The sequence below is a fragment of the Pseudohongiella sp. genome (assembly GCF_040877505.1).
GTDB lineage: Bacteria > Pseudomonadota > Gammaproteobacteria > Pseudomonadales > Pseudohongiellaceae > Pseudohongiella.
In genome coordinates, this window is sequence record NZ_JBBDNQ010000015.1 from 230687 (window position 1) to 344501 (window position 113815).

The 113815-nt window shown below is 56.7% G+C and carries 96 protein-coding genes, 3 tRNA genes and 1 pseudogene (1 of these 100 only partly in view); 50 read left to right on the forward strand and 50 right to left on the reverse strand.

Annotation, left to right across the window (positions count from 1 at the left end):
• The 11 genes from ribA to WD071_RS05580 all read right to left on the reverse strand — a co-directional run.
• Positions 1-331 carry the 5' portion of a GTP cyclohydrolase II gene (gene ribA, locus WD071_RS05530; protein ID WP_368047351.1) on the reverse strand. The gene continues 257 nt to the left of window position 1, outside the view, so only the first 331 of its 588 coding nucleotides appear in the window; its start codon is at positions 329-331; its stop codon lies beyond the left edge, outside the window.
• 13 nt (positions 332-344) lie between these two features.
• Complete coding sequence (locus WD071_RS05535; RefSeq protein WP_368047352.1) at positions 345-821, reverse strand: phosphatidylglycerophosphatase A; 477 nt, start codon at positions 819-821, stop codon at positions 345-347.
• Entirely contained in the window at positions 814-1851 is a 1038-nt protein-coding gene (thiL, locus tag WD071_RS05540; protein ID WP_368047353.1) for a thiamine-phosphate kinase, read from the reverse strand. Before thiL ends, WD071_RS05535 begins: the two co-directional genes overlap by 8 nt.
• On the reverse strand, positions 1832-2260 hold the full coding sequence (gene nusB / locus WD071_RS05545) for a transcription antitermination factor NusB (protein ID WP_368047447.1): 429 nt from the start codon (positions 2258-2260) through the stop codon (positions 1832-1834). The genes thiL and nusB overlap by 20 nt, the downstream gene beginning before the upstream one ends.
• Before the next feature lie 103 nt (positions 2261-2363).
• Positions 2364-2840: a 6,7-dimethyl-8-ribityllumazine synthase gene (gene ribE / locus WD071_RS05550; RefSeq protein ID WP_368047354.1), complete on the reverse strand. Its 477-nt coding sequence runs from the start codon at positions 2838-2840 to the stop codon at positions 2364-2366.
• Positions 2841-2886: 46 nt separating this feature from the next.
• On the reverse strand, positions 2887-4008 hold the full coding sequence (ribBA, locus tag WD071_RS05555) for a bifunctional 3,4-dihydroxy-2-butanone-4-phosphate synthase/GTP cyclohydrolase II (protein WP_368047355.1): 1122 nt from the start codon (positions 4006-4008) through the stop codon (positions 2887-2889).
• A 54-nt stretch (positions 4009-4062) separates the two neighbouring features.
• Entirely contained in the window at positions 4063-4743 is a 681-nt protein-coding gene (locus WD071_RS05560) for a riboflavin synthase (protein WP_368047356.1), read from the reverse strand.
• A gap of 18 nt (positions 4744-4761) precedes the next feature.
• Complete coding sequence (gene ribD / locus WD071_RS05565) at positions 4762-5862, reverse strand: bifunctional diaminohydroxyphosphoribosylaminopyrimidine deaminase/5-amino-6-(5-phosphoribosylamino)uracil reductase RibD (protein WP_368047448.1); 1101 nt, start codon at positions 5860-5862, stop codon at positions 4762-4764.
• A 78-nt stretch (positions 5863-5940) separates the two neighbouring features.
• Entirely contained in the window at positions 5941-6393 is a 453-nt protein-coding gene (gene nrdR / locus WD071_RS05570; protein ID WP_368047357.1) for a transcriptional regulator NrdR, read from the reverse strand.
• Between the two features lie 25 nt (positions 6394-6418).
• Positions 6419-7678, reverse strand: a complete 1260-nt coding sequence (gene glyA, locus WD071_RS05575) for a serine hydroxymethyltransferase (RefSeq protein WP_368047358.1) — start codon at positions 7676-7678, stop codon at positions 6419-6421.
• 93 nt (positions 7679-7771) lie between these two features.
• Positions 7772-8389 carry a DUF3299 domain-containing protein gene (locus tag WD071_RS05580; RefSeq protein WP_368047359.1) on the reverse strand — a complete coding sequence of 206 codons (618 nt, stop codon included), beginning with the start codon at positions 8387-8389 and terminating at the stop codon, positions 7772-7774.
• Positions 8390-8513: 124 nt separating this feature from the next.
• Between WD071_RS05580 and WD071_RS05585 the strand changes: the two genes are divergently transcribed.
• The 12 genes from WD071_RS05585 (at position 8514) to WD071_RS05640 (ending at position 20539) form a co-directional block, all read left to right on the forward strand.
• Positions 8514-9230 (forward strand): ABC transporter ATP-binding protein, encoded by a 717-nt coding sequence (locus WD071_RS05585; RefSeq protein ID WP_368047360.1) that lies wholly within the window; start codon positions 8514-8516, stop codon positions 9228-9230.
• Positions 9220-10440, forward strand: coding sequence for an ABC transporter permease (locus WD071_RS05590; protein ID WP_368047361.1), 1221 nt, complete (start codon positions 9220-9222; stop codon positions 10438-10440). Before WD071_RS05585 ends, WD071_RS05590 begins: the two co-directional genes overlap by 11 nt.
• A gap of 94 nt (positions 10441-10534) precedes the next feature.
• Positions 10535-11758: a zinc metallochaperone GTPase ZigA gene (zigA, locus tag WD071_RS05595; RefSeq protein ID WP_368047362.1), complete on the forward strand. Its 1224-nt coding sequence runs from the start codon at positions 10535-10537 to the stop codon at positions 11756-11758.
• Between the two features lie 2 nt (positions 11759-11760).
• On the forward strand, positions 11761-12363 hold the full coding sequence (locus tag WD071_RS05600) for a DUF1826 domain-containing protein (protein ID WP_368047363.1): 603 nt from the start codon (positions 11761-11763) through the stop codon (positions 12361-12363).
• Between the two features lie 14 nt (positions 12364-12377).
• Positions 12378-12953, forward strand: a complete 576-nt coding sequence (locus WD071_RS05605; protein ID WP_368047364.1) for a DUF2796 domain-containing protein — start codon at positions 12378-12380, stop codon at positions 12951-12953.
• The gene (locus WD071_RS05610; RefSeq protein WP_368047365.1) at positions 12950-13426 is read left to right on the forward strand and encodes a Fur family transcriptional regulator; all 477 of its coding nucleotides are present in this window, start codon (positions 12950-12952) and stop codon (positions 13424-13426) included. Before WD071_RS05605 ends, WD071_RS05610 begins: the two co-directional genes overlap by 4 nt.
• Positions 13427-13461: 35 nt before the next feature.
• Entirely contained in the window at positions 13462-14235 is a 774-nt protein-coding gene (locus WD071_RS05615) for a ZIP family metal transporter (RefSeq protein ID WP_368047366.1), read from the forward strand.
• Between the two features lie 32 nt (positions 14236-14267).
• Complete coding sequence (locus WD071_RS05620; RefSeq protein ID WP_368047367.1) at positions 14268-15605, forward strand: GTP-binding protein; 1338 nt, start codon at positions 14268-14270, stop codon at positions 15603-15605.
• Positions 15593-16660, forward strand: a complete 1068-nt coding sequence (locus WD071_RS05625) for a WD40 repeat domain-containing protein (RefSeq protein WP_368047368.1) — start codon at positions 15593-15595, stop codon at positions 16658-16660. Before WD071_RS05620 ends, WD071_RS05625 begins: the two co-directional genes overlap by 13 nt.
• Positions 16661-16851: 191 nt before the next feature.
• Entirely contained in the window at positions 16852-18753 is a 1902-nt protein-coding gene (locus WD071_RS05630) for a PhoX family phosphatase (protein WP_368047369.1), read from the forward strand.
• Positions 18754-18866: 113 nt separating this feature from the next.
• Positions 18867-20015: a diguanylate cyclase gene (locus tag WD071_RS05635; protein WP_368047370.1), complete on the forward strand. Its 1149-nt coding sequence runs from the start codon at positions 18867-18869 to the stop codon at positions 20013-20015.
• An 80-nt stretch (positions 20016-20095) separates the two neighbouring features.
• Positions 20096-20539: a TerB family tellurite resistance protein gene (locus tag WD071_RS05640; protein ID WP_368047371.1), complete on the forward strand. Its 444-nt coding sequence runs from the start codon at positions 20096-20098 to the stop codon at positions 20537-20539.
• A gap of 39 nt (positions 20540-20578) precedes the next feature.
• Here the strand turns inward: WD071_RS05640 and WD071_RS05645 are convergent, their stop codons facing one another.
• A complete protein-coding gene (locus WD071_RS05645) occupies positions 20579-21256 on the reverse strand; it encodes a Fe2+-dependent dioxygenase (RefSeq protein WP_368047372.1) in 678 nt (225 codons plus the stop codon).
• Positions 21257-21288: 32 nt separating this feature from the next.
• Entirely contained in the window at positions 21289-23706 is a 2418-nt protein-coding gene (locus tag WD071_RS05650; RefSeq protein ID WP_368047373.1) for a TonB-dependent receptor, read from the reverse strand.
• Positions 23707-24005: 299 nt separating this feature from the next.
• Between WD071_RS05650 and WD071_RS05655 the strand changes: the two genes are divergently transcribed.
• On the forward strand, positions 24006-24881 hold the full coding sequence (locus WD071_RS05655) for a carbon-nitrogen hydrolase family protein (RefSeq protein ID WP_368047374.1): 876 nt from the start codon (positions 24006-24008) through the stop codon (positions 24879-24881).
• On the opposite strand, the gene WD071_RS05660 is transcribed toward WD071_RS05655, so the two are convergent.
• Positions 24878-25912 (reverse strand): DUF5924 family protein, encoded by a 1035-nt coding sequence (locus tag WD071_RS05660; protein WP_368047375.1) that lies wholly within the window; start codon positions 25910-25912, stop codon positions 24878-24880. The two genes, WD071_RS05655 and WD071_RS05660, sit on opposite strands and share 4 nt — an antisense overlap.
• Before the next feature lie 164 nt (positions 25913-26076).
• On the opposite strand from WD071_RS05660, the gene WD071_RS05665 reads away from it, so the two are divergent.
• Positions 26077-26802 carry a hypothetical protein gene (locus WD071_RS05665; RefSeq protein WP_368047376.1) on the forward strand — a complete coding sequence of 242 codons (726 nt, stop codon included), beginning with the start codon at positions 26077-26079 and terminating at the stop codon, positions 26800-26802.
• Between the two features lie 50 nt (positions 26803-26852).
• Here WD071_RS05665 and WD071_RS05670 read toward each other — a convergent pair whose 3' ends face one another.
• Positions 26853-27908, reverse strand: a complete 1056-nt coding sequence (locus WD071_RS05670; RefSeq protein WP_368047377.1) for an alpha/beta fold hydrolase — start codon at positions 27906-27908, stop codon at positions 26853-26855.
• Between the two features lie 202 nt (positions 27909-28110).
• On the opposite strand from WD071_RS05670, the gene WD071_RS05675 reads away from it, so the two are divergent.
• From WD071_RS05675 to WD071_RS05685, 3 genes are all read left to right on the forward strand, one after another.
• A complete protein-coding gene (locus tag WD071_RS05675; protein WP_368047378.1) occupies positions 28111-28764 on the forward strand; it encodes a TetR/AcrR family transcriptional regulator in 654 nt (217 codons plus the stop codon).
• Positions 28765-28883: 119 nt separating this feature from the next.
• The gene (ettA, locus tag WD071_RS05680; protein WP_368047379.1) at positions 28884-30551 is read left to right on the forward strand and encodes an energy-dependent translational throttle protein EttA; all 1668 of its coding nucleotides are present in this window, start codon (positions 28884-28886) and stop codon (positions 30549-30551) included.
• 141 nt (positions 30552-30692) lie between these two features.
• Positions 30693-31073, forward strand: coding sequence for a PilZ domain-containing protein (locus WD071_RS05685; protein WP_368047380.1), 381 nt, complete (start codon positions 30693-30695; stop codon positions 31071-31073).
• A gap of 57 nt (positions 31074-31130) precedes the next feature.
• Here the strand turns inward: WD071_RS05685 and WD071_RS05690 are convergent, their stop codons facing one another.
• On the reverse strand, positions 31131-31802 hold the full coding sequence (locus tag WD071_RS05690; RefSeq protein ID WP_368047381.1) for a replication protein P: 672 nt from the start codon (positions 31800-31802) through the stop codon (positions 31131-31133).
• On the reverse strand, positions 31756-32961 hold the full coding sequence (locus WD071_RS05695; RefSeq protein ID WP_368047382.1) for a DnaT-like ssDNA-binding domain-containing protein: 1206 nt from the start codon (positions 32959-32961) through the stop codon (positions 31756-31758). Before WD071_RS05695 ends, WD071_RS05690 begins: the two co-directional genes overlap by 47 nt.
• A gap of 279 nt (positions 32962-33240) precedes the next feature.
• Between WD071_RS05695 and WD071_RS05700 the strand changes: the two genes are divergently transcribed.
• From WD071_RS05700 to WD071_RS05715, 4 genes are read left to right on the forward strand one after another with little or no spacing between them, the layout of a single operon-like run.
• Positions 33241-34158 carry a hypothetical protein gene (locus tag WD071_RS05700; protein WP_368047383.1) on the forward strand — a complete coding sequence of 306 codons (918 nt, stop codon included), beginning with the start codon at positions 33241-33243 and terminating at the stop codon, positions 34156-34158.
• 8 nt (positions 34159-34166) lie between these two features.
• Complete coding sequence (locus WD071_RS05705) at positions 34167-35024, forward strand: HAD-IIB family hydrolase (RefSeq protein ID WP_368047384.1); 858 nt, start codon at positions 34167-34169, stop codon at positions 35022-35024.
• 27 nt (positions 35025-35051) lie between these two features.
• Positions 35052-36284, forward strand: coding sequence for a glycosyl transferase (locus WD071_RS05710; RefSeq protein ID WP_368047385.1), 1233 nt, complete (start codon positions 35052-35054; stop codon positions 36282-36284).
• A 2-nt stretch (positions 36285-36286) separates the two neighbouring features.
• Positions 36287-38089, forward strand: a complete 1803-nt coding sequence (locus tag WD071_RS05715; RefSeq protein WP_368047386.1) for a sugar phosphorylase — start codon at positions 36287-36289, stop codon at positions 38087-38089.
• Here WD071_RS05715 and WD071_RS05720 read toward each other — a convergent pair.
• A complete protein-coding gene (locus tag WD071_RS05720; protein ID WP_368047387.1) occupies positions 38005-39222 on the reverse strand; it encodes a sterol desaturase family protein in 1218 nt (405 codons plus the stop codon). The genes WD071_RS05715 and WD071_RS05720 overlap by 85 nt on opposite strands.
• Before the next feature lie 199 nt (positions 39223-39421).
• On the opposite strand from WD071_RS05720, the gene WD071_RS05725 reads away from it, so the two are divergent.
• The 13 genes from WD071_RS05725 (at position 39422) to WD071_RS05785 (ending at position 53224) form a co-directional block, all read left to right on the forward strand.
• Complete coding sequence (locus WD071_RS05725; protein WP_368047388.1) at positions 39422-40090, forward strand: hypothetical protein; 669 nt, start codon at positions 39422-39424, stop codon at positions 40088-40090.
• Between the two features lie 4 nt (positions 40091-40094).
• Positions 40095-40643, forward strand: coding sequence for a FlgO family outer membrane protein (locus WD071_RS05730; RefSeq protein WP_368047389.1), 549 nt, complete (start codon positions 40095-40097; stop codon positions 40641-40643).
• Positions 40644-40689: 46 nt separating this feature from the next.
• Positions 40690-42429 (forward strand): ATP-binding protein, encoded by a 1740-nt coding sequence (locus WD071_RS05735; protein ID WP_368047390.1) that lies wholly within the window; start codon positions 40690-40692, stop codon positions 42427-42429.
• Positions 42430-42470: 41 nt separating this feature from the next.
• Positions 42471-42890: a DoxX family protein gene (locus WD071_RS05740; protein ID WP_368047391.1), complete on the forward strand. Its 420-nt coding sequence runs from the start codon at positions 42471-42473 to the stop codon at positions 42888-42890.
• A gap of 149 nt (positions 42891-43039) precedes the next feature.
• Positions 43040-43116, forward strand: a tRNA-Pro gene (locus WD071_RS05745).
• A 118-nt stretch (positions 43117-43234) separates the two neighbouring features.
• Positions 43235-44344, forward strand: a complete 1110-nt coding sequence (locus WD071_RS05750) for a sel1 repeat family protein (RefSeq protein WP_368047392.1) — start codon at positions 43235-43237, stop codon at positions 44342-44344.
• A gap of 93 nt (positions 44345-44437) precedes the next feature.
• Positions 44438-44818 carry a photoactive yellow protein gene (gene pyp / locus WD071_RS05755; protein WP_368047393.1) on the forward strand — a complete coding sequence of 127 codons (381 nt, stop codon included), beginning with the start codon at positions 44438-44440 and terminating at the stop codon, positions 44816-44818.
• Between the two features lie 3 nt (positions 44819-44821).
• On the forward strand, positions 44822-46075 hold the full coding sequence (locus tag WD071_RS05760; protein ID WP_368047394.1) for an AMP-binding protein: 1254 nt from the start codon (positions 44822-44824) through the stop codon (positions 46073-46075).
• A 70-nt stretch (positions 46076-46145) separates the two neighbouring features.
• Positions 46146-46219, forward strand: a tRNA-Gly gene (locus tag WD071_RS05765).
• 50 nt (positions 46220-46269) lie between these two features.
• Positions 46270-47943: a CocE/NonD family hydrolase gene (locus WD071_RS05770; protein ID WP_368047395.1), complete on the forward strand. Its 1674-nt coding sequence runs from the start codon at positions 46270-46272 to the stop codon at positions 47941-47943.
• A gap of 427 nt (positions 47944-48370) precedes the next feature.
• On the forward strand, positions 48371-49855 hold the full coding sequence (locus WD071_RS05775; RefSeq protein ID WP_368047396.1) for a SulP family inorganic anion transporter: 1485 nt from the start codon (positions 48371-48373) through the stop codon (positions 49853-49855).
• A gap of 30 nt (positions 49856-49885) precedes the next feature.
• Positions 49886-50800: a universal stress protein gene (locus tag WD071_RS05780; RefSeq protein WP_368047397.1), complete on the forward strand. Its 915-nt coding sequence runs from the start codon at positions 49886-49888 to the stop codon at positions 50798-50800.
• Positions 50801-50902: 102 nt separating this feature from the next.
• Positions 50903-53224 (forward strand): TonB-dependent receptor, encoded by a 2322-nt coding sequence (locus WD071_RS05785; RefSeq protein ID WP_368047398.1) that lies wholly within the window; start codon positions 50903-50905, stop codon positions 53222-53224.
• Positions 53225-53265: 41 nt separating this feature from the next.
• Here the strand turns inward: WD071_RS05785 and aroA are convergent, their stop codons facing one another.
• Complete coding sequence (gene aroA, locus WD071_RS05790) at positions 53266-54561, reverse strand: 3-phosphoshikimate 1-carboxyvinyltransferase (protein WP_368047399.1); 1296 nt, start codon at positions 54559-54561, stop codon at positions 53266-53268.
• 260 nt (positions 54562-54821) lie between these two features.
• On the opposite strand from aroA, the gene WD071_RS05795 reads away from it, so the two are divergent.
• From WD071_RS05795 to WD071_RS05810, 4 genes are all read left to right on the forward strand, one after another.
• A complete protein-coding gene (locus WD071_RS05795) occupies positions 54822-55436 on the forward strand; it encodes a PepSY-associated TM helix domain-containing protein (protein ID WP_368047449.1) in 615 nt (204 codons plus the stop codon).
• Between the two features lie 10 nt (positions 55437-55446).
• Positions 55447-55977, forward strand: a complete 531-nt coding sequence (locus tag WD071_RS05800) for a DUF2271 domain-containing protein (protein ID WP_368047400.1) — start codon at positions 55447-55449, stop codon at positions 55975-55977.
• 79 nt (positions 55978-56056) lie between these two features.
• Entirely contained in the window at positions 56057-56899 is an 843-nt protein-coding gene (locus WD071_RS05805) for a DUF4198 domain-containing protein (RefSeq protein WP_368047401.1), read from the forward strand.
• Positions 56900-56933: 34 nt separating this feature from the next.
• Complete coding sequence (locus tag WD071_RS05810) at positions 56934-58352, forward strand: sulfite reductase subunit alpha (protein ID WP_368047402.1); 1419 nt, start codon at positions 56934-56936, stop codon at positions 58350-58352.
• A 52-nt stretch (positions 58353-58404) separates the two neighbouring features.
• Here the strand turns inward: WD071_RS05810 and WD071_RS05815 are convergent, their stop codons facing one another.
• The 3 genes from WD071_RS05815 to WD071_RS05825 all read right to left on the reverse strand — a co-directional run bounded on the left by WD071_RS05815 (position 58405) and on the right by WD071_RS05825 (position 62161).
• Positions 58405-59466 carry a CNNM domain-containing protein gene (locus WD071_RS05815; RefSeq protein ID WP_368047403.1) on the reverse strand — a complete coding sequence of 354 codons (1062 nt, stop codon included), beginning with the start codon at positions 59464-59466 and terminating at the stop codon, positions 58405-58407.
• 104 nt (positions 59467-59570) lie between these two features.
• On the reverse strand, positions 59571-59783 hold the full coding sequence (locus WD071_RS05820) for a DUF2061 domain-containing protein (RefSeq protein WP_368047404.1): 213 nt from the start codon (positions 59781-59783) through the stop codon (positions 59571-59573).
• Between the two features lie 320 nt (positions 59784-60103).
• Positions 60104-62161, reverse strand: a complete 2058-nt coding sequence (locus tag WD071_RS05825; protein ID WP_368047405.1) for a PQQ-binding-like beta-propeller repeat protein — start codon at positions 62159-62161, stop codon at positions 60104-60106.
• 294 nt (positions 62162-62455) lie between these two features.
• Between WD071_RS05825 and WD071_RS05830 the strand changes: the two genes are divergently transcribed.
• On the forward strand, positions 62456-64048 hold the full coding sequence (locus WD071_RS05830; protein WP_368047406.1) for a GNAT family N-acetyltransferase: 1593 nt from the start codon (positions 62456-62458) through the stop codon (positions 64046-64048).
• Positions 64049-64052: 4 nt separating this feature from the next.
• On the opposite strand, the gene WD071_RS05835 is transcribed toward WD071_RS05830, so the two are convergent.
• From WD071_RS05835 to WD071_RS05860, 6 genes are all read right to left on the reverse strand, one after another.
• Entirely contained in the window at positions 64053-64550 is a 498-nt protein-coding gene (locus tag WD071_RS05835; RefSeq protein WP_368047407.1) for a hypothetical protein, read from the reverse strand.
• Positions 64551-64584: 34 nt separating this feature from the next.
• Positions 64585-65403 carry a 23S rRNA (adenine(2030)-N(6))-methyltransferase RlmJ gene (locus WD071_RS05840; protein ID WP_368047408.1) on the reverse strand — a complete coding sequence of 273 codons (819 nt, stop codon included), beginning with the start codon at positions 65401-65403 and terminating at the stop codon, positions 64585-64587.
• A 54-nt stretch (positions 65404-65457) separates the two neighbouring features.
• Positions 65458-66288: an ABC transporter permease subunit gene (locus WD071_RS05845; RefSeq protein WP_368047409.1), complete on the reverse strand. Its 831-nt coding sequence runs from the start codon at positions 66286-66288 to the stop codon at positions 65458-65460.
• Positions 66285-67178, reverse strand: a complete 894-nt coding sequence (locus tag WD071_RS05850; protein WP_368047450.1) for an ABC transporter permease subunit — start codon at positions 67176-67178, stop codon at positions 66285-66287. The genes WD071_RS05845 and WD071_RS05850 overlap by 4 nt, the downstream gene beginning before the upstream one ends.
• Before the next feature lie 62 nt (positions 67179-67240).
• Positions 67241-68353 (reverse strand): ABC transporter ATP-binding protein, encoded by a 1113-nt coding sequence (locus WD071_RS05855; protein WP_368047410.1) that lies wholly within the window; start codon positions 68351-68353, stop codon positions 67241-67243.
• A gap of 57 nt (positions 68354-68410) precedes the next feature.
• Entirely contained in the window at positions 68411-69514 is a 1104-nt protein-coding gene (locus tag WD071_RS05860; protein WP_368047411.1) for an extracellular solute-binding protein, read from the reverse strand.
• Between the two features lie 272 nt (positions 69515-69786).
• On the opposite strand from WD071_RS05860, the gene rlmKL reads away from it, so the two are divergent.
• On the forward strand, positions 69787-71961 hold the full coding sequence (gene rlmKL / locus WD071_RS05865; RefSeq protein ID WP_368047412.1) for a bifunctional 23S rRNA (guanine(2069)-N(7))-methyltransferase RlmK/23S rRNA (guanine(2445)-N(2))-methyltransferase RlmL: 2175 nt from the start codon (positions 69787-69789) through the stop codon (positions 71959-71961).
• A gap of 3 nt (positions 71962-71964) precedes the next feature.
• Here rlmKL and WD071_RS05870 read toward each other — a convergent pair whose 3' ends face one another.
• The 6 genes from WD071_RS05870 to WD071_RS05895 form a co-directional block, all read right to left on the reverse strand.
• Entirely contained in the window at positions 71965-73575 is a 1611-nt protein-coding gene (locus WD071_RS05870) for a BCCT family transporter (RefSeq protein WP_368047413.1), read from the reverse strand.
• Positions 73576-73615: 40 nt separating this feature from the next.
• Positions 73616-74713 carry an NADH:flavin oxidoreductase gene (locus tag WD071_RS05875; RefSeq protein ID WP_368047414.1) on the reverse strand — a complete coding sequence of 366 codons (1098 nt, stop codon included), beginning with the start codon at positions 74711-74713 and terminating at the stop codon, positions 73616-73618.
• Between the two features lie 177 nt (positions 74714-74890).
• Complete coding sequence (locus tag WD071_RS05880; protein WP_368047415.1) at positions 74891-75847, reverse strand: hypothetical protein; 957 nt, start codon at positions 75845-75847, stop codon at positions 74891-74893.
• A 275-nt stretch (positions 75848-76122) separates the two neighbouring features.
• Positions 76123-77073: a hypothetical protein gene (locus tag WD071_RS05885; protein WP_368047416.1), complete on the reverse strand. Its 951-nt coding sequence runs from the start codon at positions 77071-77073 to the stop codon at positions 76123-76125.
• A 216-nt stretch (positions 77074-77289) separates the two neighbouring features.
• Positions 77290-78153 carry a redoxin domain-containing protein gene (locus tag WD071_RS05890; protein WP_368047417.1) on the reverse strand — a complete coding sequence of 288 codons (864 nt, stop codon included), beginning with the start codon at positions 78151-78153 and terminating at the stop codon, positions 77290-77292.
• A 321-nt stretch (positions 78154-78474) separates the two neighbouring features.
• Positions 78475-79437, reverse strand: a complete 963-nt coding sequence (locus WD071_RS05895) for a hypothetical protein (protein ID WP_368047418.1) — start codon at positions 79435-79437, stop codon at positions 78475-78477.
• Between the two features lie 237 nt (positions 79438-79674).
• On the opposite strand from WD071_RS05895, the gene WD071_RS05900 reads away from it, so the two are divergent.
• From WD071_RS05900 to WD071_RS05920, 5 genes are all read left to right on the forward strand, one after another.
• Positions 79675-81072, forward strand: a complete 1398-nt coding sequence (locus tag WD071_RS05900; protein ID WP_368047419.1) for a nodulation protein NfeD — start codon at positions 79675-79677, stop codon at positions 81070-81072.
• A 55-nt stretch (positions 81073-81127) separates the two neighbouring features.
• Positions 81128-81931, forward strand: coding sequence for a slipin family protein (locus WD071_RS05905; protein WP_368047420.1), 804 nt, complete (start codon positions 81128-81130; stop codon positions 81929-81931).
• 23 nt (positions 81932-81954) lie between these two features.
• Complete coding sequence (locus WD071_RS05910; protein ID WP_368047421.1) at positions 81955-82710, forward strand: esterase/lipase family protein; 756 nt, start codon at positions 81955-81957, stop codon at positions 82708-82710.
• A gap of 200 nt (positions 82711-82910) precedes the next feature.
• Entirely contained in the window at positions 82911-85652 is a 2742-nt protein-coding gene (gene ppdK, locus WD071_RS05915; RefSeq protein ID WP_368047422.1) for a pyruvate, phosphate dikinase, read from the forward strand.
• 394 nt (positions 85653-86046) lie between these two features.
• Positions 86047-87219, forward strand: a complete 1173-nt coding sequence (locus tag WD071_RS05920) for a type III PLP-dependent enzyme (RefSeq protein WP_368047423.1) — start codon at positions 86047-86049, stop codon at positions 87217-87219.
• Positions 87220-87266: 47 nt separating this feature from the next.
• Here WD071_RS05920 and WD071_RS05925 read toward each other — a convergent pair whose 3' ends face one another.
• From WD071_RS05925 to WD071_RS05935, 3 genes are all read right to left on the reverse strand, one after another.
• The gene (locus WD071_RS05925; protein ID WP_368047424.1) at positions 87267-89822 is read right to left on the reverse strand and encodes an EAL domain-containing protein; all 2556 of its coding nucleotides are present in this window, start codon (positions 89820-89822) and stop codon (positions 87267-87269) included.
• 55 nt (positions 89823-89877) lie between these two features.
• Positions 89878-90597, reverse strand: a complete 720-nt coding sequence (locus WD071_RS05930) for a DUF599 domain-containing protein (RefSeq protein WP_368047425.1) — start codon at positions 90595-90597, stop codon at positions 89878-89880.
• Between the two features lie 108 nt (positions 90598-90705).
• Positions 90706-92640 carry a methyl-accepting chemotaxis protein gene (locus tag WD071_RS05935; protein WP_368047426.1) on the reverse strand — a complete coding sequence of 645 codons (1935 nt, stop codon included), beginning with the start codon at positions 92638-92640 and terminating at the stop codon, positions 90706-90708.
• Positions 92641-92826: 186 nt separating this feature from the next.
• Between WD071_RS05935 and WD071_RS05940 the strand changes: the two genes are divergently transcribed.
• Positions 92827-94269: a diguanylate cyclase gene (locus WD071_RS05940; RefSeq protein WP_368047427.1), complete on the forward strand. Its 1443-nt coding sequence runs from the start codon at positions 92827-92829 to the stop codon at positions 94267-94269.
• 40 nt (positions 94270-94309) lie between these two features.
• Here the strand turns inward: WD071_RS05940 and WD071_RS05945 are convergent, their stop codons facing one another.
• From WD071_RS05945 to rnr, 11 genes are all read right to left on the reverse strand, one after another.
• Complete coding sequence (locus WD071_RS05945) at positions 94310-95071, reverse strand: ABC transporter permease (protein ID WP_368047428.1); 762 nt, start codon at positions 95069-95071, stop codon at positions 94310-94312.
• Between the two features lie 13 nt (positions 95072-95084).
• On the reverse strand, positions 95085-96035 hold the full coding sequence (locus WD071_RS05950) for an ABC transporter ATP-binding protein (protein WP_368047429.1): 951 nt from the start codon (positions 96033-96035) through the stop codon (positions 95085-95087).
• Between the two features lie 18 nt (positions 96036-96053).
• Positions 96054-97439 carry a DNA repair protein RadA gene (radA, locus tag WD071_RS05955; protein WP_368047430.1) on the reverse strand — a complete coding sequence of 462 codons (1386 nt, stop codon included), beginning with the start codon at positions 97437-97439 and terminating at the stop codon, positions 96054-96056.
• A 10-nt stretch (positions 97440-97449) separates the two neighbouring features.
• On the reverse strand, positions 97450-98631 hold the full coding sequence (alr, locus tag WD071_RS05960) for an alanine racemase (RefSeq protein WP_368047431.1): 1182 nt from the start codon (positions 98629-98631) through the stop codon (positions 97450-97452).
• On the reverse strand, positions 98615-100042 hold the full coding sequence (gene dnaB / locus WD071_RS05965; RefSeq protein WP_368047432.1) for a replicative DNA helicase: 1428 nt from the start codon (positions 100040-100042) through the stop codon (positions 98615-98617). The genes alr and dnaB overlap by 17 nt, the downstream gene beginning before the upstream one ends.
• A gap of 168 nt (positions 100043-100210) precedes the next feature.
• The gene (gene rplI, locus WD071_RS05970; protein WP_368047433.1) at positions 100211-100678 is read right to left on the reverse strand and encodes a 50S ribosomal protein L9; all 468 of its coding nucleotides are present in this window, start codon (positions 100676-100678) and stop codon (positions 100211-100213) included.
• 39 nt (positions 100679-100717) lie between these two features.
• A complete protein-coding gene (locus WD071_RS05975; protein ID WP_368047435.1) occupies positions 100718-101557 on the reverse strand; it encodes a hypothetical protein in 840 nt (279 codons plus the stop codon).
• Between the two features lie 39 nt (positions 101558-101596).
• On the reverse strand, positions 101597-101827 hold the full coding sequence (rpsR, locus tag WD071_RS05980; RefSeq protein WP_070116348.1) for a 30S ribosomal protein S18: 231 nt from the start codon (positions 101825-101827) through the stop codon (positions 101597-101599).
• A 26-nt stretch (positions 101828-101853) separates the two neighbouring features.
• Entirely contained in the window at positions 101854-102357 is a 504-nt protein-coding gene (gene rpsF, locus WD071_RS05985; protein ID WP_368047436.1) for a 30S ribosomal protein S6, read from the reverse strand.
• Between the two features lie 320 nt (positions 102358-102677).
• Positions 102678-103496, reverse strand: coding sequence for a 23S rRNA (guanosine(2251)-2'-O)-methyltransferase RlmB (gene rlmB / locus WD071_RS05990; RefSeq protein WP_368047437.1), 819 nt, complete (start codon positions 103494-103496; stop codon positions 102678-102680).
• On the reverse strand, positions 103496-106288 hold the full coding sequence (gene rnr, locus WD071_RS05995; RefSeq protein ID WP_368047438.1) for a ribonuclease R: 2793 nt from the start codon (positions 106286-106288) through the stop codon (positions 103496-103498). The genes rlmB and rnr overlap by 1 nt, the downstream gene beginning before the upstream one ends.
• Before the next feature lie 146 nt (positions 106289-106434).
• On the opposite strand from rnr, the gene WD071_RS06000 reads away from it, so the two are divergent.
• A tRNA-Leu gene (locus tag WD071_RS06000) sits at positions 106435-106521 on the forward strand.
• Between the two features lie 60 nt (positions 106522-106581).
• Here the strand turns inward: WD071_RS06000 and WD071_RS06005 are convergent.
• Together WD071_RS06005 and WD071_RS06010 are read right to left on the reverse strand one after the other, a co-directional pair.
• Positions 106582-106990: pseudogene (locus WD071_RS06005) on the reverse strand (hypothetical protein).
• Positions 106987-107685: a DUF433 domain-containing protein gene (locus tag WD071_RS06010; RefSeq protein WP_368047439.1), complete on the reverse strand. Its 699-nt coding sequence runs from the start codon at positions 107683-107685 to the stop codon at positions 106987-106989. Before WD071_RS06010 ends, WD071_RS06005 begins: the two are co-directional and overlap by 4 nt.
• 280 nt (positions 107686-107965) lie before the next feature.
• Between WD071_RS06010 and WD071_RS06015 the strand changes: the two genes are divergently transcribed.
• The 3 genes from WD071_RS06015 to hutH all read left to right on the forward strand — a co-directional run bounded on the left by WD071_RS06015 (position 107966) and on the right by hutH (position 113755).
• Positions 107966-109474, forward strand: a complete 1509-nt coding sequence (locus WD071_RS06015) for an FAD-binding domain-containing protein (RefSeq protein WP_368047440.1) — start codon at positions 107966-107968, stop codon at positions 109472-109474.
• 197 nt (positions 109475-109671) lie between these two features.
• Positions 109672-111996: a TonB-dependent receptor gene (locus WD071_RS06020; RefSeq protein ID WP_368047441.1), complete on the forward strand. Its 2325-nt coding sequence runs from the start codon at positions 109672-109674 to the stop codon at positions 111994-111996.
• Positions 111997-112150: 154 nt separating this feature from the next.
• Positions 112151-113755, forward strand: a complete 1605-nt coding sequence (gene hutH, locus WD071_RS06025) for a histidine ammonia-lyase (RefSeq protein ID WP_368047442.1) — start codon at positions 112151-112153, stop codon at positions 113753-113755.
• Positions 113756-113815 lie beyond the last annotated feature (60 nt).

The following is a 113815-nucleotide window of genomic DNA, read 5'->3' on the forward strand; positions in this document are numbered from 1 at the left end:
CGCCTTCATCCTGCAGGGAATACGCCCGGATCTTGTTGAGCAGGCCTATGCCACGACCTTCCTGACGCAAATAAAGAATCATGCCGCAGCCTTCCTCTGCAATTTTCTGCATGGCATAACGCAATTGTGGTCCGCAGTCACAACGCAGACTGAACAGTGCATCCCCGGTCAGACATTCGGAATGCACGCGACACAACACCGGGCTGGCTGACAGATCCCCCATGGCCAGTACAACGTGCTCCTTGCCGGTTACCACATCCTCAAAACCATGAATGGTAAAATCCCCCCATTCAGTGGGCAGTGTTGCCTGCGCAACAAATTTGACTCTCACCTGATGTAACCTCTCACAGAATCAACGCAGCAATAAGCTGCAGACATGCCAGCGCCATCAAGCCGGCAAGTACATCGTCAATCATGATACCCAGACCACCTTCTACGTGTTTATCGCACCAGGCGATTGGCCAGGGTTTCAAAATATCAAAGACACGGAACAGCAAAAATCCCAGCACCAGCCATAGCAGACCCGGCGGTGCCAGAAACATGGTCAGCCACAGGCCAACAAATTCATCCCAGACAATACCGCCGTGATCGTGCACGCCGATATCAGCTGCTGTTTTGCCACACAACCAGACACCAACAACAAAAGTAAACGCCAGGAATAACAGATAAACTGCAACACTCATGGGTGGCAACAGCAGGTAGATCACGACAGCAGCGACGGTACCAAAAGTGCCGGGGGCTTTGGGCGCGGCTCCGCTGCCCAGACCAAAGGCCAGAAAATGCACCGGATTTCGCCAGACTGATTTCGGCGTCTCACTCATTGTCACCGCCTCCAAAATGTCGGTATCCGCTTAGCCGCATTGGCTGCGACTCACCATTGGCATCTCTGAGCATGATACCTGAACCGGCGATCACCTCACCAATGCGGCTGAATCTGAGGTTCAACGCCTTCATTGCCGCCTGCGCCTGCGCCTCGTGCTGCGGCGGCACGGTAACGCACAGTTCGTAATCATCACCACCGCCCAACGCCAGCGGCAATGCGTCATGCGCCGCCGCCAGACCTGCAAATTCAGCGGCAAGAGGTATCTGTGCGGTGTCGATGATTGCACCCAGAGCAGCCATGTCACTGTCACTGCCACTGCCACTGCCACTGGCTTGCAGAATGTGGCCCAGATCTGAAGCCAGCCCGTCGGAGACATCGATGGCCGCCGATGCCAGCCCGGTCAGGGCAAGCCCCGCATCGACCCGTGGCTCGGGCTGATAAAACGCCACCTGCAAAAATCCCCGCTGCTCAGCGCTCAGGTCGGCAAGTTCGTAGCCGGATTGGTGCGTCAGATATGGCAAGGCCAATGCCGCGTTGCCCAGGGTGCCGGTGACATAGATGGCATCACCCACACTGGCACCGGAACGCCGCAGGGCCTGACCTGCCGCCACCAGACCATGAACCTGAATGGTGATGGCCAATGGCCCCCGCGTGGTATCGCCCCCCAGAAGACTGCAGCGATAGTTGCCGGCGCACGCCGACAAGCCCTGACTGAAACCCTGTAACCAGCTTTCGCTCACATCCGGCAGACTCAGCGCCAGGGTAAAGCCCAGCGGTTCAGCGCCCATGGCAGCCAGGTCACTGAGGTTGACCCGCAGGCAGCGCTGCGCCAGCTGGTATGCGTCAGCACCAGCCGGAAAGTGCACCCCCTCATTCAGGGTGTCAACGGACAGCGCCAGGTTGTACCCTTTCGGTATATCGAGCAAGGCGCAGTCATCACCGGGGCCCAGCACAATGCCGGTACGCTCAAAGGTCAGCGCATCAATATTGAAGTACTGCCTGATCAGCTCAAATTCGGCCAGTGCCACGCTGCTCCAGTGCTCTCAGTTGTTTCGCCGCCCGGTCCAGCACGCCGTTGATGTATTTGTGTCCATCAGTCGCGCCAAATACCTTGGCCAGTTCAACGGCTTCGTTAATCACCACCTTGTAGGGCACATCAATCCGATGCGCCAGTTCATACAGGCCCAACCGAAGCAACGATAATTCAATAGGGTCAAGTGACTTAATTTCACGGTCCAACCAGGGCCGCATCATCTCATCCAGCTCTGCGACATGAGCGACCACTTCGGGGAAGACCTGTTTAAAAAATTCGCGATCAATCTTGCCCTGATAATAAACCAGAAACTCCGCCAGAATGTCGTTGACAGGTGCTCGCGCAATCTCCCACTGATACAGTGCCTGCAGCAACATGCGACGGGCTTTTTGACGCTCGTTCAGCTTCTTGCCTTTGACATCGGCAGCACCCTTGTCTTGCGAATCAGTATGGGGCACGGCCTCGTCGGGCAGGGATCCGCTAACGCCAGGAATCTCAATCACGCGATCAGGCTCCCAGCTTGTTGATAACGCTGACCATTTCAATCGCACCCATGGCCGCCTCGGCGCCTTTGTTGCCAGCCTTGGTGCCGGCACGCTCTATGGCCTGCTCTATCGTGTCGACTGTCAGTACGCCAAAGGCTACTGGTACGCCGGCATCAAGGCCGACCTGACTAAGCCCTTTGACACATTCGCCGGCAACAAAATCGAAATGCGGTGTGCCGCCCCGGATCACGGCGCCCAGTGCGATGACCGCGTCATAGGAACCCTTGGCCAGCACCTGTTTAGTGAGCAACGGCAACTCATAGGCGCCCGGCGCCCACACCAGTGTCATCTGACTGTCTTTCACCCCGTGACGGCGCAAGGTATCAACGGCGCCATCAATCAGCTTCTCCACGATAAAGCTGTTGAAGCGCGAGGCGACGATGGCGTAGTTGCCTTTACCCGGCAGAAAATCGCCTTCGATTGTTTTGATATTGCTCATGCTCTGATCCCCTGATTAAGATTCCTGAATGTGCAACGGCAGTCGATCAGGCCGGCACATCAAATTCAACAAACTCCACCACTTCCAGATCAAAACCTGTCAGTGCATTGTATTTCGCCGGATAACTCAACAAACGCATTTTACCCACGCCAAGCTCACGCAGAATTTGTGAACCGGTGCCGATGGTGACATCACTGCCGGCATGACGATGACGACGCGGAATGATTTTTTTGGCAGTCAGGACACTGTTGATACTTTCATTGATGTCTTCTTCGTAGTCGTCGCCCGACAACAGCACCGCCACACCACAGCCCTCAGCCGCTATACGTTCCAGCGCGCGACTGAATGACCAACTGGTCTGTCCGGGCACTACAACGTCACAGACATCGCGCAGGGTGCTGGCAATATGCACCCGCACCATGACCGCATCGTCCTGCGTGAACTCACCCAGCGTGAATGCCATGTGCGTACCACCGGAGATGGTATCGTCAAATGTGTGCAGAGTGAACTCACCGTATTCAGTATTGATTTTGTTGCTGTCTTTACGGACCACCGTATGCTCGTTGGCAATGCGGTAGTGAATCAGGTCAACGATGGTGCCTATTTTGAGACCGTGCTTTTCAGCGAAGACCTCAAGGTCCGGCCGTCGCGCCATGGTGCCGTCTTCATTCATTATTTCCACGATCGCGGCGGCTGGTTCGAAACCGGCCAGCCTGGCCAGATCACAACCGGCTTCGGTGTGCCCGGCACGACGCAACACGCCGCCCGGCTGCGCCATGATCGGGAATATATGACCTGGCTGCACAATATCGTAGGGCTTGGCATCGCGGGCGACAGCGGTGCGGATGGTGACCGCCCGGTCTGCCGCCGAGATACCCGTGGTGACACCGGCAGCTGCCTCAATCGAGACAGTGAAGTTGGTGTTGTATGGCGTGTTGTTCTTACTCACCATCAATGACAGGTCCAGCTGTTCGCAACGCTGCCGGGTCAAGGTCAGACACACCAGCCCGCGCGCATTTTTGGCCATGAAATTGATATCGTCAGCCTGCACTTTTTCCGCAGCAATGACCAGATCGCCTTCGTTTTCGCGATCCTCGTCATCCATCAGAATAACCATTTTGCCCTGGCGAATATCTTCTACCAGCTCTTCAATCGTATTGAGTTTCATAGTTCTCGCTACTTGTGTTGTACCGTGTGTTCAGGACTGTGTATGTAAGACCGGTCAGTGGCCGAAACCGTGATCGGCCAGAAAGGCTTTGGTAATGCCGGCCGGACTGGCACTGGCCGTGCTGCTGCCCGCATCCGCCGCACGCTCGCCCAGCACCAGCCGTTCCAGATAGCGCGCGATCAGGTCCACTTCAATATTCACATGCTGACCCACTTTATACGTGTGGATAATGGTTGCCTGCTGCGTATGCGGGATAATGTTAACACCGAAGCAGGCACCCTCTACAGTATTCACCGTCAGGCTGGTGCCGTCGATGCAGATCGAACCTTTCTGGGCAATGTAGCGGGCCAGCGCATCCGGCACCTTGAACGTAAGCCGCCAGCTGCCACCGTCATTGACCTGCGATAGCAGCTCACCGACACCATCAACGTGACCGCTGACCAGATGGCCGCCCAGTCGCGTTTGTGGGGTCAGCGCTTTCTCCAGATTCACTTTGGCGCCGCTTTTCAGATACTGGAACGTGGTCAGGCCGATACTCTCATTGGACACATCGGCGCAGAAGCTGGCACTGCCGAACTGTGTCACCGTCAGGCAACAACCATTGACCGCGATGCTGTCACCCAGTTGCACATCTGCAAAATCCAGATCCGGGCAACGAACTTTCAGGCGCCACTCGCTGCCACGCAGTTTAAACTCTTCGACGCTGCCAATCGATTCAATAATTCCGGTAAACATATCAACTTTTCCTGGCTGTCATAACACGCGCCTGAGGCGGGCAGTGATGCAGCAATCATCGGCGATCTGGCGCACCCCGGTAATTTCCAGCCCGATATGGTCCTGCATGCGATTGATGCCGGGCAGATGAAACAGCGGCAAAGCGTCACTGCCCAGAAACCGAGCCCCGATATAAATCACCACTTCATCAACCAGTCCGGCTTGCACCATGGCTCCGCTCAAGGTGGGGCCGGCCTCCAGCATGACTTCATTGCATTCATAATCCAGCGCCAGGCATGCCATCGCTGCCCGCAAGTCGAGTCGCCCGCCGGGCTGCACCGCAATTTCGCGGATACCGGCGCGCGAGCCCCGGTAACGAGCCCGCTGTTGCGGATGCGGCTGTCCGGTCAAAAACAGGATGTCGCCGGGCAAGTCAATCAGGCGCGAGTCCGGCGGCGTGCGCAGCGAAGAGTCCAGCACCACCCGCATCGGCTGGCGCTCGCCAATCAGCGCAGCATGTGCCTCACTCACCTGATCGGGCCGCACATTCAGGCTCGGATTGTCACTTAACACCGTATTGACACCCGTCACCACAGCGCAACTACTGGCGCGCATCAGCTGCACATCAGCCCGTGCGGCGGCACCGGTTATCCATTTGCTCTCGCCGGAGGCCATGGCAGTGCGGCCATCCAGACTCATCGCCATCTTGCACCGTACCCAGGGCAAACCCTGCGTCATGCGTTTCAGGAACCCTCGATTCAGTGCATCAGCCTCATCAGCCAACACCGGTCCGCGCACGCGAATACCTGCCTCACGCAAGCGCTGCAGGCCCTGCCCCGACACCTGTGGATTCGGGTCGCTGCCGGCATAAACAACTTCAGCGATACCCGCCTGGATCAGGGCGTCGGAACAGGGCGGTGTGCGGCCCATGTGCGCGCACGGCTCAAGCGACACATACGCAGTGGCACCTCTGGCCCGATCCCCAGCCTCACTCAAGGCGACGGCCTCAGCGTGAGGCTCACCAGGTTTCTGATGAAAGCCCTCGCCCACCACCTGACCGTCGCGCACCACGACACAGCCGACGCGCGGGTTGGGGCCTGCGCTCAGCACAGACTGCGCCAGCGCAATGGCGCGCTGCATGTATTGCTCTGTCGTCAAGGGCACGGGTCTCCGATGGCCTGGCTAACCGAGGGTTGGTGTTGGACAGATCGTATGCCGTTATTCGTTGGACAAGCGATCTATTTCAGCGCGGAACTCATTCAGGTCCTTGAAGCTGCGGTACACCGAGGCAAAACGCACAAACGCTACCTCATCAAGCTGGCGCAGCTCACGCATGACCTGCTCACCCAATACCCGGGACGGGACTTCCCGCTCACCAGTGCCGCGAATGAAATGTTTGATGCGATTCACTGCAGATTCAACGTCCTCAATGCTGACCGGTCGCTTTTCCAGCGCCTTCATCAAACCAGAGTAAAGCTTGCGCTCGTCAAACGACTCGCGGTTGCCGTTCTGCTTGATTATGCGTGGCATGACCAACTCGGCGGTTTCGTAAGTCGTGAAGCGCTCCGCACAGGTGATGCATTCACGGCGACGACGCACCTGATCGCCTTCGGCAACCAGACGCGAATCAATCACCTTGGTATCCAGCGCGCCACAAAAGGGACAATGCATGGTCAGGCGTCTCTGTAGCGCTTACTTATGCGCTCTTGTATACGGGAAAGCGGGCGCACAATGCTTTGACTTTTTCGCGCACCGCATCGATAACGGCTTCGTTGTTGATGTCGTCCAGAATATCGCACATCCACCCGGTCAGCTCAGCCACTTCTTTCTCGCCAAAACCACGTCGGGTCACGGCCGGGGAGCCAATGCGCAGGCCGCTGGTCACAAACGGCGGACGCGGATCATTGGGCACGGCGTTCTTGTTGACGGTGATGTAAGCCCGACCCAGCGCCGCATCGGCGTCTTTGCCGGTGATGTCCTGTTTGACCAGACTGAGCAGGAAGAGATGGTCATCCGTACCGTTAGACACAATATCGAAGCCGCGCTGCTTGAAGCCTTCAGCCATGGCCTGGGCATTCTTTACCACCTGCTGCTGATACTCCTTGAATTCTTTAGTCATGGCCTCCTTGAAACACACCGCTTTGGCAGCGATCACGTGCATCAGGGGACCACCCTGGCTTTCCGGGAATACAGAGAAATTGAGCTTCTTCTCCAGATCAGGGTTGGCCCTGGCCAGAATAATGCCACCTCGCGGCCCGCCCAGTGTCTTGTGGGTAGTCGTGGTAGTGACATCGGCAATCTTCACCGGACTGGGATACACGCCTGCTGCGACCAGACCGGCGATATGCGCCATGTCCACCAGCAGGTAGGCACCCACCTTGTCGGCAATCTCGCGGAAACGCATCCAGTCAATGATGCGGGAATAGGCCGAGAACCCGGCCACAATCATTCTCGGTTTGTGCTCCAGCGCCAGGGCTTCAACCTGATCGTAGTCAATCTCGCCGGTATCATCCTTGATGCCATACTGCACGGCATTGTAGATACGGCCGGAGAAACTTACGCTGGCACCGTGGGTCAGGTGACCGCCGTGCGCCAGACTCATGCCCAGCACGGTATCGCCGGGCTTCAGCAAGGCCATGTAAACAGCGGCGTTGGCCTGTGAGCCCGAGTGCGGCTGCACATTGGCATAATCGGCACCAAACAGCTGTTTTGCGCGATCGATGGCGAGCGTTTCCACATCATCAACGAATTCGCAGCCGCCGTAATAGCGCTTGCCCGGGTAACCTTCGGCATATTTGTTGGTCAGCACACTGCCCTGCGCTTCCATCACGCGTGGGCTGGTGTAGTTCTCCGAGGCAATCAGCTCGATATGCTCTTCCTGGCGCTGGCGCTCGCCTTCTATCGCAGTATACAGCTCGGGATCGAAGTCTTTGATAGTCATGCTGGTGCTAAACATGCAGTTCCCCATGGCTGGAAATTTCAATGAGGCCGTATTTTACATGATGTGGGGCCCTTCAGCACTCGAAAATTGTCCGGAACACTATTCAGGTCAGGGCTCCCGGTACACCAACACCGATTGTGCGACCAGGCGATAAGCCGCATCGGCGAGGTCATTGTTCATCGGCCGGGTCTCCAGCACACCTTTCACCCAGAACGGGTCATAAATCGAATCCAGTGCTATGCCTGGCTCGAAATTGACATAGATGATCTGGTTGGGCGGCGGCGGCGGCAAATGCAGGCAAGCGCCAAAATACGGCACCAGAAAGAACTCAATCACACGCTGACGATCATCAAAGGCCAGCGGCACGATGAAGCCGGGGATACGAATACGCGCGCCGTTCATCGCTGGCACGACCTCGGCTGAGGCCAACGCCTGAAAAAACCGCGACTCCTGCTCGTCTTCCGCACGCGGCGAGGACAACAAGTCCAGATCGTCTTCTTCGGAGCCGTCAACGATGTCGTTCATCCAATCCGGCGGCGTCATTAACGCCTGCAGGTCAGCCTCTGGCATGAGCTGCACCCAATCGACCTCCTGATAAACTTCATCTGGGCTCTCAGTCGGGGCTGCGGACTCTTCGGGAGATTCTGGCACCATCGGCGCCCGCAACCACAACACGATTGACAGCGTCACCGAAACTGCCAACAAACTCCAGAACAGCCGTCTCATACCAACCCCCGCGCAGGTGAAGCAAAATTCATTTGCCGCCGGACATTCTTTCGCCCGATGCATACAATATGATATATCATAACATTACCTAGGTATTAGTGACACACAGGCGGCATTCCAGGCCATGCAAAACGAGAAAACCGAACCCGCGCTCCTGATCCGTGACCTGCAGTTCTCGTGGTCTCGCGGCCAGCCGGATTTGCTGCGGATACCGGCATGGCAGGTCATGGCAGGCGACAGGGTATTTTTATACGGGCCGTCCGGTTCTGGCAAAAGCAGCCTGCTCAACCTGATCAGTGGCATCGCCAGCCCCCTGGCAGGCGTGGTCTGCGTGGCGGGCACGGACCTGACACAACTCAGCGCCCGGCAGCGCGACCGGTTCAGGGCCAGCTCGATTGGTGTGATCTTTCAACAGTTCAACCTCGTCTCTTACCTGAGCGTGTTTGACAACGTGCGTCTGGGAACCGTGTTCGCCCAACAGCAGGCTCACGCTGATGAGCGTATCGATGATTTGCTCGACCGGCTCGGACTGGGCAAGGTCCGCAATGACAAGGCCGCCTGTCTCAGCGTGGGGCAGCAACAACGCGTCGCCATCGCCCGGGCGCTGGTTAACGCCCCGCCGCTGGTGCTGGCTGACGAACCGACCTCTGCCCTGGACCCTGCCGCCCGCGATGCCTTCGTGAATACACTGCTGACATGCTCTGCCGCGAGCGGCAGCACCGTTCTGGTGGTCAGCCATGACCACGCTCTGGCAGGTTATTTTGATAAATCAGTCGATCTGCAGCACATCAACCGGGCGCTGAACAGCGCCAATACACAGGACACAATTAATGTTCGTTAAGCTGGTACTGGGCAGCCTGCGCACTCGGCGATTGACGGTTTGCCTGACCATACTGTCGGTGTTCGTCAGCACCCTCGTTGTGCTGGGGGTAGAACACATCCGCCAGGAGGCACGCAGCAGCTTCAGCAAAACCGTGGCCGGGGTGGACCTGATCGTCGGAGCACGCACCGGCCAGATCAACCTGTTGCTGTACAGCGTATTTCGCATGGGCAGCGCAACCAGCAACATCTCCTGGCAAAGTTATCAGCACATCAGCACACAACCCGGCATTGCCTGGAGTGTGCCGATCTCCCTGGGTGACTCCCATCGCGGCTATCGAGTGATGGGCACGACATCGGATTATTTCCGGCATTTCCGATACGGCAATAACCAAAACCTGCAACTGCAGGGACATGCGTTCGGCGATTACCGCTCAGCAGCGGATGCCCGACCCGCCGCTGATTTCAACGCCGTGCTGGGACACGCGGTTGCTGCGCGCCTTGGTTATGCCGTCGGCGACACCTTCGCCATTGCCCACGGCATGGGATCGACCAGTTTTAATGTGCACGAACAATCACCCTTCACGGTTACCGGCATCCTGGCTGCCACCGGCACACCTGTCGATCAGACCATCCATGTGAGCCTGGAAAGCCTGGAAGCGGCGCATCAGTCGGGCCCCATACCGGAGTCAATCACCGCCTTCATGATCGGACTCGAATCAAGATTGCAGACCTTTACCCTGCAGCGCGAGATCAATGCCTATGCACAGGAGCCGTTGCTGGCAATTTTACCGGGGGTCGCGCTGTCGGAGCTTTGGCAGATGATGGGTGTTGTCGAACGCATGCTGTCACTGATTGCCGGTCTCATTATGGTTTCGGCGCTGCTGGGCATTGCCACCATGCTGCTGTCCACGCTGCAGCAGCGGCAACGCGAAATAGCCGTGTTGCGCGCACTCGGGGCCCGGCCGCTGTTTCTGTTCCTGTTGATCCAGGCGGAAGCGCTGATCATGACCGTGACCGGCATGCTGCTGGCGATTGCCTCGCTGACACTGACTCTGACGCTGGTTGCGGGTGCGATCAGCAGACAATTCGGCGTCTTTATCTCGGCTCAGGTACTGCAAGCCGACGCAATCCCCTATCTGGTCGGGATGATCGTGCTGGCGATGCTGCTGGCACTGATTCCGGCGACCCTCGTGTACCAGCGGTCCGCGACGTTGCTGCTCCACGACTGACCACAGTCTTGCCAAATTGCAGCGATGGGCTTGCGCAAAACCAACTACTAATGTTACGTTATATCATATCTATTATTGATCGGACGTATTTCCCATGACCCCTGACTCGACACCTGTGCCAACCCAGCCCCTTCTGCCTGTTACCGTCCTTTCCGGGTTCCTCGGCGCGGGCAAGACCACAGTGCTGAATCAGGTGCTTAACAACCGCGGCGGTCTCAAGGTCGCTGTCATCGTTAATGACATGAGCGACATCAATATCGACGCCCGGACTGTCAACAATGACATCGCGCTGAACCGCACCGAAGAAAAGCTGGTGGAAATGAGTAACGGCTGCATCTGCTGCACATTGCGCGAAGACCTGCTGGACGCTATCACCGAGTTGGCAGCCCAGCAGCGATTCGACTATCTGCTGATTGAAGCCACCGGCATATCGGAGCCTTTGCCAATCGCCGAGACATTTACGTTTGAAGATGAGAACGGCCAGAGCCTGGCCAGCGTGGCAAAGCTGGACACGCTGGTGACGGTGGTCGACGCCGCCAATTTCCTCAACGACTATGAGGACGCATTTTCCTTGCAGGAAACCGGCGAGAGCCTGGGCGAAGATGATGACAGGAGCGTCTCGGACCTGCTTGTTGACCAGATAGAATTCTGTAACGTCATCCTGCTCAGCAAGACTGATCTGGTCGACGCGGCGCAAATCAACAGGATCACCGCGATCATTCGCAGCCTCAACCCCGATGCGGAAATCATTCGGATCAGGAGCGGCGAAGTAGCATTGGATAAAGTCATCGGCACCGGTCGCTTCAATTTCGACAAGGCTCAGCTGGCGCCGGGCTGGCTAAAGGAACTGCGCGGCGAACACACCCCGGAAACCGAAGAATATGGTATCAGCAGTTTTACCTACCGCGCCCGCCGCCCCTTCCACCCCGCCCGGTTTCATGCCTTTCTGCATCAGGACTGGCCGACGGGACGCCTGATCCGCTCCAAAGGTTACTTCTGGCTCGCCAGCCACCCCACACTGATCGGCCAATGGAATCAGGCCGGCGGTATCGCCCGCCATGGTTTTGCCGGCACCTTCTGGAGCGCCACACCCAGAAAAGAGTGGCCGACTGATGAAGAGGCACTGACTTATATCGAAGAAAGCTGGGAGGAACCCTTTGGTGATATGCGTCAGGAGCTGGTGTTTATTGGCCAGTCACTTGACCAGCAGATGATGTGTGCACAACTGGACGCCTGCCTGCTCACAGATGAAGAACTGTACGCGGGCAAAGCCCACTGGCTCACGCTGGAAAACCCGTTTGTCGCACAGGAGGCCTGAGCATGCGTCGTCGAACTGCCACCGCGGCAGGACTGTCCGCGATCTACAGCGAGGGCATCAATCTCGCCGAGTGGCAGCGCGAGCTGTCAACGCCCGTGCGCAGTTATGCTGCCGGCATGGTGAAATTGAACACCGGGTTCACACTGCGCCAGGTAGTGCCTGCCGACGTGACTGACACCACACTCGTGCCACTGTTACCCGACGCGGGCGACAAATTTTCCCGGTCCCGCCTTGCTTTCGCAGAAGATCTCAGGCTCCTGTGTGACATGTACGCCTGCCTGTTTGATCTGGAACAAATCGGTTTGCGAATATCTGTTCTAAATAAAGCCATGTGCCCCCGGTTCCACGTCGATCACGTGGTCTGCCGGCTGATATGTACCTATTTCGGCCGGGGCACCGAATGGCTGCCAGAGTCCAGCGTCAACCGCAAGGCTCTCGGTGAGGAGCGCCATCAATATGACATTGAGACCCTGCACGAGGGCAGCGTGGGACTGCTGAAAGGCGAAAAATGGCCAGGCAATGAAGGCCGGGGACTCGTACACCGATCACCGGCGGCGTCAGGAACACAACCCCGTCTTGTCCTTACTCTCGACCCCGTGGCCTGACCGGGAGCCTGACGATGATGCTGACGGATGTGACTGGACGGATTGCAACCCACTTGCACACCTCAACGCTTATGGCATGCCTGTTGATGATCCCGACCGCAGGTGCTCTGGCCCAGCCTCATGTGCACGGCGTCGCGCAACTGTTGCTGGTTCAGGATAACGCCCGCATCCACATGGAGTTTACATCGCCCGCGATCAACATGGTTGGCTTCGAACATTCGCCGCGAACCGACGCAGAGCGTCAGGCAATCGATGAGGTACGACGTGCGCTTGCCAACCTGGACAGCATTCTCACGTTAAGTGCGCTGGACTGTGATGTTGACAGCATTGAGACAGCCGTCACAGGGATGATCTCAATTGACGGTGATACACACAATCATCATCGACACCTGCATGACGCTGATCATGCTGAATTTACAGCCACTTTTGAACTCTCGTGCAGCAGGGCGCAGTTGCCATCAGAACTCGTCATCACTGCGTTTGATAATTTTCAGGACCTTGAGAGTATTCATGCCACCTGGTCTCTGCAAGATACACAAGGCGCGCAGCATTTGCCTCGACAAAACACACGACTGAGGCTCAGGCCATGAACCAGGGTGATCAGCAACGCTTTCTGAAAATGGCTGACGCGCTGTGCAGGCACCAGAAGGCTCGCCTGACCGCCAAGCGCAAACGGATTCTGACGATACTGCTGCAGGCAGGAACGCCTCTGTCTGCCTACCAGATATCGGACCGGTATCGCGAGGCCCATGAGCAACAAATGTCCATCATGTCTGTTTACCGGATGCTAAATTTTCTGATTGATCAGCACCTGGCGCATCGACTGGAGACAACAAACCAGTACCTCCCCTGTGCTCATATCGATGCCGGTCATACGTCCGATACTGCGCACGGAACGCCGCAATTTCTGATTTGCGACAAGTGCAAACGGGTGGACGAATCAGGCCTGCGCACGGACATTCTTGAACAACTTGACAACGAACTCAGGAAAACTGGTTTTACCATGGATCAACAGCAACTGGAAATACATGGCACCTGCCAGCGTTGTGCAAAAAGAGCCTGATGCTTTATTTAACTTTCTAACTCCGGAACTGAATTATGGATTGGCTAACAATTATTTTTGCCATGGCCGGCGCCTTGCTGGTATCACTGGTGGCGCTTTGCTCGGCTTTTGTTTTAGTTGTAAAAGAGACCACGCTTGCCCGCTGGATGCCCAGGTTGATCGCACTGGCCGTTGGTGTTTTGCTGGGGGATGCGTTCCTTCACCTATTGCCTGACGCCCTGGAAAGTGGCGCCAACACCAGCAGCGTTTTCCTGTGGACGCTAGCCGGTATTGTGGTTTTCTATTTCATTGAGCAGATCCTGCACTGGCGACACGATCACGCCATCCTGCCCGACGAGATGAAAAAAAGACCCAAGAGTTATGCCAATATGAACCTGCTTGGTGACGGTGCTCACAACTTTGTTGATGGCGTGCTGATCGCCGGCAGTTTCCTGGCCGACCCCATGCTTGGTGTGGCCACAACCATCGCCATCGTCATCCACGAAATCCCGCAGGAGATCTCGGACATCGCTGTACTGATACACAGTGGCTACGAAAAAAAGCAGGCGGTGCTGATCAATTTCCTGTGCGCTTGCGCCTGTATTGTGGGCGCGGCACTCACCTTGCTGGTTGCGCAGTTTATGACCATCAGCCTGCCCGCCTTACTGGCTTTGACGGCCGGCGGCTTTATCTATATCGCCACGTCGGATCTGATCCCGCTACTGCGAAATGCCGAGATCAGACTCCCCCTGCCCGTTCAGGCACTGGCCACCATCACCGGCATTGCGTGCATGCAGAGCATTCTGTGGCTTGAACTGTTGATCAGATAAAACCCCGGTAACGTCACAATGGAGCATACACCATGACAGATCAGCGCATTCCGGTTACCGTACTGACCGGCTTTCTCGGCAGCGGTAAAACCACACTGTTAAACCGAATACTGACGGAAAAGCACGGGCAACGCATCGCCGTCATCGAAAACGAGTTCGGCGAAGTCGGCATTGACCAGGACCTGGTGATCAACGCCGACGAAGAAATCTTCGAAATGAACAATGGCTGTATCTGCTGCACGGTGCGCGGCGACCTGATCAGAATTCTGGGTAACCTGGCGCGCCGTCGTGACAAATTCGACCGTATTGTGCTGGAAACGACCGGCATGGCTGACCCAGGCCCTGTCGCCCAGACCTTTTTTGTGGACGACGATATCAAGGACGAGTTCTGCCTGGACGGCATCATCACCCTGGTCGATGCGGGGCACATCGAACAGCATATTGGCAGCAGCACAGAAGTGATGGCGCAGATTGCCTTTGCCGATTTGATCGTGCTGAATAAATCTGACCTTGTTAATTCGACAACACTTGCCTCCCTGACAGGCAGGCTGCGTGACATGAACAGGATGGCGCAAATTCTTCCAGCCAACATGGCAAACGTTCCACTGGAGAAAGTGCTGGATGTCGGCGGTTTTAACCTTGATCGTGCGCTGGACACCAATCCGGCCTTTCTGGAGCCGGAATATCCGTTTGAATGGGGCGGAATATTCAGGCTCAAAGCCGGCGACTACATTCTTGCAGTGGACACCGGGCCAGATCCGGACATGTCAGCAATCTGGATCGATGCCGGGCAACCACAGGTCGAATTGACCGAGCTGGCAGAGCATGTGTTTCGCCATTTTTCCCACGCGGCGCACCCCGTGGGTAACGCTGACCTTATCACTGCCAGTGATACGCATTGGAAGTTGCAACTTGCCTCGCCGATCGCACTGACTTTGCAAGCCCCGCGGGACGGCTGCTTCGCCTTGTTTACCCAGCACACACCAGAAGAGTTCGACATCCGGTTGTATGACATCAACGACCAGCTATGTGAACCGGTGACTGCCCACTACTTCAATGCCAATCACACCCACGATGACGAAGTCAGCTCAGTGGCATTCGAGTTTGAAGGGACACTGGATCCGGAAAAATTCAACACCTGGCTGTCATTTCTGCTGCGCACAGACGGCGCCGATCTGTTCCGTATGAAAGGCATTCTGGCGATCACCGGTGATGACAGGCGCACAGTATTTCAGGGTGTGCACATGCTCTTTGACAATCAGCCAGGCGCCGCCTGGGGAGATGAAACGCCCTACAACCGCCTGGTGTTCATCGGGCGCAACCTGAACCGCGACTACCTGGAAGGAGCGCTTAAACAATGCCTGAGTTGATACAGGCCGGCCCGCCATCAGCGCGCTTGCTGTTCGAATCAGTGCTGGACGATTCACCAGCAGACATGGGCTGGTCATCGTGCGGCAAATGGCTGGCCGCAGCAGCAACCACGGGCATTGTGCACCTCATTGACCCGGTGGCTGGCATACAAGTCAACGCTTGGCATGCCCACAACGATGGCGTGCTGACGTTACGGTGGCATCCGACGTCGCCGATGCTGGTTACCAGTGGCAAGGATGGACATGTGCGACTGTGGCAAATATCAGACACGGCACCTGCCGTTTTACTGGCAGAGATCGCATTGACCCGGGACAGCGCTAACAACTGGATTGAACACCTGCACTGGCGGCCTGATGGCAGGCAACTTGCCGCCGCCCACGGCAAGAACATAGTCCTGCTGACAGCTGATTGCCAACCGCAGCACGAATATACCTTCCCCGGCGGCACCGTAGGCGCCATGTGCTGGCGCCCCAAGGGCGCTCAACTGGCCGCTGCCGGTTACGGCGGGGTGAGAATCTACAATGTGCTGGATACCCGCAGCAAGGTGCAGGACATAAACTGGAAAGGGTCCTTACTCAGCCTGAACTGGAGCCCCGACGCCCGCGTCATCGCTGCCGGCTGTCAGGACAATACCGTACACTTCTGGCGCCTGCCCGAGTTACGCGATGCCATGATGTCCGGGTTCGCCTACAAACCTGTGCAACTGAACTGGAGCAACAACAGTCGCTGGCTGCTGACCGGAGGCAGCGCGGAGTTGATCATGTGGCCATTCGATAAAAAGGGCCCGGAAGGACGCGCACCACTGACCGCCAGCTTTCATCAGGATGCCATTTGCGCAATCGATATCGCCGCCAGTGGCCAGCGACTGGCGACCGGCTGCCGTGCGGGTACCATTGCCTTCTGGAATCAGATTGGAGATAGCCAGCCAGGTATGACCGCGCAACTCGACAGCCGCACTGAACATCTCGCCTGGGCGCCGCACAAAAACACCCGCCTGCTGGCATCAACTTCGCGCTATGGCACCTTGAGCGTCTGGGATGCATCAGTGCAATGACATTTGACACCGTCAAAGACCAATTTCATCACCGACTTTCTGGATGCAGACAAGACCACCTGTATCGGGCTGTGTCACGCAAAACAAGCGCCGCCTGTCATCAGTCTGTCAGATAGTACCGATAGACTGTTGCGCACGCGTATGCGAAATTAACCATATCGGACTCACAAGCTGACCAGAAGGCGTAGTGCATGAAAAACGTAGATCCCAACACCCTGTCCGCCGACGACTGGGACGAGCACAACTTCCCCAGAGCCACGGAACAGGATTTTGATCGTGTGGTCGAGCGCGCGATCTCACGCCGTGGATTTCTCGGCGGTGTGCTTGCCTTCGGGTCAGCGGCAGCTTTAATGGGCACAGCTGGCATACTGGGGTCTACAGCGGCACGCGCGCAGCAGGGTTCCCGATTTGCCTTTACCCCGATACCCGCGGCATCGGACGGCACCGTGCATGTGCCCGCAGAATACAACTGGCGTATTGTTACCCGTTGGGGGGACGCATTGTTCTCTGAGGCGGACGGAGATTTTGACGACGCCACCGGCGGCAGCGAGGCAATGTCGGACAAGGTGTTCGGCGAGAATACGGACGGCATGGAGCTTTTTGTGATTGGCAATCGCCAGGTGATGGCGGTAAACCACGAGTTCACCAATCGCCCCGTCAATTTACCCCAGGCTGAAAACGGCACGCCGCGCAATGCCGCTGATGTGCGCAAATTGCAGAACCTGCAGGGCATATCGGTATTTGAAATCGCCGAGGGTGACAACGGCTGGGCCGTGGTGATGGACAGCCCCTATAACCGCCGCATCACGCACAACACACCGATTCGACTATCCGGTCCCGCCGCCGGCCATGCGCTGATGAAAACCACGGCCGACCCCGCTGGTACACAAGCGCTGGGCACCATGAACAACTGCGGGGCAGGCAAGACGCCCTGGGGTACCTACCTGACCTGTGAGGAAAACTTTAACGGCTACTTCGGCGCCAACGGCGATGTTGCGGCAACCGGACTCGCGGCAGAGGGTCGCCAGCGCTACGGGTTGAACGCAAGCGGCTGGGGCTACGATTATCACCGCTGGGATCCACGGTTTGACGCTGCCGCCAATCCCAACGAACCTCATCGGGTGGGATACATTGTTGAGATCGACCCCGCCAACCCGGACGCGACACCGGTCAAACGCACCGCCCTGGGTCGTTTCAAGCACGAGAATGCTGCCGTCACCGTCGCCGAGGACGGACGTGTGGTGCTTTATTCCGGTGATGATGAGCGTGGCGAGTTTCTGTATCGATGGGTGTCGCACGATGTTTATGTACCGGGCGGTGATACATCCACCCTGCTGGACGAAGGCACCCTGTTTGTGGCCCGCTTTGATGATGACCAGACCGGCACCTGGCTGGCGCTGACTCCCGAGACCACCGGCATGACAGCGGCCGAGGTTGCCATCTTCACGCGCTTGGCGGCATCACGCGTCGGCGCCACCACCATGGACCGGCCCGAATGGGTGGCGCTCAACCCGATTACCGCTGAAGGGTATTGCACGCTGACCAACAACCGGGACCGCGGCATCAACACCAACGCGGGCGGCGACGAGCAACCGGTCACCGGACCCAACCCGCGCGCCGCCAACCACTACGGCCAGATTGTGCGCTGGCGCCCAGCCGACCACAACCATGCAGCCGACACCTTTGAATGGGATCTGTACGTGATGGTGGGCAATCCCACGGTGCACGATGATGCTTATGCGGGCTCTGCCAATATCAACGCTGGCAACCTGTTCAACTCCCCTGACGGCATGAAAATCGACACGACCGGGCTGATATGGATTCAGACTGACGGCAACGACAGCAATACTGATGACTTTGCCGGCATGGGCAACAATCAGATGCTGGCCGGCGACCCGGTCACTGGAGAAATTCAGCGTTTTCTGACCGGCCCGCAGGGCTGCGAAGTGACCGGTCTGTGCTGGTCGGCAGACCGGCGCACCATGTTTGTGGGTATCCAGCATCCCGATGCGCCGTTCCCTAACGGTGAGGGCCGTTTGCCCCGCTCCTCGATCATCGCGATCAAACGCGATGACAATGCGCAGGTGGGTTGACAGCGCCTCCATTCAGCGGTCTCATTGCGAACAACAGCGTACCGGGCCACCCGCACCGAAGCAGGATAGCCGTGACTGTTTAGGCATAATAACGAGAACGGACACGCCGCTTTATGACTCTGCAGCTTGACATCACCACACTGGCACTGATGTTCATCACGCTGGCGATAACGTCCTTCATCGTGATGTTCCTGATCTGGCGTATCAACCGGAACATGCCCGGCGTATTGCTCTGGATGGTGGCCACACTGTTGAATACCGCCTCCGCCCTGACCACGCTGCTGAATGCGCAGTTTGGCTGGGCCGATGGCTGGGGGGCGCTTGTCGGCAGCAGTATCAGTCTTACCGCCAATATGCTGGTACTTGAAGGTGCCTTGAGATTTCGTGGCCACGAGTCCCGACGACGCTGGCAATTTTTTCTGGCGTTGATTCCCCTGTTTCTGGTCATCACTTGGCTGTTTCGTCTTGATCCGCACGCTCGCGGTGTATTTCACGACAGCGTCACCCTGGTTTTTCAGCTGTCCGCGGGCACGGCCTTGATCTGGCGTACAGCCAGCCGTGACGAACTGCAGGCCAATCTGCTGGCAGCGATTGCCAGTATACTGATCGGGTTGCTTATTGCCTGGCGTCTGGCGCTGGTGCTCGGCGGCAGCGAACTCGCGGGATGGGGAACAGAATCGTCGACCAGCCAATGGTATCTGTTTGCCGGCGCCAATTTCCATGTCGCCTGGATCTTTGGTTTGAGCGTCGCCTGCTACTACCGTTCGCGGCAACAGGTTATGTTACTGGCGCGCGAGGACTCACTCACGGGTTTGCCCAATCGTCGCTGGATTGACGAAAAGCTCTCGCAGACTCTGGCCGAAACGCAGCGCAGCGACGAACAGTTTGCGGTCATCATGCTGGATATCAATGATTTTAAGCAGGTCAACGACAGATACGGCCACAGCGCGGGCGACAAAGTACTGGCCGAACTGGCAGCCCGCCTGCGGCGGGCCGTACGCGATTCCGATTTCGCCGGACGCCTGGGTGGCGATGAATTTTTCATTCTGGCGCGACAAATCGAAAACGATGACCTGTTGACACAAATGGTGGCGCGGATACGGCAACACCTGAACGGGAAGATGGCCTTAAATGGCAACACCATCGATATCAGGGTCAGTATCGGCGCAGCCACATTTCCAGTGGATGGTGACACACCTGACACCCTGTTGGGCGAAGCCGACACCAGTATGTACCGCGACAAGAAGAGACAAAAACAATAATTTCAGCATTGCCAAATATTCAGTGATACTATTTGACGCAGTTACTCCAGGCAATTTTCAATCAAGGAGAAAGAAGCACAATGAGTTCTGTCAATTTCGAGTCCATAACCAGCTTGCTGCAAGGTTCCGACACCGATCACACATCAAAACAACTGCTCAAAGAAGTCCTCGTCCTGGTGCTGGCGCGGGCGATCAGAGCCGACACCAACGTCGAACCCGCAGAAGTATCGATGGTGCAGAGCATCCTGTCGGACGTTCTGGGCGAGCCAATCGACGCGGCCGACATCAAGCTGGCAGCAAGCTCTGAGCTGTTCGAACGACAGTCACTGGATCGCTACCTGAAAAAAGCCACCCGCAAACTCAACGAAGAAGATCGCATCCTGGTCATGCAGTGTCTGATCCAGGTGCTGCGCTCCGACGATCATATCCGTGAATTTGAGCTGGACTATTTTGATCGCATCGCCAATGCGCTAAAGGCGACACCGTCTGAAATTGCAGGATTGCGCGCCGGGCCGGTAGCTTAAAGACCGCCTGGTAGTTGCTGTGGTACAGAAACTATCAGGCTAGCACTCTGACCAGCGACGTAGCAGATTGTTGTATAGCCCAGTCAGGGCAATAAGGTCCGGATCGTCGTCGCCGTGTTTGCGTCGCAGGGATATAAGTGACATGTCCATCTGGTACAACTCCCGCCGCTGCTCTGCGTCCTTGACCAGGCTCTGCATGAACATGTAGCAGGCCAGCCGCTCCCCCCGCGTCACCGGTCGCACTTCGTGGATGGAACCGGACGGATACACCACCAGGCTGCCCGCAGGCAGCTTGGCACTGTGACTGCCATAAGAATCCTGGATCGATAATTCACCGCCTTCATAATCCTCGGGCGGCGACAGAAACAGGGTTGCCGACACATCAGTACGCAAATAACCACCATCCGGCAGTGGCCGTAGCGTGCTGTCAGTGTGGGGCCCGTAACGGTTGGTGTCGCCGGTATAGCGATTAAAATTGGGCGGCAATATCTTGAAGGGCAACGCCGCAGTAAGCAATTGCTCACTGCGATTGAGTGCCCGCAACACAGTCATGCGCATCTCCGGCAATACCGCCGAGTCCTCAGCGACCTGCAGGTTGTGTTTGGCCAGACGGGCCTGGGAACCGGCGCTGATTCCCTGGGCCCAGTCTGCTTTGCGCAACTGACTGCGCAGAAAAGACAACTCCTGCGCAGTCAGTACATTATCGATAACTATCATGAGCGTACTACCGGTATGAGTAGATGAGTGGCTCAGAAATCATATCGAAGTGTGGCGATCAGATGCTGCGCCTTGCCAGGAATGCCCTGCGCGCCACCTTCCGCCATCTGAGAAATATATTCCTCGTCCAGGACGTTAAAGGCATTCACCCGAACCTGAGCACGTTCATTGAACCGGTAGGTCGCGTAGATGTCCAGCACTGAATAACTGCTGATAGACACGTTACCGCGTCGTTGCGCCGGGCTCAATATCGGTTGCGGTGCGCTGGTCTGCGCATCCACGTACTGATAACCACCCCCGAAGGTGAAGCGCTCGGTGACATCGTAGGTGCTGAACACGCTCAGTGAATGCTCCGGCGAACCACCCAGCTCCTGGCCGTTCAGATCAGGGAAGGCTGCTGATCGCAACACTTCGGTATCCAGGAAGGTATAACCGCCATACAGTTTCCAGGCCGGTGAAATCTGGCCGGCAGCCAGCAATTCAAAACCGTCGACCCGCTGGCTGGTATCCAGCACGGACGGATCGTCCGCACCCAGGCCCGGCAACCGTGCTTTGTCTTTATCGGTGCGGAACACGGCAGCGTTGATATCCAGGCCTGCCGCAGTCTGCCATTTGACACCCAGTTCGTATGACTCGGTCTCCTCAGGTGCCACATCAAACAAATCCGGGCTGCTCACGCGGCTGCCACCACCACCGGCCAGTTGCACCTGGTTGCGGTCGAAACTGCCGGAAATCTCAAAGGCGCTGCCGTAGGAGGCATACAGGGAGGCCTGCGCCACTGGTTTGTAGACCAGACCCACGCTGTAACTCCACTCGCGATCTGTGCGTTCAACCAGAATGGGGTCGGCCCAACCGCTGTCGCTGGCTTCCGCCTCAACCCGATCCCAGCGCAGACCCAGGTTAAGCTCCAGCTGCGAACTCAGCTCCATGGTATCAAGCGCAAAAGCAGCTATTTCGCTGGTTTCATAACGATGCACGGTACCGTCGTATGGGGCCGCAGGACGCGTTCGCAGCACTGGCGCATACAGATCCGTGCGCGGGCCATTGACGTCCGGACGGCGGCGGTTCTCATAATTGAACTGGCCGAATTCCACCCCGGTTACCAGGTCATGGGAAATGGACCCGGTGTTAAATGAGATAGAAAGATCGGTCTGGTTGAAGAAACCATCATCTACCTGATCGCGGGGCTTCAGATCACCCTGCACCAGGGCGGCAGAAAAGTCACCGGACCCCCAGAATTCTTCGGGCACCTTGATGCGCGGCGAGGAAGTAATGGAATCATTCTTGACTTCGCTGTAGCGAAGATTGTTGCGCAAGTGAACATCGCTACTGAATGCGTGCTCAAGGCGCAAGCCGAGGATGTCCACATCGATTTTCTGATAATCGTCAACGTGCCCGAAGAAATCGCTGAAATCGATGCCGGGAGGCAATTGACCGGTGGCATAACCATCACCACATCGCTGATTGCCCACTCTGCCCACACGGCCATTGGTGGGGTCGTCACACAAGGCCTTGGACCCGGAGAAACCTTCGCGGTCAAAGGGCAGTCCCTTGTCTTCGATATTATCCTGCCGCGTATGCAGCCAGTCGGCGGTTATCCGGGTATCGCTGTCAAAGCCCCAGGTATAAGCAACAAAGGCGCCGTAACGGCTGTCGTTGACCACATCACGGCCCGGCACATCGGCATCGTGTGTCATCAGGTTGACGCGGAATGCACTGTTGTCATCAACACTCTGATTGATATCCAGCGTCAACCGACGATAGGCATCGCTGCCGCCACTGGCTTCGACACGGCGCTGGTTCTCCTGCAGGGGATTTCGTGTTACGAAGTTGATGGTACCGCCAGCAGAGCCCCGGCCGCTGAATGCAGAGTTGGGCCCTTTGACGACTTCGACCTGCTCAACATAGAACGGATCGCGGAAGTAGTTGCCCAGGTCGCGGACACCATTGACGTTGATATCATCGCGGGCGTTGAAGCCACGGATCTTGAGCTGATCGCCACCGGGCGGGTTACCTTCGCCTGCCTGCAGGCTGATGCCGGGAATATTACGCATGGCATCACGCATGGAGGTCACGTTCTGTTCGACCAGCAGATCGGAAGGCAACACGGTAACGATACGGGGTGTGTCGAGCAGGTCGCGGGTGTAACGCGGGCTGTTCATCTCCCGGCCGCGGAAATCCGTTACCGTGATGGTTTCAACGGCCGGCGCTTCGGCATCTCCGGTCTGCTGGGCCACAGCGGCATTCATGCCGGTGGTACCCAGCACCGCAGCAATGGCAGCTGCCAGACAACTACGTGAGAACGGCTCGCGGCGCGCGCTTGCTGCTTTTTCACCATCTGTTGCGGCAAGTCTCAGCGTGCTGGATTGCGCTGTAACTGACGTGGAAGCGGCAGTGCTGGCAGAGGTGTTTTCGGGTTTTTCGCCATGGTGGAAGGCTCTGAAAAACATTGTTATCTGGCTCCTACAATTAAAATGAACGTATATCTGCGGGTCACATGGGATGGTCCCGAGGCTGTTAATCGCCTTGGATCAGGACCAGCACAAGATGGATGCCTGAAGGACATGCGGGGTATGCTAATGAGATTCATTATCATTGTAAAGGAGAATGATTACTATTTTAAAAAAAACAGGCAGATATGTTGCAAGACGTCTCAGTCGACAGGACGTTAAATACTCCCTATAGTTGCTGCCTTGGTCGGAACCGGCTCCCGGTAGGACCAGCCTCAGCAGCCCTCAAAGGATATGCCATGATCGTTCGCATCGCCGCCGTGCAATACCTCTTACGTCAGATCAATGACTGGTCCGGTTTCGAAAACCAGGTCCGTTTTATCATGCAGGCCGCCGGGGACTATAAACCGCAATTTGTGCTGCTGCCCGAAATTCTGACTACGCAGCTGCTTTCCTTTATGGACACGTCCGACCTGCGAACCTCCGTACGCAACATGAACGACTATACCCGTCGCTACAAGGACCTGATGCAGGAGCTGGCAGCCCAATGGAACGTACATCTCATCGGAGGCACACATCCCACATTGCACGAGGATGGCCGCTTGCTCAATACGGCCTATTACTTCACCCCGAGTGGTGAGATATTCGAACAGGACAAGATTCACCGTACCCGCTGGGAGCGGGAAAAGTGGGACACAGATGCAGGCGAAAAGTTGCATCTGTTCGAGACGCCCTTTGGCAAGATCGCCATACTGATCTGCTACGACATCGAGTTTCCCGAACTCTCTCGCATGGTCTGCGAGGCGGGCGCCGATATTCTGATGGTGCCCTCCTGCACGGACGATCGCCAGGGCTTCCTGCGTGTGCGCTACTGCTGTCACGCTCGTGCCATCGAAAATCAGGTGTTTGTGGTCATGACCAGCACGGTAGGCAACCTGGCTGTGGAAGGTCTGGGCATGCACTACGGACAGGCTAGCATTATCACCCCTTCGGACTTTTCTTTCGCCCGCGACGGCATTGCGGCGGAAGGCACCCCGAACATTGAACAGATTGTGGTTGCCGATGTGGATTTGCAGGACCTGGTAACCAACCGCCTGAGCGGAACGACCATTCCGCTATACGACAAACGCAAGAATATTTACGAACGGCCGGTGGAAATCATCAAGGTCAATTAAGGTGCCTGCACAGCGGCAGAATCAGTAACAACAAAGCGTGTCACACCGATCAATTGCCCTGAATCGGTCACCACCCGCACCTGCCAGCGCCCGGCAGGATCTGCCGGGAAATTGAGCTTGTGCGTCCAGGCGCGGTACCCCGAATTGCTGACGCCCTCAATTTCCAGTGTGATGCGATCCACAACGGCCCCGTTGTGGATCCACACATGATGAATCTGATCGCGCAGCCCGCGCGGTGCTCGCACCGATGTCAGCGCATACAGGCCTCCTTCGCGCAGGGTGGTGGCATCAATCTGCTCCAACTCGGGGCCGAGACTGCGTTGTTCAGCATCAAGGTATTGCGACAGGGAAATGCCCCTGAGCTCCAGCACGGCTGGCGGCACCCAGATACGCATCACCCACAGCCCGCCTGCCATCACCAGCAGCAACAAGGTAATCATTGGCAGTCGCCAGCGGCCACCATTGGCAAACAAATTACCCAGGCTTGGCAGGCTGAACAGGAAGGCGATCAACAGCGCCAATTGCAGGCTCTGCCGGGTGTTCAGCTGGAAGATCAAGGGCAGGGCCACCATCAGCACGGCAAACAGGGTCAGAGCGTGGAACAGCAAATACAGCGAGCGGCGCGGTGCCAGTTGTTTGTAATAGAGCGGGTCTATCACGGAAATCAGCGCGCAGAGTATCAGCACACTGGTAAACACGGCCTGGCCGTGATTCCAGCTGGTGGCGGCCAGAAAAAACGGCAGCGCGAAGAACAGGCTCTCCTGGTGCACCATCTGGGTACCAAAACGCATGATGGCAGGTGGCATGTCCAGATTAAAACGATTCCGAAACCCTGCCCGCAGCCACTTCTCCAACACCAGCAGCAGCCAGCTTGCCAGCATCAGCACAGCAATCACCTGGGCAAAGGTTTCGCGGCCCTCAACCAGCACATAGCTGGCCACACCGGAGGCAAACGCCAGCACCGCCATCAGTCCGGGAAATTTTTCAAACAGAAATACGAGACGGCGAATCAGGCCTTTCAGTGATGCCATAATGAAGGATATACCGCAGACCGGGAAACAGAAAAACCTGGGACAGGTTCAGGCTGCGGTGAATATACGCCTAAAACGCCTTGCGCAATAGTGAAAAGGTGGAAGTCCAGGCATGTTGCATCAATTTGCCGCTGCCGCGCTTGCGATTGACAATGATTGCCGGTATGTCTTTCAATGCAGTAAAAACCGGCACGGTACTGGCAAACGGGGATACAAACATCAAACAGATCGAACTCAAACTGAATCCGCACTCACTGGTTCTGGTGCTCAGCTTCGTAGCAGGGGTGCTGCTGTTGATACATGTCTGGCTGACCATCCACCATTATGTGGTTAACGACATACCCTGGGTCATTCGTCAGCTGTTCGACGTAGACGAAGAAAACAATATTCCGACCTGGTTTTCCTCAGCTAATCTGATGCTGACTGCGGCACTCACGCTGGTGCTGGCCATCGACAAATGGCAGCACAACGACCGCTGGCGCATGCACTGGATGCTGCTTGGCTGGGGTTTCCTGTTGCTGTCGCTTGACGAAATGGCCGGGCTGCACGAGAGCCTGAACTCTGTGACCGAGGCCTCGTGGGCAATCTACGCGCTGCCACTGGTGTTGGTGCTGGCGATTGTATTTTTCCGTTTCCTCTACTTCCTGTCGGCACGCACCGCATCCCTGTTCATACTGTCGGGCCTGGTTTTTCTGGGCGGCGCTGTCGGTGTGGAGCTGTACACCGAACCCTACCTCTACAATGACGAACTGAATACGCTGGCCTACAACCTGTGGACACCGGTAGAGGAAGGTATGGAAATGTTTGGAGTGATCCTGTTTCAATATGCCCTGCTTGACTACATGACCCGGGACGACAGTGTGCTGTGCAGGATTTCCATCAAGCCATGAAAGCACTGCCATCGGCCAGAATCTGCCCGATGGCGGCTGACTGCCCTGCGTTAACGGAGCCGCGACATGTCCGGGAACTGCCTGGCTCGTATATCCGGCCAGTCCCGGCCCGGCACGATAATCGGCCCCAGACCCGAACGGTCTCTGTCCAGAAACTGGAAATGCGCCCGTAGCAAGGCATTGACTTCATCAGCCCGCTCTTCGGCAAAGAACAACCGCGCACCGTCAAACTCGACCACCGCATAGGCGCCGGGTATTGTATCGCGTAGCCAGTGCGCCCACTCGACACCAAAAAACACATCATCAGTCCCCCACATGATCAAGGTTGGCTGGTTGAACTGCTCGAGTGCCGGTTTGATGGCAACTGTCTCGGCATTGTCCTGGGTCGCGATAAAGCGGTTCACCGCAGCACGCCGGTCAGGGGTTTCCAGCAAAGGTGTCATGTAGATCTGCAGCATGTCTTCGCTGACAAACATCGCGTCCTGGTAAACCAGCCCGGCCAGGCCAGCGCGGGCACTGTCCACATCCAGCATATATCCCTGCAGCACCTCGTCCATTTGTCCGCGGGTGGCCAACTCATGGACGGTACCCAGCGCCTGTGGCGGCCAGTTGTCATGCACATCGGCATTGCTTAAAACCAGCGAGCGCACACGCTCGGGCGCCCGGGCCACAATCAACTGGGCGATGCCGCCACCGCTGTCGTTACCCACCAGATCAAACTCTCGTACCCCCATCGCATCCAGCGTCGCCAACACCATATCGGCCTGGGTGGAGAAACGCAGATCCTGGTCGGCGCTAATCTCGGTATGCCCCAGCCCCATCAGATCGATGGCAATGCCCCGCCGGATATCCGCCAGCTCGCCCAGTTGATGGCGCCAGTGCCAGGCGTTCAGCGGAAAGCCGTGCAGATAGACAGCCACCGGCCCGCGACCTCGCTCCACCACCGCGATACGGCCATAGTCGGTGTCAACGTAGCGCCGGGATGCCTCGAACCAGGCGTATCTTTCTATATCCGGGTCTGCATCTGTGCGTGGCGGTGACACACAGGCAGACATCAAAAGTGTCAGGCTGAGCAGCAGGGCTGTCGTGATGATTCCGTGTTTCATAACCTTATCCTTCACTTGGTAATCATAAATATCAGCGTCATGACCGCTCTGAGTCGGATCAGGCACGCCGCACCAATAACATAATAATATTATGTAACGTAATTATGTTATGCAACATAATTATTTTATGCAACGGCTTTTTATGAAATACTCTTAGTCCCGCTATAATCAGCGCCAACGTTTCAGATAACAGCGAATCAACATGCAGAATGCTCAGGACCGGACTCAGGACAAGGTAACGGCCAATGCCGGCAGCGGTCGGCGCGAGGCCAACGCCAAGGCAACCCGCGGTGCCATGATTGCCGCTGGCAGAGAAGCCTTTATCCGCCATGGGTTTGCCGATGCCTCGCTGGACGACATCGTGCAGGATGCGCAGGTGACCACCGGGGCCCTGTATCATCATTTCGGTAACAAAAAGGGCCTGTTCCAGGCCGTTGCGGAAAGCCTGGAACAGGACATGTTGGAGCGCATCAGCGCCGCGCTGACGGATGACATGAACGGTTGGGAACAGCTGGAAACAGCCATGCACCTGACGTTTGCCTTGTGTGCTGACTCCGGCGTGCATCGTATTTTGTTCAGCGATGCCCCCAATGTCATTGGCATGCGGGAGTGGCGCGATATCGAGCTGCGCTACGGCTTCGGCCTGGTCCACCGGATACTCGCAAAACTGCACGAGGACGGCGAGATCAATTGCTGTTCCGTCGATCTCACCGCGCAGATGCTGCTCGGCGCGGTCATGGAGGCTGTTCATGCGATGGTCATGTCCGACGACAGTGAACGCACCGCAGCCGAGGCAAAAAAAACCCTGCTTGGTTTTATCGAGACACTCAAGGTGCGCCACGAAACGCATCGCTAGCGGCACCCCACTCTCTTTAAGCACTCCGTGATAGAATCCGCTAATCAGACAGGATCCAGCACGTCCGGCAAATCCTGACAGCCAATGCATCCAACTCAATCCCGGAGAATACCCAGGTTATGGCACAGTTCGTTTACACCATGCACCGCGTGGGCAAAGTGGTTCCCCCGAAAAAAGAAATCCTCAAGGACATTTCCCTGTCCTTTTTCCCCGGCGCCAAAATCGGCGTGCTGGGCCTGAACGGCTCGGGCAAGTCGACACTGCTGCGTATCATGGCCGGCGTGGACAAGGAGTTTAACGGCGAGGCGCGCGCGCAGACCGGCATAAACGTTGGTTACCTGCCGCAGGAACCGGCGCTGAATGCCGACAAAGACGTGCGCGGCAATGTCGAAGAAGGCATGGGTGAGGTCATCAAACTGCTGGAAGAGTTCAATGCCATCAGCGATCGCTTCGCCGAACCGATGAGCGACGACGAAATGACGGCCCTCCTCGAGAAGCAGGGCGACCTGCAGAACGCCATTGATGCCGCCAATGGCTGGGATCTGGAGCGCACGCTGGAAATTGCCGCGGATGCATTGCGCCTGCCACCGTGGGAAGCCGACGTGACCAAACTGTCCGGCGGGGAAAAGCGACGCGTCGCCCTGTGTCGCCTGTTGCTGTCCAACCCCGACATGTTGCTGCTGGACGAGCCCACCAACCACCTGGACGCCGAGAGCGTAGCCTGGCTGGAACGCTTCCTGAAAGAATTCCCCGGCACCGTGGTGGCCATCACGCACGACCGTTACTTCCTGGACAACGCCGCCAGCTGGATCCTGGAGCTGGACCGTGGTTACGGCATTCCGTTTGAAGGCAACTACACCAACTGGCTGGAAAACAAGGAAAAGCGTCTGGAAACCGAACAGCGCCAGGAGGCTGCCCGCGAAAAGACCATCCGCCACGAACTGGAGTGGGTGCGTAACAACCCCAAAGGCCGCCAGGCCAAGAGCAAGGCGCGACTGGCCCGTTTCGAGGAGATGAACTCGCAGGAATTCCAGAAGCGCAACGAAACCACCGAACTGTATATTCCGCCGGGCACGCGCCTGGGCGACAAGGTGATTGAGGTCAATAAGCTCAGCAAGTCATTCGAAGACAAAACCCTGATCAGCGATCTGAGTTTCTCCGTTCCCAAGGGCGCCATCGTTGGCATCATTGGCGGTAACGGCGCTGGTAAAACCACTTTCCTGCGCATGCTGACCGGGGTAGAGAAGCCCGACAGCGGCAGCATTGAACTGGGTGAAACCGTGGACCTGGCCTATGTCGATCAAAGCCGGGACTCGCTGGACGGCAGCAAAACCGTGTGGGAAGAACTCTCAGAAGGCCAGGACATTCTGCAGATTGGCCGCTACGAAGTGCCTTCACGTGCCTATGTCGGCCGTTTCAACTTCCGCGGCGGCGACCAGCAGAAATTCATCAAGGATCTGTCCGGCGGTGAGCGCAACCGGGTGCACCTGGCCAAGCTGCTCAAGCGCGGCGCCAATGTGCTGCTACTTGACGAACCGACCAATGATCTGGACGTGGAAACCCTGCGCGCACTGGAAGAAGGCCTGCTGAATTTCCCCGGCTCGGTCATTGTGGTGTCGCACGATCGCTGGTTCCTGGACCGTATCTGTACCCATATTCTGGCCTTTGAGGGCGACAGTCAGGTCATGTTCCACGAAGGTAACTACACGGATTACGAAGCGGATCGCAAGAAACGTCTGGGCGACAATGCTCAGCCGACGCGCATCAAGTACCGCAAGCTCGCGTAACGGCTGGATTTATTTTAGCAACCGATATAAAGATTAGACCGCAGGGGCCGATAGTGCTGCAGAGGGGGACTGCTGCACTCAAGCCAGCTACCTGCCAGTGGTCTGAAGTTAGTGACCCATACCGAGCATAGAGCCAACATAATGACTGATGAAAACGGCTACACGACAGAGCAAGGATCCCGGCGCACGTTTACACGCATATTCTTCGACGCCGAGACAGTTGTCACACAGGATGATCACATCTGGCCTGTTCAGTTGATCGATATATCTCTGCGTGGAATCCTGATACAGGTACTGCCGGACCAGAAAATTATCGACGACCAGCCCGTTGACATCAGTATTCACCTGGGCGGTGATATCCAGATTTGCATGACCACTCACGTGGCCAATCACCATGGAAACAAGGTGGGTCTGGCCTGCGATCACATCGATGTCGACAGCATGACGCACCTGCGGCGTCTGGTAGAGCTCAATATGGGTGATACCCACCTGCTGGAACGGGAATTGTCAGCGCTGAACTGATCATGCACCCCCATCTCATCTCCCATCCCCAGCCGCCAGCCGCCAGCCGCCAGCCAGCTAGATATCCAGGCTGGCGCGCAACTGCGCCAGCTTCTTCTCTCTTTCAGCAAACGTCAGCGGCCGTGACGGATCCTTTTCCAGCGCGGGCGCAATCGGTTCCTGCAGATCTTCGCCCCGGATGACACGTTGACACAACTGCCGGTAGTAGTAGGCAAACACGGGGAACACTTTGTCTTCGGCTTCCGTTGCCAGCAAAAACCAGTCAGTCGATTTCCCCGCCTGATACACCGCCGGATGCGACCAGGCGTAGGCTGCCTTGGGAGCCGGTGCACGACAGGCCTCTGTGTAGGCATCACGCTCCGACGGCAGACCGAACAGACCATAGGACTCTTCACAGGCCCGAATAACTGCAGAGATAGTCGGCAGATAATCCTGGGTTTTCACCAGACGGCGGGCTGCAGTCACCAACTGCTGAGGATGAAAATCGGCCAGACACTCCAGCCAGTATTTTTTTGCCAGCACCAGGCGGTCCGGATCCCCGTAGGCCTTGTGGTACTGATTATGGTAAGCCAGTTCAAACTCGGCAAACAGCTGATTGATCGCATCGACCTGATCGGGGCCACCACTGTTGGCTTCCGGCCCTGTCGACCCGGGCTTGGAACCTGCCCCCGACCGCTGATTCTTACTCTGCCCAGCTCCGGTCTGTGAAGCGCCTGAACGTGGCTTCAAGGCCTTTCCCGCCTGATTCAGCAGATTGTTTATCTCGTGCATGCGTCAACCCCGTTGCAGCGCCAGCGTCCAGACGCCGCGCCCAGGAATATTTGATGAATTGCAAAAAACGGGTATTCCAGGAAGCCTGCGGCTGCCCGGTGTCACGCCAGTAAAGCACAAACTCCGGCACTTTGCTGCGGGCAAAATCCTCGTCAATCTCGGCCAGCCGCAGCACATCAAACACTTCCGCACTGGGCTGCCAGTTTTCGCTGATCGGGCGCGGTACGCCGTCGTTGACCACAGACACCTTGTAGCGCGCCCACTGCCTGCGAATATGCTCTATAAAGCGCGTGTTCCAGGTGCCGTTTTGAGCGCCGCGTTCGCGCCAGTATAAAACAAACTCCGGCACAGCGTCCTCGATAAAGGCCTCATTGATTCCTGCGTTGCACAATATTTCAACGGCGTCCTGACTGGGCTGCCATTGAGCAGACATTGTGGTCTCCAGCTCGGCGGCGCCGCGGCGTGTCTGCTCCTGCCGCCACTCACGCAAGACGTGTTTGTAAAACGCATTACCCCAGGAAAACCGTGATTGGGCCCGATCGCGCCAATACATGACAAATCCCGGTACCAGTTCCCGGGCAAACGCGTCCGGCACGCCGTGCTGGCGGCACAGGCTTAACCATTCATCTCCCGGCTGCCAGTCCGGGGCGATGTAGGCGGCTGAGCCACGTCCGGCTTCTGCTGTCTTGCCGGCAGAGGCCAGCGCTACTTTGGCTGACGGCGCCGGGGCTGACGACTCCTGGGCTGACGGCTCCAGAGCTGCCTGTGGCGCACGATCCTGGCCGACGGAAGCATTGACGAGGTCTCCATCCTGGCGCTGGTTAATCGCCATATACCAGGCATCCTCCTGATCCGTGCGCGCATCAACCAGAATCAAACCCAGATCCTGCAGATTCTTCTGCACCCGGCGGATATCGATCCAGGCCCAGAACGGCAATGCCTCCAGCAACTCGCGCTGCTCCAGCAGCAACCAGCTTAAGCCTTTACGTTCGATGCACTGGCGATGCACCATCAGTTCGCTGAGCACGTGCAGCAATACCGCCTCTTCGAGACCAATCGTGGCAGCCAGCGTCGGCGAAATGATCAACGGACGTTCAGGGATCAAAGAAGATTGCATGTGTGGACCGGAGTTTGCATTAACTTAAACAGTGAGTGGTTAAATGAGCGAACAAGTCAGCCAATGATTGAGCCGAAGCAGCGGTTGCTCAAGCGACCTGGCATAAGGTTAAATAAACAGACGAAGTAAATGTAAGCCTGGCGGGAAGCTTACCACATCACCGCGACTTCATACGAACAGGACAGGCACGGGCGCCTTCCGGGCGATTCACGTTTGCGCACCATTTTGGCGCACCAAATCAGACCGTGGGCGCCACGGGAGCATGCACAGGACAGCAAAATGCCAGCATCCAACCCATCACCGGGCGAGTTCGTTTTCCGCCTCTGGCAAGACCTGGCAGACGCTGAAATGTTGCCACCGCAGTGGATCGAGGACGCCGTGCGCTACTTTGCTCCGCTGGCGGAAGAAATAGGCGAGCAATACGCCGCCCAACATGGAACCCTGGTGGTTGGCATAAACGGTGCACAGGGTACGGGTAAATCAACACTGGCCAAAGCACTTGCCCTGATGCTCGAGAACAGACTCAACCTGACCACTACCGTGTTATCACTTGATGACTTTTACCTGAGCCACGCAGCCCGTCAGCAGCTGGGTCAATCCGTGCATCCGTTGCTGGTGACACGCGGGGTTCCCGGCACCCACGACGTCAACCTGGCCATGGAGACAGTGCACCGGCTTCGCAGTTCAACCGGGGACGTGGCCCTGCCCGGCTTTGACAAATCACGCGACGACTGTGTTGCCAGGGCTCACCAACAACAGGCCCGGGCACCGCGCAATATCATCATACTGGAAGGCTGGTGCCTGGGCGTGCAAGCGCAGACAGACGCACAGCTGCATGACGCGATAAATGCACTGGAGCTGAATGAAGACACGGATGGCCGCTGGCGCCATTTTGTCAACCAACGGCTGGCTGATGACTATCAGGCACTGTTCGCCTGCATTGACTATCTGGTCATGCTGAAGGCGCCTTCATTTGACTGCGTTCTCGAGTGGCGCAGTCTGCAGGAAGCCAAATTGGCAGCAGGCACACATACTGGCAACAAAATAATGACACCCGACGCTATTTCAAGATTCATTCAACACTACGAACGCCTGACCCGCCACGGCATGGAGACGCTGCCTGCACTGGCAGATCGGGTTCTGCATCTGGATGCTGATCATCGCATCTGCTGCAGCAGTGATCGCACACCCCATTGATGACAACCATGAGCAGCGCAACCGACAGCATCCAGACACAGAGCAATACAGCACCGGAACTCCGCAGCATTATTGTGGTAACGGATCTGGACGGAACCCTGCTGGACCACTTCAGCTACTCTGCCGAGCCAGCGCTGGCCACGATCAGAAAACTGCAGAAACGTCGAATTCCGCTGATTTTCAATACCAGCAAGACGCTGTCAGAATGCGAAGCACTCAGTGAAAAACTCGGCCTGTCTGATCCGTTTATTGTCGAAAATGGCTCGGCCACCTACTACCCCAAACGCCGGTTTCGCACCGCGCCACCGGGCGGTAAATCACATGGCGTGTATTGGCAGGTGGTGGCAGGACTGGACTATCAGGACATCCGCGAGCGCCTGGCCGATATCAAACCGGCCTATCGCCTGTCTGCCCTGAGCGACTGCAGCCTGGGTGAAATATGTGCTGCCACCGGCCTCAGCATGACGGCAGCGCGGCGTGCAAAGACCCGCCAGTTCAGCGAACCACTGATCTGGCAGGACAGTGATGCCGCGCTGGATGCATTCCGGCAAGCACTGGCCACCAAGGGCTTGTCCACGCTGCGCGGTGGCCGTTTCCTGCATGTGCTGGGCGACACTGACAAAGGCCGGGCACTGACAGCAGTACAGGCAGTGTATGCACAAAATGCCAAAGATGTTGTCTCGATAGCGCTGGGCGATAGCGACAATGATATTGCCATGTTGCAGGCATCGGATTTCCCCGTTCTGATTCGCTCACCGGCACATGCCCTGCCCGAACTGAACACCAACAAACCCGTCATCATCAGTGATGAGACCGGACCCACCGGGTGGGCAAGCAGTATAAAGACCCTGCTCAAAACGCTCTAACAATGAAAACCAGAAGAGGATACCGTCATGGGCGATTTTCACCAGAATGGCGTCATAACCACACTGCACAACCTGAGCAAGCGGCCGTTGGCCGAGCTGGAATACGAACTGCAGGTATTTTCCAAAATGCGACCGATGACGCTGATTCTGCCGTCACTGTATTCCGAGCTGCAAGGACCCGCGCTGCCCAACATCATCAAAGAATTAGCTCAGGTACCGTATCTGAGCCAGGTTGTCATCGGTCTTGACCGGGCCAGCGAAGCGGAGTATCGCCACGCACGCGACTTTTTTTCTGCCCTGCCGCAGCATCACCGCATTCTCTGGAACGATGGCCCCCGTTTACGCGCCATTGATGATCGCCTGCAAAGCATGGGGCTGGCACCGACCGAAGCCGGCAAAGGCCGCAATGTCTGGTACTGCCTGGGTTATACGCTGGCGTCCCGCAAGAGCCAGGCTATCGCCCTGCACGATTGTGACATCCTGACCTACAGCCGGGAACTGCTGGCACGGCTGATCTACCCGGTCGCCAACCCAGGATTCAACTATCAGTTCTGCAAAGGGTATTACGCCCGGGTCGCTGACGGCAAGATCAATGGCCGCGTCTGCCGCCTGATGGTTACGCCCTTGCTGCGGGCGCTTAAAAAAGTTCTGCCGCCCAGCGATTACCTGGAATACCTCGACAGTTTCCGGTACCCATTGGCGGGCGAATTCTCATTCCGCACCGAAGCCGTCAATGACCTGCGCATACCCAGTGACTGGGGACTGGAAATTGGCATTCTGTCGGAAATGTTTCGCAACTATTCAACCAACCGATTGTGCCAGGTGGACATCGCCGACAACTACGATCACAAACACCAGGACCTGTCGGCAGACAACGCCGAAGCCGGGCTGTCCAAAATGTCCATAGACATCGCCAAGGCCATTTTCCGCAAACTCGCCACCAATGGCGTTGTCTTGTCCAGCGAAACCTTCCGCACCCTCAAGGCCAGCTATTTTCGTATCGCGCTGGATTTTGTTGAAACCTATCGCAATGATGCCCTGATCAACGGCCTGACGCTGGACATCCACAAAGAGGAACAGGCCGTTGAACTGTTTGCCCGCAACATCAAGGCGGCCGGGGAATACTTTCTCGACAACCCGATGGAGACACCCTTTATTCCCAGCTGGAACCGGGTACGCAGCGCACAACCCAATATCCTGGAGGAGCTTCAGGAGGCTGTCGAAGCCGATACCCGGGAATTCATGACCAAGGAAAGCTGAGCATGGCGGATCTGAACACTCGCGTACACAACCATCTGCAGCACATCTATCCCGCGCTCGATGCTGCCGCCGCGCAACAGCTGGCATCAGCATTGATGGCGACCATGCGCCTGGACCCCGACCACGTGCAGGCAGGCCGCCAGCCTCAGATCTGGGATCAGCGTGATGTCTACCTGATTACCTACGCGGACAGCATACAACCGGCAGGCGATGAACATCCGTTACGGACCCTGCACGCATTTCTGTGCCAGCACCTGAAGGACAGCATCAGCGGTGTGCATGTACTGCCGTTTTTTCCGTGGAGTTCGGATGATGGTTTTGCCGTCAGCGACTACGATGTTGTCCACCCCGCGCTGGGCGACTGGCAGGATATAGAAGCGCTGGCGGGGGATTTCAAACTGATGGCTGACCTGGTGATCAACCATTGCTCGGCGTCACACACCTGGTTTCAGCAATTCATCGAAGGCAAAAATCCCGGCAAGAAATACTTCTACACCGCCGATCCGGCGCTGGACCTGAGCGCCGTTATCCGGCCCCGCACCAGTGAACTGCTGCGCCCGGTAACCACAGCCGATGGCGTCAGGCATGTCTGGTGCACCTTTGGCCACGATCAGGTTGATTTCGATTTTCGTAATACGGATGTATTACTGGAGTTTGTTCGCATCATCCGCCTGTACCTGGACCATCAGATCAAGGTGTTTCGCCTGGACGCGGTAGCCTTTATCTGGAAAGAGCCCGGCACCAACTGCCTGAACCTGCTACAGACCCATGAGATCGTCCGCCTGTTGCGCGCACTTATCGAACACGCCGATCCGGAAGCACTGATCATTACCGAAACAAACATACCAAAACGGGAGAACCTGAGCTATTTCGGCAACGCCAACGAGGCACACAGTATCTACAATTTTTCCCTGCCCCCGTTGCTGTTGTTTACACTGCTGAATGGCAACTGCCGTCACCTGAAAAACTGGCTGATGAGCATGCCACCGGCACAACTGGGTACCTTCTACTTCAATTTCATCGCGTCTCACGACGGCATCGGCCTGCGTCCGGCCGAGGGACTGCTCAGCGACCACGAGATCGAAGCATTGCTGGGCGGCATGGAACGGGCCGGCGGCCGGATCTCATGGCGTGCAACCTCGGCGCTGGAACGACGTCCGTATGAAATCAATATCAGCCTGTGGGACGCGCTTGCCTGCACACTTGAGGATCAATCAGGGGCACCGGACACCTGGCAACTGCAGCGTTTTATCTGCGCGCATGCCATTCTGCTGGCGCTGGAGGGCGTGCCGGCATTCTACATCCACAGCTTCCTGGGTACCGGCAATGACTATCAGCGTCTGGCGCACAGCGGGCATAACCGTCATATAAACCGGCATCAATGGTCCCGGAACGAACTGCAGCAGGTGCTGAGTGATGACAGCAAACACCACGCGCAGGTTCTGGCGGCGCTCAAGGCACTGATAACGATCCGACAGCAGCAACCGGCATTCCACCCCAATGCAACCCAGTTCACCCTGCATCTGGGTGATGGCATTTTTGCGTTCTGGCGTCAAAGCATCAACCGGGAGCAGAGCATTTTCGCCCTCAACAACATCTCCGTAGAGACGCATCACATACCCCTGTCGGATATCAACCTGATCGATACCGAAGACTGGTATGACCTGGTCAGCGGTCGTCACATTGCATTGGACGAGGAAGAAATTGTCCTGGCGCCTTATCAGACAGTCTGGTTGAGCAACCGACGGCCTGACACCAGCGGCAGAACCAGCGCCGGCAACAGCAGCACGATCGATGACGCCTGAACCGGCAGCAACCAGCCATCCACGGCCCAGGGCAGCACGGCGCAACTGAGCCAGAACAGCGTGGCGTGCCGGACTGCACCGGGTTTTTGTTCCAGCACGCGACTGTTCAGCCACAGCCCGCCACCCAGAGGCACAAAATGCATCAATGCCAGGCCAAAGTCGGGTAAGGTGACATTCAGTAAAAACCAGACCGTGAACCCCATCAGCATAATATGCAAGACCAGCACGGCCATGGCCAGTGGCAGCGGTGGTCGGGGGTCATACTTTTCCTGAGTGTCAGGCAAACAACGTGGCAGCGGGTAGCGCGCTTCCACATCCGGCGGACGCCAGCCCGTGGGCATGATCCACAACCGCAGTTTGTCCCGCCAGCGTTCAGCGTGCCAGCAATCCTGCAGCAATTGCCAGTGCACATGCATGTTGGCATAAAAAGGATTCCAGCTGTGCAGAGGTTTGCGCACACCGTAAACACAAGGTTCCTGCGCCAGCTCGGCCTGATACGTACCAAACAGGCGATCCCACAGAATGAACACGCCGCCAAAATTCCGGTCGATATACGGGTCATTGATGGCATGATGTACCCGATGATTCATCGGCGTAACAAATACCTGCTCGGCCCAGCCCAGGGTTTTGATAAACCGTGTATGCACCCAGTACTGATAAATCAGATTCAGTGAACCCACGGTGACCACAACCTCCGGCGGAAAACCGGCAAACAGCATGGGCAGGTAGAATACGGAACCGATCAGGAACCCGTTAAACGGCTGACGCAACGCTGTGGTCAGATTGTATTCTTCGCTTTGATGGTGCACCACGTGAATGCCCCATAACACGTTAATCGTGTGCTGGCAGCGATGGCTCCAGTAATAACAGAAATCGTAGAACACAAAGGCCGCCAGCCAAAGCCAGGGGGTCATGTTCAACTCGCCGTGCGGCAGCAGGGTCCACAACGTGGCATAGGCCAGAAACCCCATGAAGCGGGTGGCAAAACCCAGGGTCTGGCTGAGCATGCCGGTGCTCAGGGACGCGATGGCATCATTGAGCCGGTAATAGCCGGTCTTGCGCCGGAGGTCCACCGCCAGCTCTACCATCAGTAGCAGCATGAATACCGGGATGGCATAAAGAATGAGATTCATGGTTCACCCGTTCATAGTTCACCCGTTTTTACTGCCGACTATAATCAGTTCCTGCGCCTGGCACCAGTGGCAGCTGATCAGGCGACACGCTGACCGGTGATTTTCGCTGATGTGCGCTCGTCTGCGCTAAGGAATTGCGCCTGACTGTCGATACCTAAGGTATCAAGCCAGATTCAACAACAGCTATCCGGGAATTTCCATGACACGTCACCAACAGCTGCTTTGCCTGACCCTGCTGGCGGCCTGCGTACTGGGCGCCTGCAACAACCGGTATCAGGCGTTTCCGCGCGCAGTGACATTTGCCGGCGTCGAACAGGAAGTGGCACGTTCAGCGGCACACTGGAACCTGATGGCCGCCAATGAAGCCAGCCTGATCGCCGGTGCTTTCGATGCCCCGCCCACCCTGTACATCACCCCGTCAGATGACAATGACAGTCCGTTTGAACAGGCCTACCAGCAACTGCTCACGGCCCGGTTACTGGCCAACGGTGCCAGTGTCATGCGCAATCCGGGCACTGCGGCACTGCAGCTCGATTACCACATCATGGTTGTCAATCACGATAACGGACGCAGTCTGCGGCCACGGCCAGGCGCGTTCTCGGCGGCCTTTGCCATTGCCGCGATCGCCGGCAATGTGCCCAACTGGGAAGATAACAAACTTGCCATTATCCCGCTGGCCCTGGGCCTGGATGTGTTGACCGACATCTGGCGCGATACCCGGGAGACCATGTCTGAAGTGATCGTCACCACCAATGTGCATGATGGCGAGCGGCTGCTGCGCTCTGACGCCCGCATCTACTATGTCAGGGATGCCGACCTGGTCAACTATCAGACCCGCGGCAAGACCTTCAGTGTTGTCGGGAGTTGAAGCCATGATCCACAAGTTGAAACAACATCCGCTGTTCACGCTTATCCTGGTGCTGGCCATACTCGGTATCAGTGGCTGCAAGACTGTTGCCAGAACCATCGGCAACCCGGTTATCACACCAAATCACCAGGCCGCACAGAGTCTGCTTGATGTAGCACGCCACCAGCTTGACCCGGCGTCCAGAATGCTTGCCGCCAGCTTTGCGGACATCGATAATCTGTCGCAGTCCTCGTCGTTTGGCCGTATCGCATCACAACAACTGGTGTCATCATTTGCCGCTGAAGGGTACCAGTTTGTCGAGTTGCTGCTGCGCAACAATGTCTACGTGGATCAGCGTCAGGGCGAATTCCTGTTGTCACGAACCCTGTCCGATATCAGCGCCGAGCATGATGCCGATGTGGTGCTGGTAGGCACCTATGCCGTCGCCGAGCGTAATATCTACGTCACTGCCCGCTTGATCAGAACACGCGACAACATTATTCTGGCATCGCATGACTATGCCGTGCCCTACACGCCGGACATGCGTCGACTGTTGCGCCCCGAACGCTGGTAACGCAGAGCGTTTTTAAACCAGCCATAGCCAGATACACCGGAAAACTATGTCCGCCGTTTTTAACATCAGCCGCAGCATGCTTGGCATCCGGCAGCGCATTCTGCAGACAACCCTGTGGGCGACCGTGGCCCTGGTCAGTATCGCCTACATTCCCAGTGCCACCCTGGCAGTTCAACTGGAAATCTGGAGCCTGCTGATTGTTGATACGGTCGGTTGGGGCGCTATCCTCGGCCTGGCACTGGCCAAGCGGATGCCCTATCAGCTGCGCGCCATCCTGTTCCTGGGATTGTGGGCAGCTGTCGGAATTTTCATACTCGGGCTGCTTGGCCCGGTCGGCGCCGGTACCGAGTGGCTGTTGACGGTACCGCCGCTGGCCGCGCTGTTATTCGGTTATCGCGGTGCGCTTGCCGGCATCCTGTTCATTGTCCTTCTGGTACTGGGTTACCTGGCCACGCTGGCGCTGGCACAAGTACCGGATCCTGCCTACGGGGCACTGGAGTATACGCTCGCATCATGGACCGGTGTCAGTGGCACGCTGCTGTTTCTGTGCGCATTGATATCACTGACCACAGCGCGTCTGCTGGACAATCTCGAAGCTACCATGATCGAGCTGGAGTCCTCACGCCAGCGTATCGCCGAGTCGCTCAGGGAACGCGAACAGCTGCAGGATCAGCTACTGCACGCGCAAAAACTGAGCGCCCTGGGCACCATGGCCAGCGGCATTGCTCACGATTTTAACAACCTGCTGCAACCCATCCTGATGGCCAGTGAAGAGGCCCGGGAACTGGCGTCCCCCGACAGCGCCCAGCAACAACACATCAACAGCGCCATCACCTCTGCCCAAAGGGCCGCAGACCTGATCAAACGCATCCTCAGCTTCAGCCAGCATCATGATGCCAGCGTCGGCAGCACAGCAATCGCACCCGCACTGCATGAAATCGCGGCACTGCTGCGCAGCACCATGCCGGCCAATATCAGTATCCGGGAGACCATCAATGCGTCCGATGTCTGCATTCTGGCAACCCCTGACATGCTGCACCAGATTTTCATGAATCTGGGGACCAATGGTTGTCTCGCCATGAAGCCGCAGGGCGGTACACTCGAGTTCAGGCTGGACCTGCTTGACGCCAGCGACCAGGTTCTGCTGACGGTCAGTGACACCGGCACAGGCATTCCACCGACCATTCAACACCGCATATTTGAACCTTTTTTCACCACCCGTGAAACAGGTGACGGCACCGGACTTGGCCTGGCCATTGTGCACAAACTGGTCACGCAACTGGGCGGCAGTATTCGCGTCAGCTCACGGCCCGGCGAAGGTGCCGAGTTTGCACTGAAATTCAGAACAGTGCCGCCGCCCCCGCCCGGACTGGCAAGCGAAGACAGCAGCACTGCCACACCAACAACCTCCGCATCGCTTTACCGCATCATGGTTGTTGATGACGAAGAGCTGGTACGCGCAACCGTCCGCATGACGCTGCAGCGCGAGGGCATGCAGGTTATCGAACACGCGTCGCCGACAACCGCGCTGCAGCAACTGGAGCATGACCCTGACGTTGTCATCGACCTGCTGATGACAGACCAGGCCATGCCCGGCATGACAGGTATTCAACTGGCCACCCGGGTGCGAATCCTGCGCCCGGCTTTGCCCATTCTGCTGGTCTCCGGAAACCTGACTGACGCCGAGCGCCGTCAGCTGACGGCGCTGGAAAATTGCGTAACACTGGACAAACCCTTCAGCCGAAAGCTACTGTTAGCCGCCATTGACGCCATCAGACGCATTTGAGCGCCAATCAACCCAACAACAATACTGAAACAGGATACCCCATGATCCCCGAAGCACTGACCCGACTCTTTATCCCCGCTGGCCGCATCATTCTCGCTGTCTACTTCTTATTGCCGGGCCTGATGAAATTTACCCAGTACGACATGCACGTCGACTACATGGCCTCGCATGGCATGTTCTGGATCCCCTTCTTCCTGATCCTGTCCGGCCTTATCCAGGTCGGCGGCGCGGCCGCCCTCTTCGCTGGCTACCAGGTGCAGATTGTGGCTTTTGTTCTGGCTGGCCTGACCTTCATCATAAGCCTGGTAATGCACGATTTCTGGACCATGGCAGAAGGTCTGCAGCGCTCACACGAGACACAGAATTTCTTCAAGAACATGGGCATCACAGCCGGACTGCTGGTTTTGAGCAGCGCCGGGGCCGGCGCCTTCAGCGTCGACAACCGTCAACGTAAAGCGTAATCGCCGAGTGCTCTTTTTTGCTGCCCGGTGGCACTGGGGTATTGGAAAACCCGTGCGTTTCTGACATATTATGCGCCCCGGGCGCTGTCGCCGTGACCAGTATGCAATGCTGGTTTCCGGCGGGGCGTTGAATTGCAGCAAGACCCCATCGGAGTGTAGCTCAGCCTGGTAGAGCACTGCCTTCGGGAGGCAGGGGTCGGAGGTTCGAATCCTCTCACTCCGACCAATGCAGATTGGCTATCGTCATTGCGTCACGCTACAATCAGGCCATGATTTCTACTCCGTTCCGATTATCTCGTCGCTTGATACCCGCGCTGCTTTGCGGCCTGGTCTCCTGTGCTGTTTTGGCGCAGCCCCGAGACATTCCGGCCCCCATCATTGCCCCCGAACCAGCGCCTGAGACTCCCGCCGACGCTGGTAGCTACAATGTGAATATCGGGCTTGACGCCTTCCGGGCCGAGGACTACGACGCGGCACTGCAGAACTTTACCGAAGGCGCCATGATCGGTCACGCCATCGCCCAGTACAATCTGGCCCTAATGTATCAGCAGGGCATCGGCACGGAGCAGAATTTTGAACGCGCCTTGCAGTTGTACGCACTGTCAGCGCAGCAGGGCATTGTGCGCGCCCAGTTTAACCTCGGCGTCATGTACGACCAGGGTCAGGGCACCGGACAGGACTATCGTGAAGCCTATTACTGGTACGAGCAGGCGGCCGAACAGGGTGATGCTGACGCGCAGTATGCCGTCGGCACAATGAACTTTTACGGCCAGGGCCGTGCGGAAAATTATCCGGAAGCCATGCGCTGGTATCAGGAGTCGGCACGTCAGGGACACCGCGATTCACAATACAATCTTGGCGTCCTGCTGATCAGCGGCCTGGTGGGCGAGCCCAATCCGACCGCAGCGCTGACCTGGTTCACCATGGCGGCCGACAATGGCAGCGCCGACGCTCAATACAATGCGGCGTTAATGTATGCGACCGGCCAGGGTGTTGAGCGCAGCGCAGCGCAGGCCCGGGACTATTTCACGCTGGCCGCGGAGCAGGGCCTGCGCGATGCCCAGACACGCCTGGGCATTCTCTATGCGACCGGTGACCAGGCAGATCTGCCGCGTGACTACGAACAGGCACGTTACTGGTTCAACCGATCTGCACACCGGGGAGATGCTACCGCCCAGTACTTTCTTGCACGAATATTTGCCGATGGTCTCGGGGTAGAGCAGAACCTTGCCATTGCGCACATGTGGTATGAACTGGCTTATCGATTTGGTTATGAACATGCGGTTAGTTCGCTGGAGCGCCTGAGTGCAGAAATGGACGAGGAGACTACGCTGCAGGCGCGGCTCATGGCAGCTCGCTGGATGAGAGCGTATGCCGAGCAGAATCCCGACACGGTGCGCATTACCCGTCTGCCGGACGACGCTGCAACCGACAACGATATCCCGCAGGACTGATCTGATTCGCGTGCCCGTGCGTATGAATTACCGCAAAAAACCACTTAAACCTATTAAATGCGCGTAGGCGCGAGCAAGACCGGAGAAAATTCTATGTCGATGGAAGTAATTGATTTTGGGTCGTCTGATATTGATAACAAACTGGCCAAAATGAGCCCCTCACAAATTGACGACCTGGCATTTGGTGCCATCCAACTCGACGCCAATGGTGTGATTCAGCAATACAATGAAGCCGAAGGTGCAATCACGGGGCGATCACCCGGGCAGGTCATCGGTAAAAACTTTTTTACGGACGTGGCGCCCTGCACCAACACACCCAAGTTCAAAGGTGCCTTTGACAAAGTAGTAGCCGATCGCGGCAGTGTGATGCTGGAGTATACGTTTGACTACCAGATGACACCTACCAAAGTGAAGGTACATATGAAACCCGCTCTGGTCGGCGGCAGCTTCTGGATTTTTGTCAAAAGGCTCTGATGGATGTGGTGGCAACAGCCCGGGCTGCTGGAAAGCTGGCTTGACGATTTTCTCAGTGATGCCCTGCAACGACGTGGTCTGGGTGAGCTGCTGCTGGATGACACAACGCAGGCAACCGACCTGCTGACACAGCCCGGGCATTTCGGTTTCGCCTCGCTGGACATGGTCGATATGGCTCGCCGCTTCGCCCATGCACTGGGCATCGAGCGCACGGGTCTGTCGGACCTGCTACTGGCCAGGCGCTCGGCCCAGGGATGGGCGGCTGTGGCGCGGCGCAGTCTGGACATAGATCACAGCACCCTGTATTTCTACTCCTCCGGGTCTACTGGCAAGCCCACGCCATCAGCGCACACGCTGGACAAACTGCAGCGCGAGATCAATGCTTTCCGCCATCTTCTGCCGCCACCAAAACGTGTGGTCAGCACCGTGCCCACGCATCATATCTACGGCTTTATCTGGAGTGTGCTGTTGCCGACAACGCTGAACTGTGAGCGCATCAGGGTACACCCGGCGCGATCACTGCCGTCGACATGGGCAAAAGAATTAAGAGATGACGATCTGATTGTCGCCACACCCGATATCTGGTCCATGCTGCTGGCCCACGACGTTGCTCTTCCCGACAGATTCACCGGCATAAGTTCCACGGCACCGTTACCTGAAACCACCGCTTCTGGCATCCGCGCGCAATACCCGGGTGCAGTATTGATGGAAGTTTATGGCAGCAGCGAAACCGCCGGACTGGCATGGCGGCAGCAGGACAAGTCGGCATTCACCCTGCTGCCGTATTGGCAACTTCTGCAAGACCAAGGTCAATGGATCGCGCGGGACAAGGATGATGGCCAGCAATATCCACTGCACGATCAATTGCAACAACATGGCGATAGCAGCATCTCTTTGTTGGGCCGCATTGACCCGGTTGTGCAGATCAATGGCAACAACATCAATCTGGCTGAGCTGGAAAATAAACTGAAGGCGCACGCAGATGTAGCGGATGCCCGGGTGCGGAGCGACAGCGCTGCCGGCCAGACCGGGCTGCACTATTTTATTGTGCCTGAGCACGCTCCCTCAGATATGCACGGCTGGTGCCGGGATTTCAGTCGATGGCTGGCAGCCACCCTGGGCAATACACCGCCGCCACTCTCGGTTGTGGTTGCACCCGCACTTCCCGTCAACACACTGAACAAACCGGTTGGCTGGACGCCGTCACACTATAAAGCCGTTACCGGCTGCTTCCGCTCCGGTTTTGTCCCGGCCTGATACAATTGCAAGTCCTGTTGCCGCAAAGCTGCTCGACAAAATCTCACAATTCGGCTAGTTTGAGGCCTCTGCGGGTGTAGCTCAATGGCAGAGCAGAAGCTTCCCAAGCTTACGACGAGGGTTCGATTCCCTTCACCCGCTCCAGACTTCCGACGTATCTGGTTCAATACAAAAACAATACGAGGTAAACCATCATGTCATCCTTCAAATCCCTGCATTGTCTGACACGTCTGCTTACCCGGCTGTTCGTTGTTGCGTCGTTGCTGGCAGGTGGTGTGGGCGACGCATACGCCCAGCCTCTGGCAGCAGAGAATAAAACCATTGTCATGGTGCCCATGCGCGATGGCATCGAACTGGCCACCAATGTCTACGTACCCGAAGGCGACGGCCCCTGGCCCGTTATCCTGACCCGTACCCCCTACGACAAAGACGGCATTGATCGCAGTGTCGGGGCCTACCACGAGCGCGGCTACGCTGTGGTGTCGCAGGATGTCCGCGGTCGTTACGACTCCGAAGGTGAAAACCAGCCCTTCGAAAACGATATCGAAGACGGTTACGACACCGTGCAATGGATCGCAGCGCAGCCGTTCAGTGATGGCAACATCGGCATTTTTGGTACGTCGGCACCGGGCATCACTTCCAACCTGGCGGCTGCATCCGCGCCCCCCAACCTGACAGCGGCCTACGTGACCGTGGCCCCGGACAGTCTTTTCTATCGTTCACGCTTTGTCGGCGGCGTGTTCAAAGAAAGCCATTCCGGTGGCTGGTTACGCGGCCAGGGCGTCAGCGAAGAAGCCATCAATGCCTACAAGGCGCGTGCCGTACTCGATGATCAGTGGCGCGCGACGGACTTTCTGTTTCACCGGGAAAATGTCGAAATACCCGTGTACAACGTCGGCGGCTGGCACGACATATACGCTGAAGGATCGCTGCACAATTTTGTCTACCTGCAAAACGACGGCAACCCGCAGGCGCGCGGCAAACAGAAACTGTTTATGGGCGCCTTTGGTCATGGCATGTTGCAGGGCGAACTGGAATACCCCGGCGGCGGCATGATCAACGGTGATCTGCAAGAGCAACTGCGCTGGTGGGACTACTGGCTCAAGGATATCGACAACGGCATCATGGATGAGCCCCCGGTCAGCATCTACATGATGGCCTCAGCCCGCAAAGGCAATGTTTCCGACAAGAACCGGGTGATTCACATGGACAGCTGGCCGCCGGAAAATCTCGAAACCCGCTATTACCTGCAGCCGGACATGAGCCTGGCAACCGAACCGCCTGTCGCAGGCCAGGCCAGCAAAACCTATACTTTTGATCCGGCCAATCCGGTACCCACAGTGGGCGGGCAGAATCTGGGCGCCGATGTCGGACCACGCGATCAACGCGCAATCGATGATCGCCAGGACTACCTGCGTTTCGAAACACCGGTACTGGAAGAGGATGTGGTGGTCGCCGGCCACATCGACATGGAACTGTTTGTATCCACTGATGCGCTGGACACCGATTTTGTTGTCAAGCTGGTGGACATCTACCCGGATGGTTATGAGGCCCTGATCCTGGATTACCCGGTACGGGCGCGGTTCCGCAATGGTCAGGAACCCGGCGATGTTGCACTGATGACACCTGGCGAAGTTGAGAGACTGGTGATCAATATGTGGAGCACGGCGCAGACCTTTGAAGCCGGCCACCGCATTGGCGTGCACGTCACCTCCAGCAACTACCCGCGCTTTGCCGTCAACCCCAATAATGGCGCGGCGCTGGATGACAGCAACACGCCGGTACAGAAAGCAGAAAACACCATCTACTTTGATGCCAACCGGCCATCGGCCATTGTCCTGCCGGTGGTCACCGTGCCGCTGGACTGACAGCTCCGCTGCATCTGTCCGGTGTACAACCGGTCAGATGCGGCCCGCGTTTTAACAAATCCCGCCCGCCATCAGTCTCAATTCGCAAGCCTGCCCGATATCCGTGGGTGCTTTTCCCGCCCGGCCCTGCTAGAATACGCGCCCTCGTAATCGCAGCGAGTCTCAGCCTAGTGACAACTTAGTCACAACTACGCAAAACCAACCGGAAGCAGCCACGGACATGACATCAAACAGAACGTCTCTCGGCCCGGTCTGGCATTCCGTAACAGGCGTTACGCCGCCCTGAGTTAACGATTTACACCCCCGTCATCTTTTGATGTCAGACTGCCTTGTCAGTAAGCACGGCGGCTTAATACTTGCATATTTTTGCCGGTGGCACACCGCCAGCACGATTTAACCTTAATGTTCAGCAGACCGAGTCCAAACCATGTTACACGCATTGAAACAAAGCTGGTTCTCCAATATCCGTGGCGACATTCTCGCCGGTATCGTTGTCGCACTGGCGCTTATCCCTGAAGCCATCGCGTTTTCTGTGATCGCCGGTGTCGACCCCAAAGTCGGGCTGTATGCCTCCTTCTCCATCGCCGTAATTACCGCCATCGTCGGCGGTCGCCCGGGCATGATTTCAGGCGCCACCGGCGCCATGGCGCTGGTCATGGTGATTCTGGTGCGCGACCACGGTCTGGAATACCTGTTGGCCGCTACCCTGTTGACCGGTTTGCTGCAGATTCTGGCTGGCGTGTTCAAACTGGGTCTGCTGATGCGCTTTGTGTCACGCTCCGTGGTCACCGGTTTTGTGAATGCGCTGGCCATCCTGATTTTCCTGGCCCAACTGCCCGAAATCACCGGCGAAAACGCCACGCTGCTGGTATTTGCCGTCCTGGCCGGCGGGCTGGTCATCATCTATGGCCTGCCCTATATCACCAAGGCCGTACCCTCGCCGCTGATCTGCATCGTGGTGCTGACCGGCATCGCCATGTACTTTGGTTTTGACATGCGCACCGTAGGCGACATGGGCGCACTGCCAGACAGCCTGCCCATTTTCCTGTGGCCTGATGTGCCGTTGACGCTGGAAACCCTGCAAATCATCTTCCCGTATGCGGCAACCCTGGCTGTCATTGGCCTGCTGGAATCAATGATGACCGCCACCATCATTGACGATCTGACGGATACCCCCAGCAACAAGAACCGCGAATGTGTCGGCCAGGGTGTGGCCAATATCGGCTCTGGTCTGATCGGTGGCATGGCCGGTTGCGCGATGATTGGCCAGTCCGTCATCAACATCAAGTCCGGTGGCCGTAAGCGCTTGTCGGCATTCGCTGCCGGCGTGGTATTGCTGATTATGGTGGTCTTCATCGGCCCATGGGTAGCACAAATCCCGATGGCTGCTCTGGTGGCCGTGATGTTCATGGTGGCCTTTGGTACATTCAGCTGGTCATCCATCGCTGATCTGCGCACAAATCCGAAAAGCTCAAGTATCGTGATGATCTCCACCGTTGTTGTGGTGGTGGTGACACACAACCTTGCTTTGGGAGTATTGTTGGGTGTGCTGCTCAGCGCCCTGTTCTTCGCCCGCAAGGTCGGCGACATTCTGTATATCGGCTCCACGCTGTCAGAGGAAGCCGATCATCGCGAGTACCAGGTGGTTGGCCAGGTGTTTTTTACCTCGGCAGACCAGTTTATCGGCGGCTTTGATTTCAAAGAAGCGGTAGATAAGGTTACTATCGACCTGACCCGTGCACACTTTTGGGACATCACCGCGATCAGCTCGCTGGACAAGGTGATCCTGAAATTCCGGCGTGAAGGCGCTGATGTCAAAATTGTTGGTCTGAACGAAGCCAGCGCGACATTGGTGGACCGGTTTGCGGTACACGACAAACCTGATGCCGTTGAACGGCTGATGGGCCACTAAGATGCCTGTCAGAATCAGGAGGTCGGGAGAATGAGCGAACCACAAACAGAACAAGGGAAATCCGCAATGTCAGAGATTCAGATTCCGGAAATGACCGGCAAGGTACTTGCCTGTGTCGACGACTCAGTCTACGCCGAGGCGGTGTGCGACTATGCTGCCTGGACCGCCGGGCGCATGAATACGCAATTGAGCCTGTTGCATGTACTGGACAAAAACGAAGGCACAACCGCTCAGAACCTGAGCGGCAGCCTGGGGCTGGGGGCACAGGAAAACCTGATGCAGGAGCTGGCCGAGCTGGACCAGCAGCGGTCCAAGCTGGAAATGGAAAAAGGCAAGCTGATGCTGCAGGCGGCCATGCTGCGTGTTGAGGAAAAAGGCATCGTCAACGCCGAATCACGCCAGCGTCATGGCGAATTGGTAGACACGCTAATTGAGCTGGAGCCCGAAACACGGATCCTGGTGGTCGGCAAACGTGGCGCCGATACCGAGTCTGCGCACGGCCATATCGGTAGCCACCTGGAAAGCATCATTCGCGCTCTGCACAAACCCATCCTGATAGCCCAGCAGTCGTTTGCCCCACCAAAACAGATCATGATCGCCTATGATGGCAGCGCCACCATGCGCAAAGGCATTCATATTGCTGCCGCCAGTCCGTTTGGCCGCGGCATCCCGCATCATGTGGTCATGGTCGGTGCCGACACTGACGTGGCACGTGCACAGCTCCAGGAAGCCACCGACGTCATGACCAAAGCTGGATTTGAGGTGACAGGTGCCATTATTCCCGGCGATGCCGACATCGCCCTGGCCGAGTACCAGGAACGCGAAAATATCGACCTGATGGTGATGGGCGCTTATGGTCATTCACGCATACGCCAGCTGATCCTGGGCAGCACCACCACCGCCATGATCAAGCGCACCAAGATCTCCTTGCTGGTGCTGCGCTAGCGCTGAGCAGCGACCGAGGCGGTGCGACACTATGCCACATTGTCTGCACCCTGATACTGAGTAAACTGCGAACATCACAGTACTCAGCATCAGGGTTAAACAATGTCAGCAATACTACGTCGATCGGCTTTCAGAAAGAAATTGCTTGCCAGCGCCATTGTGTCGGCGCTCGTGGCTGGTTATGGACCACACGTCTTCGGCCAGAGTGCGGAAAACGCCAGCGCAGGCACCTCTACTCCTATTGAAGAAATCCTGATCTGGGGCAGTGACGCCGGCCAGCGTTCCGGCATAACCCATCCTGCCAGCGTGCTCACCCCGGCCGATCTGGCCAGCATCAATATCGCCACCACAGAAGATGTGGTCAAATACGAGCCCAGCCTGGTGATTCGTCGCCGTTTTATCGGCGATTCCAACGGCACCATAGGCATGCGCGGCGCCAACATGTTCCAGACTTCACGTTCCATGGTGTTCGCTGACGGCGTGCCTTTGCATTACCTGTTGCAGTCACGCTGGAATGGGTCACCACGCTGGTCCATGGTGTCCGCCAGTGAAATTGCCCAGGTAGAAGTGCTGTATGGACCGTTTTCTGCCGAGTACAGCGGCAACGCCATGGGCGGCGTGGTGCTGATCGAATCGGCCATTCCACAGCAACGGGAATTCCATTTCGACAGCTCGTATTTTTCGCAGGCATTTGATGCCTACGGGTTCAATGATACGCTGACTGGCTACAAAAGTTTTTTTTCGGTGGGCGACAAGATCGGTGATACCAGCCTGTATTTTTCCTACAACCGACTGGACAACGACTCCCAACCACAGACCTTTTATTTCGGCGCCAACAACAGCAGCCCAGCGGCCACCAATGTGACCGGCGGTGTTGTTGGCAATGACCAGTTTGGCAACAGTCAGTTGTGGTTTGGCGACACCGGCGTCGTCGATACCCAAACCCGGAACTACAAAATCAAGATCGGCCAGGACATCGGTGACTGGGCTGGCCTGCTCAATATAGCCTATGAAGACCGCGCGTCAGACAACACCCCTAACGCCTACATGCGTGATGGCAGCGGCAATCCGGTGTGGAGTGGCAATGTCCGTCAGAACGAAAGCGGCATCAGTATTCCCGCTGCGCGGCTGGGCGTGGGTGAACAGGAACGTGACAGTCTGTCGCTGGGGCTGCGGGTGCGCGGTCCGTTAACCAACAGCATTGACCTGGAAAGCAATCTCAACCAGTTTGCCATTGTCCGCGACCAAAGCCGCGATTCACTGCGCAATCCCGCTGACCCGGCGTATACGCCAGCGGGTCAGGTCACCGATTTTGGTGATACCGGCTGGCAGAGCGCTGAAGTGAAGCTGACCTTCAGCGAGCTCGGTGTTGACAACCTCAGCCTGGTCAGCGGGCTGCGCCATGATGCCTATGAACTGAACATCGACGTATACGACTCCAGCAACTACCAGGCTGGCAGCAAGAATCAGCTCAGCAGTCGCAGCGGCGGCGAAACCAGCATCAGTGCCGCGTTTGCCGAATTGAGCTGGCTGCCCACGCAGCAGTGGGCATTAACGCTGGGGGGGCGTTATGAAACCTTTGACAGCAAGGGTGGTTACTACACGACGCAGGTGGCCGGCAACGTGCAGCCAGTATCGGTGCCCGGGCAGTCGCGCAATGCTTTCTCACCCAAATTCACCGCCGCCTACCAGCCCACGGACCGATGGACACTGAGTTACGCGGCCGCCAGGGCCTACCGCTTCCCGATTGTGGAAGAACTGTTCAGCCAGTATCAGGCCTACAATACCGTCAATCAGGCCAACCCGGCTCTGAAACCCGAAGACGGCCTGCATCATAATCTGGGTATCGAATACGGTATCAACGGCGGTTATGTCCGCGTCAATGTCTTTCAGGAAAGCATCAAGGATGTGATCGAGGCGCAGGCCGAAACTCTGCCGGGCGGCGTGTCCGTGCGCACCTTTATCCCCATCGACCAGGTGGACACGCTGGGTACCGAGTTTATCGTCAACGCCACCGGGCTGGGACTGGACGCGCTGGATGTACGCTTTAATGCCACTTACACTGACAACGAAATAGCCCGCAACCGTGTTGATACCAGCATAGAAGGCAATGTGTATCCCCGCTTGCCTGCATGGCGCGGCAACCTGCTGGCCACCTACCATGTCAGTGATGACTGGAACATCGGCCTGAATTATCAATACGCTGACACCAGTTTTGGTCGCAACGACAACCGCGACACCGAACAGAATGTTTACGGGGCGCAGGATGGTTATTCCCGCATCGGCATCAAAACTGACTATCGGTTCGGCAACGGCTTTACGCTGGGCGCGGGCATCGACAACATCAGCAATGACGTCGACTTTGTGGCGCACCCATGGCCCGGTCGTACCGTGTATTTGAACGTTGCTTACGATTGGCAATAAAGTTTACTGTCCGGCAGGCGCACAACAGACACCCTCACGTTTTATCGGGTGAGGGTTTTGAACAGATCGAAATAGCCCGGAAAGGTTTTTGCCGTGCAGCCCGGATCATTGATGGTAATCGGGCTGTCACCAAATGCAGCCAGCGAAAAACACATGGCCATGCGGTGGTCATCATAGGTATCGATCTCAGCCGGCAGAATTTTTTCGGGCGGCGTGATCACAATGTAATCACTACCCTCTTCCACCGTTGCGCCCACTTTGCGCAGCTCCGTAGCCATCGCTGTCAGCCTGTCGGTTTCCTTGACGCGCCAGTTATAAATATTGCGTATCGCAGTCGGACCCTGGGCAAACAGCGCCGCGGTGGCGATGGTCATGGCCGCATCGGGGATATGGTTAAGGTCAACGTCAATGCCTTTGAGCGAGCCGCGGCTGACTTCAATCCAGGTGTCACCCCATTCAACATTGGCGCCCATCTGTTGCAGCACGTCGGCAAACCTGGCATCACCCTGAACGCTGGCCGACCCGGTGCCATGCACCCGCACCGTGCCGCCAGCAATCGCCGCAGCTGCCAGAAAATAGGACGCTGACGAGGCATCGCCTTCCACCATGATGTCGCCCGGGGCCTGATAGGTCTGCCCGGCGGGCACCACAAAGCGCTGGTAATTGTGGTTCTCGACGGTCACGCCAAAGCGCTGCATCACATCCAGCGTGATGTGGATGTAGGGCTTTGATACCAGCTCTCCTTCCACCACAATGTCCAGATCCTGCTCGCACAGTGGCGCTGCCATTAACATGGCGGTGAGAAACTGACTGGAAATATTGCCGCGAATGCTGACCCGGCCACCTTGCAGGCGCTTGCCACGAATCAGCAATGGCGGAAAATTGTTGTCGCCCAGATAGGAAATATCAGCACCGGCAGTACGCAGACAGTCGACCAGGTCGCCGATAGGTCGTTCATACATGCGCGGTTCGCCGGTCAGGGTGAACTCGCCCGTACTCGCCGCCAGCGCTGCACACAGAGGCCGCATGGCGGTGCCGGCATTGCCCAGAAACAAGGTCAACGCACCTTCATGGGAAAAGCGCCCACCCTTGCCTTCCACCACACATTCAGTTTTGTCGGCACTGAGCGTCAGTTGCACACCCAGCGCATTCAGCGCCGCCAGCATGTATCGCACGTCGTCGCTGTCCAGCAGGTTGGTGATGCGCGTTTCGCCTTCCGCAAGGGCCGCCAGCAACAGGATACGGTTGGACAGGCTTTTAGAGCCCGGCAGCGTGATGTCACCGCTGGCTGAATTGACGGGCGCCAGCACCAGAGAGTCGTGTGGAGAGGATTGCATAATTGGGTTGCGCATCTGCAGATGGGAAACGCAGAGTATAGCGGAATCCGGCGTTGGGCTCAAAAAGTGCCAGTTTGCCGGGCACACCTGCGCAGAGAATCCTGGCGATATACATTTATTGCAGCCCAAATAGAATTGATTCTCATTTATTTTCGCAAGCATATTGCACTTGAGAATAGTTATCGTTTACTATGCAATAACTCCACTTAATGATAACCATTTTCATTTGAATCATGCTGAACAAATCAACCTTGGCCACCATCTCCCTGTACACCGGCAGTCTGCGTCAGTGGCACTGGATCAGTTCAGCGCTCTGTCTGGCGGGCATGCTGCTGTTTGCCGTGACAGGTATCACGCTTAATCATGCCGGGCAGATCGAAGCCAGCCCGTCCGTCGAGACCATTGAACAGGCACTGCCGCCTGCGGTGCTTGATGCGACACTGGCAGCCCTCGACAAAGAGGCTGCCTCGGGTGCGGCACCGTTACCGGCACAACTTCGACAATGGTTGAGTAGCGAGTTCGGGATTCGCACCGGCGACCGCATCGCTGAATGGACAACTGACGAAATCTATCTGTCCATGCCCCGCCCGGGTGGCGATGCCTGGCTCAGCATTGACCTGGCCTTTGGCGAGTTGCTCTATGAAAGTACCAGCCGCGGTGTCATCTCCTACCTCAATGATTTGCACAAGGCACGCAACACCGGGCTGGCGTGGTCCTGGTTTATCGACATTTTTTCTGTTGTCTGTGTGGTGTTCTGCCTCACAGGGTTGCTTCTGCTTTGTCGTCAACAACGTTCCCGGCCCATGACCTGGCCCGTGACCGGCCTGGGCCTGTTGATTCCGGTTCTGCTTGCACTGCTGTTTATTCACAATTGAAGGAGTTGTTATGCCTGTCTGCCCTGCCCTGCCAGCCCGCCTTGCCTGTGTATGCCTGCTGGCGTCAACACTCACTGTGACTGCTGCGCAGGCGCAGGAATTCACCATAGATCTCGACATCCCCACGCTGCAGGTGGCCGAGTATCACCGTCCATACATCGCACTGTGGATTGCCCGACCCGACAACAGCGTCGCCGCCAATCTGGCCGTGTGGTATGACACCAAACTGGCGGATATGGAAGGCACCAAATGGCTGAAAGACATGCGGCAGTGGTGGCGCCGGACCGGGCGCACGCTGGCAATGCCGGCCGACGGCATTAGTGGTGCGACCCGCCCCCAGGGTCAGCACAGCGTAGATTTTTCCGACAAAGTCAGCTCATTGCCTGCAGGCGACTACAACCTGTTTGTTGAAGCGGTACGGGAAGTAGGTGGCAGGGAAATGCTGGAGATTCCTTTCAGTTGGCCACCGAAGGACAGAACATCGCTGACTGTGCAGGGAGAACATGAACTGGGTGAAATCGGCCTCACACTGGCGCCCTGACTAAAATCTGCGAACCGTCTCACGACAGTAAACCACATTCAAGTACACCACATTCAAGTACACCACAAGGAGTCCAACCATGAAAACCAGGAACAGCAGAACAACGATACGACTATTGACCATAGGCAGCCTGTTGCTTGCCCTGCCCATTGCTGCGCAGGCACACCGAGCCTGGATCCTGCCCGCTGCTACCATCCACTCCAGCGAAGACCCTTGGGTCACGGTAGATGCGGCCATTTCAAACGACATTTTTCATACCGATTACCGACCGATGCAGCTGAACGGAATCAAGGCTATCGGCCCCGACGGCATGGCCGTTGAATTGCAGAACGGTCACACCGGCAAGTATCGCAGCACCTTTGATATAAATCTGACCCAGCGCGGCACCTACAAAATATTTACCGCCAGTAACGGGATGACGGCGCGCTGGTTAGACGAAGACGGTCAACGTCAAAGCTGGCCCCCGCGCGGCGCACAGCCCAATGAAGCCGACTTTGCGGCCAACGTACCCGCCGATGCCCAGGATCTGGTTGTCACCCGCAGCTCCAGGCGCCAGGAGACTTTCATAACCGCAGGCGTGCCTTCTGACGAGGTGCTGGAGCCTGAAGGTCAAGGTTTCGAAATGGAACCCATCACTCACCCCAATGACCTGTACGCCGGTGAAACGGCTGAATTTCGTTTTCTGATTGATGGCGAACCTGCTGTGGGTGCTGAAATCATCGTGCTGGCTGGCGGCATGCGCTACCGCAACCATCAGGATGAAATCAGCGTCACCACCAATGCCGATGGTATCGCCGAAATCACCTGGCCCGACGCCGGCATGTATTGGCTGGAAGCCAGCTACGAAGACGATCGCGCAGCGCCACCGGCCACCAGTCGTCGTGGCGGTTATGTCGCCACCTTTGAGGTGATGCCGGAATAATCTGCACTATTGACTGGCACGAGGATCGCCCAGCATGTTCACCCAATACGCGCTGGCTGGCGCGGCAACAGCGGCATATGCATTGTTGTGCCGCTACTGCCTGCGCCGTCGTATCGTCAGCCCGGTTGCCGATGGCATAGCGGTATCATCAACACCCGCGCCGGCCCTCAGCGCTGACCGGTCCCAACTCGAGCCGCTGCTGATTGCCTATGCCAGCCAGAGTGGCAACGCCGAAGCACTGGCCTGCAGACAGGCAAAAAATCTGGCTACGCATCACGCCGTTGTGCTCAAACCACTGAATGCCGTTGATAATGAATTGCTGTCACGTTACCGGAAGGCCTTGTTTGTGGTGAGCACCTTCGGCGAGGGTGAACCACCGGACAATGCCATTCGCTTCACGCGCCTTAACAAGGTCCGGAGCAGTGGCACTCAGACATTGGAGCATCTCAGCTACGCTGTTCTGGCCCTTGGTGACAGACAATACCGTCAGTTCTGCGCTTTCGGCCACCGGCTGCATGATCTGCTGGCGGCACGCGGCGCGCAGGCCCTGTTTGAAACGGTGTGCGTCGACAGAATGGACATTGCTGGCCTGCAACAATGGCGCCAGCAATTGTTGACGCAGGCACTGGATACCGGGGAATTTTTTGATCCTGCCGATGCCAGCGACAGCGAGTTTCACCCCTGGTATGTCAGCAACCGTCAACATATCAACGCGGGCTCACCCGGTAACGCCGTCTACCACATACGACTGCTTAGCTACGCCAGCAGGGCACCGGACTGGCGCGCCGGCGATATAGCGGAGGTGATCATTCCTGTCGGCGAGGATGGCAACACACTGCGGCGCGAATACTCCATTGCATCGCTGCCCGACGACGGCAGCCTGGACCTGGTGGTACGACAACTGATCAAGGATGACGGCAGCATGGGACTCGGCTCAGGCTGGCTGACACAGGGAGTCACCCTGCATAACCCCGTGCAACTGCGCATACGCTCAAACCCGGCCTTTCATCCACCCGGACGTTCGGCCCGCGAAGCACGCAGGACACCCATGATCATGATCGGCAACGGCACCGGTATTGCAGGTCTGCGGGCCCACATTCGGGCTCGTGAACAGCTTCGCGCGCGCCAGAACTGGCTGATGTTTGGCGAACGCACTGAAGCGTTTGATTTTCACTTCAGCAGTCAACTCATGAAATGGAAAAGTCAGCATTATCTGCAACGCCTGGACCTGGCGTTTTCGCGCGATGCAGGCTGCGGCAGGTATGTTCAGCACCGCCTGCGTGAGGCGGCGAGCGAGCTTGAAGACTGGGTCAGGCGAGGCGCCGTCATTTACGTTTGTGGCAGCCGAATCGGCATGGCGGAAGAGGTGCACCAGACTCTGGTCGATATTCTGGGCCAGCAGACCGTTGACGATCTGCTGGATCACGGCCGGTACCGGCGTGATATTTATTAACGCGCCGACATCGGCGACTGGCCGGACTTAAACCGTCTGACAGCTGCTGATGTCATGGCGCAGCACTGGCATCGGTTGAATCCTGCTTCTGAGGTCGACCGCTTTGATACTTCAGACGGTTCTCCCAGCGTTTGCGGGCGAAGCGCCGCATATTGGGGATATCGTCGGTCTCGTCCATGATGGCCTGCCCCAGAATGGTCTCCAGCACATCCTCCATGGTCACCAGCCCCAGCCAGGTGCCATACTGATCATAGACCAGCGCCATGTGCTGGTGCTCAGCCAGGAAGGCACTGAGCAGGGCCTCCGCGCTGATTTCGTCAGTCACGATCTTGACCGGCTTGATCAGGTCGACAATTTTGGCATCAGGATCCGAATCCAACAGTTCAGCCCGGAACACCACGCCGTGCGGGTGCTCTTCCTGATCAACCACCGGGTAACGCGAGAACGCGGTGTCGCGCATCGCATCAAGGATATCGCCCACCGCCGAGTCGGCCAGCAGATACTCACACACGGTTTTGGGTGTCATGATGTCTTTAATCTGTACCTCATGCAGATCCAGAATATTGGCAATCACCCGACGCTCGTCCTCGTCAAGTTGATCGGTATCGCGCCCCAGCGCTGTCAACGCCTTGATTTCCGAACGCAGATCCACGTCCGACACACCTACGCCCATCCATTCGGTAATTTTGTCCGACATCATGATGAAGGGCTTTAACACCAGAATCATGAAATTGAGCGTGCCGGGCAACCACGGCACCAGATTCTGCCAGTAGCGTGCGCCCAGCGTCTTGGGGATGATCTCGGACAGAATCAGCACCAGAAAGGTCATGATGGCCGAGGCAACGGCCAGGTATCCATCACCAAACACCACCCCCACCTGAGCACCGACACCGGCCGCGCCAAAGGTATGGGCAACAGTGTTCAGCGTCAGAATCGCGGCCAGCGGCTGGTCAATACGGTCTTTGAGTTTACGCAGCTTCCTGTACAAATCCGGATCGGACTGACGGAAACGTGTGACATGGCTGGGTGTCAGTGAAAGAAGCGCCGCTTCAAGCAAGGAACAGACAAATGATACACAGATGGATAGAAGTGCAAATACCAGTAGTAGGCCCATAGAGGGTCTTTGTATCTCCGTAAAACAAGGGAGATAAATCCTACTACACTAGGCGGCAGGGTCACAACTGGCAATACCCCTGGCAGGTCAGGTGCCTGCCGGGCTCAGGCGCTGATGGCAGCAGCGGGGCTGTGCTGGATCTGCGCTTTACGGTGCCAGAACTTCTCATGCAGAAAATACACTACCGTGTTGATCGCTGGCTCTACCAGCGCCACTGCGCCCCCAATGAGCACGCTACCCGTCATGGCCCAGGCAACAGTAAACGCGGTAATGAAGTGCAATACGGCAAAACTGGCGGTTTTTTGAACCTGTTTCATGGCTTTATCCTCGAATCCGGTGAAGTCTGACCCCCGGCGACACCGGGGGTTTCTTCGATGGGTAGAGAATAAGTCAGCCAATCGATAATAAAAATTTGTTAATTTCTATCTAAACGATATTAATTATCAATTAAGGTCGATCGCTAAACGTTCAGCCCTGAATGTAGCAAGAAAATTGTTCCCTGAACATCAAAACCCAACACTGTTCCCGATCATTGCAACGCATTGATGACAGGCAAAAAAAACCCGCCGTACCGGGTCGGTGCGACGGGTTTTTCTGTCTCAGACCCTGCCAGTACAGGGTCATCGAGGGTCAGCGATCAGTCCGGCAGAGCCAGCGCTGTCAGCGTACCACCGGTCTGCAGCATTACATACTGCTTGCCTTCGTGCTGGTAGTTCATCATGCCGTAGCGGCTCTGCTCAGGCACAGCAACCTTGCCTATCTGCTCACCGGTCTCTTTATCAACCGCAAACAGGGCAGGTGTACCGTCGCTCATGGCACTGGCATACATCAGCATGGTGTCAGTCACTGTCATCGGCGCAACCGTGCCGCTGCCGGTGTTACCCACATCAATACCTTCCAGTGCAGGATGGTTCTTGATGCGATCAGGCGTTTCGCCGACCGGGATAAACCACTTGTGATCACCGGTGTTCAGGTCGATCGCTGTGATGCGGCTAAAGGGTGGCTTGAACAGGGGCAGACCCTGCGGACCACGGACCAGCGCAGAACGCAGCGGGGCGTAGTCGGTAAAGGTCGTACCTGTGGGCAGCTCCAGCATGGCATCGCGCTCTTGCGCCGGTGCCATGATGCGGTTGGTGCAACCCTTGCGGGAAGTCACAAACAGGGTACCTGTGGTCGGATCACCGGCAGCAGGCCCGTCGATGTTGACACCACCGATATCACCCGGACACCACAGCGAGGCGGTTTTGCCCAGCTCGTTGTCGCGGTGCAGCGGCGGATGGAACAAGGGACCAATCTCGAAGTCGGAGATGGCTTCAATCGCCTGCGCGCGCAGTTCCGGCGTGAAGTCAATCAGGTCATCGTGAGTCAGACCCTGCATGTCGTAAGGCGCAGGCTTGGTCGGGAAAGGCTGCGTCGGTGACAACACTTCACCCGGAATCAGACCTGCCGGCACTTCACGCTCTTCGATTGGCCAGATGGGCTCACCGGTTTCGCGGTTGAAGACGTAGGTAAAGGCCTGCTTGGTTACCTGGGCTACCACGGGAATGGTCTGGCCATTCTGCGTGATGTCGAGCAGCACGGGTGCTGTCGGCGTGTCGTAGTTCCAGATGTCCTTGTGCACCAGCTGGAAGTGCCACTCACGCTCACCGGTCGATGCATTCAATGCGACCAGGCTGGTGCCGTAGAGACCGTCACCCTGCAGGTGGCCACGATAGAAGTCGATGGAAGGACCATTGGTCGGGATGTAGACCATGTCCAGTTCCGGGTCAGCCGCGACCGGTGCCCACGACGAGACTTCGCCGGTGTAAGCGCGCGGATCTTCGAGCTGGTTGCCATCACCGTCTTTCCAGGTGTCCCAGCCAAATTCGCCCTTGTCCGGAATGATGTTGAAGGTCCATTTGTGCTCACCGGTTGTGCCATCAAACGCGAGAATGTCACCGGGGATGTTTTCGTAACGGGTCTGGTTGTAACCCTGCTCGGCAGAGTTGGGCACAATGACGGTCCCGTTGACCACGATGGGCGGAGACGATGAGGTGATATAACCGGTTTCCAGCGGGATACCGTAGTACGGATCAAACTCGTAACCGTTAGCGTCAGCCAGGATCTTCTGCAGGTCAACAACACCGGTGTCCGGGAAACCCTCAACACCGATTTCGTGACCGAAACCTTCCAGTGGCGCGCCGGTCTTGGCATCCAGCGCAGTCAGGAAGAAACCCGGGCTGATCATGTAGATCACGCCTTTGCCGTTTACTTCGCCGTACGCAACACCTTTACCATAGTCTTTACGCATGGAGTATTCGTGACGGAAGGTATGTGGTTCGCGGTAGGACCAGATGGTCTCGCCGGTCACCGGATCCAGAGCGATCACGTGGCGTCGATCACCGGCAACCGTGTACAGCACACCATCAATGTAACTGGGTGTTGAGCGACCGCTGCTGGCACCGAAGCTGGCGCCGTCCCAGACCCAGGCGGTCTGAAGGGATTCAAAATTGTCTGCGTTGATCTGTGACGCGGGCAGGTAACGGGTATGTGCGTAATCAGAACCCAGGGTCAGCCATTCGATGGATTCGCCCTGCGCTTCGGGCTGCGCAGACAGCAGCGCGGGAGCGCCCATCGCCACGCCCGCTGCCAGAGCAACCAGGCTGGTCAGTGCAGGTTTTTTAGCAAAACCGCCTGCCAATAATCTATTTTTCATATTCACTTGCACTCTCCTCATCAAGCCAAAAACAATATTCGGGCTTTTGTGGTTTTCTTGTTGTCAGCATTCGCCAGGACCTACCCTACCCAATCCGGCTTTGCAGCTCCGCAGCCCCCCTTCTACAGGCATACTGAACCGCTGGCTTACTGAGACTTGTACTCAGAGGGAAGGACTTCCGAGGATACCCCAACACCCACGCCAAGTCCATATAAGCGCCTGTCATGGATTTAAAGTGCCCATTTTGCTACTTTAGCGGCTCGACCTGCCGTATAACACACCGGACTGACGCTTATGACCTCCGATACACCCTCTGATGTTCACCTGAAACTCCGCAACCTGACCGAAGCCGACTACCCTCAACTGGCCAAACTGATGGAGGCGGTTTATCCGGATCTTGGCGGGGCCTGGCCCGAAGCATCCATCCGTCGCCTGATCAAGGGCTTCCCGGAGGGCCAGATTGCCATTGAGGACTACGGTAATCTGGTGGCTGCAGCGCTGACCATCCGCTGTGACTACGACCGCTTCAGCCGGCAGCATACCTACGAGGACCTGATCGGCCGACGCGAGCAGATCAAGCACGACCCCGACGGTGACGCCATGTATGGCATGGACCTGTTCGTTGACCCCGAATACCGGGACCTGCGCCTGGGCCGACGACTGTATGATGCCCGCAAGGACATGTGCCGCGACCTGAATTTGCGCGCCATCCTGGCCGGCGGTCGTATCACCAGTTATCACAAATTTGCCGACGAAATGACGCCGATGCAGTACATCGCTGCGGTAGATCGCAAAGACGCCCATGACCCGATTCTCAGCTTTCAGCTGGCCAACGACTTTGAGGTCAAACGCCTGCTCAAGGACTACAACCCGCAGGACGAAAAGTCCCAGGGTTACGCCACCCTGCTGGAATGGAACAACATCCTGTATGAGCCCGAAACCAGCGATCTGAGCCAGCGACGCAAGGCCGTGGTGCGCATCGGCATCCTGCAGTGGCAGATGCGTCTGACCAGCTCATTTGACGCCTGGCTGTCACAGGTAGAGTACTTTGTGGATACCATGGCGGATTATCAGGCCGATTTTGTGTTGTTCCCGGAGTTCTTCAATGCACCGCTGATGGGCCTGGGCGACCAGACCAACCAGTTCGAAGCGATCCGCTTTCTGTCGACCTTTGCCACCCGCTCCATTGAAGCGCTCTCGGAGTTTGCGATCACTTACAATATCAACATCATCGCCGGCAGCATCCCGGTGATGGAAGGCGACAAGCTGCTCAATAAAGCCTATCTGTGTCGCCGCGATGGCACCGTTGATTCACAGGCAAAACTGCATATCACGCCACACGAACGCCGTGACTGGGTAATTGATGGCGGAGACAGCCTGCAGGTATTCGACACCGATGCCGGCCGCATCGGCATTCTGATCTGTTACGACGTGGAATTCCCGGAACTGTCGCGCATGCTGGCCAAGGGCGGCATGGACATTCTGTTTGTGCCGTTCTGGACCGACACCAAAAACGGTTTCCTGCGCGTGCAGCGCTGCGCCCAGGCCCGTGCCATCGAAAACGAGTGTTATGTGGCCATCGGCGGCAGCGTTGGCAATCTGCCGCAGGTGCACAACGTGGACATTCAGTACGCGCAATCGGCGGTGTACTCACCCTCGGACTTTGCCTTCCCGCATGACGCCATCATGGCAGAAAGTACGCCCAATACAGAAATGGCGCTGGTGGCCGATCTGGATCTGGACAAACTGGTGCAGGTACGTCACGAAGGCTCGGTCACCAACGCCAAAGACCAGCGTCACGACCTGTATGAGGTACGCTGGATCGGGCCGAAAAAGACCGAAGCAGCCCCTACCGATCAGGCGCAGCAGATATCAGACAAGGACTGAGCATTCAGTCTTCGGCGGGCGCCATCGGCAGCAGCCGGGCCTCAACAGAGAGGGTATAGGCGCCCGTTGTGCCCGGATCGTAAGTATTCACATACACCGAGTAGAGATCATACTCGGCGGCAAACACGACCTGGGCATCCAGCCCCGCTTCTTCAAAATCGTCATTTTCAAACTGAATTAACACATCGTCACAACTGCCGACGCCGATCAGCAGGAAACTGTCAAAGGCCTCCGAACGCAGGGTCACGGTGTACTCCTGGCCGGGCTGCGGACGTATCTGGAAGCAGTCAGCGTGGGTGCCATCGTTCATTTGCGGATGGCTTGCTTCCAGCTCACCCGCGTGCTGCGTGCCGGGCGTCAGATCATTGCCGCTGTACACCAGATCCGCTACGACTTGCTGAGCCGCCACACTCGTACCGGTCATCAGGCTCAGCAAGCCCAGCGTCAACACCAACGTCAACCCTGGCCGGCTGGCACGCGCAACCTTGATGCCTGTTCTCACGCTACTTCCCAACCCGTTCATACTGTCACCCAATTTAAACCTGCAGCAGTGGCCTGATTCTGTTCAGCGCCGCGTTTACCCGCTCGGCCAGTTGCCAGGGCGGATTGATAATCATCATGCCCGAGCCATGCATGCCAAATTCATCCGACTGCGGCGCCACAGTCAGTTCAATACTGACACTGTCCGCTACCGTGCCCAGTTTCTGTTTCACCAGGCTACTGAAATCGCGCGACTGCCCCAGCATCGGATACCATAGCGTAATGATACCTGTGGGCCAGCGTCGATGAACAGCCCGCACCGCCTTGATGGCCTGCTGATAATCCGCCTTGTTCTCGTACGCCGGGTCCATCAGCAACAGACCACGCCGCGGTGTCGGCGGTGTCAGCGCCACGGCACCCTCAAACCCGTCACGGTGATGAATGCTGATACGGGGATCGCGCTTGAAGTTGTCACGCAGATGCTCGATTTCCGTGCTGTGCAGCTCCATCAGGATCACGCGGTCGTCCTCGCGCAATTGTGATTGCATGATTGCTGGCGAACCCGGGTAGTTGCCGATTGTGGCACCGGTATCCACCGGATTGACGCCCGCCACCAGGGCCAGATAATCACCGACCAGATCAACGTTTTGCAGTTGCTCGCGGCGTTGCCAGAGCCGCATGAAACCCTGCGCGGCCTCACCGGTTTTGCGCGCCGGTTCACTGGCCAGATTGTAGAAACCATTACCACAGTGGGTATCAATGCCAACAAAGGCTTTGTCCTTGTTGCGAAGTTGCTGCAGTATCGCCAGCAGTGTCAGGTGTTTGAGCACATCAGCATGGTTACCGGCGTGATAGGCGTGTCGATAGCTCAGCATGCGACCCGGCCGGCGAATCGCATCAGTGGTGTTATGTATTTCATGAGAAACCTGTTATGAAGAGTGTTGCTTTTCCTGACGATACATCAGGTAACCCGCCACCGATACCGCCACCACCACAATCGCAATTATAATTGTCGCCAGCGCGTTGATCTGCGGACTCACGCCCAGTCTGACGCTTGAGTAGACCAGCATCGGCAGGGTCGTCGCGCCGGGACCCGAGACAAAACTGGCCACCACCAGGTCATCCATGGACAGGGTAAAGGCCAGCAACCAGCCGGCGACCAGTGACGGTGCAATCACCGGCAGGGTAATGGTGAAAAAAACCTTGAGCGGACGCGCGCCCAGATCCATGGCGGCCTCTTCCAGGGACGCATCCATATAAGCCAGCCGACTTTGCACCACCACGGTGACATAGGCCATGCAGAAAGTGACGTGGGCCATGATGATGGTGCCCTGGCCACGGCTGGTCGGCCAGCCAATCAGATCCGCCATCGACATGAACAACAACAGCAGCGACAGGCCCAGAATAATCTCCGGCATCACCAGTGGCGCTGCCACCATGATGCCCATTGAACGGGCACCCCATTGCCGACGAAAGCGCACCAGCGTCATCGCCGCCAGTGTGCCCAGCACCACAGCGATGGTGGCCGCTACCGCCGCGACCTTGATGCTGAGCCAGGCCGCGGACAGCAACTGATCATTCTGCATCAGTTCGCCGTACCAGCGTGTGCTGAAACCGGCCCACACGGTGACCAGGCGACTTTCATTAAACGAATAGACAACCAGGCTCAGAATAGGCGCGTAAAGAAACACATAACCGAAGGCGAGCGCCGTCCACAACCAGGGGAACCCGGCTCGTTTGCGTTTGCTGATGACGCTCATGCCGCCTCCTCTGCCTGCACCACCGCACGCGACTCATAGTGGCGCAGCAACAGGAAGGGAATGATCAATACCACCAGCAGCACTGCCGCCAGCGCCGATGCCACCGGCCAGTCGCGATTGTTAAAAAACTCGGTCCACATCAGCTTGCCCAGCATCAGACTGTCGGGCCCGCCCAGCAAGTCGGGAATCACAAATTCTCCCATCACCGGAATGAACACCAGCATGGCGCCGGCGATGACACCTGGCACTGACTGCGGCCAGGTGATGGTAAAAAACTGCCTGACCGGCCGCGCGCCCAGATCTGCAGCCGCCTCCAGCAACACCGGATCGAGTCGCGACAGGGTTGCATACAGCGGCAGTATCATGAAGGGCAGATAGGCGTAGGTGACACCGATATAGACCGCCAATGAGGTGTGCATGATCTCCAGTGGCTGATCAATCGCACCCAGCCAGATCAGTGCGTTGTTGAGGATGCCGTTGGTATTCAGAATCCCCATCCAGGCATACACACGAATCAGAAACGAGGTCCAGAACGGCAGAATCACCAGCATCAGCAAGGGCATGCGCAGGTGCGTGGGCGCGCGCGCAATGGCATACGCCATAGGGTAGCCAATCAGCAGACACAAGACGGTAGACAGTGCGGCAACTTTGAACGAACCATACAAAGCACTGGCATAAAGACTGTCTTCCCAGAGCAGCCAGTAATTACCAAAGTTGACCACGATACTGACCAGACCATCGGCGGTTTCGCGAATCCAGCCCATGTAGGGAGGCTGCGCCAGGGCAGGTTCAGACAGGCTGATCTTGATAATGAAGAGAAAGGGCAGACAGAAAAAAATCACCAGCCACAGCCAGGGAATGCCCGTTACCAGCCAGCGCGCCGGGCGCATCCGGCGCAGCCGCGCCCGCAGGCTGTTCAGTGTGCCTGCAACAGGGTTTGCGCCATGCCCGGTCACAGCGCCAGTAACCCGCAACGGTCCGCGTCCCAGCCCAGCTCAATGGTCTGCCCCCAGGTCATTGGCAGCTCTGCCAGTGCCTGTACGTTGGGCTGGGTGTATTTCACCCGTTTGCCGGACGCCAGTTCAACATGGTAAATCGACTCATCACCCAGGTAGGCAATCTCGCGGATGACGCCGCTCATTTTGTTGGGCAGTTCATCGCCGGACTGCGGCAGCCGGATTTTTTCCGGTCGCACCGCAACGGTGACCGGCATGCCCAGGGTCATGGGCTGACTGTGCCGCACACACAACTGGCCACCTGCCTCTTCGCTGTCAACCAGCACCTGATCACCCTCCTGGCTGCTGACAACGCCGGCAAACAGGTTGACCTGGCCGATAAAGTCGGCGGCGTAACGGCTCAAGGGGAACTCATACATGCGCCGTGGGGAATCCACCTGCTCTATCCGCCCCTCACGCATCAATGCGATACGTGATGACATGGTCATGGCTTCTTCTTGGTCGTGAGTTACCACGATAAAGGTGATGCCCAGGCGCTCCTGAAGATTCACCAACTCAAACTGGGTCTGTTCACGCAATTTGCGGTCCAGAGCGCCCAGGGGTTCATCAAGTAACAGAATTTTGGGATGTTTGGCCAGCGCCCGGGCCAGTGCCACACGCTGGCGCTGACCACCGGACAGTTGATGCGGTTTGCGATGACCCAGTTTTTCAATTTGCACCAGCGCCAGCATCTCGCGCACACGTTCGGCGCGCTGGGTCCTGGCCATGCGATCCTGTTTAAGACCATAGGCGATGTTGTCCGCCACCGTCATATGCGGAAACAGCGCGTAACTTTGAAACATCATATTGATCTGACGCTCGTAGGGCGGCAGCTCGGTGACGTCTTTGCCATCAATAAATATACGGCCTTCGGTCGGCGTTTCAAAACCCGCGAGCATCCTGAGCAAGGTGGTCTTGCCACAACCAGAGGCGCCCAGCAGGGAGAAGAATTCTTTCTCCGCAATATCCAGGCTGATATTGTCCACAGCATACATGCTGCCAAACACTTTGCTGACATTCTGCAGTCTGACCAGCGGTTCCTGTTCAGCATTGGCAACAGCGTTATTCATGCATCCGCCTCAAAAAGTCTCTGACAGCCATGTTATACCCGAGTGTGTTACCCGCACTCAGCGTCCGGTTTTCACCCGGGTCCACAGCCGGTTCATGCTGCGAATCTGCGAATCACTGGGCGTCTTCAATACAATAAAACGCGCTTGCGTGGCCTGGGGCGGATAAATGCCAGGATCATTACGTACCACTTCATCCACCAGTGACACCGAAGCACTGTTGGCATTGGCGTAGGCGACATAGTTGCTGACCCCGGCAATGACCTCAGGCTCCATTATGTAGTTCAGGAAGCTATGCGCATTGGCGACATTGGGCGCGTCAACCGGAATGGCAAACACATCGGTCCACACCACTGCGCCTTCAGAGGGCGCCGCGTAGGCAATATTGACACCATTGTCAGCCTCACTGGCCCGGTCCCGCGCCTGCAGAACGTCACCGGAGTAACCATGGGCAACACACAGATCACCGTTGGCCAGATCGCTGATGTAGGACGAGCTGTGGAAGTAGCGAATATGCGGACGCGCCGCCGACACCACATCCGCGGCTTCCTGCGCCGCAGCCGTGCTGTAGTCATCCGTAGGCAGGCCACGGTAGGCACGGGCAGCCACAAACACCTCGGTAGCATCGTCCATCAGCGACACGCCGCACACCGACAAGCGCGCAACAATTTCCGGGTCGAATACCAGGCGCCAGGTATCCAGTGGCATATCGTCGCCAAGAATTTCCCGCACTTTGTCGACGTTGTAACCGATCCCGGTGGTGCCCCACATGTACGGCAGCAGATACTGATTGCCGGGATCAATATCTGCCAGGGATTGCAGGATGACCGGATCAAGATTGCCCAGGTTGCTCAACAGGCTTTTGTCCAGGGGCTGATACAGCCCCGCCCTGACATGCCGGTCGGCAAACGGTCGCGCCGTTGGCACCACCAGGTCGTAGCCGCTGCGGCCCGCCAGCATGCGGGTTTCCAGCACTTCATTGGAATCGTAGACATCGTAGGAAACGCTGATGCCGGTCTGACTCTGGAAATTGCTGACAGTGTCCTCGGCAATATAGTCCGACCAGTTATAAATATTCACACTTTCCTGCGCGACAGCAGTCAATGCGCTGGCAGCAATGGCCAGGCCTGAAACCAGGGCAAGACGACGAGCAACTTTATTCATCAGGGAACTCCTCCGGGGAGACTACGATAAAGAGAGGAAACCGGTCGTACCAGGGGTTGTATTGTGCGCCAAATACAGCCCTGCGTAAAACGCGCATAATAGAGCAATTCTGTAAAAAGAAAAGTTTTTTTTGAGCTTTTGAATTTGCCGCCAAAGCCTTGCACCATAAGGGTTCAACGACAGTTTAACGGGGCAGATGTCAGCCCCGGCGGGCATTCGTATGCAATTCGTATTATCATGTCGCCCCTAACTTCCAGACAGACCCTCAGCCCATGTCCGACAGCTCCTTTTCTTTCTTCGCCAGTTGCGCCAAAAGCCTTGAACCTCTGCTGGCAGAAGAGTTGCAGCAGTGCGGTGCCCGCGACGTTCGCCAGACCGTAGCCGGTGTCAGTTTCAACGGCTCTCTACTCGAGGCCTACCGGGCTGTGATGTTCTCCCGTATTGCCAATCGCATCATCCTGATCCTGCACGAGCAACTGGTGCCCGACGCCGATGCGCTGTACGCGGCCGCCGACAGCATCGACTGGACGCAGCACATGGCGAGTACCGACAGCTTTGCCATCAGCGCCGCCGGGACCACGCACAACCTGCGCCACACGCAGTTTATTGCCCAGCGTATCAAGGACGCCGTGGTCGATCAGTTCCGCAACAGCGGCCAGAACCGGCCCGATGTGTCGAAACAGGAACCCGATCTGCGTATTCACGCCGTGATCAAGAAGGGTCGTGTCATCCTGGGCATTGACCTGGTTGACGGTAGCCTGCACCGGCGCGGCTATCGCCAGGAGCAGGGCGAAGCACCGATGAAGGAAACCCTGGCAGCAGCCTTGTTGATGCGCGCAGACTGGCCGACCTTGATGCGCCAGGACCATGCGGTGATTGTTGACCCCATGTGTGGCGCGGGTACCATTTTGATTGAAGCGGTTCTCATGGCGCTGGACATTGCACCGGGACTGCTGCGTGAAAGCCAGCTGTCTGCCTGGCCACATCATGACCAGGCCGCCGCAGCAGCGGTGCGTCAGGAGGCGGAACTGCGCAAACAGCAGGCCGCCGGCTGGACCGGGCAGGCGCTGGGCAGTGATCAGGATCTGCGGGCGCTGGGCATGGCCCGGCGCAACGCTGAGCGGGCCACCATCTGGGACCATATCGAATTTACCTCGGTGTCATTGCACGAGGTGAAACTCGGACAGCCGCCGACCCTGCTCATCACCAACCCGCCCTATGCCGAACGCCTGGGTGAAGATGCCCAGGTCATGGCACTGTATCAGACGCTGGGCGAGGTGATCCGACGCGAAGCCATGGGCGCCAGTGTTGCAGTGTTCACCGCACGCCCGGAATGGGGCAAGCTGCTTGGCATTCACAGCCACAAACAATACGCGCTGTTCAATGGCGCGTTACCGGCAAAATTATTGCTGTTCCATGTTGATGATGCATCGGTTTACCAGACACGTAAAACAGCCGTGGGCGACTCTCAGCTGGTGACCGAAGATGCGCTCGACAATGGCGGCCAGATGCTCGCCAACCGCTTGCGCAAGAACCTCAAGAATATCGGGCGCTGGGCCCGGCAGCAGAGCCACGGATGTTACCGGCTGTACGACGCCGACATGCCGGAATACGCCTTTGCCATCGACGTCTACACCGACATCGAGGAACAGGTACGCGTTCATATGCAGGAGTACAAGGCACCGGCCTCGGTCACGGACGCCGACGCTGAATCGCGACGCCGTCAGGCCGTGCTCGCGGTACAATATGTCATGCAATTGCCCGCGCAATTCATCAGCATCAAGGTCAGGGAACGCCAGCGTGGCAAACAGCAGTACCAGCCTTCACGCGAGCAGGGCCAGGATATCGTGGTACAGGAAGGCGACGCCAGACTGATCGTGAATCTGGAGCGCTACCTGGACACCGGCCTGTTTCTCGACCATCGTCCGATGCGCCGATATGTGCATCAACACGCGGCCGGCAAGGATGTACTTAACCTGTTCTGTTACACAGGGTCGGTCAGCGTGCAGGCAGCGCTGGGCGGCGCCCGGCGCACGGTCAGCGTCGACCTGTCCAATACCTACCTGAGCTGGGCACAGCGCAATCTGGAACTGAATCAGCTGAGCCTGCGCAGCAATGAGCTGGTGGAAATGGACTGCCTGCGCTACCTGCAGAAATGCAAACAGGACTTTGATCTGATATTTCTGGATCCGCCCACGTTTTCCAATTCAAAAAGCACTGACAACGTACTGGATATCCAGCGCGATCACGGTGAACTGATTGAGCTTTGTATGCAGCGCCTGCGGCCTCAGGGAACCTTGATATTCTCCACCAATATGCGCAAGTTCAAACTGGACGAGGCCCTGGCTGAACGCTTTGTGCTCGAAGATATTACCGCCGCGAGTATCGACAGGGATTTCGCGCGCAACACCCGTATCCATAAAGTCTGGCTGTTGCGCGCTCGCTGAGTTTTAGTCCCCGGGCGGCGCGGCCCCTTTGCTGTCAGAAGGTCTGGAACCCATCGGATCCATGTGCGGTACTTTGCCGGCTGCCGATTCGGCCAGCGTGTATCCCAGGTGATCGGCATGCAGGGATCGCAACAACGCATAGGCCATGAAAACCAGCAACACACAGAACGGGAAACCGAGCACTGTGATGACGTTCTGCAAGGCCGGCAAACCGCCACCCAGCAGCAGAGTTGCAGCAATAAACCCAAGCAGCACCGTCCAGAATATGCGCTGCCAGGTCAGGCTTTTCTGTGTGTCACTGCGCGACAGCACATCCACAACCAGCGCGGCAGAATCAGCAGACGTGGTCAGAAATACCACGATGACCACCAGGCTCAGAATCGACACCAGAACGGAGGCCGGGAAGTAACTCAGGAAATCGAACAGCGCCACCGATACATCGGCCTGCACCTGCGTTGTCAAATCCACACCCTGATTCAGTTCCAGATCCATGGCCGCCAGGCCGAACACCGAAAACCAGACCACGGTAAATAGCAGCGGCGCACCCAGGGCGCCACCAATAAACTGCCGGATAGTGCGTCCCTTGGAGATGCGCGCAATAAAGATACCGACATAAGGCGCCCAGGAAATTGTCCAGGCCCAGTAGAATACCGTCCAGCTCTGCTGCCAGCTGGTGCCCTGATAGGCTTCAGTCCAGAACGACATCCATGGCAGGTTTTGCATGTAGTTGCCAAAATTCTGCACCATACCCGAGGTAATAAACAGGGTTGGTCCCGCCAGCCAGACAAACAGCATGACGATCAACGCCAGCACGATGTTTATTTCTGACAGGCGCTTGATACCCCGATCGAGCCCCATGGCTACAGACACAGTCGCGATGGCAGTGATCACAACCACAATCAGCAACTGCGACAACTGGCTGATCGGCACGCCCAGTACCGCATTCAGACCACTGTTCAATTGCAGGGTGCCCAACCCTACCGACACCGCCACACCAAACAATGTGCCCAACAGCGCGATCACATCAATCGTCCAGCCCAGCGGACCCAGTATCCTGTCGCCCAGCACCGGATAGAAGATGCTGCTGATGCGCATTGGCAGTCCCTGCCGGTAGGTAAAGTAGGCAATGGCCAGCGCCGGCAGCGTGAAGATGGTCCAGGTGTGCAAACCAAAATGATACAGCGCAATGTTCATCGCATTCTTTGCCGCATCCACAGTGCCCGCTTCCACACCTTCAATGGGCGGATTGGCAAAATGCGACAATGGTTCGGCAACGCCCCAGAACATCAGGATGGTGCCGATACCGGCAGCAAACAGCATGGCAAACCAGGTCAATGTCGGGTATTCGGGCCCTTCATCATCCGGGCCCAGCCGGACATGGCCGTAACGACTCAGCGCCAGCCAGATCAGGAATATCAGCAGACCGCTGACACTGAGCACATAGAACCAGCCGAAGTACTGGAACGTGAAGGTGCCCACGTCGCCAAAAAACGTCGCGAAGGCATCATTAAAGGGAATCGCCAGGGCGACGAACAATATGGCTATGCCCGCCGCGCTGAAGAATATCTGGGGAATGGCATTCAGACCCAAAAATCCGGCTAATCGATCGAACATCATCGTTCTCCGTTTTTGTTTTCTGGCGCCAGATGCGCTCTTAAGCGAGCGCAGCCAACAGGGATTTATCGTAGGTTTTAAGGGCCGACACATCACCCTTCTGTACCTGCTTGAGCCAGTCCGGGTTGGCGATCAGAGCGCGCCCCACTGCCACCAGGTCAAACTCGTCAGCTTCCATGCGCTGCAACAACTCGCCGATATCGGCGCTGCCAGCTTCGCCACCCATGAACGTGGTAATGAACTCCTCGTTCAAACTTACACTGCCTACCGTGATCGTGGGTTTGTTGAGCAGCTTGCGCGCCCAGCCTGCAAGGTTCAATGTAGACCCGTCAAATTCAGGCTCCCAGAAACGACGCTGGCTGCAATGAAAAATATCGACACCCGCCTCTGAAATGGGCGCCAGCACTTCCAGCAATTCATCCGGACTGGTCGCCAGGCGTGCATCATAGTCCTGCTGTTTCCATTGTGAGAAACGGAAAATGATGGGGAACTCTTCGCCGACCTCGGCGCGAATGGACTGCACAATTTCGACGGCGAACTGGCTGCGCTTGGTGCGCGAGCCACCGTACTTGTCATCACGCTGGTTCAGCCCTTCCCACAAAAAATCATCAATCATGTAGCCGTGGGCACCGTGTATTTCCAGGGCATCAAAACCCAGGGTCCTGGCATTGCGCCCGGCGTCGCCGAACGCTTTAACAATCTTGTCAATTTCAGCAGTGCTTAATGGCTCGCCGACCTTTTTGCCGGGCAGGGCAAAACCGGAAGGGGTCGCACTGGGATAGTCAGGAAACGGACCTGATCCGGGCTTGCGGGCACAACCGACATGCCACAGCTGTGGAGCAATTTTGCCACCCTGGGCATGGACGGCCTTGACGACGTCAGCCCAGCCGGCAAGTGCTTCGTCGGTGTAAAAATTGGGAATAGACGAATCAAACGATGCCGCGTTGTGACCAACTGTTGTGCCTTCAGTGATGATCAGGCCGACATCACCTTCCGCGCGCCGCCGGTAGTACTCGGCCACATTGGCGCCCGGCACGCCGTCAGGCGAGAACTGACGTGTCATCGGCGCCATCACCAGGCGGTTTTTCAGGGACAGTTTGGGGGTTGTAAAGGGTTTCAACAGGACATCAATGGACATTTGGGTTCCTACCTGTGCTGCATATGAAGTGGAAATGAAAATTCAGTCATAAAAAAAGGCCGCTCCGCTCAGGAAGCAGCCTCCTTATAAGTTTATATAATACGTTTATACAAAACGTCTATACAAAACGTTTACACGTTATACGGTCTGCTTATCGAATCAGCTTACTAACTTACCTTATTCCGGCAGGTCTGTGTAAGAAAAATATCCGATAAACATCTCTTCCCAGCTCTGCGGGCCGCCAACAGCAGGCACGGTCGGATCCGGGTTGCCAGGGTTGTATTTGGAGTTGTCAAACAACCCCTCTACCACCACACGTGACCCTGCCGGCAGCACCATGGGCTCTGCCATGCGATACGTCGGCTGCCAGGCAAAGTTGTAATCAGCCACGTTGATGATGTCTTCCACGGTGTTGTCAGGGTAGATAACACGGGCCGCCATCGATTTACCGCGATAATGCATGTGGGCCCGGAAACCGTGCAGCACAATATCATCTTCGAACACATGGCTGGCCGCCATTTCGTGGTTCATGGCGCCCGGCGGGATGACCAGTCGGTCAGCGCCGTTGGCAGACACCGAATGGGTATGGAATTCCAGCTCCGGGGTTTCGTTTTCGTCATAGAACCACATGCCGACCTTGGTATTGTCGACCGTTTCCTGACCAAAAGAGGTGTAATGGATACTCATGCGCAACGCTGAACCCACGGGCACCTTGATGCCGGTATTTGCCGGGAACTGGGTTGCATACTCTTTGCCAGGCGCGTAGCCCTCCAGGAATTCACGACGCGGATCATTGTCGGCCTCGTCGATCATGCCTTCGTTATTCTGATCATCCGCCACGACATACGATAACAAGTGATGAAGTACGCGCTTGTCGCCCGGAATGAACTGGACGGCTTTGACCCACTTCTCTTCGCCAAACTCCAGCGGAATGACCGAATTGATATAGTCGATGACACCTGTCGCGGGCACCGCAAACGGGGGCACTTCAACAATGTGGTCAGGTTCGGACCCGTCGTGAGTCCATTCGCTGGCAGGGGGTTGTATCTGGGTCAGGGGATCAACACCGGCCTGGGCTGGCAATCCCCAGGCCGCAGTCAGTACGAGCGCTGCGGACAACGTGGTTTTTTTCATTATACGGCTCCTGTCACAACCTGTGAGGGTGCGCGGCCGCATCAAGGCCGCGATGCTGGTTTTTCATTTTTATTATGATCTGCATACAAACCGCCTTGCATTACATCTGATCCTAAACCAGACCACAGCGCAAAACAATATGGGTCAAAATCAATTTGCAATAAAGTGTTACAGAGGCCTTGACAGAAAAACCGGCGGGCCAGCATAAAAAAGGGCGACCCATTGCTGGGTCGCCCTTTTTCATTAAAGCGCTAAGCTACTGTTTAGCAGCTGTTTTACAGTTCCGTGTAAGAGAAGTAGCCGATAAACATCTCTTCCCAGCTTTGCAGGCCACCCACCGCGGGAACGGTCGGATCGGGGTTGCCCGGGTTGTACTCAGAGTTATCGAACAGGCCTTCCACTACCACCCGTGAACCAGCCGGAATCACCATAGGCTCTGCCATCTGGTAGGTCGGCTGCCAGGCGAAGTTGTAGTCGGCAACGTTGATGATCTCTTCCTGCGTGTTGTCAGGATAGATCACACGAGCAGCCATCGACTTGCCCCGGTAATGCATGTGAGCACGGAAACCGCGCAACAGAATGTCTTCTTCGAACACATGTGTTGCCGCCATTTCATGGTTCATCGCACCGGGCGGGATGACAATGTTTTCAGTACGGTTACCCGGTGATACCGAGTGCGTGCGATATTCCAGTTCCGGCTCATCATTTTCGTCGGCAAACCACAGACCAACACGCGTGTTGTCCACAGTTTCCTGACCGAATGATGTGTAGTGAATGCTCATGCGCAGGGCAGAACCAGTCGGCACTTTGATACCGGTGTTTTCCGGAAACTCGGTAGCATATTCCTTACCGGGCGCATAACCTTCCAGGAACTCGCGACGCGGGTCGTTGACCGCTTCATCGATCATGCCTTCGTTGTCAGCCGTGTCGGCCACGACATAACTCAGCAGATGGTGAAGAACGCGCTTGTCACCAGGAATGAATTGTACGGCTTTGACCCAGCGCTCATCTTCAAACTCAAGTGGAATGACCGAGTTGATGTAGTCAATCACACCGGTTGCCGGCACCTGGAATGCAGGCACATCAACAATATGATCAGGCGCGGTGCCGTTATACATCCACTCGCTTTGTGGCGGCTGAATTTCGGTCAGGGGGTCAACACCGGCATGGGCGAGGCCACCTGCGGCGATTGCCACTGCGGCCGTTAGAGTCGTCTTGATTTTCATAAGCACCTCTCACAGGTTCAAAACCGATCGGAATGATGGCTTCGCTTGACTGTTCATGATGGCTAGCATACTGCTTAACTGCAGCCTTTATTATTTTGTTGAGCTTTGATCCTACTCCAACAACCCCCGGGTTACAAGGCAAATCGCCCGCCCAACAACGCAAAAAGGCCGCCCTGCTTTCACAGAACGGCCTTTAGATCAATCACTTACGTTCGATCAATCGCGCGGCGAACCGGCATTGATCCAGTGAATCAGCTTCTGACGCTCTTCAATCGGAATATTACCCGAGTTGGTGAAGCTCTTCACAGCCGGGTCAACCTGCATTGGAGGCATGCGGTTGGTCATGATGACCTCACGAATCATCGGGCTCCAGCCCTGAATCATCATGTGGCTGTTCATGGCAAAAGGTCCGATGCCGCCTTCAACGTGACAGCCGACACATCGCTCGATCAGGATCGGGGCAATTTCGGTTTCGTAGTCAGGTGCTTCAGCGATGTATTGCTCTGCAGCAGGGAATTCCAGGGCACAACCTTCGGCAGCCTCAACTTCTTCCACCACGGTGTCCATTTCACGGGAGTCAGCGCCGTCGGCCACGATGGCTTCCAGTACTTCACCCAGAGGCGCACGCGCCCACTGAGCGGGCAGCGGTCCGCGGTACAGAACATTCATGCGCTCCGGATCAACAACCACGACTTCGCCGGCCTTGGTGATGCCCAGGGCATTTGCGACCAGCTGAGCATCGTCGTCCATGATCGGAAAATCATACTCCCACACAGCTTCTTCTGCACGGATGCCGGCACGCTCATCTTCCATGGATGAATTCAGCATCAGGAAGCTGACGCCACGGTGGTCCCAGTTGGTGCGCAACTGCTTGTAGCGCGCTACATTTTCCTGGTTCATTGTGCAGCCTGTGGCCTGTGCCACAATAACCACGGCTTCATTGAACGCATACTTGCTCAACTGATGAGCCTTGCCTTCATTGTCGATCAGGGTGAAGTCGCCTACGCGCTCCGGCGCAGCGTGTGCATTTACACTGAGTGCGGCTGCTGTTAAAAGCGCCAACCAGCTAATTTTCTTCATGATGAACAAACCCTCATACTCTCTCTGGATAATTCTGCGGAACGTCAACCGAATGGATCATGGTCTCATGTTGACGTACGGCGTTATGTTATTGTTCTGACTAGACTCAATCGTTCTGAATAAATAGATTACAGCAATTGGATTATAACAATCCACAGTACTGCCAAGCATACCCCATTCACGTCTTCATTTCTTAATCTGACGCAAACTTCCGGTAGTTTAAAACACATTCCCCGCGCAAACAAAAGGGGCCGCTTCTCAGGGAAGCAGCCCCTTTATGTGTTGTGCTGCTCTATCAGTTAGTTTCCGGACTGCCGTGCCTTACTCAGGAACGTCAGTGTAGGAGAAGTAACCGATGAACATTTCTTCCCAGCTTTGCAGGCCGCCCATGGCATCCACGGTCGGATCAGGCACGCCCAGGTTGTACTGAGAGTTATCAAACAGACCTTCAACAACGACACGTGAACCGGCCGGCAGAACCATCGGCTCTTCAAAACGGTAAGTCGGCTGCCATGCAAAGTTGTAATCAGCAACGTTTACCAGGTCCTCAGACGTGTTGTCAGGGTACACAACGCGTGCACTCATGGCTTTGCCACGGTAGTGCATGTGAGCGCGGAAACCGTGCAGCATGATCTCGTCTTCAAACACGTGTGTTGCAGACGCTTCGTGGTTCATGGCACCAGCAGGGATCTGAATCTGGTTCATCGGCGTTGCAACTGAGTAGGTGTGATACTCCAGCTCAGGCGTCTCATTCTCATCAGCGAACCACAGACCTACACGGGTGCTGTCAGTTGTTTCCTGACCAAAAGATGTGTAGTGAATGCTCATGCGCAGAGCGGAGCCTTCAGGAATCTTGATACCTGTGTTCTCGGGGAACTCAGTGGCATATTCCTTACCTGGTGCATAACCTTCCAGGAATTCGCGACGTGGGTCGTTAACCGTTTCGTCGAGCATGCCTTCGCCAGCGTCCGGCGTATCAGCAACTACGTAGGAGAGCAGGTGGTGAAGAACGCGCTTGTCACCCGGAATGAACTGAACCGCTTTAACCCACTTCTCTTCACCGAATTCCAGAGGAATCACGGAGTCGATGTAGTCAATCACACCGGTTGCAGGAACATTAAAGCTTGGCACTTCAACGATATGGTCTGGCTCGGAGCCGTTGTAGAACCACTCGGCATCTACAGGCTGTATCTGAGTCAGTGGGTCAACACCGGTGGCCGCGTTAGCCTGAAAGCTTACCGCAGCTGCCATGGCGAGCATAGCTGTCATACTGGTCTTCTTCATTATGGAATTCCTCCCGCAGGGTTTAGCGGCTGAACGCTGACAGAGATTATTCTCTGACAACAACTACCACCTTTCTACTGTCTTGTATCTGCGTCATTGATTCAGCATTGCGATGGATCGTAAACCAAGTTTTCAAACTAGTACAACGTTTGCTGTGCCATTTTTGCAACATTGTGTGTCGGTTACGGCCCAGTCTGTAGATTCGACTTGCACCAAGGACCGGCGTATTATGCTCTTATGTTCCGCATAATGCACCTGATCAGGAAGTATGCCAGACACTGCCGCCTGCCTGTTGCGGGCGGCCTGACTGCGGCCAACAGGCTCTTTAAGGTATATGTGTCGTCCTGTTTCGTGTTCTTTGCCCTGACAAGCGGGCTGAGTGCCCAAAACCCTTCATCACCACCGCAGCCCGCGTCCTCCGAGGTCTGGCTGGCCGATCTGGAAGGGCCTGTCAGCCCTGCGTCGGCTGACCACATCCGGCGCACCCTGAACAGAGCCGCAGACGCCGAAATCGCCTTGCTTGTACTGCGGATAAATACACCCGGCGGTCTGGACACGTCGATGCGCGACATAGTCAGTGCCATTCTTGAGTCCCCTGTGCCGGTGGCTACCTGGGTCGCACCCTCCGGCGCCCGCGCAGCCAGTGCCGGCACTTACATTGTTGCGGCCAGTCACGTCGCAGCCATGTCACCCGCCACCAATATTGGTTCATCCACGCCGGTGAGCATGGGCGGTAACGACAACGAATCAGCCGCCGGGCAGAAGGCAGTCAACGATGCCATCGCCTATCTACAGGGCCTGCAAACGCTGCGTGGCCGCAATACCGACTGGGCAGCCCGGACGGTGGCCGATGCAGCCAACCTGACCGCCAACGAAGCGCTGGAGCAAGGCATCATCGATCTGATCGCGGGCGACACGGGCGCGCTTCTGCAGGCAGCCAACGGACGCAGCGTGGAGACCAATGCCGGCAACCGGAACATCCGCCTTGATGGCGCAAACGTGACGTTGATCGAAACCGGCTGGCGACACAACTTCCTCAGTGTCATTACCAACCCCAATATCGCCTACATCCTGCTCATGATCGGCATATACGGCCTGATACTGGAGTTCTACAACCCGGGCCTGGGCCTGCCCGGCATCACCGGTATTATCTGCCTGCTGGTGGGCGCATACGCCCTGCAGATGCTCCCCATCAGTTACGCCGGCCTGGCCCTGATGGCCGTTGGCATCGGACTGATCGTATTCGAAGTCCTGTCACCCAGCTTTGGCGTGTTTGGCTTGGGCGGCCTGACGGCCTTTGTGCTAGGCTCAGTCATGCTGATGGATACAGATGCACCAGCATGGCAAATCTCGCTGCCATTGATCGCCGCCGTAGCCGTGGCCAGTGGCGCCCTCATTTTTCTGGTACTGGGCGCCGCGCTCAAGGCCCGGCAGCAGCCCATTGTCACCGGCAATGAAGCCATGGCCCGGATGACAGCTGTGGCCATGGAAGACTTTGAGCACCAGGGCCATGTCCACGTCAGCGGCGAAACCTGGACCGCCAAAACCAACACGCCGGTTAAAAAGGGCGACCGGCTGCGCATTAACCAGATCGACGGCCTGCTGCTGCACGTAGCCAAAGAAGACCGGGACTAAGCACCTGCCGGCACGATGGCCGATACATCATTGATCAACAACTGAAGGAGTTGGTATGGAAGTTTTCATTTTTGTTCTGGCGGCCATTGCGATTGGCCTGCTGTTCAGCACCTTCAACATCCTCAAAGAATACGAGCGCGGCGTCATCTTCATGCTGGGCCGTTTCCAGACTGTCAAAGGCCCGGGCCTGATCATTGTGATCCCCTTTATTCAGCAGATGGTCCGCATCAGCCTGCGCACAGCAGTCTGGGATATCCCGTCGCAGGACCTCATTACCAAGGACAATGTGTCCGTAAAAGTAAACGCCGTGCTGTATTTTCGCGTTGTGGATCCGCAAAAAGCCGTCATCAATGTGGAAGATTTCATGGAAGCGACCAGCCAGCTGGCGCAGACCACGCTGCGCTCCGTGCTGGGCCAGCACGAACTGGATGAACTGCTGTCGGAACGTGAGCGCCTGAACAGCGATGTACAGGATATTCTGGATCAGCAGACAGACGGTTGGGGCATCAAGGTGTCCAATGTCGAAATCAAGCATGTTGATATCGACGAGAGCATGATCCGCGCCATCGCTCAGCAGGCCGAAGCCGAACGCTCACGTCGGGCCAAAGTCATCCACGCCCAGGGTGAGTTCGAGGCATCACAGAAACTGGTCGAAGCAGCACGGCAACTGGCCACCGAGCCAGCATCAATCCAGCTGCGTTACCTGCAAACCCTGACCGAGATCGCAGGCGAGCAAAATTCAACGATTGTTTTCCCCCTGCCCATGAATATACTGGAAGGCCTGAGCCAGCTGGGCAGTACACTCCAGCACAAGGGCAATCCACCACAACAGGCTGACAAACCTGACGCGGGCAACTGACGCAACACGGGGAAACACCTTCCATGTCCGCACCCGCGCGCCGGCAACAACTGCTTTTGATCTGGTTTCTTGTGGCCGCTACGTTTTTGTCGGCGCCTGCCCGGGCCGATGGGCCAGAGTGCGTAGTTCTGTTACACGGCCTGAGCCGCACTGACTTTTCCATGAAACGCCTGGAGCGCGAGCTGCTGGAAAACGGTTATTCAGTGGCCAATATTCATTATGATTCCCGCGACCACACCATTGAGCAGCTTGCCGATGTGGCCGTCGAAGCCGGTATAGCACAGTGTGAACAGGACCTCGTGCGCAAAATCCATTTCACCACCCATTCACTGGGCGGCATTCTTGTGCGTCACTACCTGTCGCGCAAGTCCATCAACAAACTTGGGCGCGTGGTCATGCTGGCGCCGCCTAACCGCGGCAGTGAAGTTATCGACGTCTTTGGCGACATACCAGGATTCGAAATGTTCAGCGGCGAACCGGCGCTTCAGCTTGGCACCGATGCCCAAAGCGTGCCGCTGAGCCTGCCATCCGCACACGATTTTGAGCTTGGCATCATTGCCGGCACCCGCTCCATCAGCCCGATATTTTCGCTCGCGCTGCCCGACCGCGACGACGGCAAAGTCAGCGTTGAAAGCACCAAAATTGCGGGCATGAATGATTTTATTGAAGTGCCCTACACGCACACATTCATCATGCAACGACAGGAAGTTATCGACCAGACACTGTACTTTCTGCGCAATGGCCGCTTTGTCCACAGCCCGGCAACCGACCCTTTGTAGTATTACTACATTACCGTGAAGATACTGCATATTGACCGCGACTTCTCAGCAATTAGCCACACAAACTCTGGGGTAAAACCTCCCCGACAAGCTGGATTTTAGCGGACACATGCTTTATCCTGCGCACCTCGCCAGACTGCCTCTAAGGTGCCAGGAAGGCGCGCATCGACATCTTCTGCTGACTTAAGAACCCGGGAACCATGAAAAAGACAACTGATACCAGCACAACAAAAAGCGGCTCGCAGAAAACGAGATATTTGTACAATTTCGGCCAGCAAACCGATGGCAATGCCAGCATGCGCGAGCTGCTTGGCGGCAAGGGCGCCAACCTGGCTGAAATGGCGGCCATTGGTCTGCCGGTACCGCCGGGCTTTACCATCAGCACCGAAGTCTGCACCTATTTTTATGCACATGGCCGCAGTTATCCAAAAACCTTGGCCAAAGATGTAAAAGCCGCGATTAAAGCAGTTGAGCAGCAGATGCAACGAGTGTTTGGCGGCCGCGACAACCCGCTGCTGGTGTCAGTTCGTTCCGGCGCCCGTGATTCCATGCCGGGCATGATGGACACTATTCTCAATCTGGGCCTGAACGACGAAACCGTGGAAGGTCTGGCCAATATTTCCGGCAACCCCCGTTTTGCCTGGGACTGCTACCGCCGCTTCATCCAGATGTACGGCGACGTGGTCATGGGTGTCGAAGCACTGAACGATGAGTCGGAAGAACCCTTCCACGCCCTGCTCGATGACATGAAAAGATCTCTGGGCAAAGAGCTGGACAACGAACTGACAGCCGAAGAGCTGCAGGAACTGGTCAAACGCTACAAGCTGCTGATCGCCGAAAAAACCGGCAAAAGCTTCCCGCAGGATGTTTATGAACAGCTGTGGGGCGCGGTTGGCGCTGTGTTCGGCTCCTGGAAAAACGATCGTGCCATATTGTACCGTTCACAGTACGGCATCCCAGCTGAATGGGGCACAGCGGTCAACATCCAGGCCATGGTATTTGGCAATGCCGGTGACGACAGTGGTACAGGCGTCGCATTTACCCGCGACCCGGCCACCGGCGAAAAAGTTTTTTATGGTGAATACCTGACCAATGCGCAGGGCGAAGACGTGGTGGCCGGTGTGCGCACGCCCAAAGCCATCGCAGCCATGGCAAAAGAGCTGCCCAAGAACTTCACCGACCTGGAAAAAGTCCGCACTCGTCTGGAAAAACACTTCAAGGACATGCAGGACTTCGAGTTCACGATCGAGAATGGCCGACTGTTTATTTTGCAGACCCGTAACGGCAAACGCACCGGCCTGGCTGCCATCCGCATTGCGGTGGAAATGAACAAAGAAAAACTGATTGACCAGAAAACCGCGCTGCTGAAAATACCGGCGGAATCCGTTGATACACTGCTGGTACCGGTCTTTGATGCCAAGGCGCAGAAAGATGCAAAACTGATCTGCAAGGGCCTGCCGGCCGGCCCCGGCGCCGCCACCGGTCGCATCGCATTTACCGCCGCCCAGGCAGAAATTGAAGCCCGCAAAGGCAACAAGGTCATTCTGTGTCGCTCAGAGACGTCACCCGATGACCTCAAAGGCATGCTCCACTCCCAGGGCATCCTGACCACCCGCGGTGGTGTGTCATCACACGCCGCACTGGTTGCGCGACAACTGGGCAAGGTATGCATTTGCGGCGCCGGCGACATCACCATCAACTATGAGCGCAAGACACTGACGGCCAATGGCGTCACTCTGAAAGAAGGTGATTACATCTCCATTAACGGTACCACCGGCTCAGTTTACCAGGGCCTGATCGAAAGCGCGGACTCGGAAGTCAAACGGGTACTGGAAGGCTCGATGAAGGCCAGCGAAAGCTATACCTATGAGCTGTTCAACACCGTCATGGAATGGTCAGACAAGTACCGCACGCTGCGTATCCGCACCAACGCCGATACTCCTGCCATGGCGCAAACAGCGGTCGCTTATGGCGCTGAAGGCATCGGCCTGTGCCGGACCGAGCACATGTTTTTTGAGGGCAGTCGAATTGATGACATGCGCCAGATGATTCTGGCCGTGGACGGCGTACAGCGCCGCGAAGCGCTGAAGAAACTGCTGCCCATGCAACGTAAAGACTTTGTAGGTCTGTTCAAGGCCATGGCAGGTCGTCCGGTGACCATCCGTCTGCTGGACCCGCCGCTGCACGAGTTCCTGCCGCAGGACGATGCGGTGCGTCGTCAGCTGGCCGACAAGCTGGGCTTGCCGCTGGAGTTTGTTATCGATCGCATCAAGGCGCTGCACGAAGAGAACCCGATGCTGGGTTGCCGCGGTTGCCGCCTGGGCATTCTGTATCCGGAAATCACCGAGATGCAGGTGCAGGCTATCTTCGAAGCCGCTGCCGAACTGCTGACGGCGAAAAAGCCGGTCGAAGTGCATCCGGAGATCATGATCCCGCTGGTGGGTTTCAAGGCCGAGCTGGCCGATCAGCTGGCGATCGTGCATCGCATTGCCGATGAGGTGATGGCGAAGAAAAAAATCAAATTCAAGTACATGGTCGGCACCATGGTGGAAGTGCCACGTGCGGCCATTACGGCGGATGAGATTGCGGAGCATGCGGAGTTTTTCAGCTTCGGTACCAACGATCTGACGCAGACAACTCTGGGCCTGAGCCGTGATGACATGGGTCTGTTTTATGATGAGTATCAGCAAAAGGAAATCTACAGCAAGAACCCGTTTGCGAGTCTGGACAAGTCGGGCGTTGGCAAGCTGATGCAGTTTGCGGTGACCAATGGTCAGAAGACGCGCAAGGATCTGAAGCTGGGCATCTGCGGCGAGCACGCCGGTGATCCGGATTCGATTGATTTCTGTCATAACCTGGGGCTGCACTACGTCAGCTGCTCACCGCCCCGAGTGCCGATTGCACGGCTCGCTGCGGCGCAGGCAGCGCTGAGGGTTAAGTAAATCTTCAGGCTGGATAACGAGCAACTTAGCCCCGGGCGCGCTGCCCGGTGAATGCGCCCGGTTTTTATCTAGTCGAAGCCACTCTGCTCAGCGGGGGTGGTGGGTGTATGCCTGAAGGACCGTATGCGACCCTTGGACGGTCGCATACGGTCCTTCAGGGACGGGTTCACGGGCGTGTCCTTCAGGCATACACCCGCCGGCCCGGCCGATCCGGCACTACCCTCGGAGACGCCCCGACCAAAGTAACTTCAGGGAGTATTTGCAAAAAACTTCGTGTTCCATGCCGGGAGCCTTTGTTACAATGCCGTAGAGCGTTGATGTCCAGACCAGCTCGGTCAGGGCCAAGCGATTTTATTCCAGCCCCCAGCCGACGCTGAAGGAGAAAGAGCCTAGCATGAGCACAGAAGCCATCAGAATCGAAGATTTCTACCCGCTGCCCACCTTTAACCGCATTAAAGCACTCGCCGACACCAAGGAAACACCCTTTGTTGTCATTGATCTGAACACCATCAGCGAGCACTACGACACTCTGGTTGAATATTTCCCCTACGCCAATGTGTATTACGCCGTTAAAGCCAATCCGGCACCGGAAGTTCTGACCCTGTTGCGTGACAAAGGCTCCAACTTTGATGTCGCATCCATCTATGAGCTGGACAAGCTACTGGGCCTGGATGTCAGTGCCGAGCGCTGCAGCTATGGCAATACCATCAAAAAGAGCAAGGACATCCGCTATTTTTACGAGAAAGGTGTGCGCATGTTTGCCACCGACTCGGAAGCCGATCTGCGCAATATTGCGCGCGCGGCGCCCGGTTCACGGGTCTATGTGCGGATTCTGACGGAAGGCAGTCATACTGCAGACTGGCCGCTGTCACGCAAGTTTGGCTGCCACACTGACATGGCCATTGATCTGCTGATACTGGCGCGCGAATTGGGCCTGGAACCCTATGGCGTGTCCTTTCACGTTGGTTCTCAGCAGCGCGACATCGGGGTCTGGGACGCAGCTATTGCCAAAGTGAAAGTCATTTTCGAGCGCCTGAAAGAAGAAGACGGCATCGTGCTGAAAATGATCAATCTGGGTGGTGGTTTCCCGGCCAACTACATTACCCGCGCCAACACGCTGCCAACCTACGCGGAAGAAATCACGCGCTTTATTCAGGAAGACTTTGGTGACGATTTCCCGCAGATCATCCTTGAGCCGGGCCGGTCACTGATTTCGAACTCGGGCATTCTGGTATCAGAAGTGGTGTTGATTTCCCGTAAATCCCACACCGCACTGCACCGCTGGATATTCACCGACGTGGGTAAGTTCTCGGGGCTGATCGAAACCCTGGACGAGGCCATCAAGTTCCCGATTCACACGGATAAAACAGGGGAATCCGAAGAAGTGATTCTGGCCGGACCGACATGTGACAGTGCCGACATCATGTACGAACAGTACAAATATGAGCTGCCTTTGAACCTGGCCACCGGTGACCGCCTGTACTGGTTCTCCACCGGCGCCTACACCACAAGTTACAGCTCGGTAGAGTTCAACGGCTTTCCGCCACTGAAATCCTATTTCGTCTGACGCCGGATCTGTCAGACTGAAAGACCGGGCCGAACCGATCAGTACCTTCAGACTCTCGATGTAACGAAGTCCCGGAAGTCCTCCTCGGATAACGGCCTGGAGATGTGATAGCCCTGAAGATAATCGCAATGATTGCGACGCAGGAACTCCGCCTGCTTCGCAGTCTCCACGCCCTCCGCTACAACTTCAATATCAAGCTTCCTGGCCAGCAAAAGAATCGTTTCAACCAGCGTGGTCTGGGTATCCACCAACTCCAGATCCTGCACAAAAGAGCGATCTATTTTGACAGCCGACACCGGGAACCGCGAAAAATAACTCAACCCTGAATAGCCGGTACCAAAATCATCTATTGCGATCTGTACACCCGCCTGGTGCAACTGATCAAGAACCTGGTGGGTGCCGGCGCTGTCTTCCACCAGCACCCGCTCGGTGATCTCTATGGTGACCCTCAGCGTTTTCTCCTGCTCCAGAGCACGCAGCCAGTCCTGAGCATCATCATCACGCATGTGCAACACTCGCGGCGACACATTCACCGACAGAGCAATCGGGCGCGACAGGGACGCATTCAATTCGTTGACAAACCGAAGTGACGACTGCAACACAAGCAGGTCAATGCGATTGATCAAGCCGCGCTCTTCAGCAACCGGGATGAAGGTATCAGGTGCTACCCAACTGCCATCCTCCTGTTGCCATCGCACCAGCGCTTCGCAACTGCTTGCCCGGCCACTGACCGCATCAACGATGGGTTGGTAAAAAACGGTAAGCAGCTTTTTTTCCAGTGCCACTACAAGTTCATTGTAAAGGTGATGCTTCTGCTCGGACTCCAGCTGCATGGCGATGGTGTAGAACTGCCATGAATTCCGGCCGGCCTTTTTGACCTCGTACATGGCCTGATCCGCCTTGATCACCAGGGTATCAACACTTTCACCATCATCGGGATAAAACGCCACACCAATACTGACGCTGCAATACACCTGGCGCCCTGACATCACAAAAGGCTTTCGCATCGCCAGCACAATATCATCCGCTATACGCGACACCACACTGGCGGAAAACACATCGGCCAGTATGGCCACGAATTCATCGCCACTGTAGCGCGCCACCGTATCCACCGTGCGGATGCTGGACTGGATGCGCTGTGCCGATTCAACAAGCAGTTCATCGCCCGCATCGTGGCCCAGATTGTCATTGACGGATTTGAAGTTATCCAGGTCAACAAACAGGATGGCAATGCGCGTGCTGCGCCTTTTGGCGTGCAGCAGCGCAGTATGCAGACGATCCTGAAACAGTCCTCTGTTGGGCAAGCCGGTCAGGCTGTCATAATTGGCCTGGTACTCAATCAACTGATCCACTTTTTTCTGTTGGGTGATGTCCTGGATAGCGCCAATAAGTTCGACTCTGCCGCCGTCCAGCTCCATCACCTCGGCCTTCAGGTGCAGCCAGATTACCCTGCCTTCACGGCGGCGCAGCTCCAGTTCCTGGTCAATGCGCTGACGCAGTTTGCTTGCCTGTACAACATAGTGCTCCAGCAACTCCGCGCTGCGCGTGTCCAGACTGAAACAGAACCCGGGCATATCAACGGTCTCTTCATCGCGCGGCAGCATCATGATGTCGCGCGTTTGTGTCGACAGCTCAGTGAACATGTCATCTGACCAGCGCCAGCCACCAACCTGCGAAACGGTTTCCACCGCCCGCAAAAACCGCTCATTACGGAAAATAATACGTTTTAATGCCTGGTTATTTTCAAACTGACGATAACGCAGGGTCAGCAGCACGGACAGCAACGTGAACACGGCAACGCCGCCGGCCCGCAACACGGTGATAGCGGTAAGTCCCTGTGCCTGTGACAGGGGCAACAGGGCCGCAATCTCCCAGCTGCTGCCGCCGGCAGAGACAGGCATGATGACAGCGGTTGAATCCTCAAACGTAGCGGGGTCACCAAAAAACACGCCGGCGCCATCCTGCTGGCCGACTCTGCGCATGGCAAATGACAGCGCATCCGGCAGATCCCGCAGCCCTGCATTCTGATACACCGTTTCTGCCAGAATGGGGGCTGACACGATGCCCCAAAGGGTGGGTGAACCGTCCGCGCCGGGAAGATAGACTGGTGCACGTCCGACAAACGCAAAGCCTCCCTGCACCAGTTCCAGGGGCCCCGCGATCACCATGCTGCCAGTCTCAACGACCTGAATCACTTCGTCGCGCTGATTGTCCTGCTCAAGATAGTTCAGCCCGACAGCGGCTTCATTACCTTCATTGGGGAATATGTACCGTATGACCAGGTCCGGCGCTGCCGCCAGATTGACCAGCGCCGGCTCCCGGGACAACACCGTGCTGGCGTAAAGCCGGTACTGGGCATCGGTAAAATCCGGATAGGACGCAATAAAGGCAGCCAACCCGTTAATGAGGGACAGGTTGTTGGTCAGTTCACTTTCCAGTTGGTAACGAATGGTGCTCAGGCGTTCACTGACGGATGCGCTCTGCTCATTCTGCAGTTGATCCAGATAGCGACGTTCAACATACAACTGAATGCCGATGACCAGCACCGCCAACAGGAACAGTGACAGCAGCAGGGAGCGCTTCCTGAACAGCGTCTTTATCATTGGCGGGGCCTGCTGAGTCTATGAAACAAACCTGCGGGTTTTTATTGGATGCCCGTCAGGCATCCGGCAAATCTTCCATCATGATGGCCAGCGTATCAGACTTGAATTCGCGCCGGTACAGGACAAAAACCACAAAGGCCGACAGGGCGATAAAAAACCAGGCATTAACAAACCAGCTCAGCGCCGCCATAGCGAAATAATAGCTGCGCAAACCGTTGTTGAAATTACCCGAGGCCTTGGATGCCATCTTGGAAATCGAGTCTACGTGGCGTGCCATCTCCTCTTCGCTGGGCAGCAGTTTTATTTCCGGCGCCCCGCCAATCATGACCGAGACCAGACCATACTGGCGCAAGCCCCAGGTGAATTTGAAAAAGGCGTAAACAAACAGGAACATCAACAGCATGACCTTGACCTCCCATTCACCGCGCGTACTCTGGTCGGAGAAAGGGAAATCGGCCAGCATGTTCATCACGGCATCGGAGGAGTTCAGTAGCGTGACCAGACCGGCCAGTACCAGCAACGATGCCGAGGCAAAAAAGGACACATTGCGTTCAAGATTGGCGACAATGTTGGTGTCTGCAATCCGGTTTTCCCGGGTCAGGGCCATGCGGATCCACTGCTTGCGGAAGCGATGCATGGCGAAAGCAAGGCACGGTGTATCGACCGCACGTCTGGCAGTGAAGTGAAGATAGCCCCGGAAACAGGCGAGGAAAAAGATCAGCGCCAACACATTGAGCTGGTTTTCCTGCAGGTAATTCAGAATTGTTGGTGACATGAACCGATCATCTGATAAACATTAACATCGTGACAGTAAACCACGCGCGCGATGCTGACAAGCCCTGCAGCACGCGCATCGTCAATTGTTCAGGCTGAACGTCGGCGCTCAGACCTGGAATCGGGTCACCAGTGCGCGCAGGCGCTCGGCAAGATTGGCCAACGAGTCACTGGCTTCGGTGGACTGCGCCACACTGCGCCCGGTGTGCTCGGCCACATCACTGATGCCGTGGATGTTCTGATTGATTTCGCGTGCAGCGGCCGTCTGTTGTTCAGCGGCACTGGCGATCTGCTGTGTCATCTCCTCGATCAGCAACACACCCCGGGTGATACGCTCGAGCGCCTGATCCGTCTCCTCGATGCGCTCCACCATGGAGGCGGCACCGGTTCTGCTGCCCTCCATGACTTTCTCCGCCTTCACCGCACCACCCTGCAATTTTTCAATCGTGGACTGAATCTCTATCGTTGAATCCTTGGTACGACTGGCCAGGGTGCGAACTTCATCCGCTACCACGGCAAAACCCCGACCGCTCTCACCCGCACGCGCGGACTCAATGGCCGCATTGAGCGCCAGCAGGTTGGTCTGTTCAGCGATATTTTCAATGACCTGCAACACACTGCCGATCTTGTCACTGTCGCTGCGCAGCTCGGTGACAACGCGCACTGCATTTTCGATATCGGCCGACAGGGCATTGATGGCAGCCACTGTAGCCGCCACCACGTCACGCCCGCTGGTCGCATCCGTGCTGACCTGGCGCGCGCTGTCCGCGGCCCTGTGTGTATTTGATGCCACTTCCTCTACCGTGGTTGTCATCTCATTCATCGCCGCCGCCGTGCTGTCGATACGATTATTCTGATCGACGATGCCGCTACTGGTCATTTCATTGACCTGGGTCAGTTCGGTGGCAGCCGCAGCGACCTGCTCAGCATATTTCATGACTTCATCAAGCATGGTTCGCAAACTGCTCTGCATGGTATTAATGGACGCCAGCAGACTGTTGGAATCATTGGGCCGCAGCTTGATGGTGCCGGTCAGGTCTCCCTGCGCAACCCGGTGAACAACCTCAGCCGCATATTCCGGGTCGCCGCCCAGGGTTTTCACCACACTGCGCACCAGAGTGATGCTGGCGATGATGGCTATCAGCAGAATCACGGCAGTGACCGCCAGTATCGTCCAGAACACGGTGTTCAGTTCGGCAAATGCCACATCCTGCCGCGTTTCCTGCACCAGCCCCCAGCCCAGCAGCGGCATGTATGAATAGCTGCCCACCACGGGCGTGCCGGCCGCGTTGGAATACTGCCCGGTGCCGCTGCGACCTGCCGCAATGGCATTACCGGCCACCGTATCGACCGGCTGATCCATCTGGCGCAGGGATTGCGCCGGTGTGACTGGCCGGGCATCGGAATCCAGCAGATACACTTCCGATCCCTCGCCACCGCCCAGCTCGCTCACCCGGCTCAGAATGGTATCGACCCGCACCGCGCCTCGCATCACACCGATGACCTGGCCATCGACCCGGACCGGGATCGCCACCGTGCTGACCTGGTTGCCCGTTGCGCGCGAAATGACCGGTTGCGAGAACGCATCGTCACCACCGCTGGCCTGCTGAAACCAGGCACGATCTGCAACCGCAAAGGCCTGTGCTTCGTCAGGCGTCATGATGCGGCCACTGCTGCCATCGTATTCCACACCGACCACGCCAAAACCAGCCATATCAACAAAGAATATGGTGTCATAGAAACCTTGTGCGTTGGCAATCTGCAGCATCAGGTGTTCGGTCCGGGCCAGATCCTGAAAACGCACCGAATCCAGACTCGCGAGGTAACGCATTTCGTCCTGCCGGGCCCGCGCCCAGTCCAGGAAAGAGCGCACATTCAACGAGCCCGATACCTCCAGCTCATTCATGGTGACCCGGGTAAACGAGTCCCGGTAGGACACGTAGACCAGTGTCGATACAGCCACCACCGAAACCAGCACCACGCCGGTCATCCAGATTGTCAGGCGAGCACCAAAGCTCAGGGAAGATGATGGCTTAACGGACATTTTTTTACTCCAGTAGCAAAGGCTTCGCTGACGCTGCCAGCGGTTTGAATATGATGATAATATGGGCCCCGACACCAACAGCAGAATGGCTGGGATTACGCCCGTAAAGGGAGTATCGGCAACCCCCTGCCTTACTTGAGGCAGGAAGACAGTATTAAAAGGCAGGCAGACTGATCCGGGACTCGCATGTATAAAAGAAAAGTTTTGTTCGTCAGCGCCCTGACTGCGCTCATGGTCATCGGCTTCATGGCCACCAGTCTGACCAGCTATTTTGTCGCGCAGGATTCGCTGGCGCGCAATATCTCCGAGCAGATGCTGCCTCTGACCAGCGACAATATATACTCGGAAATCCAGCGCGACCTGTTGCGTCCGATCCTGATTTCGTCAGTCATGGCCACCGATACCTTTGTGCGCGACTGGGCACTGACCGGCGAAGAAGACCCCGAACGCATCATCGCCTACCTCAACGAAATTCAGCAGCAGTATCAGACCATCACCGCCTTCTACGTTTCAGAGGAGAGTCGCCGCTACTATCATCCCAACGGCGTCTTGCGGACAGTGTCACCGGATGAGCCAGGTGATGAGTGGTACTTCCGGGTCCGCGATATGCGAGAGCCCTACGAGGTAAACGTTGATACTGACACCGCGGACCTCAGTCGGGTGAGCATCTTTATCAACTACCGGGTGCTGGATTACAACAACAACTACATCGGCGCAACCGGGGTTGGCCTGTCAGTCGAGGCAGTCACCCGGTTGATTGATACCTATCAGGAACGTTACAACCGCTCCATTTATTTTGTTGACCGGCAGGGCAATGTCACGCTGACCGGACAGGGATATGACCGCTCGGCACACCTGCAGGACCAGGACTCGCTGGGGCCGCTGGCCACCCGGATTCTGAGCACGCCCAGCTCGTCGATCAGTTACACCAACTCCGCCGGCGATCGCGTGTACCTGAACAGCCGCCTGGTGCCGGAGTTTGACTGGTACCTGATCGTTGAGCAGAACTCGCCCGCCTCGGCGCAGCGGCTGGACGATACCCTGATTCTGAACCTGGGCCTGTCTGCCGCCATCATGCTGCTGGTGCTCATTATTGCTCACTTCACCCTGCGCTCTTACCAGCGCCGTCTGGAAGACATGGCCACCAAAGACCGCCTGACCGGGGTCGCCAACCGGCACTTGTTCGAAATGATTTTTAACCATGTGCAGAAGAACTCGCAACGTTATCCGCGGCCGGTGGCCTTGATTGGCATTGATATTGACCACTTCAAACACACCAATGACACTCATGGTCATCAGGCCGGCGATCTGGTGCTGCAGGCGGTGGCCAATACCATCCTGCAGCAGACACGGGACAGCGACACCCTGTGCCGCTGGGGTGGGGAAGAATTTGTCCTGCTGCTGGACAACTGCACAGTCGAGGATGCCATGCAGCGCGCAGAAACAATCCGTAACGCCGTCAAAGCTCAGGTCGTTGCATTCGGCAAGGCCCGGATACAGATCACCCTGAGTCTGGGCGTGACCACCTATCATCCGGGTGAATCACTGGATCCGTTCATTGCCCGTGCCGACGCCGCCCTTTATCAGGCCAAAGATGATGGCCGCGACCGCACTGTACTGGCGCAATAGAACCCCGGAGAGGAACTGTGACAGCCTGGCAGGCTGTCATTTAGTTGCGCAGGTGATATCCGGTTTTGAATATCCAGGCCACTGTTGCCATGCAGGCAGCCAGGAAACCCAGGATAATACCGATACTGATCCAGACACTGACATCAGCCTGGCTGTAAAAACTCCAGCGCAGGCCGCTGACCAGATAGAACACCGGGTTGAACAGCGTCACCATCTGCCAGACCGGAGACAGCATGCTGACCGAGTAGAACGTACCGCCCAAAAAGACCAGCGGTGTCACCACCAGCAGAGGTATCATCTGCAGTTTCTCAAAATTGTCGGCCCAGATGCCAATGATGAACCCGAACAGGCTGAAACTGACCGCGGTCAGCACCAGAAACATCAGCATCACAAACGGATGCTGGATCTGCAGATCAACAAAAAACGTGGCCGTACCCAGAATGATCAGCCCCAGCACAAGGGCTTTGGTCGCGGCGGCCCCGACATAACCCAGCACCACCTCCAGCATGGATACCGGCGCTGACAACAATTCATAGATGGTGCCAGTGAATTTGGGGAAATAAATACCAAAGGCTGCGTTGGAAATGCTCTGCGTGAGCAGTGACAGCATGATCAGCCCCGGCACAATAAAAGCGCCATAGCTGATGCCTTCAACCTGGTTGATGCGCGAGCCGATGGCGGCGCCAAACACCACAAAATACAGCGATGTGGTAATCACCGGTGCCACCACGCTCTGCAGCAGGGTGCGACGCGTGCGCGCCATTTCAAAACGATAGATTGCGTTTACAGCATGCAGGTTCATTAAACTAACTCCTTCAACCCTTCTCAACCAGGCGAACAAAAATATCTTCCAGCGAACTTTGCGTGGTGCTCAGGTCGCGGAAACTGATCTGCGCCTCGCGCAGTGCGTCCAGCACCGTGGTAATGCCGGTGCGTTCCGCCTGGGTATCAAAGGTGTAGACCAGGGTGTAACCCTCATCCTTGAGTTCGATTTCGAATGCATTCAGGGTTGCGGGCAACTCCGTCAGCGGCTGTTTGAGCTCAAGCATCAGCTGTTTCTTGCCCAGCTTCTGCATCAGGCTCTTCTTGTCTTCCACCAGAATCAGCTCGCCGTTGGCAATCACGCCAATGCGGTCCGCCATCTCCTCGGCTTCTTCAATATAGTGCGTGGTCAGGATGATTGTGACGCCGCTTTCGCGCAGCTTGTGCACCAGCTGCCACATCTCGCGGCGCAACTCGACATCCACACCGGCCGACGGCTCATCCAGAAACAGGATGCGCGGCTCGTGCGACAGCGCTTTGGCAATCAGCAGCCGGCGTTTCATGCCGCCGGACAGCGTGCGGATCATGTTGTCACGCTTGTCCCACAACGACACATCTTTCAGGACTTTTTCGATGTAGGCCGGGTCCTTGGCCTTGCCAAACAGCCCGCGGCTGAAGCTGACCGTTACCCAAGGCGTTTCAAAGGCATCGGTGGTCAGCTCCTGCGGCACCAGACCAATCAGTGCGCGCGTCTCGCGAAAATCCTTGCTGATGTCTTTGCCATCGACGGTGACGCTGCCACTGGTGGCCTGGGCGATGCCACAGATGGTAGAGATCAGTGTGGTTTTGCCGGCGCCGTTGGGGCCCAGCAACGCAATGATCTCACCCGGGTAGATATCCAGATTGATGTTCTTCAGCGCCTGAAAACCGTCCTTGTAGGACTTGTTCAGGTTTTTGATCGAGACAATCGGCTGTTGATTTACTGCTTGATCCAGTTCTGGCATAACGATTCCAATGATAACTTACAGCGCTGCCAACGCTTCGGAGAGTTTACTCACGCCGATGATTTCCATCCCGGCGATCGGCGATTTCGGACAATTAGCCTTGGGCACAATCGCTTTGCGGAAGCCGTGTTTGGCAGCTTCCTGTAGTCGTTCCTGGCCGCTGGGCACCGGGCGGATCTCACCGGCCAGCCCCACTTCACCAAACACCACCAGCTCATGCGGCAAGGCACGATCACGGAAACTGGAGACAATGGCCAACAAAAGCGCCAGGTCAGCGCCGGTCTCAGTGACTTTGACGCCGCCCACCACGTTAACGAACACATCCTGGTCGGCCATGTACAGACCACCGTGACGGTGCAGCACGGCCAGCAACATGCCCAGGCGGTTCTGATCCAGGCCCACTGCCAGGCGGCGCGGATTGCCGCCCTGCCCGCCATCGACCAGCGCCTGGATTTCCACCAGCAGGGGTCGGGTGCCTTCCCATAACACCATCACCAGTGAGCCGGGACTTTCTTCTTCCGTGCGCGCCAGGAAAATTGCCGACGGATTCTTCACTTCCTTCAGGCCTTTTTCGGTCATGGCAAACACACCAAGCTCATTCACCGCGCCAAAGCGGTTCTTCTGCCCGCGCAATGTGCGGTAGCGGGTGTCACTGCCGCCTTCCAGCATGATGAAACAGTCAATCATGTGCTCCAGTACTTTGGGCCCGGCCAGGCTGCCATCCTTGGTGACGTGGCCCACCAGGAACAACACCGTGCCGGTCTGTTTGGCATAACGGATCAGGTACGCGGCGCACTCACGCACCTGCGACACACTGCCTGGTGCCGAGGGCACGTCAGCGCTGTGCATGACCTGAATGGAATCCACGACCAACAACCGGGGCTGTACCTGCGAGGCCAGTTCACAAATGGTTTCCACCTGGGTTTCGGCCAGCATTTTCAGGTTCTTTTCCGGCAGACCCAGGCGTTTCGCGCGCATGCCCACCTGCTGCAGGGATTCCTCACCGGTGACATACATGGCCGGCATCTGCTGTGCCAGCATACACATCACCTGCAATAACAGCGTGCTTTTACCGGCGCCGGGATTACCACCAATCAGAATCGCCGAGCCGGGCACCAGACCACCGCCCAGCACCCGATCCAGCTCCTGCATGGAGGAAGAGAAGCGTGGTACCGCCGCCACATCAATCTCCGACAGATCCTGAACTGCGTCAGATAGCTCACCGGCATAACCCTGACGCCGGAAATCCGCCTGCACCGACGGCGATTGATTGGTCGCACCCAAGGTAATGCGCGTCAGCGTGTTCCACTCTTTGCAGGCCACGCACTGGCCCTGCCATTTGCCATGTTCGGTGCCGCAATCACTGCACACATAGGCGGTTTTGGTTTTAGTGGTTTTGGCCATAGGGACACAACTACTGATAAATAAATTTAACGCGCGAGGTAATCTGACAGAATAACTCGTAGGCGATGGTCTGGCACAAATCGGCAATACGTTCGGCCGGCAACTGCTGTCCCCAGCCCTGCCCCCATAATAACACTTCGTCGCCCGGCGCCGCCGGTATACCGGTCAGATCCACGGTCAACATATCCATGGACACCCGACCGGCCAGTGGTGCCTCGAACACCCTGCCACCTGCATGAATCAGCACCGGTGTGCCCGACGGTGCATGACGCGGATACCCGTCGCCGTAACCAATGCCAATGACACCAATACGCATATCCTGTTGACAGTGATACGTGGCGCCATAACCTACCGTATCACCGGCCCTGACCTCATTGATGGTGACCAGGCGTGACTTCAGGCTCATCACCGGTAGCAGACCAAAGGCCGGTCCGTGTTCACCAACCATGGGCGATGCACCATAAAGCATGATGCCCGGCCGACACATGCTGAAGTGTGCCTGCGGCCAGGCCAGAATGCCGGCCGATGCCGACAGGCTCATGCCATCGCATTCACGGTCAAGTGCCACTGTGTCTGCCAGCGCCTCGAAATTCCGGAGCTGCGAAGCAGCCAGTGGCAATGCCGGTTCATCGGCCGTGGCAAAATGCGACATCAGCGTCAGCGACGTTTGCTGGGGCAGGCTCTTCAGCCAGGGCCAGATGTCAGCAAAGGCCTGCGCCGACATGCCCAGCCGGTTCATGCCGGTGTTGGTTTTTACCCAGATGCGCAGCGGCTGGAACTGCATGCGGGGCGCCAGCGTGTCTTCTGAGAAAGCCAGTTCCTGCTTCAGCAGATCGGCCTGCCACGGCGAATGCAGCACCCACATAAAGCCGGTGGCCAGTATTTCCGTCAGTTCTGCGGCATTGACCGGACCGCGCAGAATCAGGATATCGCGCAGGCCCAGGGCCTGATAAACCCGGCGCGCCTCCGCCAGCGTGGCCACCGCAAAACAATCGCCGCCCCTGAACTCATGGCTTAACGCCCGCGCGATCTGCTCAACACCGTGGCCATAGGCATTGGCCTTGATCACGGCGCAGAGCTGGCTGTCGGGCGCATAGTGACGGGCGCGGCGGAAGTTGTGCTGAACCGCGGCCAGGTCGATCTCGGCCCAGCTATGTGCATCAACCTGATGATGATCAACCATAGTTATCATCGTAGTCGGGCAGCGCCAGATTTTCGAAGCGCAGCAGGTGCCCGATAAAGCCCAGCTTCACAGTACCAATGGGGCCATTACGCTGCTTGCCGATAATGATTTCTGCCACACCCTTGTCCTGCGTGTCTTCATTGTAGACTTCATCGCGATAAACAAACGCAATGATATCCGCGTCCTGCTCGATGGCACCCGATTCACGCAGGTCCGACATCACCGGTCGTTTGTTGGGGCGTTGTTCCAGGCCCCGGTTCAACTGCGACAGGGCCATGACCGGGCACTCGAACTCACGCGCCATGGTTTTTAACGAGCGCGAGATTTCCGAGATTTCACCCACGCGGTTGTCACCAAAGCCCTTGATCTGCATCAGTTGCAGATAGTCGACCACAATCAGGCCAACGCCACCGTACTCACGGGCAACACGTCGGGCGCGGGCGCGCATTTCGGTCGGGCTCAGGCCCACGGCATCATCGATCAGAATGGGCCGGTCCTTGAGTTTGGCAATGGCCGAGGTCAGTTTGGGCCAGTCCTCCTCTTCCAGCTGACCACTGCGCAAACGCGTCTGGTCGATACGGCCGATGGAGCTGAGCATACGGAAAATCAGGCTTTCTGCCGGCATCTCCAGACTGAAGATCAGCACCGGTTTGTCCTGGCTCAGGCCGACATGCTCGGCCAGGTTCATGGCAAAGGTGGTTTTACCCATGGACGGTCGGCCGGCAATAATAATCAGGTCGGATTTCTGCAGACCCGAGGTTTTCTTGTCCAGATCCTTGTAACCGGTGGACAGGCCGGTGATGCCGCCCTTGGATTTGATCAATTCGTCAATTTTCTCCACCGCCTTGGTCAGCAGCGGATTGACCTGCTGCGGGCCGCCATCCTGAGCACGGTTGTCGGCAATCTGGAAAACTGCCTGCTCGGCCTGGTCCAGTACCTCGGCGGCGGGCCGCCCGGCGGGATTAAAGGCGTTGTCGGAGATCTCGTTGGACACCCGGATCAGGGTGCGCAGTGTGGCGCGCTCGCGAATGATCTGCGAGTAGGCCCGGATGTTGGCGGTGCCACGAGCATGGCTGACCAGATCAGTCAGATATTCCAGGCCACCGGCGGTTTCCAGTTCGTTCAGGCTGTCCAGCGCCTCGACCAGGGTAACCACGTCAATCGGTTTGCTGGTTTCCACCTGCCTGAGCATGACGTTGAAAATCAGCTGGTGTTCGTGGCGGTAGAAGTCTTCGGCCTGCAGCACTTCGGCGACGTCATCCCAGGCAGTGTTGTCCTGCATCAGACCCCCGAGCACGGCCTGTTCGGCTTCTACCGAATTCGGTGGCACCTTTAACGACAGGACGCTTTGCGGGCCACTGGCGCTTTGCGGGCCCCCGGCGCTACGTGGCGATGCTGACGATTCCTTGGATTCCGACATAGTCCTGGGTTTCCGGCATGAACTGGAAAAAAATAGACAAAAAAAAGCACCGCAGCCCTGAGGCGACGGTGCTCTATTCTCCCACTACCCGGTTGTGTTCACAACCAGCAGATGGTGGTCCGGTCAGTGCTGCAGATCAGCACCAGACCCGGGTGTGTCTCGGGTCGTTTACGCCTGCGCCTGCTGCTGCGCCGGCACCAGTGCCACGGTAATCACCGCTTCCACTTCAAAACCCAGATCGATGCTGATTTCATATTCGCCGACTTCACGGATCGCACCCAGGGGCAGACGTACTTCTGCTTTCACCAGGTCACTGCCGGTGGCCGCGTTGGCCGCATCCGCGATGTCCTTGGTGCCTACAGAACCGAACAGCTTGCCTTCGTCGCCGGCATTCACTTCGATCTCAACACGCAGATCCTTGATCTTGGCAGCACGGGCCTGAGCCGCAGCCACTTTCTCGTTGTGCGCAGCCATCAGCTCAGCACGACGGGCTTCAAAATCAGTGATGTTCGACTTGGTTGCCGGGATTGCCTTGCCTGTCGGGAACAGGAAGTTACGTGCGTAACCCGCTTTCACTGCAGCGGTGTCACCAACGCCGCCGAGACGACCAACTTTTTCCAGTAATATTACGTTCATGATGTTTTCCTCAATTTAGCTCTTGAGCTATTCAATTCGTCAACTCTGCTTCTGAATCCGGCCCCGGAAGTCGTACCAGCTATCCGCAAGTGCGAACACGGCCAACAACTGAGCCAGCGGCGGATTCAGCATGAGCATGTAAAATGCAATCAGCCAAAGCCGCGACAAGTTCTTGATACCTACCAGCCCATGCACCAGCGCGACACCGGCAAAAAACAGGGGCAATACAAAATACATCGTCCAACCGGACAGCACTGTTATGCCAAAACTCGCCAGCACAAACAGCACCATCAATGCCACGGCCACCGCTGGCTGCAGACGGAACTGGTGAAACTCCTGCTGAAAACCACCCGGGTTAAACAGCAAGGCCTGCCACCAGCGCGCCAACATGGTCAGGCATATCGCCAGGAACATGTGCATGACACCAAACAGGCTGATCAGGACACCCTGCATCAGCTCTGGCGGTACTTCCGGCATCTCCGCCCCGGTACCGCCGCTGGCCAGAAACATCTCAACCTGTTCGGTCAGCAGGACCAGAAACTCCGGCCGCAACCGCAGCGCCAGCTCTGCACCCACGCCCACCAGGGTGGCCGCGAGCATGGTGACCTGCCATGACGAGGTCTGTCGCAGCACCGTCGCCAGGGCAAACACCCCGATCAGCAAAATCAGCGGGGTAATATCCCCGGCCATCGCCCAACCAATCAGCGGCAACGCGGCCCAGGCTGCCACCATCAAGGCCTCTCGCGGCCCGTGGCGTAAACCCACCAACGCCACAATCGCCGGCGCCAGCATGTTGGCAAGCGGGATCAAACCGCACAAAAACGCTGCCGTGATCGCCTGTCGGCGACCGTTCATTGCGTATTGTGCTAAACCCCGCATAACACTCTCATTTCAGCAAGAGCCCCGCCCAAGCAGGGATCAAACGTTGTGGCTGTCCGTGTACGGGATCAATGCCAGGTGACGCGCGCGCTTGACGGCAGTCGCCAGCTGACGCTGATAACGCGCCTTGGTACCGGTAATACGGCTGGGAACAATCTTGCCTGTCTCAGAGATATAGGCTTTGAGTGTTTCCAGATCTTTGTAATCGATTTGCTTTGTGCCTTCGGCCGTAAATTTGCAGAACTTACGGCGACGGAAAAAACGTGCCATGGTCAATATCCTTTAAAAAACTGTGATTATTTGTCGTCTTCGTCGCTGTCGTCATCGGAGTCAGCGTCGTCGCCATCGTAATCTTCGCCGTCGCTGTCTTCGTCATCGCTGTCATCGGCGGCGGCTTCTTCACGGGCAGCCTGACGCTCAGCGGCTTCATCTTCCAGACGGCGCTTCTGCTCGGCACGGGCACGACGTTCGCGGCTTTCGCGCTCGCCCTGCAGGATCAGTGACTCTTCAGTGACCGCTTCATCAGTCTTGATCACGAGGTTACGCAGGATAGCGTCGTTGTAACGGAACAGGGTGACGATTTCGTCGAGCACGTCCTGGTTACACTCAACGTTCATCAGCACGTAATGCGCTTTGTGAATCTTGTTGATCGGGTAAGCCAACTGGCGACGGCCCCAGTCTTCTTCGCGGTGGATGGTACCGCCGCTCTCGGTCACCATCTGCTTGTAACGCTCAACCATCGCGGGGACCTGATCGCTTTGATCAGGGTGTACTACAAATACAATCTCGTAATGTCTCATAGAGACTCCTTCTGGCAATAAGTCTTCCGTAATCCCGGCCTTCATGGCCTGGGCGGTAAGACAAGGAGTGAAGTTAATCCCGTCATCTACTCTGCTGTTCAGCCTTCACGTGGCTGCAGACCGGCCTTCCGGCAGGAATTCAGGGATCGCGAAGTTTAAAGAACTTCGCTTAGTTATGCAAATTAATTTCCCCCAGCCACTGAAAAACTATCTGCGTTGCCATTGCTTCGTTAAAACAGGCTCACAATGCTCATTTACTAGCGTGTAAACTGCGCTTGCTCGCCTGTTTTGCCTCGCATTGGCTGCCTCGATTACGTTTTTCAGCGGCCTGTAGCCTTGGGCTTCCTTTGTCGGATGGCCTCGAAGAGGCATACACCTGTTGCTACCGAGACGTTGAGACTGCTGACGGCCCCTGCCATGGGGATGGAGATCAGGAAGTCGCAGTGCTCGCGGGTCAGGCGGCGCAGGCCCTTGCCTTCGGAGCCCATGACCAGCGCCCGCGGGCCGGTCAGGTCGGCGTCATACAGACTTTGTGTGGACTCACCGGCGGTGCCGGTTATCCAGATGCCGCGCTGCTGCAGGGCTGCCATGGTGCGGCTGAGATTGGTCACCGCCACCAGATTGACCTTTTCCGCCGCGCCGCTGGCCACCTTGCGCACGGTCAGGTTCAACGTTGCCGAGTTGTCCCTGGGCACAATCACCGCATCGACACCGGCCGCATCCGCGGTGCGCAGACAGGCGCCCAGGTTATGCGGATCAGTGACTTCATCCAGAATCAGCAATAAAGGGGGGTGCGGCAGCTTGTCGAGCATGGCATTGAGGAAGGCTTCATCCTTGACGGTATCGCGCCACTGGCACAAGGCGGCCACGCCCTGATGCACCGGGCCGCTCTTGCCAGGTCGGGTTTTATCAGATCGAGCTTTACCCGTTTTTTTACCGTCACCGCTAATGCGCTGTTCCAGCTCCGCGCGCGGCACCACTTTAAACACCAGCCCCAGCTCCTGCGCCAGCGCTCGCACCTCTTCAATGCGCTGATCGCTGCGCTCCTGCTGCAGCAACAACTCGTGCACATCTTCCGGGTGCCGCCGCAGCAGTTCGCTGACCGCATGAATGCCTACAATCCACTCGCGGGTGGACATTAATCAGACGCTCCCAGCTTTTTCATCAAGCGCTTGAACATGCTGGGCTTCTTGGCGGCAGGCTTCTGGTTAGACTTATCACCCGGTTTCTGCGAATACTCTTTCGCCGGCTTCCGGGCACGTCGCTGCGCGGCGGTCTGGGCTGGCTTGCGCGTGCGCTTCTGGGCGGGCTTCTGTCCGGATTTTTGATCGGTCTTTTGCCCAGACTTTTGCCCGGTTTTGGGTGCAGCCTTCTTACCCGCAGTGGTCGACTTTTTCGCGGCACCGGATTTAGCAGCACCACCACGACCCTTGGGCTTCGGCGCGTCGTCTGTCGCCTGGTCTTTGGCCTTGTCACCGCGCGAGCGCTTCGGCTTGGTTTCGCCGGCGTTATCATCTTTAGCGGCAGAACCCCTGCCACCGGCAGCTTTACCACCCGCTTTGCCTTTGCCGCCGGCTTTTCCGCCGCGGCTCTTGCGCGCCTTGTCAGCCGCAACGTTGCCGCTGGAATCCAGCAGTTGTAAATCAATCTTGCGGTCATCCAGGTCCACGCGCGCGACCCGCACCCGCACCGAATCACCGAGGTGGAAGGTGGTACCGCTGTGCTCACCGACCAGCATCTGATGCACTGGATCAAATTTGTAATAGTCGTTGGCCAGCGCCGTGATATGCACCAGGCCTTCCACATAAATATCGGTGAGCAACACAAACAGACCAAAACCGGTCACCGACGCCACCGTACCCTCAAAGTCATCACCCACGCGATCCTGCACGTACTCACACTTCAGCCAGTCCTGCACGTCGTAACTGGCGGCATCGGCGCGGCGCTCAAAGGTGGAACAGATCTCACCAAAATGCTGCATGTCCTTCAGCTGATACGGATAGATTTCCTTGCGGGTCAGTTTCGGCGCGCCTTCCACCTGACGGATAAACTGCTTCTTTTTACCTTCACGAATCAGGAAGCGCAGGCCACGGTGCACCAGCAGGTCCGGATAGCGGCGAATCGGCGAGGTAAAGTGGGTGTAGGCTTCAAAGCCCAGACCAAAGTGGCCGATGTTCTCCGGCGAATACACCGCCTGCAACATCGAACGCACCAGCATGGTCTGAATAAGGCGCGCATCCGGGCGATCGCCCACACCTTCCAGAATACGCTGGTAGTCTTGCGGCTCCGGCTTGGACTTGCGCGTCAGCACCAGGCCCAGTTCACGCAGGAAGGCGCTCAGGTTTTCCAGCTTCTCCGGGTTGGGGCCTTCATGCACGCGGTACAGCACCGGCAAATCGGAGTCTTCCAGGAAGCGCGCGGTACAGACGTTAGCCGCCAGCATGCACTCCTCTACCAGACGGTGCGCATTGTTGCGCTCCACCGGTACAATTTCGGCGATTTTGCGGGTTTCGCCAAAGATGATGCGGGTTTCATTGCTGGAGAAATCCAGCGCACCGGCTTCCTGCCGCGCCCTGGCCAACCGGTGATAGGTCTCGTACAGGGTTTTCAGATGCGGCAACACATCAGCGTAACGTTCACGTAAACGTTCACCGGACCGGACACGGATATCGCTGTCCGGCTCTTCCAGCATGTCCGCCACTTCGGTGTAGGTCAGGCGGGCATGAGAAAATATCACACCTTCATAAAAGCGGTAGTGCTCAACCTTGCCACTGGTGTTGAGCTCCATCTCACACACCATCACCAGGCGATTGACCTTGGGCTTGAGCGAACACAGGCCGTTGGACAACACTTCCGGCAGCATCGGCACCACGTGACCCGGGAAGTACACCGAGTTACCGCGCTTCTGCGCCTCATCGTCCAGCGGCGAGCCCGGCTTTACATAATGCGATACATCGGCAATGGCCACATACAGCCGCGAGCCGCCATTGTCCATGGGCTCACAGAATACCGCGTCATCAAAGTCCTTGGCATCCTCACCGTCAATGGTGACAAAGGGCAGCTTGCGCAGGTCAACACGGTTGGCCAGATCGGCTTCCGCCACTTCTTCGGTCAGCCCCTCAACCGCACGGTCAACATCGGCCGGCCACTCAAACGGAATGCCATGGCCGCGCAGTGCGACATCAATCTCCATGCCCGGCGCCATATGGTCGCCCAGGATTTCAGTGATCGCGCCCACCGCCTTGCGGCGGTGATCAGCGTAGCTGCGGATTTCAGCTACCACAAACTGGCCATCCTGCGCCTTGCCAATGTCTTTTTCCGGAATCAGAATTTCCTGACTGATGCGTCGGTTATCCGGCACCACCAGACCAAAGCCTTCCTCATGGTAGAAACGCCCGACCACCTGCGTGGTGCGACGCTCCAGTATTTCAACAATCATGCCCTCACGGCGGCCGCGGCGATCGACGCCCGACACCCGCGCCAGCACGATATCACCGTCAAATACCTTGACCATCTCGCCCGGGCTCAGGAACAGGTCACCGGAACCATCCTGCGGGATAAAGAAGCCCATGCCCTCTTTATTGCCCTGGATACGGCCCTTGATCAGCTCCATCTTGTCCGCCAGACCATACACGCCACGGCGGTTGCTGATCAGCTGGCCATCACGGGCCATGGCGATCAGACGCCGACGCAGGGCCTCCAGCTGATCCTCATCATCGGTCAGCTCCAGATGTTCACACAGATGCTCATAACTGACCGGCTCGCCGACTTCTTCCATGTATTCCATGATGAATTCGCGGCTGGGGATGGGCTTTTCGTAATTCTCCGCTTCGCGGTTGGCGAAGGGGTCTTTGATGGGAGCGCTGTCTGTGGTGGAACCCTTCCTGGACTTGGCGTCCTGCCCTGGGGCGTCGTGCTTTCGTGTAGCCATATTTCTCTATTTTCTCGTTTCGTCGCTATTTTGCCCGCATTATACACGCCCGGGCACCTTATTTGTTGAAGATTTTGTGTACACCCCATTGACAGCATGGGTGCAGATGGGCAAAATGCGCGCTCTGAAAAGCTTCACCCCGCAATGCCCAGGTGGTGGAATTGGTAGACACGCTAGCTTCAGGTGCTAGTGATCGAAAGGTCGTGGAGGTTCAAGTCCTCTCCTGGGCACCATTTGATAGCGCAACATACTGCTACTCTGCCAGCATCGGCCGATATCCGCATACACCTAGCTTAAATCTTTATCTGCTCAAGCTTACCTGGCGGACTGTATCTCCACGGCACCCGAAAGGCTGCCCCGCCCGATATTCTCTCCGATTGATCAATCAGAGAAGGCCACCATCGGACAAGTTGATACGCTTTGTCCCAGTAGGCAGCTGTAGACCAATGTTTTGCCAAACAGAAAACTATCAAGCCACATTCTCTCAGCGCCTGCTTTTCGAGGTCACTTTTCCTGAACTGATCCTGAGAAATGATTGCCCAGCCCCCCCTCCTTCCTTAACGCTTGTACCCACTCGATATCAGGGGTGTCCCGAGGAAATTTTTCGGAAAGAGGCACGACTTGATGCCCCTCCCCCTGTGAAAGCGCATGAAGCGCCCTGGCAAGGGCGGGAGGCAGGTTATTGTCTAGCAGGAATTTCAGGCTGCAACCCTGCGTTCAAACTGAATTGCCGCCTCCACTGCGGCAACCGGGATATCGTAAAGCCTTGCTACGCGAGAAGTATCTTCGCCTTCGGCATGCCAGGCACCGACAACGGCCTCAACACCGACTCCATAACCAGCAAGCACAGGCTTACCGAAATTACGAGCCGGATCCAATACCACTCTTTTGTTGTTTTTCATGGGGAACCAACGCCGCGCCGAGTCATCATCGGCGTATTCAATCCCGACATACAGGGACGGGCTGATGACTTGACTGAACACGTTTTGTCTTTTGACTAAATCCACCAGGGATTCCTCCCCGGTTTCCTCCTGCACCAAAGCGAAAACACTACGCCCATCCGTTTGAAAACGCTTACAAGTAAAGGGGTAAGCTTGATTGAACATTTCGCGGGCATGCTCAGAGGCACTGCGTATGGCTTGCAGTGTGACACCATGCTTGCGGAAAGCGTGAACAAAGCGGATTTCCAGAAGATCATGGAAACTCAGAGCATTATCGGCAGTGTTCGCCAATTCCGGTTGCCAAAGACCCTCGTGATGCCTGCCATTTGCGGTATAGCCAAAGAGCCAGCGACGCAACTCCACCGACGGGATGCCAGTATAGGCAGCTGCCTCGGCTGGACTATACAGGCCAATGCCGATCATTCTAGAGCCTAAGTTGTTATTATCACGGGACATCTTTGCGGAACCTCGGCTTGAAAAACACCTTGAGAATTAATTAGATTCTAGCATAGCGGAGTAGGCACTGGCATACCCGCTTTTACCAAATTGACAATGCGGCAGTAGGGCTGGGTGAAAATCAACTCTCCATGATCCGTCATCGTCACCTGCCTCGTATCCCCTGAGTCATCAACCTTAGTCGAAGGGTACTGTCTTGTTCACATCACGTCGAAAAGTCGCTTCCAGCCTGGTGCTTGCTAGTGGTTTAAGTATCCGCGCGGTGACGCCGGGTGAATAAGTGAACGTTGTCTGGTTCAAACGAGATTTGCGCATAGAAGATAACGTGGCGTTGACAGAGGCCGCTGAAAACGGCGCTGTCCTGCCTCTGTATATTCTTGAGCCGGCACTATGGCAGCAGCCCGACATGAGCTACCGGCATTATGCATTTTTGCAGGCATGCCTGCGGGAGCTCGATCAGGCGCTGAAACAGCGTGGTCAGAGGCTGATCATAAAGGTCGGCCATGCGGTTGACGTTCTCGAGGACCTTAAAAAACGACACCCCATTCAAACGCTGTGGTCTCATCAGGAGACATGGAGTGGCTGGACCTATGAACGCGACAAAGCTGTCAAACACTGGTGCCAGCAACAAAATATCCCCTGGTATGAGCCCGTTCAAAACGGGGTGATACGGCGCCTTAAAAACCGTGATGGCTGGGCCGCGCGCTGGTATCTGCAAATGAACAAACCCACCGCACAGCCTGCTGCAAATCTTAGCAAGATAAAGGAGAAATCTGACGCCTTGCCCAGTCATACCGAACTTGGCTTACAGGACGATGGGCCTGCTGATATTCAAAAAGGTGGGCGCTCGGAGGGGCTGAAACTGCTGCATAGCTTTTTGTATGAACGTGGCGAAGGTTATACCAAAGAAATGTCCTCACCGGTAACAGCGTTTGATAGCTGCTCCAGACTCTCCACTCATCTGGCATTCGGCACATTGTCCATGCGTGAAGTGTTCCAGGCCTGCCAGGCGCGCAGCCAGGAACTAAAGCAACTGCCGCGCGGCGAAAAAGGCAAATGGCCTGGCGCCCTGCGCTCCTTCTCCGGCAGGCTGCGCTGGCACTGCCACTTCATGCAAAAGCTTGAGGATGAGCCCCGTATCGAGTTCGAAAATATGCACGCGGCCTATGACGACTTACGCGCGAACGACTTCAACGAGGACACTTTCACTGCCTGGAAAGACGGCATGACGGGTTATCCCATGGTGGATGCCTGCATGCGTGCCTTGAAAGCAACAGGCTGGCTGAATTTTCGCATGCGGGCCATGGTCATGAGCTTTGCCAGTTATCACCTGTGGCTGCACTGGCGAAAACCAGCCCTTTACCTGGCCAGGCAGTTTACCGACTATGAGCCGGGCATTCATTACAGCCAGGTGCAAATGCAATCGGGCACCACCGGCATCAATGCGCTGCGGATCTACAACCCGATCAAACAGGGGTTTGACCAGGATCCTGAGGGTGTTTTCATTCGTCGCTGGATTCCCGAATTACGTGCGATGGATAAATCCGTTATCCATACGCCCTGGCTGGCACCATCACACATGAACGGCTATCCAATGCCGATTGTTGACGAAAAACTGGCCAGAAAAGCCGCCGCCGATAAATTATACGGTCTCAGAAAAAATAACGTCGCGCACAAAGAAACCGCCAAAAAAATCGTCACCAAACATGGTAGTCGCAAACCCGGTCGATCAAGGCCAGCCGGTAAAAAGAGTGCCAAGAATGATTCGCAAGGGGAGCTTCAGTTATGAAAGAGTTTGGGCGTGATGCCTTTCATGAATTGTCAGACTTGGCACCTTGCTGCCATCAAATCGTCACATAATCCCCCCATAATACGTCCCCGACATCGAGCACGGTGCGACCTCCCACTACTTAACACGGATCCATCGAGCCGGTCTGTTTTTGTGCCATCTATCAAGTGACATTACCCTTTTAAGAGACATCACCCATGCGCAAATCATCGATACTGAAGTTCGGTCTGACAGCGGGCCCCCTGCTTTTCACCTCCATCACCAGTGCCCAGACGGAAGAGGCGCCGACCCTGCAGGAGATCACAGTCACCGCGCAACAACGCGAACAATCCATCCTGGATGTGCCCGTCACCATGGACCTGATTCAGGGCGAATTTCTGGATCGCACCAATACCACCGAACTGGACGACCTGTCCCGGTTCATTCCCAACGTGGTGATTCAGGAGCAAGGCGCCAGCCTGCCCTCGTTTAATATTCGCGGCATCACCGACGACTCCGCCAGTATCACCGCAACACCGCGCATCTCGGTATACCAGGACGGCATCGATATCAGCAAGAAGACTGTTTCCAGCGTGTCGCTGTATGACATTGAGCGTATCGAAGTGCTGAAAGGTCCACAGCCCACCCTGTTCGGTGTCGCGGCAGCCAATGGTGCCATCAGCATGATTTCGGCCCAGCCGATCAACGAGTTCGAAGCCAATCTGCGCATGGCGACCAACACCGAGGGCGGCATCGACGTCCGCGGTATGATCAATACGCCTATCAACGATATATTTGCCTTTCGCCTGGCCGGCGCCTTCCGCGAACAGGATGGCAATATCAAAAACCTGGCTTGTGGCCCCGGCTCCTATAACCCGTCAGGCATGATCACCGATCAAAATGGCGTGTCCCGCTCCTGTGCCGGTGGTGACCTGAACGGCGTATCGGTGCAGGCACTGCGCGCCACGCTGAAAGCAGAGCTGGAGAACACCGATCTCCTGCTGCGCGCCTCCGTCGAGACCAATGAACAGCCCGGCATAGCCTTCAAGAGCGGCTCCATCGCGCCGCGCAATGGCGACACTAACCCGTTCACCGACGCCGAACTGGGCCTGGGCTCACTGATCGGCATTGACCGCGATCTGGAGTCACTGGACGCCGCGGTCACCCACCGTTTCAGCGATAGCCTGGCGCTGACCGTTGATGGTTACACCAAGGATGTGGAGCTGTCCGAAACCTTTGATGCCGACGGCACCGGCCTGCGCATTCAGGACGCATTTTTTGAAAACAATGCCAAGCTGTCCGGATACGGCGCCCGTCTTGTGTACGAGTCAGGCAGCCGCTTTGAGGGGTTTGTGGGCTTCTCCTCAACCCACGATGAATCGATACTGCCCTTTGTGCAGATGGTTGACCCGGTCCTGCGCGGCGCCTTCGACGCCCGGCTTGCAGAGCTCGAGGTTCAGTTTCCGAATATATCACTGACCAATGATGTGACCACCAACGCCTCCATCGAGGAAATCGCTGCGGTCAGACAGATGCTGGTCGACTCCCTGTTTAATGCCGATGGCACGCCGATCAGCGATCCGGCGACATCGTCCACCAACATTGTCGGCCCGTTCGTCTTTGAAGGTGAGCTGGACATCCTGTCCTACGTGGCCGAGGGGTCATACGACCTGACTGACAAAGTGACGCTGACTGCAGGCGTTCGCTACATCGACGAAACGCGCTTTTCCCGCGATACGCTCTTCAACACCTTCACCGCCGAAGGCGAAGCGGATTTTTCCGACGTTCTGCCGCGGTTCTCACTGAACTACAGTCACTCCAACAGTCTGTCACTGTATTTCAACTACGCTGAAGGCCGACGCTCTCCGGTGGTTGATGTGGATCCCTTCGGTACAACCTCCGTCATTGATGCCGAGACCGTAGACAGCTTTGATGTCGGCCTGAAGTACTACGGCGACCGCTTGTCTTTCACAAGTGCCTTGTTCGCCTACACCTACAAGGACTTCCAGGAAAGCTTCACCGACGCCCAGACGCTTGAAGGCAGGACGGTCACGGTAGGCGACTCGGACATGTTCGGCTTTGAGTCAACGGTCGACTACCAGGTGGATGACACCCTGCGGGTGGGCGCAACGCTCGGCCTGCTGGATGCCAAATTTGACGGCTCGGCAGAAAATGGCGGCGCCTTCGATTTTGGTGGCAACTCCTTCCGCCTGGCGCCTGACGTCAGCGGATCCCTGCATATCAACAAAGGCGTGCGGATCGCCGGTTACCCCATCGAGTTCGAATGGATCAGCTCCTTCCAGTCAGAAGTGTTCTTTGAAAGCAGCAACCGCCCGGAGCTCTCAGAAGACGCGTACTGGATCACGGATGTCTCCGTCAAGTTCGGTGGTGACCAACCCTGGCGCTTTGAAGTGTACGCCGACAACCTGTTCGACAAGGAATACCTGATTGACGCCGGCAACACCGGTGGCGGTTTTGGTATCCCGACCTTTGTAGCAGGCATGCCGTTTGTTGCCGGTGTGCGCATGTACGCTGACTTCTAAGTCCGATTAACTGTCCGGCAGGATAAGATGCTCTGGTTGCGCCCAGGCTTCCGGCATCTTATCCTTGCCAGTCAGGATCCCCGTCTCCATTGCCTGTCCCCGCCTGACGTGAAATCATACGGCTCACCATACCGGATATGGACAGACAGCCGCCATGAACGAAACCATCGACGCAGTGGATCAAAATCAAAAGAGAGTCAAAGCCGTGACGGCAACTGAATCAGCTATCATTTTTGGTAACAACAAGCTTTCTATTGAGCAAATCAATGATCTGGCGCAGCGTAAGGCTGTCGTCAAACTCAATTCAACACCCGAGTTTAGAGCCGCCATTGATCAGGGTGCGGACTTTATTAAACAACTGCTACGCGAAGATGGTGTTATTTATGGCGTTACCACGGGTTACGGTGATTCAGTCACCACCCAGGTTCCACTGCAGGATATTCAAGAACTGCCATTGCACCTGACCCGCTTTCATGGCTGTGGCCTGGGCAACATCTTTTCTGCCGAACAGACTCGAGCTATTCTGGCAGCGCGACTGGCCTCCCTGTGTCAAGGTTACTCAGGTGTAAGCTGGGCACTCCTGCAGCAGCTGGAACTACTTCTACAAAGGGATATTTTGCCGCGCATCCCCGAGGAAGGTTCGGTCGGCGCCAGTGGTGATCTGACCCCACTGTCCTATGTTGCCGCAGCGCTTATCGGCGAGCGGGAAGTGCTCTACCAGGAAACAATTCATCCCACAGAAAAAGTTTTCCAGACTCTGGGTATCCAGCCAATCACCTTACAACCCAAAGAAGGGCTGGCCGTGATGAATGGCACCGCCGTGATGACTGCACTGGCCTGCCTGGCTTTCAATCGCGCTGATTACCTGACCAGACTCTGTTCTCGCATTACCTCACTCTGCTCAATAGCTTTACAGGGCAATAGTGCGCATTTTGATGAACGGCTTTTCTCAGTCAAACCCCACCCGGGTCAAAACCAGATTGCTTCATGGATTCGCGATGATCTTAACCATCAAGAGCATCCGCGTAACTCCAGGCGTTTGCAGGACCGCTACTCTATTCGCTGCGCACCTCACATCATTGGCGCTCTCAAAGACGCAATGCCCTGGATGCGGGGAATTATTGAAACCGAATTGAACAGTGCGAATGACAATCCGATTATCGATGGCGCAGGTCAGCATGTTCTGCATGGCGGTCACTTTTATGGCGGCCATATTGCAATGGTCATGGACACCATGAAAACTGGCGTTGCCAACCTGGCCGATTTAATGGATCGGCAGATGGCTTTGTTGATGGACAATAAATTTAATAATGGATTACCCAATAATCTGTCGGCTTCAGCAGAGCATCGTAAACCTTTGAATCATGGATTTAAAGCGGTGCAGATAGGCATCAGTGCCTGGACTGCAGAAGCGTTAAAGCTAACCATGCCAGCGAGTGTGTTCTCGCGCTCAACCGAGTGTCACAACCAGGATAAGGTGAGCATGGGTACTATTGCCGCCCGCGACTGCCTGCGTATTCTGGAGTTAACCGAACAAGTGGCCGCAGCTTCATTAATGGCAGCCACCCAGGCGGTCACTTTACGTATCAGACAACAACAATTGGACCAGTCTTCGTTGTCCGACAACATTCGCACCACGTTACAACAGGTGTTTGAACACTTTGAACTGGTTAGCGAAGATCGCCCTCTGGAGCATGAGCTCAGACATTTTGTTGAGTTGATACAGACGCAACACTGGAGTACCTATTGCAATCAATAACAAACGGTAATCAGCCCCAAAATTAATTGAAGTCAAAAGTGGAATTTTCTCGTAATCTAC

Bases quoted from the DNA above. Each gene is read 5' to 3' on its own strand.
- WD071_RS05535 (WP_368047352.1), bottom strand. From the start codon at position 821: ATGAGTGAGACGCCGAAATCAGTCTGGCGAAATCCGGTGCATTTTCTG.
- ribE (WP_368047354.1), bottom strand. From the start codon at position 2,840: ATGAGCAATATCAAAACAATCGAAGGCGATTTTCTGCCGGGTAAAGGC.
- ribBA (WP_368047355.1), bottom strand. From the start codon at position 4,008: ATGAAACTCAATACGATTGAAGAGCTGGTAGAAGATATTCGCCAGGGC.
- WD071_RS05560 (WP_368047356.1), bottom strand. From the start codon at position 4,743: ATGTTTACCGGAATTATTGAATCGATTGGCAGCGTCGAAGAGTTTAAA.
- ribD (WP_368047448.1), bottom strand. From the start codon at position 5,862: ATGCAGCGCGCCATTGCGCTGGCGCAGTCTGTGCTGAGCGCAGGCCCC.
- nrdR (WP_368047357.1), bottom strand. From the start codon at position 6,393: ATGCATTGTCCCTTTTGTGGCGCGCTGGATACCAAGGTGATTGATTCG.
- glyA (WP_368047358.1), bottom strand. From the start codon at position 7,678: ATGTTTAGCACCAGCATGACTATCAAAGACTTCGATCCCGAGCTGTAT.
- WD071_RS05580 (WP_368047359.1), bottom strand. From the start codon at position 8,389: ATGAGACGGCTGTTCTGGAGTTTGTTGGCAGTTTCGGTGACGCTGTCA.
- WD071_RS05585 (WP_368047360.1), top strand. From the start codon at position 8,514: ATGCAAAACGAGAAAACCGAACCCGCGCTCCTGATCCGTGACCTGCAG.
- WD071_RS05590 (WP_368047361.1), top strand. From the start codon at position 9,220: ATGTTCGTTAAGCTGGTACTGGGCAGCCTGCGCACTCGGCGATTGACG.
- zigA (WP_368047362.1), top strand. From the start codon at position 10,535: ATGACCCCTGACTCGACACCTGTGCCAACCCAGCCCCTTCTGCCTGTT.
- WD071_RS05600 (WP_368047363.1), top strand. From the start codon at position 11,761: ATGCGTCGTCGAACTGCCACCGCGGCAGGACTGTCCGCGATCTACAGC.
- WD071_RS05605 (WP_368047364.1), top strand. From the start codon at position 12,378: ATGATGCTGACGGATGTGACTGGACGGATTGCAACCCACTTGCACACC.
- WD071_RS05610 (WP_368047365.1), top strand. From the start codon at position 12,950: ATGAACCAGGGTGATCAGCAACGCTTTCTGAAAATGGCTGACGCGCTG.
- WD071_RS05615 (WP_368047366.1), top strand. From the start codon at position 13,462: ATGGATTGGCTAACAATTATTTTTGCCATGGCCGGCGCCTTGCTGGTA.
- WD071_RS05620 (WP_368047367.1), top strand. From the start codon at position 14,268: ATGACAGATCAGCGCATTCCGGTTACCGTACTGACCGGCTTTCTCGGC.
- WD071_RS05625 (WP_368047368.1), top strand. From the start codon at position 15,593: ATGCCTGAGTTGATACAGGCCGGCCCGCCATCAGCGCGCTTGCTGTTC.
- WD071_RS05630 (WP_368047369.1), top strand. From the start codon at position 16,852: ATGAAAAACGTAGATCCCAACACCCTGTCCGCCGACGACTGGGACGAG.
- WD071_RS05635 (WP_368047370.1), top strand. From the start codon at position 18,867: ATGACTCTGCAGCTTGACATCACCACACTGGCACTGATGTTCATCACG.
- WD071_RS05640 (WP_368047371.1), top strand. From the start codon at position 20,096: ATGAGTTCTGTCAATTTCGAGTCCATAACCAGCTTGCTGCAAGGTTCC.
- WD071_RS05645 (WP_368047372.1), bottom strand. From the start codon at position 21,256: ATGATAGTTATCGATAATGTACTGACTGCGCAGGAGTTGTCTTTTCTG.
- WD071_RS05650 (WP_368047373.1), bottom strand. From the start codon at position 23,706: ATGTTTTTCAGAGCCTTCCACCATGGCGAAAAACCCGAAAACACCTCT.
- WD071_RS05655 (WP_368047374.1), top strand. From the start codon at position 24,006: ATGATCGTTCGCATCGCCGCCGTGCAATACCTCTTACGTCAGATCAAT.
- WD071_RS05660 (WP_368047375.1), bottom strand. From the start codon at position 25,912: ATGGCATCACTGAAAGGCCTGATTCGCCGTCTCGTATTTCTGTTTGAA.
- WD071_RS05665 (WP_368047376.1), top strand. From the start codon at position 26,077: ATGTCTTTCAATGCAGTAAAAACCGGCACGGTACTGGCAAACGGGGAT.
- WD071_RS05670 (WP_368047377.1), bottom strand. From the start codon at position 27,908: ATGAAACACGGAATCATCACGACAGCCCTGCTGCTCAGCCTGACACTT.
- WD071_RS05675 (WP_368047378.1), top strand. From the start codon at position 28,111: ATGCAGAATGCTCAGGACCGGACTCAGGACAAGGTAACGGCCAATGCC.
- ettA (WP_368047379.1), top strand. From the start codon at position 28,884: ATGGCACAGTTCGTTTACACCATGCACCGCGTGGGCAAAGTGGTTCCC.
- WD071_RS05685 (WP_368047380.1), top strand. From the start codon at position 30,693: ATGACTGATGAAAACGGCTACACGACAGAGCAAGGATCCCGGCGCACG.
- WD071_RS05695 (WP_368047382.1), bottom strand. From the start codon at position 32,961: ATGCAATCTTCTTTGATCCCTGAACGTCCGTTGATCATTTCGCCGACG.
- WD071_RS05700 (WP_368047383.1), top strand. From the start codon at position 33,241: ATGCCAGCATCCAACCCATCACCGGGCGAGTTCGTTTTCCGCCTCTGG.
- WD071_RS05705 (WP_368047384.1), top strand. From the start codon at position 34,167: ATGAGCAGCGCAACCGACAGCATCCAGACACAGAGCAATACAGCACCG.
- WD071_RS05710 (WP_368047385.1), top strand. From the start codon at position 35,052: ATGGGCGATTTTCACCAGAATGGCGTCATAACCACACTGCACAACCTG.
- WD071_RS05715 (WP_368047386.1), top strand. From the start codon at position 36,287: ATGGCGGATCTGAACACTCGCGTACACAACCATCTGCAGCACATCTAT.
- WD071_RS05720 (WP_368047387.1), bottom strand. From the start codon at position 39,222: ATGAATCTCATTCTTTATGCCATCCCGGTATTCATGCTGCTACTGATG.
- WD071_RS05725 (WP_368047388.1), top strand. From the start codon at position 39,422: ATGACACGTCACCAACAGCTGCTTTGCCTGACCCTGCTGGCGGCCTGC.
- WD071_RS05730 (WP_368047389.1), top strand. From the start codon at position 40,095: ATGATCCACAAGTTGAAACAACATCCGCTGTTCACGCTTATCCTGGTG.
- WD071_RS05735 (WP_368047390.1), top strand. From the start codon at position 40,690: ATGTCCGCCGTTTTTAACATCAGCCGCAGCATGCTTGGCATCCGGCAG.
- WD071_RS05740 (WP_368047391.1), top strand. From the start codon at position 42,471: ATGATCCCCGAAGCACTGACCCGACTCTTTATCCCCGCTGGCCGCATC.
- pyp (WP_368047393.1), top strand. From the start codon at position 44,438: ATGTCGATGGAAGTAATTGATTTTGGGTCGTCTGATATTGATAACAAA.
- WD071_RS05760 (WP_368047394.1), top strand. From the start codon at position 44,822: ATGTGGTGGCAACAGCCCGGGCTGCTGGAAAGCTGGCTTGACGATTTT.
- WD071_RS05770 (WP_368047395.1), top strand. From the start codon at position 46,270: ATGTCATCCTTCAAATCCCTGCATTGTCTGACACGTCTGCTTACCCGG.
- WD071_RS05775 (WP_368047396.1), top strand. From the start codon at position 48,371: ATGTTACACGCATTGAAACAAAGCTGGTTCTCCAATATCCGTGGCGAC.
- WD071_RS05780 (WP_368047397.1), top strand. From the start codon at position 49,886: ATGAGCGAACCACAAACAGAACAAGGGAAATCCGCAATGTCAGAGATT.
- WD071_RS05785 (WP_368047398.1), top strand. From the start codon at position 50,903: ATGTCAGCAATACTACGTCGATCGGCTTTCAGAAAGAAATTGCTTGCC.
- aroA (WP_368047399.1), bottom strand. From the start codon at position 54,561: ATGCAATCCTCTCCACACGACTCTCTGGTGCTGGCGCCCGTCAATTCA.
- WD071_RS05800 (WP_368047400.1), top strand. From the start codon at position 55,447: ATGCCTGTCTGCCCTGCCCTGCCAGCCCGCCTTGCCTGTGTATGCCTG.
- WD071_RS05805 (WP_368047401.1), top strand. From the start codon at position 56,057: ATGAAAACCAGGAACAGCAGAACAACGATACGACTATTGACCATAGGC.
- WD071_RS05810 (WP_368047402.1), top strand. From the start codon at position 56,934: ATGTTCACCCAATACGCGCTGGCTGGCGCGGCAACAGCGGCATATGCA.
- WD071_RS05815 (WP_368047403.1), bottom strand. From the start codon at position 59,466: ATGGGCCTACTACTGGTATTTGCACTTCTATCCATCTGTGTATCATTT.
- WD071_RS05820 (WP_368047404.1), bottom strand. From the start codon at position 59,783: ATGAAACAGGTTCAAAAAACCGCCAGTTTTGCCGTATTGCACTTCATT.
- WD071_RS05825 (WP_368047405.1), bottom strand. From the start codon at position 62,161: ATGAAAAATAGATTATTGGCAGGCGGTTTTGCTAAAAAACCTGCACTG.
- WD071_RS05830 (WP_368047406.1), top strand. From the start codon at position 62,456: ATGACCTCCGATACACCCTCTGATGTTCACCTGAAACTCCGCAACCTG.
- WD071_RS05840 (WP_368047408.1), bottom strand. From the start codon at position 65,403: ATGCTGAGCTATCGACACGCCTATCACGCCGGTAACCATGCTGATGTG.
- WD071_RS05845 (WP_368047409.1), bottom strand. From the start codon at position 66,288: ATGAGCGTCATCAGCAAACGCAAACGAGCCGGGTTCCCCTGGTTGTGG.
- WD071_RS05850 (WP_368047450.1), bottom strand. From the start codon at position 67,178: ATGCGCCCGGCGCGCTGGCTGGTAACGGGCATTCCCTGGCTGTGGCTG.
- WD071_RS05855 (WP_368047410.1), bottom strand. From the start codon at position 68,353: ATGAATAACGCTGTTGCCAATGCTGAACAGGAACCGCTGGTCAGACTG.
- WD071_RS05860 (WP_368047411.1), bottom strand. From the start codon at position 69,514: ATGAATAAAGTTGCTCGTCGTCTTGCCCTGGTTTCAGGCCTGGCCATT.
- rlmKL (WP_368047412.1), top strand. From the start codon at position 69,787: ATGTCCGACAGCTCCTTTTCTTTCTTCGCCAGTTGCGCCAAAAGCCTT.
- WD071_RS05870 (WP_368047413.1), bottom strand. From the start codon at position 73,575: ATGTTCGATCGATTAGCCGGATTTTTGGGTCTGAATGCCATTCCCCAG.
- WD071_RS05875 (WP_368047414.1), bottom strand. From the start codon at position 74,713: ATGTCCATTGATGTCCTGTTGAAACCCTTTACAACCCCCAAACTGTCC.
- WD071_RS05880 (WP_368047415.1), bottom strand. From the start codon at position 75,847: ATGAAAAAAACCACGTTGTCCGCAGCGCTCGTACTGACTGCGGCCTGG.
- WD071_RS05885 (WP_368047416.1), bottom strand. From the start codon at position 77,073: ATGAAAATCAAGACGACTCTAACGGCCGCAGTGGCAATCGCCGCAGGT.
- WD071_RS05890 (WP_368047417.1), bottom strand. From the start codon at position 78,153: ATGAAGAAAATTAGCTGGTTGGCGCTTTTAACAGCAGCCGCACTCAGT.
- WD071_RS05895 (WP_368047418.1), bottom strand. From the start codon at position 79,437: ATGAAGAAGACCAGTATGACAGCTATGCTCGCCATGGCAGCTGCGGTA.
- WD071_RS05900 (WP_368047419.1), top strand. From the start codon at position 79,675: ATGTTCCGCATAATGCACCTGATCAGGAAGTATGCCAGACACTGCCGC.
- WD071_RS05905 (WP_368047420.1), top strand. From the start codon at position 81,128: ATGGAAGTTTTCATTTTTGTTCTGGCGGCCATTGCGATTGGCCTGCTG.
- WD071_RS05910 (WP_368047421.1), top strand. From the start codon at position 81,955: ATGTCCGCACCCGCGCGCCGGCAACAACTGCTTTTGATCTGGTTTCTT.
- ppdK (WP_368047422.1), top strand. From the start codon at position 82,911: ATGAAAAAGACAACTGATACCAGCACAACAAAAAGCGGCTCGCAGAAA.
- WD071_RS05920 (WP_368047423.1), top strand. From the start codon at position 86,047: ATGAGCACAGAAGCCATCAGAATCGAAGATTTCTACCCGCTGCCCACC.
- WD071_RS05925 (WP_368047424.1), bottom strand. From the start codon at position 89,822: ATGATAAAGACGCTGTTCAGGAAGCGCTCCCTGCTGCTGTCACTGTTC.
- WD071_RS05930 (WP_368047425.1), bottom strand. From the start codon at position 90,597: ATGTCACCAACAATTCTGAATTACCTGCAGGAAAACCAGCTCAATGTG.
- WD071_RS05935 (WP_368047426.1), bottom strand. From the start codon at position 92,640: ATGTCCGTTAAGCCATCATCTTCCCTGAGCTTTGGTGCTCGCCTGACA.
- WD071_RS05940 (WP_368047427.1), top strand. From the start codon at position 92,827: ATGTATAAAAGAAAAGTTTTGTTCGTCAGCGCCCTGACTGCGCTCATG.
- WD071_RS05945 (WP_368047428.1), bottom strand. From the start codon at position 95,071: ATGAACCTGCATGCTGTAAACGCAATCTATCGTTTTGAAATGGCGCGC.
- WD071_RS05950 (WP_368047429.1), bottom strand. From the start codon at position 96,035: ATGCCAGAACTGGATCAAGCAGTAAATCAACAGCCGATTGTCTCGATC.
- radA (WP_368047430.1), bottom strand. From the start codon at position 97,439: ATGGCCAAAACCACTAAAACCAAAACCGCCTATGTGTGCAGTGATTGC.
- alr (WP_368047431.1), bottom strand. From the start codon at position 98,631: ATGATAACTATGGTTGATCATCATCAGGTTGATGCACATAGCTGGGCC.
- dnaB (WP_368047432.1), bottom strand. From the start codon at position 100,042: ATGTCGGAATCCAAGGAATCGTCAGCATCGCCACGTAGCGCCGGGGGC.
- rplI (WP_368047433.1), bottom strand. From the start codon at position 100,678: ATGAACGTAATATTACTGGAAAAAGTTGGTCGTCTCGGCGGCGTTGGT.
- WD071_RS05975 (WP_368047435.1), bottom strand. From the start codon at position 101,557: ATGCGGGGTTTAGCACAATACGCAATGAACGGTCGCCGACAGGCGATC.
- rpsR (WP_070116348.1), bottom strand. From the start codon at position 101,827: ATGGCACGTTTTTTCCGTCGCCGTAAGTTCTGCAAATTTACGGCCGAA.
- rpsF (WP_368047436.1), bottom strand. From the start codon at position 102,357: ATGAGACATTACGAGATTGTATTTGTAGTACACCCTGATCAAAGCGAT.
- rlmB (WP_368047437.1), bottom strand. From the start codon at position 103,496: ATGTCCACCCGCGAGTGGATTGTAGGCATTCATGCGGTCAGCGAACTG.
- rnr (WP_368047438.1), bottom strand. From the start codon at position 106,288: ATGGCTACACGAAAGCACGACGCCCCAGGGCAGGACGCCAAGTCCAGG.
- WD071_RS06010 (WP_368047439.1), bottom strand. From the start codon at position 107,685: ATGTCCCGTGATAATAACAACTTAGGCTCTAGAATGATCGGCATTGGC.
- WD071_RS06020 (WP_368047441.1), top strand. From the start codon at position 109,672: ATGCGCAAATCATCGATACTGAAGTTCGGTCTGACAGCGGGCCCCCTG.
- hutH (WP_368047442.1), top strand. From the start codon at position 112,151: ATGAACGAAACCATCGACGCAGTGGATCAAAATCAAAAGAGAGTCAAA.